This is a genomic window from Streptomyces sp. NPDC101490, from assembly GCF_044767145.1.
Classification (GTDB): Bacteria; Actinomycetota; Actinomycetes; order Streptomycetales; family Streptomycetaceae; genus Streptomyces.
Map to the genome: position 1 here is coordinate 125,570 of NZ_JBIWNI010000009.1, position 115,343 is coordinate 240,912.

At 72.6% G+C, this 115,343-nt stretch carries 94 protein-coding genes, 2 tRNA genes and 1 pseudogene (1 of these 97 cut by a window edge); 64 read left to right on the forward strand and 33 right to left on the reverse strand.

Annotation, left to right across the window (positions count from 1 at the left end):
* From ACIRQY_RS19340 to ACIRQY_RS19355, 4 genes are all read left to right on the forward strand, one after another.
* Positions 1 to 1,817, forward strand: a 1,817-nt coding sequence (locus ACIRQY_RS19340) for a D-alanyl-D-alanine carboxypeptidase family protein (RefSeq protein WP_403927141.1), incomplete at its 5' end; no start/stop codon positions are given.
* 187 nt (positions 1,818 to 2,004) lie between these two features.
* On the forward strand, positions 2,005 to 3,987 hold the full coding sequence (locus ACIRQY_RS19345; RefSeq protein ID WP_403927144.1) for an MFS transporter: 1,983 nt from the start codon (positions 2,005 to 2,007) through the stop codon (positions 3,985 to 3,987).
* A gap of 508 nt (positions 3,988 to 4,495) precedes the next feature.
* Complete coding sequence (locus ACIRQY_RS19350; protein WP_403927147.1) at positions 4,496 to 4,864, forward strand: type II toxin-antitoxin system RelE/ParE family toxin; 369 nt, start codon at positions 4,496 to 4,498, stop codon at positions 4,862 to 4,864.
* Complete coding sequence (locus ACIRQY_RS19355; RefSeq protein WP_403927150.1) at positions 4,864 to 5,187, forward strand: helix-turn-helix domain-containing protein; 324 nt, start codon at positions 4,864 to 4,866, stop codon at positions 5,185 to 5,187. Before ACIRQY_RS19350 ends, ACIRQY_RS19355 begins: the two co-directional genes overlap by 1 nt.
* A gap of 157 nt (positions 5,188 to 5,344) precedes the next feature.
* On the opposite strand, the gene ACIRQY_RS19360 is transcribed toward ACIRQY_RS19355, so the two are convergent.
* The 3 genes from ACIRQY_RS19360 to ACIRQY_RS19370 all read right to left on the reverse strand — a co-directional run bounded on the left by ACIRQY_RS19360 (position 5,345) and on the right by ACIRQY_RS19370 (position 6,476).
* Positions 5,345 to 5,417: transfer RNA gene (locus tag ACIRQY_RS19360), tRNA-Arg, on the reverse strand.
* A gap of 182 nt (positions 5,418 to 5,599) precedes the next feature.
* Positions 5,600 to 6,214, reverse strand: coding sequence for a DUF6879 family protein (locus tag ACIRQY_RS19365; RefSeq protein WP_403927152.1), 615 nt, complete (start codon positions 6,212 to 6,214; stop codon positions 5,600 to 5,602).
* Positions 6,207 to 6,476 (reverse strand): hypothetical protein, encoded by a 270-nt coding sequence (locus tag ACIRQY_RS19370; protein WP_402565010.1) that lies wholly within the window; start codon positions 6,474 to 6,476, stop codon positions 6,207 to 6,209. The genes ACIRQY_RS19365 and ACIRQY_RS19370 overlap by 8 nt, the downstream gene beginning before the upstream one ends.
* Before the next feature lie 292 nt (positions 6,477 to 6,768).
* Between ACIRQY_RS19370 and ACIRQY_RS19375 the strand changes: the two genes are divergently transcribed.
* Entirely contained in the window at positions 6,769 to 8,880 is a 2,112-nt protein-coding gene (locus ACIRQY_RS19375; protein ID WP_403927154.1) for a tetratricopeptide repeat protein, read from the forward strand.
* 395 nt (positions 8,881 to 9,275) lie between these two features.
* Positions 9,276 to 11,033, forward strand: a complete 1,758-nt coding sequence (locus tag ACIRQY_RS19380; RefSeq protein WP_403927156.1) for a class I adenylate-forming enzyme family protein — start codon at positions 9,276 to 9,278, stop codon at positions 11,031 to 11,033.
* Positions 11,034 to 11,171: 138 nt separating this feature from the next.
* Here ACIRQY_RS19380 and ACIRQY_RS19385 read toward each other — a convergent pair whose 3' ends face one another.
* Complete coding sequence (locus ACIRQY_RS19385) at positions 11,172 to 12,443, reverse strand: M6 family metalloprotease domain-containing protein (protein WP_403927159.1); 1,272 nt, start codon at positions 12,441 to 12,443, stop codon at positions 11,172 to 11,174.
* Positions 12,444 to 13,086: 643 nt separating this feature from the next.
* On the opposite strand from ACIRQY_RS19385, the gene ACIRQY_RS19390 reads away from it, so the two are divergent.
* A complete protein-coding gene (locus ACIRQY_RS19390) occupies positions 13,087 to 13,701 on the forward strand; it encodes a TetR/AcrR family transcriptional regulator (RefSeq protein WP_351786967.1) in 615 nt (204 codons plus the stop codon).
* Positions 13,702 to 13,812: 111 nt separating this feature from the next.
* Complete coding sequence (locus ACIRQY_RS19395; protein ID WP_403927162.1) at positions 13,813 to 15,432, forward strand: MFS transporter; 1,620 nt, start codon at positions 13,813 to 13,815, stop codon at positions 15,430 to 15,432.
* A gap of 121 nt (positions 15,433 to 15,553) precedes the next feature.
* Here the strand turns inward: ACIRQY_RS19395 and ACIRQY_RS19400 are convergent, their stop codons facing one another.
* On the reverse strand, positions 15,554 to 16,060 hold the full coding sequence (locus ACIRQY_RS19400; protein ID WP_351786618.1) for a MarR family transcriptional regulator: 507 nt from the start codon (positions 16,058 to 16,060) through the stop codon (positions 15,554 to 15,556).
* Between the two features lie 89 nt (positions 16,061 to 16,149).
* Here ACIRQY_RS19400 and ACIRQY_RS19405 point away from each other — a divergent pair, with 89 nt between their 5' ends.
* The gene (locus ACIRQY_RS19405) at positions 16,150 to 16,938 is read left to right on the forward strand and encodes a dioxygenase (protein WP_403927164.1); all 789 of its coding nucleotides are present in this window, start codon (positions 16,150 to 16,152) and stop codon (positions 16,936 to 16,938) included.
* Positions 16,939 to 17,049: 111 nt separating this feature from the next.
* On the opposite strand, the gene ACIRQY_RS19410 is transcribed toward ACIRQY_RS19405, so the two are convergent.
* Positions 17,050 to 18,066 carry a questin oxidase family protein gene (locus ACIRQY_RS19410; protein WP_403927167.1) on the reverse strand — a complete coding sequence of 339 codons (1,017 nt, stop codon included), beginning with the start codon at positions 18,064 to 18,066 and terminating at the stop codon, positions 17,050 to 17,052.
* Positions 18,067 to 18,510: 444 nt separating this feature from the next.
* Here ACIRQY_RS19410 and ACIRQY_RS19415 point away from each other — a divergent pair, with 444 nt between their 5' ends.
* The gene (locus tag ACIRQY_RS19415; RefSeq protein WP_351786626.1) at positions 18,511 to 19,512 is read left to right on the forward strand and encodes a sigma-70 family RNA polymerase sigma factor; all 1,002 of its coding nucleotides are present in this window, start codon (positions 18,511 to 18,513) and stop codon (positions 19,510 to 19,512) included.
* A gap of 100 nt (positions 19,513 to 19,612) precedes the next feature.
* Here the strand turns inward: ACIRQY_RS19415 and ACIRQY_RS19420 are convergent, their stop codons facing one another.
* On the reverse strand, positions 19,613 to 20,572 hold the full coding sequence (locus ACIRQY_RS19420; protein WP_351786629.1) for a YafY family protein: 960 nt from the start codon (positions 20,570 to 20,572) through the stop codon (positions 19,613 to 19,615).
* 62 nt (positions 20,573 to 20,634) lie between these two features.
* On the opposite strand from ACIRQY_RS19420, the gene ACIRQY_RS19425 reads away from it, so the two are divergent.
* A complete protein-coding gene (locus ACIRQY_RS19425) occupies positions 20,635 to 22,206 on the forward strand; it encodes an MFS transporter (RefSeq protein WP_403927170.1) in 1,572 nt (523 codons plus the stop codon).
* Between the two features lie 130 nt (positions 22,207 to 22,336).
* Here ACIRQY_RS19425 and ACIRQY_RS19430 read toward each other — a convergent pair whose 3' ends face one another.
* The 4 genes from ACIRQY_RS19430 to ACIRQY_RS19445 all read right to left on the reverse strand — a co-directional run bounded on the left by ACIRQY_RS19430 (position 22,337) and on the right by ACIRQY_RS19445 (position 26,874).
* Positions 22,337 to 23,179: a DUF6227 family protein gene (locus tag ACIRQY_RS19430; RefSeq protein WP_403927324.1), complete on the reverse strand. Its 843-nt coding sequence runs from the start codon at positions 23,177 to 23,179 to the stop codon at positions 22,337 to 22,339.
* Between the two features lie 89 nt (positions 23,180 to 23,268).
* The gene (locus tag ACIRQY_RS19435) at positions 23,269 to 24,372 is read right to left on the reverse strand and encodes a P1 family peptidase (protein ID WP_403927173.1); all 1,104 of its coding nucleotides are present in this window, start codon (positions 24,370 to 24,372) and stop codon (positions 23,269 to 23,271) included.
* Positions 24,373 to 24,412: 40 nt separating this feature from the next.
* The gene (locus ACIRQY_RS19440) at positions 24,413 to 25,624 is read right to left on the reverse strand and encodes a low temperature requirement protein A (protein ID WP_403927176.1); all 1,212 of its coding nucleotides are present in this window, start codon (positions 25,622 to 25,624) and stop codon (positions 24,413 to 24,415) included.
* Positions 25,625 to 26,121: 497 nt separating this feature from the next.
* Complete coding sequence (locus ACIRQY_RS19445) at positions 26,122 to 26,874, reverse strand: sirohydrochlorin chelatase (RefSeq protein ID WP_403927179.1); 753 nt, start codon at positions 26,872 to 26,874, stop codon at positions 26,122 to 26,124.
* A gap of 806 nt (positions 26,875 to 27,680) precedes the next feature.
* On the opposite strand from ACIRQY_RS19445, the gene nirB reads away from it, so the two are divergent.
* The 10 genes and pseudogenes from nirB to ACIRQY_RS19495 all read left to right on the forward strand — a co-directional run bounded on the left by nirB (position 27,681) and on the right by ACIRQY_RS19495 (position 41,570).
* The gene (gene nirB / locus ACIRQY_RS19450; RefSeq protein WP_403927181.1) at positions 27,681 to 30,446 is read left to right on the forward strand and encodes a nitrite reductase large subunit NirB; all 2,766 of its coding nucleotides are present in this window, start codon (positions 27,681 to 27,683) and stop codon (positions 30,444 to 30,446) included.
* A gap of 277 nt (positions 30,447 to 30,723) precedes the next feature.
* Positions 30,724 to 32,145, forward strand: a complete 1,422-nt coding sequence (locus ACIRQY_RS19455) for an MFS transporter (protein ID WP_403927183.1) — start codon at positions 30,724 to 30,726, stop codon at positions 32,143 to 32,145.
* Between the two features lie 164 nt (positions 32,146 to 32,309).
* Positions 32,310 to 34,589, forward strand: coding sequence for a formate C-acetyltransferase (pflB, locus tag ACIRQY_RS19460; RefSeq protein ID WP_403927186.1), 2,280 nt, complete (start codon positions 32,310 to 32,312; stop codon positions 34,587 to 34,589).
* Positions 34,590 to 34,720: 131 nt separating this feature from the next.
* Positions 34,721 to 35,521, forward strand: a complete 801-nt coding sequence (pflA, locus tag ACIRQY_RS19465; RefSeq protein WP_403927188.1) for a pyruvate formate-lyase-activating protein — start codon at positions 34,721 to 34,723, stop codon at positions 35,519 to 35,521.
* A 271-nt stretch (positions 35,522 to 35,792) separates the two neighbouring features.
* The gene (locus ACIRQY_RS19470) at positions 35,793 to 36,947 is read left to right on the forward strand and encodes an MFS transporter (RefSeq protein WP_403927191.1); all 1,155 of its coding nucleotides are present in this window, start codon (positions 35,793 to 35,795) and stop codon (positions 36,945 to 36,947) included.
* An 83-nt stretch (positions 36,948 to 37,030) separates the two neighbouring features.
* Positions 37,031 to 39,316, forward strand: a complete 2,286-nt coding sequence (locus ACIRQY_RS19475; RefSeq protein ID WP_403927327.1) for a molybdopterin oxidoreductase family protein — start codon at positions 37,031 to 37,033, stop codon at positions 39,314 to 39,316.
* 6 nt (positions 39,317 to 39,322) lie between these two features.
* Entirely contained in the window at positions 39,323 to 39,970 is a 648-nt protein-coding gene (locus tag ACIRQY_RS19480) for a 4Fe-4S dicluster domain-containing protein (RefSeq protein ID WP_403927193.1), read from the forward strand.
* Positions 39,967 to 40,608, forward strand: coding sequence for a ubiquinol-cytochrome c reductase iron-sulfur subunit (locus ACIRQY_RS19485; RefSeq protein ID WP_403927196.1), 642 nt, complete (start codon positions 39,967 to 39,969; stop codon positions 40,606 to 40,608). Before ACIRQY_RS19480 ends, ACIRQY_RS19485 begins: the two co-directional genes overlap by 4 nt.
* 239 nt (positions 40,609 to 40,847) lie before the next feature.
* A pseudogene (locus tag ACIRQY_RS19490) lies at positions 40,848 to 41,219 on the forward strand (hypothetical protein); the annotation flags it as partial.
* A 129-nt stretch (positions 41,220 to 41,348) separates the two neighbouring features.
* Entirely contained in the window at positions 41,349 to 41,570 is a 222-nt protein-coding gene (locus ACIRQY_RS19495; protein ID WP_403927199.1) for a hypothetical protein, read from the forward strand.
* Positions 41,571 to 41,589: 19 nt separating this feature from the next.
* Here ACIRQY_RS19495 and mscL read toward each other — a convergent pair whose 3' ends face one another.
* From mscL to ACIRQY_RS19520, 5 genes are all read right to left on the reverse strand, one after another.
* A complete protein-coding gene (gene mscL, locus ACIRQY_RS19500) occupies positions 41,590 to 42,111 on the reverse strand; it encodes a large conductance mechanosensitive channel protein MscL (RefSeq protein WP_351786658.1) in 522 nt (173 codons plus the stop codon).
* Positions 42,112 to 42,222: 111 nt separating this feature from the next.
* Entirely contained in the window at positions 42,223 to 42,957 is a 735-nt protein-coding gene (locus ACIRQY_RS19505; protein ID WP_403927202.1) for a hypothetical protein, read from the reverse strand.
* 248 nt (positions 42,958 to 43,205) lie between these two features.
* A complete protein-coding gene (locus ACIRQY_RS19510; RefSeq protein WP_351786663.1) occupies positions 43,206 to 43,562 on the reverse strand; it encodes an FmdB family zinc ribbon protein in 357 nt (118 codons plus the stop codon).
* Positions 43,563 to 43,630: 68 nt separating this feature from the next.
* Positions 43,631 to 44,902 carry an MFS transporter gene (locus tag ACIRQY_RS19515; protein ID WP_403927205.1) on the reverse strand — a complete coding sequence of 424 codons (1,272 nt, stop codon included), beginning with the start codon at positions 44,900 to 44,902 and terminating at the stop codon, positions 43,631 to 43,633.
* Between the two features lie 414 nt (positions 44,903 to 45,316).
* The gene (locus ACIRQY_RS19520) at positions 45,317 to 46,840 is read right to left on the reverse strand and encodes a potassium/proton antiporter (RefSeq protein WP_403927208.1); all 1,524 of its coding nucleotides are present in this window, start codon (positions 46,838 to 46,840) and stop codon (positions 45,317 to 45,319) included.
* 259 nt (positions 46,841 to 47,099) lie between these two features.
* Between ACIRQY_RS19520 and ACIRQY_RS19525 the strand changes: the two genes are divergently transcribed.
* A complete protein-coding gene (locus ACIRQY_RS19525) occupies positions 47,100 to 49,886 on the forward strand; it encodes a penicillin acylase family protein (protein WP_403927210.1) in 2,787 nt (928 codons plus the stop codon).
* Here ACIRQY_RS19525 and ACIRQY_RS19530 read toward each other — a convergent pair.
* Positions 49,876 to 50,499: a 5-formyltetrahydrofolate cyclo-ligase gene (locus ACIRQY_RS19530; RefSeq protein WP_403927212.1), complete on the reverse strand. Its 624-nt coding sequence runs from the start codon at positions 50,497 to 50,499 to the stop codon at positions 49,876 to 49,878. The two genes, ACIRQY_RS19525 and ACIRQY_RS19530, sit on opposite strands and share 11 nt — an antisense overlap.
* A 105-nt stretch (positions 50,500 to 50,604) precedes the next feature.
* On the opposite strand from ACIRQY_RS19530, the gene galU reads away from it, so the two are divergent.
* The 7 genes from galU (at position 50,605) to ACIRQY_RS19565 (ending at position 56,002) form a co-directional block, all read left to right on the forward strand.
* Positions 50,605 to 51,516, forward strand: coding sequence for a UTP--glucose-1-phosphate uridylyltransferase GalU (gene galU, locus ACIRQY_RS19535; RefSeq protein WP_351786677.1), 912 nt, complete (start codon positions 50,605 to 50,607; stop codon positions 51,514 to 51,516).
* Between the two features lie 160 nt (positions 51,517 to 51,676).
* Positions 51,677 to 52,945, forward strand: coding sequence for a gephyrin-like molybdotransferase Glp (glp, locus tag ACIRQY_RS19540; protein ID WP_403927330.1), 1,269 nt, complete (start codon positions 51,677 to 51,679; stop codon positions 52,943 to 52,945).
* A gap of 57 nt (positions 52,946 to 53,002) precedes the next feature.
* Positions 53,003 to 53,488, forward strand: a complete 486-nt coding sequence (moaC, locus tag ACIRQY_RS19545) for a cyclic pyranopterin monophosphate synthase MoaC (RefSeq protein WP_351786680.1) — start codon at positions 53,003 to 53,005, stop codon at positions 53,486 to 53,488.
* 74 nt (positions 53,489 to 53,562) lie between these two features.
* Complete coding sequence (locus tag ACIRQY_RS19550; RefSeq protein ID WP_403927217.1) at positions 53,563 to 54,090, forward strand: molybdenum cofactor biosynthesis protein B; 528 nt, start codon at positions 53,563 to 53,565, stop codon at positions 54,088 to 54,090.
* Positions 54,087 to 54,698 carry a GNAT family protein gene (locus ACIRQY_RS19555; RefSeq protein ID WP_351786686.1) on the forward strand — a complete coding sequence of 204 codons (612 nt, stop codon included), beginning with the start codon at positions 54,087 to 54,089 and terminating at the stop codon, positions 54,696 to 54,698. Before ACIRQY_RS19550 ends, ACIRQY_RS19555 begins: the two co-directional genes overlap by 4 nt.
* A gap of 137 nt (positions 54,699 to 54,835) precedes the next feature.
* Positions 54,836 to 55,855 (forward strand): gephyrin-like molybdotransferase receptor GlpR, encoded by a 1,020-nt coding sequence (gene glpR, locus ACIRQY_RS19560; RefSeq protein WP_403927221.1) that lies wholly within the window; start codon positions 54,836 to 54,838, stop codon positions 55,853 to 55,855.
* Positions 55,856 to 55,928: 73 nt separating this feature from the next.
* Positions 55,929 to 56,002, forward strand: a tRNA-Ala gene (locus ACIRQY_RS19565).
* Positions 56,003 to 56,174: 172 nt separating this feature from the next.
* Here the strand turns inward: ACIRQY_RS19565 and ACIRQY_RS19570 are convergent.
* Positions 56,175 to 56,654: a GNAT family N-acetyltransferase gene (locus tag ACIRQY_RS19570; protein WP_351786691.1), complete on the reverse strand. Its 480-nt coding sequence runs from the start codon at positions 56,652 to 56,654 to the stop codon at positions 56,175 to 56,177.
* Positions 56,655 to 56,705: 51 nt separating this feature from the next.
* Between ACIRQY_RS19570 and ACIRQY_RS19575 the strand changes: the two genes are divergently transcribed.
* A complete protein-coding gene (locus ACIRQY_RS19575; protein ID WP_403927224.1) occupies positions 56,706 to 57,509 on the forward strand; it encodes an exodeoxyribonuclease III in 804 nt (267 codons plus the stop codon).
* Positions 57,510 to 57,632: 123 nt separating this feature from the next.
* On the opposite strand, the gene ACIRQY_RS19580 is transcribed toward ACIRQY_RS19575, so the two are convergent.
* The gene (locus ACIRQY_RS19580) at positions 57,633 to 58,262 is read right to left on the reverse strand and encodes a MerR family transcriptional regulator (RefSeq protein WP_351786988.1); all 630 of its coding nucleotides are present in this window, start codon (positions 58,260 to 58,262) and stop codon (positions 57,633 to 57,635) included.
* Between the two features lie 254 nt (positions 58,263 to 58,516).
* On the opposite strand from ACIRQY_RS19580, the gene ACIRQY_RS19585 reads away from it, so the two are divergent.
* From ACIRQY_RS19585 to ACIRQY_RS19605, 5 genes are all read left to right on the forward strand, one after another.
* A complete protein-coding gene (locus ACIRQY_RS19585; protein ID WP_403927227.1) occupies positions 58,517 to 60,121 on the forward strand; it encodes a flavin-containing monooxygenase in 1,605 nt (534 codons plus the stop codon).
* Complete coding sequence (locus ACIRQY_RS19590; RefSeq protein WP_403927230.1) at positions 60,118 to 61,023, forward strand: alpha/beta fold hydrolase; 906 nt, start codon at positions 60,118 to 60,120, stop codon at positions 61,021 to 61,023. Before ACIRQY_RS19585 ends, ACIRQY_RS19590 begins: the two co-directional genes overlap by 4 nt.
* Complete coding sequence (locus tag ACIRQY_RS19595; RefSeq protein WP_403927233.1) at positions 61,020 to 61,919, forward strand: SDR family oxidoreductase; 900 nt, start codon at positions 61,020 to 61,022, stop codon at positions 61,917 to 61,919. The genes ACIRQY_RS19590 and ACIRQY_RS19595 overlap by 4 nt, the downstream gene beginning before the upstream one ends.
* 99 nt (positions 61,920 to 62,018) lie before the next feature.
* On the forward strand, positions 62,019 to 62,204 hold the full coding sequence (locus ACIRQY_RS19600) for a hypothetical protein (RefSeq protein ID WP_351786703.1): 186 nt from the start codon (positions 62,019 to 62,021) through the stop codon (positions 62,202 to 62,204).
* A 212-nt stretch (positions 62,205 to 62,416) separates the two neighbouring features.
* Positions 62,417 to 62,923: a GNAT family N-acetyltransferase gene (locus tag ACIRQY_RS19605; protein ID WP_403927236.1), complete on the forward strand. Its 507-nt coding sequence runs from the start codon at positions 62,417 to 62,419 to the stop codon at positions 62,921 to 62,923.
* Between the two features lie 135 nt (positions 62,924 to 63,058).
* Here the strand turns inward: ACIRQY_RS19605 and ACIRQY_RS19610 are convergent, their stop codons facing one another.
* Positions 63,059 to 66,736: a S41 family peptidase gene (locus ACIRQY_RS19610; RefSeq protein ID WP_403927238.1), complete on the reverse strand. Its 3,678-nt coding sequence runs from the start codon at positions 66,734 to 66,736 to the stop codon at positions 63,059 to 63,061.
* 411 nt (positions 66,737 to 67,147) lie between these two features.
* Between ACIRQY_RS19610 and ACIRQY_RS19615 the strand changes: the two genes are divergently transcribed.
* A complete protein-coding gene (locus ACIRQY_RS19615) occupies positions 67,148 to 67,720 on the forward strand; it encodes a TetR/AcrR family transcriptional regulator (RefSeq protein ID WP_351786712.1) in 573 nt (190 codons plus the stop codon).
* 136 nt (positions 67,721 to 67,856) lie between these two features.
* Positions 67,857 to 70,043 carry an MMPL family transporter gene (locus tag ACIRQY_RS19620; RefSeq protein WP_403927241.1) on the forward strand — a complete coding sequence of 729 codons (2,187 nt, stop codon included), beginning with the start codon at positions 67,857 to 67,859 and terminating at the stop codon, positions 70,041 to 70,043.
* A 50-nt stretch (positions 70,044 to 70,093) separates the two neighbouring features.
* On the opposite strand, the gene ACIRQY_RS19625 is transcribed toward ACIRQY_RS19620, so the two are convergent.
* Positions 70,094 to 70,726 carry an SsgA family sporulation/cell division regulator gene (locus tag ACIRQY_RS19625; protein WP_403927243.1) on the reverse strand — a complete coding sequence of 211 codons (633 nt, stop codon included), beginning with the start codon at positions 70,724 to 70,726 and terminating at the stop codon, positions 70,094 to 70,096.
* A gap of 132 nt (positions 70,727 to 70,858) precedes the next feature.
* On the opposite strand from ACIRQY_RS19625, the gene ACIRQY_RS19630 reads away from it, so the two are divergent.
* From ACIRQY_RS19630 to ACIRQY_RS19650, 5 genes are all read left to right on the forward strand, one after another.
* Positions 70,859 to 71,947, forward strand: coding sequence for an energy-coupling factor ABC transporter permease (locus tag ACIRQY_RS19630; protein ID WP_403927246.1), 1,089 nt, complete (start codon positions 70,859 to 70,861; stop codon positions 71,945 to 71,947).
* A gap of 1 nt (position 71,948) precedes the next feature.
* Entirely contained in the window at positions 71,949 to 72,710 is a 762-nt protein-coding gene (cbiQ, locus tag ACIRQY_RS19635) for a cobalt ECF transporter T component CbiQ (protein ID WP_403927249.1), read from the forward strand.
* The gene (locus tag ACIRQY_RS19640) at positions 72,707 to 73,453 is read left to right on the forward strand and encodes an ABC transporter ATP-binding protein (RefSeq protein ID WP_351786724.1); all 747 of its coding nucleotides are present in this window, start codon (positions 72,707 to 72,709) and stop codon (positions 73,451 to 73,453) included. Before cbiQ ends, ACIRQY_RS19640 begins: the two co-directional genes overlap by 4 nt.
* An 85-nt stretch (positions 73,454 to 73,538) precedes the next feature.
* Positions 73,539 to 74,786 (forward strand): serine hydrolase domain-containing protein, encoded by a 1,248-nt coding sequence (locus tag ACIRQY_RS19645; protein WP_403927252.1) that lies wholly within the window; start codon positions 73,539 to 73,541, stop codon positions 74,784 to 74,786.
* A 79-nt stretch (positions 74,787 to 74,865) separates the two neighbouring features.
* Positions 74,866 to 75,687, forward strand: coding sequence for an SDR family NAD(P)-dependent oxidoreductase (locus ACIRQY_RS19650; RefSeq protein WP_403927254.1), 822 nt, complete (start codon positions 74,866 to 74,868; stop codon positions 75,685 to 75,687).
* A 167-nt stretch (positions 75,688 to 75,854) separates the two neighbouring features.
* Here the strand turns inward: ACIRQY_RS19650 and ACIRQY_RS19655 are convergent, their stop codons facing one another.
* Both ACIRQY_RS19655 and ACIRQY_RS19660 read right to left on the reverse strand, forming a co-directional pair.
* A complete protein-coding gene (locus tag ACIRQY_RS19655) occupies positions 75,855 to 76,511 on the reverse strand; it encodes a YdcF family protein (RefSeq protein ID WP_403927256.1) in 657 nt (218 codons plus the stop codon).
* The gene (locus ACIRQY_RS19660) at positions 76,508 to 77,296 is read right to left on the reverse strand and encodes a GntR family transcriptional regulator (RefSeq protein WP_403927259.1); all 789 of its coding nucleotides are present in this window, start codon (positions 77,294 to 77,296) and stop codon (positions 76,508 to 76,510) included. The genes ACIRQY_RS19655 and ACIRQY_RS19660 overlap by 4 nt, the downstream gene beginning before the upstream one ends.
* Before the next feature lie 345 nt (positions 77,297 to 77,641).
* Between ACIRQY_RS19660 and ACIRQY_RS19665 the strand changes: the two genes are divergently transcribed.
* Positions 77,642 to 78,001: an ATP-binding protein gene (locus tag ACIRQY_RS19665; protein ID WP_403927334.1), complete on the forward strand. Its 360-nt coding sequence runs from the start codon at positions 77,642 to 77,644 to the stop codon at positions 77,999 to 78,001.
* A 202-nt stretch (positions 78,002 to 78,203) separates the two neighbouring features.
* Positions 78,204 to 78,344, forward strand: a complete 141-nt coding sequence (locus tag ACIRQY_RS19670; protein WP_403927261.1) for a hypothetical protein — start codon at positions 78,204 to 78,206, stop codon at positions 78,342 to 78,344.
* Between the two features lie 298 nt (positions 78,345 to 78,642).
* Here the strand turns inward: ACIRQY_RS19670 and ACIRQY_RS19675 are convergent, their stop codons facing one another.
* Both ACIRQY_RS19675 and ACIRQY_RS19680 read right to left on the reverse strand, forming a co-directional pair.
* A complete protein-coding gene (locus tag ACIRQY_RS19675; protein WP_403927264.1) occupies positions 78,643 to 79,494 on the reverse strand; it encodes an EamA family transporter in 852 nt (283 codons plus the stop codon).
* Positions 79,491 to 80,015 (reverse strand): YbaK/EbsC family protein, encoded by a 525-nt coding sequence (locus tag ACIRQY_RS19680; protein ID WP_403927267.1) that lies wholly within the window; start codon positions 80,013 to 80,015, stop codon positions 79,491 to 79,493. Before ACIRQY_RS19680 ends, ACIRQY_RS19675 begins: the two co-directional genes overlap by 4 nt.
* A 153-nt stretch (positions 80,016 to 80,168) precedes the next feature.
* On the opposite strand from ACIRQY_RS19680, the gene ACIRQY_RS19685 reads away from it, so the two are divergent.
* Positions 80,169 to 80,390 (forward strand): DUF6458 family protein, encoded by a 222-nt coding sequence (locus ACIRQY_RS19685; RefSeq protein ID WP_403927269.1) that lies wholly within the window; start codon positions 80,169 to 80,171, stop codon positions 80,388 to 80,390.
* Between the two features lie 71 nt (positions 80,391 to 80,461).
* On the opposite strand, the gene ACIRQY_RS19690 is transcribed toward ACIRQY_RS19685, so the two are convergent.
* Together ACIRQY_RS19690 and ACIRQY_RS19695 are read right to left on the reverse strand one after the other, a co-directional pair.
* Positions 80,462 to 82,099, reverse strand: a complete 1,638-nt coding sequence (locus tag ACIRQY_RS19690) for a penicillin-binding transpeptidase domain-containing protein (protein ID WP_403927272.1) — start codon at positions 82,097 to 82,099, stop codon at positions 80,462 to 80,464.
* A gap of 135 nt (positions 82,100 to 82,234) precedes the next feature.
* Positions 82,235 to 83,977 carry a dolichyl-phosphate-mannose--protein mannosyltransferase gene (locus tag ACIRQY_RS19695; RefSeq protein WP_403927274.1) on the reverse strand — a complete coding sequence of 581 codons (1,743 nt, stop codon included), beginning with the start codon at positions 83,975 to 83,977 and terminating at the stop codon, positions 82,235 to 82,237.
* Positions 83,978 to 84,029: 52 nt separating this feature from the next.
* Between ACIRQY_RS19695 and rsmI the strand changes: the two genes are divergently transcribed.
* From rsmI to ACIRQY_RS19770, 15 genes are all read left to right on the forward strand, one after another.
* Complete coding sequence (rsmI, locus tag ACIRQY_RS19700) at positions 84,030 to 84,917, forward strand: 16S rRNA (cytidine(1402)-2'-O)-methyltransferase (RefSeq protein ID WP_351786764.1); 888 nt, start codon at positions 84,030 to 84,032, stop codon at positions 84,915 to 84,917.
* A 138-nt stretch (positions 84,918 to 85,055) separates the two neighbouring features.
* Complete coding sequence (locus ACIRQY_RS19705; RefSeq protein ID WP_351786767.1) at positions 85,056 to 85,466, forward strand: hypothetical protein; 411 nt, start codon at positions 85,056 to 85,058, stop codon at positions 85,464 to 85,466.
* A 40-nt stretch (positions 85,467 to 85,506) separates the two neighbouring features.
* Positions 85,507 to 86,376, forward strand: coding sequence for a TatD family hydrolase (locus ACIRQY_RS19710; RefSeq protein WP_403927277.1), 870 nt, complete (start codon positions 85,507 to 85,509; stop codon positions 86,374 to 86,376).
* 237 nt (positions 86,377 to 86,613) lie between these two features.
* The gene (locus tag ACIRQY_RS19715; protein WP_403927280.1) at positions 86,614 to 87,903 is read left to right on the forward strand and encodes a ubiquitin-like domain-containing protein; all 1,290 of its coding nucleotides are present in this window, start codon (positions 86,614 to 86,616) and stop codon (positions 87,901 to 87,903) included.
* Between the two features lie 16 nt (positions 87,904 to 87,919).
* Positions 87,920 to 88,792 (forward strand): 16S rRNA (adenine(1518)-N(6)/adenine(1519)-N(6))-dimethyltransferase RsmA, encoded by an 873-nt coding sequence (gene rsmA, locus ACIRQY_RS19720; protein ID WP_351786776.1) that lies wholly within the window; start codon positions 87,920 to 87,922, stop codon positions 88,790 to 88,792.
* Positions 88,789 to 89,760, forward strand: coding sequence for a 4-(cytidine 5'-diphospho)-2-C-methyl-D-erythritol kinase (locus ACIRQY_RS19725; protein WP_403927283.1), 972 nt, complete (start codon positions 88,789 to 88,791; stop codon positions 89,758 to 89,760). The genes rsmA and ACIRQY_RS19725 overlap by 4 nt, the downstream gene beginning before the upstream one ends.
* A gap of 136 nt (positions 89,761 to 89,896) precedes the next feature.
* A complete protein-coding gene (locus ACIRQY_RS19730; protein WP_403927286.1) occupies positions 89,897 to 90,139 on the forward strand; it encodes a hypothetical protein in 243 nt (80 codons plus the stop codon).
* A gap of 150 nt (positions 90,140 to 90,289) precedes the next feature.
* Positions 90,290 to 92,095 carry an ABC-F family ATP-binding cassette domain-containing protein gene (locus ACIRQY_RS19735; RefSeq protein ID WP_403927288.1) on the forward strand — a complete coding sequence of 602 codons (1,806 nt, stop codon included), beginning with the start codon at positions 90,290 to 90,292 and terminating at the stop codon, positions 92,093 to 92,095.
* 112 nt (positions 92,096 to 92,207) lie between these two features.
* Positions 92,208 to 94,112 (forward strand): PQQ-binding-like beta-propeller repeat protein, encoded by a 1,905-nt coding sequence (locus ACIRQY_RS19740; RefSeq protein ID WP_403927290.1) that lies wholly within the window; start codon positions 92,208 to 92,210, stop codon positions 94,110 to 94,112.
* A 13-nt stretch (positions 94,113 to 94,125) separates the two neighbouring features.
* Entirely contained in the window at positions 94,126 to 96,051 is a 1,926-nt protein-coding gene (locus tag ACIRQY_RS19745) for a PQQ-binding-like beta-propeller repeat protein (protein ID WP_403927292.1), read from the forward strand.
* A 212-nt stretch (positions 96,052 to 96,263) separates the two neighbouring features.
* Positions 96,264 to 96,956, forward strand: a complete 693-nt coding sequence (locus ACIRQY_RS19750) for a LuxR C-terminal-related transcriptional regulator (RefSeq protein ID WP_351786794.1) — start codon at positions 96,264 to 96,266, stop codon at positions 96,954 to 96,956.
* A 411-nt stretch (positions 96,957 to 97,367) separates the two neighbouring features.
* The gene (gene galT, locus ACIRQY_RS19755; protein WP_351786797.1) at positions 97,368 to 98,414 is read left to right on the forward strand and encodes a galactose-1-phosphate uridylyltransferase; all 1,047 of its coding nucleotides are present in this window, start codon (positions 97,368 to 97,370) and stop codon (positions 98,412 to 98,414) included.
* Positions 98,411 to 99,391: a UDP-glucose 4-epimerase GalE gene (gene galE / locus ACIRQY_RS19760; RefSeq protein WP_403927296.1), complete on the forward strand. Its 981-nt coding sequence runs from the start codon at positions 98,411 to 98,413 to the stop codon at positions 99,389 to 99,391. Before galT ends, galE begins: the two co-directional genes overlap by 4 nt.
* On the forward strand, positions 99,388 to 100,536 hold the full coding sequence (gene galK / locus ACIRQY_RS19765) for a galactokinase (RefSeq protein ID WP_403927298.1): 1,149 nt from the start codon (positions 99,388 to 99,390) through the stop codon (positions 100,534 to 100,536). Before galE ends, galK begins: the two co-directional genes overlap by 4 nt.
* A 241-nt stretch (positions 100,537 to 100,777) precedes the next feature.
* Complete coding sequence (locus ACIRQY_RS19770; RefSeq protein WP_351786806.1) at positions 100,778 to 101,548, forward strand: response regulator transcription factor; 771 nt, start codon at positions 100,778 to 100,780, stop codon at positions 101,546 to 101,548.
* On the opposite strand, the gene ACIRQY_RS19775 is transcribed toward ACIRQY_RS19770, so the two are convergent.
* Positions 101,507 to 102,004 (reverse strand): MarR family transcriptional regulator, encoded by a 498-nt coding sequence (locus ACIRQY_RS19775; protein WP_366443269.1) that lies wholly within the window; start codon positions 102,002 to 102,004, stop codon positions 101,507 to 101,509. The two genes, ACIRQY_RS19770 and ACIRQY_RS19775, sit on opposite strands and share 42 nt — an antisense overlap.
* Before the next feature lie 163 nt (positions 102,005 to 102,167).
* Between ACIRQY_RS19775 and ACIRQY_RS19780 the strand changes: the two genes are divergently transcribed.
* Complete coding sequence (locus tag ACIRQY_RS19780) at positions 102,168 to 103,010, forward strand: trans-aconitate 2-methyltransferase (protein ID WP_351786812.1); 843 nt, start codon at positions 102,168 to 102,170, stop codon at positions 103,008 to 103,010.
* Positions 103,011 to 103,124: 114 nt separating this feature from the next.
* On the opposite strand, the gene ACIRQY_RS19785 is transcribed toward ACIRQY_RS19780, so the two are convergent.
* A complete protein-coding gene (locus ACIRQY_RS19785; protein ID WP_403927301.1) occupies positions 103,125 to 104,783 on the reverse strand; it encodes an FG-GAP repeat domain-containing protein in 1,659 nt (552 codons plus the stop codon).
* A gap of 730 nt (positions 104,784 to 105,513) precedes the next feature.
* Between ACIRQY_RS19785 and ACIRQY_RS19790 the strand changes: the two genes are divergently transcribed.
* Positions 105,514 to 107,157 carry a phospholipase A2 gene (locus ACIRQY_RS19790; protein WP_403927304.1) on the forward strand — a complete coding sequence of 548 codons (1,644 nt, stop codon included), beginning with the start codon at positions 105,514 to 105,516 and terminating at the stop codon, positions 107,155 to 107,157.
* Between the two features lie 237 nt (positions 107,158 to 107,394).
* Positions 107,395 to 109,521 carry a S8 family serine peptidase gene (locus ACIRQY_RS19795; protein ID WP_403927307.1) on the forward strand — a complete coding sequence of 709 codons (2,127 nt, stop codon included), beginning with the start codon at positions 107,395 to 107,397 and terminating at the stop codon, positions 109,519 to 109,521.
* A 135-nt stretch (positions 109,522 to 109,656) separates the two neighbouring features.
* Here the strand turns inward: ACIRQY_RS19795 and ACIRQY_RS19800 are convergent, their stop codons facing one another.
* Both ACIRQY_RS19800 and ACIRQY_RS19805 read right to left on the reverse strand, forming a co-directional pair.
* Complete coding sequence (locus ACIRQY_RS19800; RefSeq protein ID WP_351786999.1) at positions 109,657 to 110,331, reverse strand: TetR/AcrR family transcriptional regulator; 675 nt, start codon at positions 110,329 to 110,331, stop codon at positions 109,657 to 109,659.
* The gene (locus tag ACIRQY_RS19805; RefSeq protein ID WP_351786818.1) at positions 110,331 to 111,314 is read right to left on the reverse strand and encodes a fatty acid desaturase; all 984 of its coding nucleotides are present in this window, start codon (positions 111,312 to 111,314) and stop codon (positions 110,331 to 110,333) included. The genes ACIRQY_RS19800 and ACIRQY_RS19805 overlap by 1 nt, the downstream gene beginning before the upstream one ends.
* A gap of 281 nt (positions 111,315 to 111,595) precedes the next feature.
* On the opposite strand from ACIRQY_RS19805, the gene ppc reads away from it, so the two are divergent.
* Complete coding sequence (gene ppc, locus ACIRQY_RS19810; RefSeq protein ID WP_351786821.1) at positions 111,596 to 114,325, forward strand: phosphoenolpyruvate carboxylase; 2,730 nt, start codon at positions 111,596 to 111,598, stop codon at positions 114,323 to 114,325.
* Positions 114,326 to 114,491: 166 nt separating this feature from the next.
* Here the strand turns inward: ppc and ACIRQY_RS19815 are convergent, their stop codons facing one another.
* On the reverse strand, positions 114,492 to 114,935 hold the full coding sequence (locus tag ACIRQY_RS19815; RefSeq protein WP_351786824.1) for a hypothetical protein: 444 nt from the start codon (positions 114,933 to 114,935) through the stop codon (positions 114,492 to 114,494).
* Positions 114,936 to 115,102: 167 nt separating this feature from the next.
* Positions 115,103 to 115,343, reverse strand: the end of a protein-coding gene (gene pth / locus ACIRQY_RS19820; RefSeq protein WP_351786827.1) for an aminoacyl-tRNA hydrolase. It continues 356 nt past the right edge of the window; only the last 241 of its 597 coding nucleotides appear in the window; the start codon falls outside the window, past its right edge; its stop codon occupies positions 115,103 to 115,105.

A 115,343-nucleotide genomic window follows, 5' to 3' on the forward strand; every position in this document is an offset into this window, starting at 1 on the left:
AGACCTCCCGGTCCGTCGCCGAGACCTCCCGGTCCGTCGCCGAGACCTCCCGGTCCGGCGACGGGGATGCCCGGCCCGGTGCCGGGACCTCCGGGGACGACGACCCCGTCGACCAGCCCACGACCATGTTCAAGGCGATCCGCCCGCCCCTGGACCAGCCGACGACCGCGCTGAAGCTCCCGCCGTCCCTGGCGGCGGACTCCGACAGCGAGCGCACCAGCACCTTCCTGCCGCTGCGCGCCGACATCCCGGCCGAGCAGAAGGCCGAGAAGGAGGCCGCGAAGGAGCGGGAGTCCCGCGCCGCGGCCACCGCGCCCGCCCCGGCCCGGCCGCAGCCGTCCCCGGACCGGGCCACGCCGGGCCGTACGGAGAACCCGGAGCGGACCCCGGGCCGTACCCCCGGCCAGGGCACCCCTCCGCCCTCCGCCGAGACCTCGGGCCGGGCCCCGGCGACCGGCCGGACCCCGGCGGCGGGTGTCCCCGCCGCCGGGCTCACCGAGCCGGAGCGGACGCGGCAGCAGCCGCTGCCCCCGCTGCCTCCGCTCGACCTGCTCGCCGAGCTGACGAACACCCCGCCCCCGGCGCCGACCCCGATGCGGACGACGATCCGCCGACTGCGGATCTGGACCCCGCTCGTCCTGCTGCTCCTGATCGTCTTCGCGATCGCACAGATGGTCCGCCCGCTGCCCGACCCCGCTCTGAAGCTCACGGCGGATCCGGCGTTCACCTTCGCGGGCGGCGAGCTGAAGATGCCGTGGCCCGGTGAGGGACAGGGCGCCGTCGAGGTCGAGGGCGTCGGCTCCATGGGCACGTGGGGGCCGCAGAAGCCCGCCCCGATCGCCAGCGTCACCAAGACGATGACGGCGTACGTGATCCTCCGCGACCACCCGATCAAGGGGAAGCAGAAGGGCCCCGAGATCACGATCGACAAGAAGGCCGCCGACCAGGCGGACGCCGAGCACGAGTCGACGGCGGCGGTCCAGGAGGGCCAGAAGTACACGGAGCGGGAGCTCCTCGAACTCCTGATGATCCCCTCCGCGAACAACGTGGCCCGGCTGCTCGCGCGCTGGGACGCCGGTTCGGAGTCCGCGTTCGTGGCGAAGATGAACGCCGCCGCGAAGGACCTGGGGATGACCCGGTCGACGTACACGGACCCCTCGGGGCTCCTCGACAGCACGGTGTCGACGCCGGAGGACCAGCTGAAGCTGGCCAGGGCGGTCATGCAGTACGACGTGTTCCGGGAGATCGTGAACATGCCGAACGTGACGGTGGACGGCATCCCGGGCCGGATCGAGAACAACAACAACATCCTTCTGGAGCCGGGGGTGAGCGGCATCAAGACCGGCTCCTCCACCCCGGCCGGCGGCAATCTGCTGTGGTCGGCGAACACCGTCGTCGACGGCAAGAACCGGCGGATCCTCGGCATCGTGATGGGGGCGAAGGACGCCAAGGTCCTGAACGAGAAGCTCCAGCTCGCCATCGACAACAGCCTCAAGCTGATCCAGCGGGCGCAGAAGGACGTCACCTCGGCCGTCGTGATCCGTGAGGACCAGGTCCTGGGGTACGTCGACGACGGACTCGGCGGCCGGACGCCCGTGGTGGCGACCAAGGAACTGAAGGCGGTCGGCTGGCCGGGCCTGAAGGTCGAGCTGGAGCTGACCGACGGCGGTCGCGCGGTGCCCCACGCGGGCAAGGCGGGCGACATCGTCGGCCAGGTCTCGATCGGCACCGGCGCGGGCCGGGTCAGCTCCCCGGTGGCCCTCCGCACGGACCTGGTGGAGCCGGGCTTCGACAAGAAGCTCACGCGCGTGGGCTGAGGGGACACGGCCGGGGCTCGGCCCCCGGCCCGTTCCCACCCGGCCGGGGCGTGGCCCCGGCCCCACCCGCTTGGCCGGGCGCCCCGGGTCCCCGGGGCGCCCAGCTGTTAGCGTCGTGCGGGGGACGAGAGGGACGCGTGGTACTTCCCGCGCGCAGCGAGACGGGCAGCACGGGAAAGGGCCGCAGTTGACCACCGCCGAGCCGACACGCGCCGACCGCGCGGCTTCCACCGTCGATCCCGACGCCCCGGCGTCCGTCGGAGAAGGGCCCGGCGGACCCGGTGGGACGGGCAGGTCCGGGGCCGCCGGGTCCGGTGTCCCGGGGGCGTCCGAAGGAACCGACGTGTCCGATGATTCGCTCCCGCGAATAGTGCTTCCGGCGCAGCGGCCCGCACCCACGGCCGCCCCCGCACCCACCCTCACACCCGACCCCACGGCCGCCCCGGAGCGGCCGGTCCTCCGGCGCAAGCGCCGTTACACGGTCCTGGCGGCCACCGCGCTCGCGGCCGTCGCCCACCTCCTGTGGTTCTTCTTCTGCGCGAACAGCGGCGGCGACCTGGCCGCCCAGGACGCGTGGGCCGAGTTCGTCGGCCGGCACCCGGACTCGGCGTACAACCTGGCCTGGTACGGGGGGATGCACCCGGTCTCGTACAGCGTGGTGTCGCCGTATCTGATGTCGGTGCTCGGCGTGCGCAGCACGATGATGATCGCCGGGACGCTGTCGGCGGCGCTCACCGCGCTGATCCTGGTGCGGGTGAGGGCGGTCCGCAATCCGCTGGCCTGCTCGGTGGCGGCGGTGTTCGCGTTCCTCTGCAACGCGCTGTCGGGCCGGGTGACGTTCGGCCTGGGCATGATGTTCGCGCTGGGCGCGGTGGCGGCGGTCTTCTGCTGGCCGCACCGCTGGCGCCGCAGGCGCTGGGCGAAGGCGGCGGTCGCGGCGCCGCTCGCGGCCCTGGCGACGGCGTGCAGCCCGGTCGCGGGCCTGTTCCTCGGGGTGGCGGCGGCGGCGCTGTTCCTCAACGGGCGGCGCCCGGGGGCGTACGCCCTCGGTCTCGCCCCGGTCGTGGTCGTGGCCCTGTCGTCCTGGCTGTTCCCCTTCTCCGGTACGCAGCCGATGGCCTTCGGATCGACGGCTCTGCCGCTGCTCTTCGGGGTGCTGGTCTTCGTCCTGGTCCCGAAGGACTGGCGGACGGTCCGCACCGGGGCGGCCGTCTACACGATCGGCACGCTGCTGACCTGGCTGATCGACTCGCAGATCGGCTCCAACATCTCGCGGCTCCCGATGCTGTTCGCGGGCGTGCTGCTGCTCGCCGCGCTGCCGTACACGGCGCCGCGCTCCCGCCGCTGGTACGCGCTGCTCCTGGCGTTCGCGGGACTGAACTTCTGGATCGGCTTCAAAGGCGTCGACGACGTGATCCGCACCGCCCCGGACGCCTCCTGGGCGAGGGAGCTGGCGCCGCTGGTCAACCAGCTCCAGGTACGGGACGCGGGCAAGGCGCGGGTCGAGGTCGTCCCGGCGTCCAGCCACCGCGAGTCCTCGGCGCTGAGCCCGTACATCAACCTGGCGCGCGGCTGGAACCGGCAGGCGGACATGGAGCGCAACCCGCTCTTCTACGACGACACCCTGAACGCCGTGAACTACGAGGAGTGGCTCGCCCGCTGGGCCGTGCACTACGTGGTGCTGCCGACGGGCGCGCCGGACTCGGGCGCCGAGCAGGAGGCGAAACTGGTCGACGCGGGGCTGCCGTACCTGAAGCAGGTGTGGTCGGACGAGAACTGGCGCCTGTACGAGGTCGAGGACCCGACGCCCCTCGCGGACCCTCCGGCGGAGGTGGTGAGCGCGGAGGAGAACGAGGTCGTGATCCGCGTCGAGCGCCCCGGCCGCGTCCTCATCCGGGTCCCGCACTCGCCGTGGCTGGCGCTGATGGACGAGAACGGCGGCAAGATCGAGCCCCCGCAGGAGACGGAGGCGTCGAAGCTCGCCCGGGAGGAGTCCGACACGGAACTCCCCAAGACCTTCGCCAACGAGAACGGCTGCCTCTTCAAGGCGGAACCGGACGCCGAGGGCGACGAATGGACCGAACTGATCGCCCCGAAACCAGGCACGTACCGCCTGGCGGCCCCGTACAAACTCTCCAGGGGCACGGCTTGCCCGGAGGAACTGCGCTGAGCCGACGCGCTCCACCATTCCGGACTTCGAACCCGTGGGGACCACTGCCCGAGAACTTCAGAGCGCCTCACCCCCCATGGACGGGCCTCTCGCGACGTGCCGGATGGTGCTGATCGTCTGGGCGCCATTCAAGGGGCCTGCCGCTCCATCCGCTCACGCAGCGCCCACGCAAATGGCCCCGGACGAGCCGTCCGAGGCCGAGTGGGACTCCTGCCTGGGGATGAACCCCAGGCAGGAGCAGTCATGCACGGTGCCCCCGGCAGGACGAACCTGCGACACCCGCTTTAGGAGTTCTCTCCGATCAAGTTCGTGACCTGCGGAAACGACGCCATGGCTGCGTATGGAAACGCGTCTCGGAGGTTCTTGTGGGTTCCCAGGGTTTCCCGGCCTCATGTGTGCTGAATCCGGTCCGGTCCGACTGCTGGGGACCACCTCTCGTCGAAGGTCGCGGGCGCACGTAGTGGCCAAGGCTTGCTCTATGCAATTGGAGGTATATATCGTTGATTGCATGACGGGGCGATGGGAGATCGAGATCGAACCCGAGGTGCGGGATTGGCTGGAGTTACTCCCGTTCCGTCTCTACCGGCGAGTGGAGGACAAGACGGACCGTCTCTTGGATGAGCCGACCACGCTTGGCGAGCCGTACTCGCGTCACCTCGGTGGCAAGCTGCGTGAGCTGCGGTTCGAACTGGACGGCGAGGCCGTGCGCATCCCGTACTGGCTCGCCCCCGGGCAGCGGATCGTCCTGTTGACGGTGTTCCGCAAGACGAGGATGCGTGAGGCGGCGGAAGTCGAACGTGCGCATCAGGCTCAGAAGGTCTGTGAGGCCGAGCACAACCGTGCTGAGCACACCTACGATCGCCGCAAGGAGAGTTGATGGATCACAGCACATGGAGAACGCGCAGGGCCCGGCAGCTCGCGGGTGAGGCGGTGGAGTACGACCAGGAGTACATCGACGCGCGGCTGGCCGGCGATCTCGGGCAGGCGGTCTATGACCGTCGGATCGAGCTCGGGCTGTCTCAGGCCGAGCTTGCTGGCCGGGCCGGGATGACGCAGCCTCAGGTGTCCCGGATGGAAGGCGGCGACACCGTGCCCACTCTCCCGCTGCTGCGACGCCTGGCGAAGGCGCTGGACGGCACCCTGAACCTGGCCATCGACGAGGGTGACTCCCGGGTCACCTTCACTCCCCACGCTGCCTGAGACGAGCCCGCCCGGCCCGTCGAGGACATTGCGGACCCGAGTCAGCGCGCGTCGTAGATGCTTCGAGACGCGGGTCCGGCCTGCCCCGGCGCTGTGCCGCGTACGAAGGGCTCTGCCGTCACGTGGACGGCAGAGCCCTCGACCTGCTGCTTCAGTGTGCCCCCGGCAGGATTCGAACCTGCGACACCCGCTTTAGGAGAGCGGTGCTCTATCCCCTGAGCTACGAAGGCGGGACTGACCGCTGACAGCCTAGCGGATGGGGGTCGTCGAGGTCGCCTCGGTTCCGGGTCGGTGTGCTGGGGTGGCCGGTTTGGATGTTCTGACCTGGTGTTTTCGTCGACGAGTGCTTGCTGGTGCGGGGTGGGCCGCCGCCGTGGAGGGGATGATCCTCATGCCTGAGGCTGGTGCGTGCTCAGTGGGGTGTCGGCGCCGGTGGGGGCAGGGGGAGGATCTCGCGGTCGAAGAAGGTGGGGAACTCCTCCCCGCGTTCGTACAGCGTGTCGAAGTCCCGCGACGTCTCCCGGATCAGCGCGCGATCGGTGAACCGGCGGGAGCCCATCGCGTTTCCGTCGTCGTCGTACAGCACCTCGTACATGGCGAGGTCTCCGAGGATCACGACTTCGGGGACGGGACGGTCCTTCTCGACGTCGGCGATCTCGCGGGCGTCGAGGACTCTGATGGCGTCGCCCAGTTCCACGCGCAGCCGCAGGACGAAGAGCTCCCACTGCACGTACGGGGTCACCGGGAACTCCACCACACGCAGGCGGCGTTCCTGGATCCCCCGTCGTCCCGCCTCCCGGAACTGTTCCGCGTAGACGGGGCGCTTCTCCTCGACGAGGGAGAGGGCCCGGTCCCATTCCCCTGCCGCGAACGCCTCCCAGCTGGCGAATCCGCGTTCTTTGAAGTCCTGTCCGCGCTCCAGTTTGTTCAGGTGACGGATACCGTCCTGATAGTTCCGGCGGAAGTCCGCGTGGTACGTGGGGCGGTCCAGGCGATCGGACGTTCCGTGTGGGAAGGAGTCAAACATGGGGGATGTCCTGTTTCGCCGCGATCAGCATGTTCCTGGGGACGACCACGAGCCGTTCGTCCGGTCCGACGGAGACTCCCGGCGGGAGCTTCCCGGCCAGGGCCTCCGTGAGGTCACGGCCGATGACGGCGATGTCCCCGTTCTCGAGTTCCCACAGGTCGGGGCAGTCGGGGGTGTCGGTCGTGTTGCCCAGCTCCTGCGGTGACCTCCCCAGGCGCCGCTTGAACGTCGTGTCCGGATCGGCTTCCCAGGGTCTGGTCATCGTCGTCCTCCCCGTTCGGTCAGGATTCCGCCGACTGTAGTGCCGTGACCGGAGGTTCGGCCATGCCGAGGACCGGACGTGGCGCGGGGCGGCGGCTTGTTGTCCCGTTCGGACCAGGACTGCCACGATGAGTGGCCGGGAAGAGGCCGCCGTACGGGAAAACACCGGCGAGGACGCACCTGCGGCGCACGAGGCTGACGATCGGGAGGCGCCCGGTGCAACCATGGAGTCCGCTGTACGTCCACGGCGCCGAAAGGGAACGGCGCTTACGTCCCGGCCGTGAGGTCGGCCGATGACGGGCGCGACGGACGGCCACGCCGAGGACCACGGCCGGGTCTACCAGGCGGCCGGTGACCAGCACATCAGCGAGCACCACCACTACGGCGACGAGCCGACCGCGCCGAGAGGCCCCGATTCGGTGCGGCGACCGGCGGTCGGCCGACCACCGGTCGTGCTGCGGGACCGCGCGGACGTCCTGGAACGGCTCCGGGCCGGGCGCGGCGGCGAGGTGTACGTGCTGTACGGCATGGGCGGCTGTGGCAAGACCGCGGTGGCGTACACCTTCTTCCGGCTGGCCACCGAGGAGGACGGCCGGGTGGGGTTGTGGGTGAACGCCTCCGACCGGTCCGGTCTGCGGGCCGGAATGCTCGCCGTCGCCGCCGACCGGGGAGCCGGTGACGGCGAACTGCTGGCCGCCCGCAACGGGCTCCGCCCCGCCGCCGATCTCGTCTGGCGGTACCTCGACCGCTCCACCCGCCCCTGGCTCCTGGTCCTCGACAACGCCGACGACCCCGAGATCCTCCGTGACGGCAGCTGGCTGCGTTCCAGTCCGCGCGGCACGGTCGTCGTGACCACCCGCCGGTCGGCCGCCCACTGGTGGCCGGGGGCCGAACTGCAGCACATCGGCGTGCTGCCGCGTGCGGACGCGGCGCAGGTGCTGAGCGACCTCGCCCCGCACAGCGGTACGCCCGAAGAGGCGGACCAAGTGGCGGAACGACTCGGCCGGCTGCCGCTCGCCCTGACCCTGGCAGGGGGCTTCCTCTCCCAGCAGGTGCTCGATCCCTGGACGATGGGGACGTACCGGCGCCACCTGGAGGAGAGCGGAGGAGTCGAGCTCATCGACCGGGGTGCCGACGCCCTGTCGCGGGAGGACCCCCGGCATCTGGTCGGGGTGACGTGGCAGCTGACGCTCGACGCCTTCGAGAGCCGGGGCCTGCCCGAGGCGACCGCCCTGCTGAGGCTCCTGTCACGGTTCGCCCCCGAACCGCTCCCACTGGCGCTGCTCAACCGTGCCGAGATCGACGGTGTCCTTCCCCGCGCCCGCTGCGAGACCGCGCTGAGGGCACTGCTCGACCAGTCCCTGACCGAACTGGTCGACGTCGGCACGCGGTGCGTGCGGAGCCACGGCGTCCTGCTCGACAGCGTCGCGGCGGCGACCCCCGCCGAGCGGCTGCCGGTCCTCGACGCCACGGCGGTCCGCCTGCTCGACGCGGTCGTGCCCGAGGTGCCCGACGCCGGTCCCTACGACCCGCTGTACCGTCTGCTGGTGCCCCATGGGCTCGCCTTGCTGCGCCGCGCCGACGCCCCCTCGGCATCGGCCGACGCACTGGCCGTGACGATCAGGCTGTGCGTCGCCCTGCACCGTACGGGGGACTACCTGTCCGCCGGGGAGACGGCCCGGACCGCCGCCGACCTCGCCGAGCTGCGGCTCGGCACGGAGCACCGCCTCGTGCTGGCCGCCCGCTCCAGGGAGGGCCGGGCACTCTTCCGGCTGGGCCGTTACGCCGAGGCGGAAACGCTCCTCAGCCGGGTGCGCGCCGCCCAGGAGCGTCTGTTCGGCGTCGACGATCCCGACACCCTGGACAGCGGCCACGGCCTGCAGCTCGTGCTCGGCAACCTCGGGAGGCGCGACGAGGCCGTCGCGCTCCTGAGGGCGACGGCCGAGGGCAGACGGAGGACATGGGGTCCCGCCCATCCCCTGACCTTGCGGTCCCGTTCCAGCCTGCTGGTTCTCCTGGCGGTGTCCGAGGTCGTCATGGAGGAGGACGGATCGTTGTCGTCCCTGCCGTCGGAATGCGTCCGGCACCTGGGGCCCGACCACACCGTGACCCTGGGCGCGCGTCACAACCACGCCTGGGTGCTGTACGGCCTGGGCCGCTTCGACGAGGCCGATCGGGAGATCCGGCTGGTCACCGAGGCGTACCTGCGACGCTTCGGCCCCGACTACCCGATCACTCTGGCGGCCCGGCAGCTTCTCTCCCGGACCCGGGCCGCGCTGGGCCACCGGGCCGAGGCCGTCGAGATCATGACGGATGTGGTGGCCAGGCGGGAGACCGGTCTGGGTGCCGACCATCCGTTCACCGCCGCCGGACGGGTGCTGCTGGAGGAACTCGCCTCCGAGTAGCAGTAGCAGTAGCAGTAGCAGTGGCGTCCGGCCGGTGGGGGACGGGCGGGCGCTTCCGGCGGGTGCGGGCGGTCGGGTGCGGGCCGGTGGAGATCCTGGTTCGCGCCGGGCCCGTGCGCGGTCAGCGGGCCGGGCGCAGTCCCGGTCCCACCGTCGTACGTCGAGGGCCGCTCCGGAGCGGCCTCGGACGAAGGGGCTCTTCTCGTCCGGGCGTTATGCTCCGGGCCCGTGGTCGGGGCCGGTGATCGGCGGCGGCCGGGGCGGGGTGTGGGCCCTGCCCGTCGTCACTCGGACGCTCAGGAGGTTCAGCGGTGGACACGCGCGGGGCAGGGGCGGGGGCATCGGCGGCGTCGGAAGCGGGGCCGGGGGCCGGGGCTGGTTCCGGGGCGGGGGGTGTGGCCGGGGCCGGGGCCGGTGACCGGCGGGGTGGTCCCGGGGGTGATCATCCGACCGGCTCCCGGGCTGATCACGCGCCCGACCTCCAGGCTGATCGGACGCCCGCCCCCCGGTCCGGCCAGACGGCCGATCCCCGCGCCCACCCCCGGCTCGTCGCACCCGGGGCGCCCTTCGTCGTCGACGGTGGGCGGTATGTCTCCGGGCCCCGGACGCTTCGGGAGTTCGTTGAGGCCACCTGGGGGTACGGGGAGCGGGTGTTCCTCGTGTCCGAGGGCGGGGCCGTGACCTACCGGGAGTTCTTCGACGGGGCCTGCGGGCTCGCCCGGCGGCTCGTCGGGGAGTACGGGCTGCGGCCCGGCGACCGGGTCGTCGTCGCCCTGCGGAACGGCGCCGACTGGCAGACCGCCTTCTGGGCCGCGCAGCTCGCCGGGCTCGTCGCCGTACCCCTCAACACCTGGTGGACCGAGGACGAGTGCGCGTACGCCCTCGACGACTGCGCGCCCCGGCTGCTCCTTGCCGACGCGGAGTCGGCCGGGCTGCTGGGGGGCTGGGCGGGGGCGCGCGAGGTGCCGGGGATCGTGTTCGGCGGGCCGGCCGTCGGCGGCTTCAGCGCGTACGTCCCGGATCTCGACCCCTTCCTCGGGCCGCCCGCCGTCGACGTGCTGCCCGAGTGGGACGCCACCCTCGTCTACACCTCCGGCACCACCGGGCGGCCGAAGGGCGCCGTCGCCACCCATCTCGCGCAGGCGGGGGCCGCCGCCAACTCCCGGTACTTCGCCGCCGCCGCGGCCCTCGCCCGGGGGGACGTGCCGGGCACCGGGCCCGCGCCGGTGTCGCTGACCACCTTCCCCTTCTTCCACGTGGCCGCGTTCACCTCCTTCTTCGGGGTGATGGCGGCCGGGGGGACCCTCGTCACGATGCGCGGCTGGGACGCCGGACGCGCCCTGGGGCTGATCCGCGAGCACCGCGTCACCCACTACGCGGGCGTGCCGACGACCGCGCTCCAGCTGCTCGCGGCGGCCCGCGCCGCCGGGGACGACCTGGCGAGCCTCACCCTGCTCAGCACCGGTGGCGCCACCGCCCCGCCGGGGATCGTCGCCGGACTCGCCGCCGGGTGGGGGGAGCGCGTCGAGCCCCGCAACGGCTACGGGCTCACCGAGACCTGCGGTGGCGTCCTGTCGAACGTCGGCGCCGAGTACCGCGCCCACCCGGGCAGCGTCGGCCGCCCCTCGCCCGCCACCGAGGCCCGGATCGACCGGCCCGACGCGGAGGGCGTGGGGGAGTTGCTGCTGCGCGGGCAGTCGCTGGTCCGGGGGTACTGGGGCGACGAGACGGCGACCCGCGCCGCGTTCACCGGGGACGGCTGGTTCCGTACGGGGGACCTCGCCCGGGTGGATCCGGAGGGGCGGGTCCAGATCGTCGACCGGCTCACCGACATGGTGGTCCGGGGCGGCGAGAACGTGTACTGCGTCGAGGTCGAGCGGGTCCTCCAGGAGCATCCCGACGTCCTCGACGCCGCCGTCCTCGGCGTTCCGCACCCCCTCCTGGGCGAGGAGGTCGCCGCCGTCGTCCGGCTGCGGCCCGGCGCCGCCTGCGGCACCGAGGAGCTGCGCGCCCACGCGGGCGCGCGCCTGGCCTCCTTCAAGGTGCCCGCCCGGGTGGTCCTACGGGACGGCGAACTGCCCCGGAACCCGACCGGCAAGGTCTTGAAGAAGCTGCTCCGGGAGGGGCTGGCCGACCCGGGGGCCGGGGCCTGAGCCTCCGGGGGGCGGTGGCGGTCCGGTGCGCGGGTCTCCGGGGGCCGTCGCGGATCGGTCCCTGGGTCTCCGGGGGCGGTGGCTGCCCGGTGCCTTGAGGCTTCGGGGCTCGTGGCCGGCCCGGTGCGCGTCCGCCCGTCAGTCGCGGGTCACCCGGACCCGGTACGTGCCGTCCGTGTCCGTGTCGAGGACGGTGATCCGGACGCCGTTCGCGCGGTCCGTGAACGTCTCTCCCGGGTGGTAGGGGGCGTCGGAGAGTTCGGCGTGGACGTTGGCCCGGCGGGTGCAGCCGCCGCTGGCGTGCTCGCTGTCGGCGACGGACACCGGGCCGTGGCCGGTGTCGACGTCGGACTCGACCCGGTAGACGAGGACCCCGTCCTTGCAGACCGCCTCGTCGTTGCCGCCCTTGGCGCGGACCTCGACCGCGTACCCCGAGGTGCCGGAGAGGGGGACGAACACCAGCTTGGGGCCGCCGGTGACGGGCAGCGGGGTGAGGCTCCACTCGGTGGAGCCGGGGCGGGAGGCGCAGCCGACCTGGTCGTTGTCGAGCCAGCCCAGCTTCCACTTGTGCCAGCCGAGCAGGTCGTTGTTGGCCCCCCAGTCCTCGGACATGATGTCCCAGTGCCCGACGGTGCCGCCGCCGTCCGAGGTGTAGAGGTCGGGGAGTCCGAAGACGTGCCCGTTCTCGTGCGGCAGGACCCGGTAGCCGGTCTCGGCGAAGCTGCCGGAGCCGTCGTCCTGGCGGCTGTAGACGAAGGACGTGTTGGCGAGCGGTACCCCGTCCGCGTAGGGGGCGTCGTCGTTCCCGGAGAAGGTCACGGACAGGACGGTGTCGAGGGCCGAGGGCCCGGCGTTCGGGGTGACCAGGACGTTGACCAGGTCGTACGCGCTGAAGTCGACCCGGGCGTCGGCCGCCTTCACGAGGTCCTCGACGAGGCCGCGGTAGCCCGGTTCGTACGGTGAGCCGCGCTCGATCCCGTACGCGGAGAACGCCTTCGGCATCCGCAGCCAGTCGGGTATCGGCGCCTCGGCGAGGTAGTGCAGCCGCCCGTAGGAGCTGGTGCGGAACCAGTCGGCGGTCTGCGGGAAGAACTCGCGGTAGCGGCTCATCGCGGTGCCGTCGCCGGGGGCGTCGGGGAAGTCGACCATCAGGTTGAGGGCCCTGATCCGGCCGGTGGAGCGGACGTATCCGGGGGCGGTGGGCAGCCCCTCCGACATCTGCACGCCCATCGTGGTGGCGATCCGGCACGGTCCCAGCTGGGCGCCGTCCGGGGCGGCGGCCACGGGGCCCGCCGAGGCGGGGGCGGGCCCGGGGAGGGGGGTGCTCGCGGAGGCGAGCAGGGTGAGGGAGAGCGCCGTGGTCGCGGCCAGGGCGACGGGTCTGCGTATCCGTCGGCGGGGGTGCTGCATACGGACGCCTCTCCGGTCGGGGCAGGTCGGCGGCACGGTCCCGGCCGGTGCGTCCGGGGCCGCGCTGTGCGATCAGCCTGTGACGGGTGGTTCAGGAGCGCGCGCCGGAAGGGCCGATCGTGGGTATTCCGGGCGGAGGGGTGAAAGTGACCCGGATCACTTTCCGTGCGGGAAATAAGCGGGGACCTCTTCCCCGTTTAGGCTTGAGTCGAACGAAGTGGGGAGTCCTTCCCCGGATGCCTCTGAGGGGCCCGGGGTCGGAGGCCCTTTGACGTCCGGTCGCCCTCGGCGGACGGTCGTCCCCGGTGCCCGGCTCGCCTCCCGGCGGTCCGGCACTCCGGTGCCCGGCCGCCTTCCTGGTGGTCCGGCACTCCGATGTCGGGTCGCCGCCCTGGCGGCCTGACGCCCCCGGTGCCCGGCCGTCGTCTCCCGACCGACGGCCTGGCGCCCCCGTGACGGGAGGTCCGCCATGAACGGACGTCCCTCAGTGATCCCAGGAGGTCGTGGCGTGACCAGCCCCGCCGATACCGCGCCCGCCGATACCGCGCCCGCCGATACCGCGCCCGCGGGTGCCGGGCCCGAGGAGTCCGCGCCCGCCGCCGCTCCGCCCGCCCGCCGCGCGCCCCGCCCCCGTGCCGACGCGCTGCGCAACCGCGAGCGGCTCGTGACGGCGGCCCGTGAGATGTTCGTCGAGTTCGGCCCCCAGGTGCCGTACGACGAGGTCGCGCGCCGCGCCGGGGTCGGCAACGCCACGCTCTACCGGAACTTCCCCGAGCGCTCCGACCTGATCCGCGAGGTCGTCCTCTCGCTCCTCGCGCGGGTCACCGAACTCGCCGAACGGGCCGCCGAGGAGGAGGCCGACACCTTCGCCGCCCTCCGCCGCTTCACCCACGGCGCCGCCGAGGAGCGCGTCGGGGCCCTGTGCCCGATGCTCGACGGCGCCTTCGACCGCGACCACCCCGAGCTCACGGTGGAGCGCGAACGCCTTGAGGAGGCCGTCCAGGGCCTCGTCGACCGGGCGCGCGAGGCGGGCCGCCTCCGCGCCGACGTCGGTGTCGGCGACCTGATGGTGGCGGTGTCCCAGCTGACCCGCCCCCTGCCCGGAACCGCCTGCACCACCCACTTCCAGCAGTACGTCCACCGTCATCTCCAGCTGTTCCTCGACGGTCTGGAGGCGCCCGCGCGCTCCGAACTGCCCGGAACGGCCGCCACCCTGGAGGACCTGAGGCGCGACTCCTGCGCGCCGCGCACCCCGTGACCGATGTGACCGATGTGACCGCCGGGGCCTGACGCTTCGAGAGCCCCGCCCCGCACCCGAAACCCTTTACGTCCTTTTTCTGCCAGTACGCGCCAAGAGGTGGCTCCACCCATGCCGAAAATCCCCGAGAACACCGCGAAGACCACAGAGAACCCAGAGAACCCAGAGAACCCAGAGAGCGCAGGGGGCACGGCGAAGACCCCGGAGAGCGCCGCGACCCGGCCCGACCCCGGGCGCTGGAAAGCCCTCGTCTTCATCGCCCTCGCCCAGCTGATGGTCGTCCTCGACGCGACGATCGTGAACATCGCCCTGCCCTCCGCCCAGCAGGACCTGGGGATATCGGACGGCAACCGGCAGTGGGTCATCACCGCCTACGCCCTCGCCTTCGGCGGCCTCCTCCTCTTCGGCGGACGCATCGCCGACATCTGGGGCCGCAAGCGCACCTTCGTCGTCGGCCTGATCGGCTTCGCCCTCGCCTCCGCCCTCGGCGGGGCCGCGACCGGCGAGGCCGCGATGCTCGGTGCCCGCGCGCTCCAGGGCGCCTTCGGCGCGCTCCTCGCGCCCGCCGCGCTCTCACTGCTCGCCGTCACCTTCACCGACGCCAAGGAGCGCGCCAAGGCCTTCGGCATCTACGGCGCGATCGCCGGCGGCGGCGGCGCGGTGGGCCTGATCCTCGGCGGCTTCCTCACCGAGTACCTCAACTGGCGCTGGACCTTCTTCGTCAACATCCCGTTCGCGATCGTCGCCGCCGTCGGCGCGTACCTCGTCGTCCGCGAGCCCACGGGCACCCGCAACCGCGCCGCGCTGGACGTCCCCGGCGTGATCCTGTCCACCCTGGGCCTGGTCGCGCTCGTCTACGGCTTCACCCGCGCCGAGTCCGAGGGCTGGAGCGACGCGGGCACGGTCGGCCTGTTCGTCGGCTCGGCCGTACTGCTCCTCGCCTTCGTGCTCACCGAGGCGAAGGTGAAGTCCCCGCTGCTGCCGCTGCGCGTCCTCACCGACCGCAACCGGGGCGGTGTCTACCTGTCGCTGGGCCTCGCCGTCATCGGCATGTTCGGCCTGTTCCTCTTCCTGACGTACTACCTCCAGATCGTGAAGGGGTACTCGCCGGTCCGGACGGGCTTCGCGTTCCTCCCGATGATCGCGGGCATGATCGTCGGCTCCACGCAGATCGGCACGCGGCTGATGACCCGCGTCCCGCCGCGCCTGCTGATGGCCCCCGGCTTCCTGACCGCCGCCCTCGGGATGCTGCTCCTGACGCAGCTGGAGACCGGCACCTCGTACGCCGGTCTGATCCTGCCCGCGCAGCTGCTCCTCGGTCTGGGCATGGGCACGGCGTTCATGCCCGCGATGTCGCTGGCGACGCTGGGCGTGGACCCCAGGGACGCCGGGGTGGCCTCCGCGATGGTCAACACCTCGCAGCAGGTCGGTGGCGCCATCGGTACGGCCCTGCTGAACACGATCGCCGCCTCGGCGACCACCGCGTACCTCACGGACCACGCGGCGGGCGCGACCACCCCGGCGGGGCAGAAGCTGCTCCAGCTCCAGGGCATGGTCGAGGGCTACACGGCGGCCATCTGGTGGGCCGTCGGCATCCTGGTCGCGGCGGCGGCCATCGCCTTCGCCCTGATCACCACGGGGAAGCCGGGCACGGGCGCCGGAGCGGTCGCCGGCTCGGGCACGGGCGCGGACGCGGACGCCGAGGTGAGGGTCCCGGTCATCGCGCACTGAGCGTCATCACGTACTGAGCGGTCATCACGCACTGAGCGGTCATCACGTACTGATCGTCATCACGCACTGAGCGGTCATCGGGGTCCCGCCCCGTTCCTCAGTCCCTGCCCTGGTTCCGGCGTCAGCGGAGCCAGGGCAGGTCCGCGTCCGGGTCCTGGGGCTCGAGGCCCTCGGCCACCACCTTCATGATCGTGCCGAGCTGGGCCACCTGTTCGGCGGAGAGCCGGTCGAAGAGGGCCTGGCGGACGGCGGCGACATGGCCGGGCGCGGCCCCGCGCAGGACCTCCGTCCCCTCGTCCGTCAGCCGGGCGAACTGCCCGCGCCTGTCGGAGGGGCAGCTCTCCCGCCGCACCCAGCCGTTCCTCTCCAGGCGGGTGACCGCGTGGGAGAGCCGGGAGCGGGTGATCTTGGCGCTCCTGGCCAGCTCGGTCATCCGCATCCGCCGCCGGGGCGCCTGGGAGAGCTGGACGAGCAGCCCGTAGTAGACGTGCGGCATTCCGGCGTCGCGCTGCAACTGGCGGTCGAGGTGGTCCTCGAAGAGCGTGGTGGCGTGCAGATAGGCGCGCCAGACGTGCTGCTCCTCGTCGGTGAGCCAGCGTGGTTCGGTGGTGTCTCCCATGGGTCCCATCGTACGACTCATCCTTGAAAGTTGAACTATTTGGGTTTACGCTCCTCGTAACGCTTGAAGTTTCAAGAACCCTGAAGGGGGTCGTCGCCATGGACACCACGCTCGACCGGATGCCCGCGCTCTACCTGTCCCACGGTGCCCCGCCGCTCGCCGACGACCCCGTCTGGCCCGGCGAACTCGCCGCCTGGGCCGGGAACCTCCCGCGCCCCCGGGCGATCCTCATGGTCTCCGCCCACTGGGAGGAGGCCCCGCTCGCGCTCGGCGCGACCGAGACCCTGCCCCTGGTGTACGACTTCTGGGGCTTCCCCGAGCACTACTACCGCGTCCGCTACGAAGCCCCCGGCGCGCCGGAACTGGCCGAGTCCGTCCGGAGGCTGCTCCGGGCCCCCGGCACCCCCGTCCAGGACGTCCCCGACCGGGGCCTCGACCACGGGGCGTACGTACCGCTCGTCGAGATGTTCCCGGACGCCGACGTCCCCGTGCTCCAGATCTCCCTGCCCACCCTCGACCCGCGCCGCCTCCTGGAGATCGGGCGACGGCTCGCCCCGCTCCGCGACGAGGGCGTCCTGATCGTCGGCAGCGGCTTCTTCACCCACAACCTCGCCGCCCTCCGGCACACCGGCGGCGGCGTCCCCGGCTGGTCCGCCGAGTTCGACGCCTGGGGCCGGGAGGCCCTCGCCGCCCAGGACGTCGACGCGCTCCTCGACTTCGAGCACAAGGCGCCCGCCGGACGCCTCGCCCATCCGCGCACGGAGCACTTCGCCCCGCTCTTCGTCACGATGGGCGCGGCCGACGCGGCCGGTGACCTCGACGCCGGACGGTCGGTGATCGACGGCTTCTGGATGGGCCTGGCCAAGCGCTCGGTGCAGTTCGGCTGAGCCCCGGCGGTGCCGTTCCCGTACGGCTCCGGCGGCCGTCCCCGTGGGCCGGAGCCCCGCACGTCCCGGCCCGGAGCCCCGTACAGGTGAGGAGCCCCGTCCCCGTGCGGGTCAGAGGACCGGCGGGTTCAGCTCGATCGAGCGGACGGCGGCGGCGAGCGCGAGCGGACCGCCCACGTCGAGTGCCGTGTCGGTGAACTTGATCGTGTGATCGTCGCCGTGCGCCGCCGCCCGCGCGAAGACCTCCTCCGGGGCCGGCGAGACCGGCGCGCACACCACGGCCTCCGAAGGGCCGTACGCGGCGGTCACCGCCGCAGCCGCCGTCCACGCCGCCGCCAGGCTCGGCGCCCACAGCGCGCGGGGGAGCGCGGGCAGGGCGCGCAGGACCGCGTTCGGCGCGGTCGCCGCGTGCACCAGCATCACCGGCTCACCGTGTCCATGGGTCCCGTACCGGTGGGTGGCCGCCGTCACCAGCTCCACCAGCCGCTCCTTCGCCGTGTCCGGGTCCGGGGCCGTTCCCCAGACCGGGAACGCCGTCAGCTGCGCGAGCCGCGCCCTGATCCCCCCGTCCTGCTCCGGAACCAGGGGTACGGCGTCCAGCGCCGCCGCAGCCGAAGGCGCCGCCGCCAGCGGGACCAGTGCGGGCAGCGGCTGGTGGCGGGCCGCCCAATAACCGAGGGCGTGCGCCAGCTCGGCCAGGCGCGGCCCGGTCGTCCCCGCCGCGCCGGACTCCAGCAGGGTCCGTACGGCGTGCCCCGTACGGATCACCGGGTGGGTCGCCCCGGCCGCGATCCCGGGCAGCAGCCGGGGCCACCACTCGGCGAGGACCTCCCGCCAGGGGCGGGCTTCGAGCTCCCGGCCGAAGAAGAGGGTCCAGTCCGTGATCCGGGCCGGGTCGCCGAGCGCCCCGGCCGCGTCGGCGGCGGTGAGGGTACGGGTCGGCGGGGGCGCCTCCTCCAGTTTGTCGGCGTAGTGGTCCAGCCAGCGGTGCACGGTCGCCGCCTGGCCGTGGCGCACCAGCGCCTCGACGGCCATCGGGGCGTGGTTGCTGAGCCAGCCGTCCCGCTCGGGGCCGGTGGTGTGGAGGCGTTCGAGGGCTTCGTCGAGAGTTCCGGTGCGGTCGTCCATACCGAGGACGCTAGGGCGGGGGAGGGGCCGGGCGGAACGGTCGCGGGACCTAGTCCGCGAGGCCGAGAGCCGTCCCGGACCGGAGAAGACCGGAGGAAGGCCCGGAAAGGCCCGGAAAGGCCCCGGAAGGTCCGGGTCCGCCCAGGGGCAACCCGATGGGCCGTCCCCGCGTCTTGAAGGGTGGCGCCGCATGTGATCGCGGTCTCACCGACGGTGTGGTCGAGTGCCCCGCGAGCGGCGCCGGATCGCCCTCCGTGCCGGGTCTGACCTGCGCCTCAGCGGGTTCCTGCGGGGTGCCCGTGGGGTCGGCGGGCCACGCAGGATACTGCATGATCGCGAAAATCCATGTGCCGGGTGGGAATTCTGTCCTGATTCCAGTCGTTGTTTCCGTCGGATGCAGGGCACCCGAAAGGGTGTCGCGACCTACTCAGCAAGGGAGCACGCATGGCAACCCGTGCCGTCGCCCGTCGTCAGACCTCCGCCACGAGCGGAGCCGCACGGGCCAGCAGCGTTCGCGCCGTGGGCGGGGAGATCGCCGACCGCGACCTGGTCGGCATGTACCTCGACGAGATCGCGCGCACCCCCCTGCTCGACGCCGCCAAGGAGGTCGAGCTCTCCCAGACCATCGAGGCCGGGGTGTACGCCCGGCGGATACTCGAGGGCGAGGCCGAGAGCGAGGCGGGTGGCGCGAGCCGCGAGGAGCTCGAAGCCCTGGTGGCCGAGGGCGAGCGTGCCAAGGAACTCTTCATCAAGGCGAACCTGCGTCTCGTGGTCGCGGTCGCCCGGCGTTACCCGCGCAGCGGGCTGCCGCTGCTCGACCTGATCCAGGAGGGGAACGCGGGCCTGGTGCGCGCCGTCGAGAAGTTCGACTACGCGAAGGGCTTCAAGTTCTCCACGTACGCCACGTGGTGGATCCGCCAGGCCATCACCCGTTCCATCGCCGACCAGTCCCGCACGATCCGGCTCCCCGTCCACCTGGTGGAGGAGCTGGGCCGCATCCGCCGGGTGCAGCGCGAGTTCAACCGGGAGAACGGCCGGGAGCCGGAGCCCGCCGAGGTCGCCGCCGAGCTGGACTCGACGCCCGAGCGGGTCGTCGACGTGCTGGACTGGGCGCGGGACCCGGTCTCGCTGAACATGGCGGTGGACGACCAGGGCGAGACGCAGTTCGGTGACCTCCTGGAGGACACCTCGGCGGTCTCGCCGGAGCAGTCGGTGCTCACACTGCTGCGCAGCGAGGAGCTCGACGACCTCATCGCCAAGCTCGACCACCGGACGGCGTCCATCATCCGGATGCGGTACGGGATCGAGGACGGGCGCGAGCGGACGCTGACCGAGGTCGGCAAGCAGCACGGGCTGACCCGCGAGCGCATCCGCCAGATCGAGAAGCACGCCCTGCTGGAACTGAAGAAGATGGCCCACGACACCGGCTTCGACGCGGTGGCGTGACCCGCACGGCCCGTAGGGGCCCCGGCGCTCCCCCAGGGGATGGCCGGGGCCCCTACGGGTTCTCCCGGGCCGCCGCCCGGCACCGTAAGGGATCCCGCCCCTATCCCCGGGTCGCCGCCGTCAGACGCCCCGCGAGGTCCGTCATGTGGGCGTGCAGCGCGGGCGGGCCGTGGACCGTGAAGGCGGCGTCCACGAGGGCCAGCCGGAGCGCCAGCCACTCCACGGAGTCCGTCGACCGGGCGCGCAGCCGGCAGGAGGACGGGCCCGTCGGCTCCGGGGCCAGGTGCGAGGGCAGCCGGGCCGTCACGAACTCGGCCGGAGCCTCGAAATCGACGTCCAGCTCCAGCTCGGGCTGCGCCCGGGACATCGAGCGGGCCAGGAGCTGCGCCGCGTCGCCCGCCGGAAGCTCGCGCGGGCCGAACCGGGCGCCGGTGGCCAGCGGCTCGCTCACCCGGTCCACCCGGAAGGTGCGCCAGTCGTCCCGCCCCAGGTCGTAGGCGACGAGGTACCAGCGGTGCCCGGTGGACACCAGCCGGTACGGCTCGACCAGCCGTTTCGTCTCGGCGCCGTCCCCCGCCCGGTAGCCGAACCGCAGCTTCTCGCGGCCCGTGACCGCCGCCGCGAGCGTCGTGAGGGTGGCGGGCGCGACCGTCGCCCCGTCGCCCCGGGTGAGCGGGATCGTGGCGTTCTGGAGGGTGGAGACCCGGTGCCGCAGCCGTGCCGGAAGGACCTGTTCCAGCTTGGCCAGGGCCCGTACGGAAGCCTCCTCGACGCCCTCGATCGCATGTCCGGCCCCGGCGCGCAGGCCGACCGCGATGGCGACGGCCTCCTCGTCGTCGAGCAGCAGCGGCGGCATCGCCGTACCGGCGACGAGCCGGTAGCCGCCGACCGAGCCCAGCGTCGCCTCCACGGGATAGCCCAGGTCACGGAGCCGGTCGACATCACGGCGGATGGTCCGGGGGGAGACCGCGAGCCGTTCGGCGAGTTCGCTTCCGGGCCACTCGCGCGGGGTCTGGAGGAGCGAGAGCAGATTCAGGAGTCGTGCCGGAGTGTCCGTCATGCCCCTCAGGATGAGGCCGATCTAGGACACGTACTGACCTAGATGGGTCTTATCTTCTTCATATGAGTTCACACGACGCCGTCCTGGACGCGCCCCCCACGGACACCGAAGCGGTGCCCACGCACACCGATCAGGGCGACAGGCGGCGCTGGATCGCCCTGGCCATCGTCATGACGGCCGCCTTCATGGACCTGGTCGACGCCACGATCGTCAACATCGCGATCCCCAGCATCGAGCGGGACCTCGGGGCCGACTTCGGGGCCATCCAGTGGATCACCGCCGGGTACGCGCTCGCGTTCGCCGCCGGGCTGATCACCGGCGGCAGGCTCGGTGACATCTACGGCCGCAAGCGGCTCTTCCTCCTCGGCACGGCGGGCTTCACGGTCGCCTCCGCGCTCTGCGGCTTCGCCGCGAACCCGGAGATGCTGGTCGCCTCCCGTCTCCTCCAGGGCGTGGCCGCGGCGATGATGGTGCCGCAGGTCCTGTCGATCGTCCACGTCACCTTCCCCGCGCACGAGCGCGGCAAGGTCTTCGGCATGTTCGGCGCGATCGTCGGTCTGGGCGCGGTCTCCGGACCGCTGCTGGGCGCGCTGCTCACCCAGTGGAACATCGCGGGCCTGGAGTGGCGTCCGATCTTCCTCATCAACCTGCCGGTCGGCGTCGCCGGTCTGCTCCTGGGCTGGAAGTACATCACCGAGTCGAAGGCGCCGAAGGCCCTCAAGCTCGACCTGGTGGGCGTGGTCCTGGTGACCGCCGCGCTGCTGATGCTGGTCTACCCGCTGACGCGCGGCCGTGAGCTGGACTGGCCGCTGTGGGGTCATCTGATGATGGCGGGCAGCCTGGTGGTGTTCGGCGCCCTCGTCGCGTACGAGCGGTACAAGACCCGTAAGGACGGGTCGCCGCTGGTGGAGCTGTCGCTGTTCCGGGTGAAGAGCTTCGCCGCGGGCATCGCCGTGCAGCTGACCTTCGGCGTGGTCCTCGGCATCTTCTTCCTGGTGTGGACGCTCTACATGCAGATCGGCCTCGGCTGGAGCGCGCTGCGGGCGGGTCTGACGGGTGTGCCGTTCTCGATCGCCGTGTCGGTGGCGGCCGGGATCTCGGTGCAGAAGCTGGTGCCGCGCTTCGGCCGGAAGGTCCTCCAGGCGGGCGCCCTGACGATGATCGCGGGAGTCCTCTGCTACTTCTTCGTGGCCGGCCGGTACGGGACGGAGATCCACTCCTGGCAGATGGTCGTGCCGCTGATCGTCATGGGTCTCGGCATGGGCCTGATCGTGGCGCCGCTGACCGACGCGGTCCTCTCGGAGGTCCCGAAGGAGCACGCCGGTTCGGCCTCGGGCCTGATCAACACGACCGGTCAGATGGGCAACGCGCTGGGCCTCGGCCTGGTGTCCGTGGTCTTCTTCGGCACCATCGACGACGAGCGGCTCGCCCGGGTCCCCGGTGAGGTCGGCGCCGCCTTCACCGACGCCTTCCAGAACGCGCTGGGCTGGGCGGCCGGTGTCCTCGCGGTGATTTTCCTGGTGATGTTCGCCCTCCCGGCGAAGCCCAGGCAGCACCTGGAGGGCGGCGGCGACGAGGACGGCGACCTCCCCGCCCCCGCTCCGGTGGAGAAGGAACCGGCGCTCACCCACTGAGCCCGGACCCCGGACACGAGGGGCGGTGCGCACCCGGCGGAAGCCGTGGGCGCACCGCCCCTCCCGCGTCGGCCGGACCGGTGGCGCGCCGATCGGGACGCCACCGGTCGACGCTGCCCCTCGCGCTCGGTCAGACGACGCGGGAGCGGGACTCCATCGCCTCCCGGGCCGCGCGCTCGTCCTCGTACACCTCGCACATGTGGCGGCCGTCCGGTGTCGCCGTGTGCTCGACCTCCCAGAGGCTGACCTCGCTGCCGTCGAGCAGCAGGAACTGGTGCTCGTAGAGGGTGAATCCGGCGGCCCGGCCGCTCTCCGGCGGGCAGTGCCGGCCGAAGGCCTGGGTGATGTGATGGGCGAAGGCGGAGCGCAGCCGACGGGCCGTCCGCTCGCCCGGCCGGTCGGTGTTCTCCGCGCGGCGCAGGACGCGGCGGGCGTGGTCGGCGGAGTTGTCCGGCACGTACATCCTGGGCTGGGCCGGTATCGGCCGGGTGAGCAGACCGCTCAGCAGCTCCAGGTCCTCGTCCTCGTCGAGGGCGCGGCCGTCGGCGCGCTCCGCGCTCCAGCCGGGCAGCGGCCCGGTCGGCAGGCGCGAGGCCGCGAGCCGCGCCTCGGCCTCCTCCGCGTACAGCTCGTAGTGCTCGGTGCCGTCCCGCCCGGCGTTGTGCGTGAGCTCCCAGAGGGTGAGGGCGCTGCCGTCGCCGAGCAGATAGGTGTGACGGTAGGTGGAACGGTGCAGCGACGCGCTGTGGTGCGAGGAGTGCAGCGCGCTGGAGTGGGCGAGCGCCGTGCCGAGGCGCTCGACGGTCGAGTCGGGCAGATCGAAGGAGTTGAGCGCCCGGCCGAGAAGTCGCTCAAGGTGCGTCTCGGTCGTCTCGTACGGATCGTGAGGATCCTGCGGATCGTTCAAGAGGGTCTCCAGGCCGTCGCCGCATGTCACTCGGTGCTTGCTAAACGTAGTCCCTGGTTCTGACATCATGTCCGGGGTTCCGGAAAACGAAGGGCGTGCGGCAGAAGTTCCCGCCCTGTCCCGTCCGTTCCTTTTCTTCTTCCTTTCCCTTTCTTTCAACTTCCTTTGTTTTCAGGCGAATCGACCGTCACTTCCGACATCACTTCCGACCCGTACAGCTCACTGTACGAGGGGAAGTCGCCACCCGGTCCGCGCCTGCCGCCGGGGGCCGCGAGCACCGCCCGGACGATCGCCCGGGTCACCAGATCGGCGCCCGCCGCCAGGATCTCGTTCAGCGCGAGCGGCCCCGGCTCCGCCGGGAGGTTCCGCACTCCGGTGGCGAGCGTGAAGACGGTGTCCCCGTCGTTCATCAGGTGCACCGGCCGCAGGGCGCGCGCGATGCCGTCGTGCGCCGTCCCCGCGAGCTTCTGCGCCTGCGCGCGGGTGAGGACCGCGTCCGTCGCGACGACCGCGAGCGTGGTGTTCAGCGGCGGCGGCACGGACGCCGCCCGTGCCTCGGCGAGCCGCCGCACGGCCGCCCCGTGCACCCGCGCGTCCGGGAAGACCGGCCGCCCGCCCGTGTGGTGACTCCCGTACAGGACACCGGTGGCCGGGTCCACGGCGGAACCCACCGCGTTCACCACGACCAGCGCGCCGACCGTGATCCCCGACTCCAGGACGGCGCTCGCGGAGCCCACCCCGCCGCGCAGCCCGCCCACCACCGCGCCGGTGCCCGCGCCCACCGCGCCCGTCTCCACGCGCGCGTGGTCACCGCTCGCGTCGGCCGCCGCCACCGCCGCCCGGCCGGTGGCGGCGTCCGGACGGGCCCGGAAGTCGCCGCCCCGGCCCAGGTCGAAGACACAGGCGGCGGGCACCACCGGCACCACATGGGCCGGATCGGGCCCCACCCGGACGCCCCGGTGCCGCTCCTCCAGCCAGGCCATCACCCCGGCCGCGGCCTCCAGGCCGTACGCGCTGCCGCCGGTCAGGACGACCGCGTCGATCCGCTGGACGACGTTCCTCGGGTCGAGCGCGTCCGTCTCCCGCGTCCCCGGACCGCCGCCCCGCACGTCCACGGCGGCCACCGCCCCGCCCACCGGGGCCAGCACCACCGTGGTCCCGCTGAGCGCGCCCGGCCCGGCCACGCGCGCGTGCCCCACGCGCACCCCGGCCACATCGGTGATCCCGTCCCGCTCCCGCGCCCGCTCGGGTGATGTCATGTCCCCTGCCTACCACGCCCGCCCGCCCCCCGCCGGGGCGTCAGCCGCTCCCCGCGGCCCCGCTCTCCGCCGGTCCGGTCCCTGCCGGTCCTGTCCCCGCCGGGCCGCGCGCCGCCAGGGTCGTGCCGACCGCGACCGTGGCCGCCGCGACGAGCCCGGCCGCGAGCACCGCCCAGCGGCCCGCGAAGGAGCACAGCAGCACCGCGAGCGCGGCCACCGGCAGCACGAGCTGCTGGGCGGTCCCCACCTTGAAGTAGCGCGCGTGGAGCAGCCACACCGACAGCAGGTAGAGGGCCGCGGGGACCGTCACCGAGGCCGCTGCGGCCGTCGGGGACAGGTGTGCCTTGCCCACGGCGTGCTCCACGGCGATCTCCAGGCCCGCGCCCACGGCGGCGGCCGACGCGAAGATCACGTAATGGCCGTAGCCCCACAGGAAGCCCTGGCGGCTGGAGGTCAGCCGGGTGTGCGCGGGCACCACGAAGTAGATCCACCAGGCCGCGAAGACGAGCAGCAGACCGCCCAGGGCGATCGGCAGGACCTCACCGAGGGCGTCGTGCTCGACGACACCGGTCTGCACCGCGACCGTCGCCGCGGCGACCGTCTCGCCGAGCACGATGATGGTGAACAGGCCGTACCGCTCGGCGATGTGGTGCGGATGCCAGGTGCTCGGCGCGGCCTTCTCCGCGAACAGCGGCACCGACATCTCGGCCAGCGCCATGACGAGGAAGACCCACCCCCGGGCCTGCTCCGGCGCCAGGAGCAGGCCGATCCAGCCCACCTGGACGAGGGCGACCCCGCCCGCGTACCGCAGGCACATCGCCCGCTCGGCCGGGTCCACCGCGTGGTGGGCGGCCCGCAGCCACTGCGAGGCGAGCGCGAGCCGCATCACGACGTAGCCGAGGTAGACGACGAGGAAGTCGTGCTCCTCGAAGGCGCGGGGCACCCCGGCGGCGAGGACGAGCACACCGGCGATCTGGAGCAGGGTGACGACCCGGTACAGCACGTCGTCGTTGTCGTACGCCGAGGCGAACCAGGTGAAGTTCATCCAGGCCCACCACACCGCGAAGAAGATCATCGCGTAGTTGAGGACGCCCTGTCCGGCGTGCCCCCCGGCGACCGCGTGCACGAGTTCGGAGCCCGCCTGGGCGACGGCGACCACGAAACACAGGTCGAAGAAGAGTTCGAGCGGGGTGGAGGCCCGGTGCGACTCCGCGCGGGAACGCGCGGTCAGCGGCAGGAACGGTTGTGTCATCGCCCCAGCACAGCAGAGCCACCCCCGCCCCCTCCTCGTGCCACGCGCCCGCCCGCCGGTCGCTTCCGGACGAGCGGGGAGGGGCGGCGCCGGGGCAGGGGATGAGGGGGCGGGGTCCGGAGATCCCGTAGGGGCCTGGGGGCCGGGTGAACCCGTAGGGGCTGGGGGAGGGGCGGGCCGGTCCGGTCCGGTCCGGTCCGGTACGGCCTCCGGACGCTTGCCGATCCCGTACGGGCTTCCGCTCCTCGGACGATTCCGCGGGGGTCCCGGGGGCGGGTCGATCTTGTGCGGTCGGTCGATCTTGTACGAGCTTCCGCGTGCCTGGCGATCCCGTAGGGGCCGGTGGGGGTCCCTACTCGTGGGGCTTCGTGCCCGCCCGTTCCTGTGGGGCCTCCGCGTGCCCCCCGCCCGCCGCCCGCCCGCCGGTCCGGTTCGTGGCTCCGCGGTCCCCGCCCGCCGGGTGGCGCTTCCGCCGCCTGCCCGTCATCCGGGCGGTCTCAGGCCGCCCGCGCTCCCGGGCGTCCGCCCATCGTCGGTCTCGTCGCTCCCGGGCCGGGAGGGCCGGCCGTCTCCGCGCGTCCGTCCGCCGTCGCGTACCTCGCCGCCACCAGACCCGCCACGCGCGCGTGGTCCGCGAGGGGTTCCGACACCGCCCAGGTGCCCGGGACCTCGGCCAGCGCGCGGGTGAAGCGGCCCGGGGCGAGCAGATGGGCCGCGACCGCGACCCGCCGGAAACCGGCCGCGTGCAGCCGGGCCACCTCCTCCGCGGGGGCCGGTGCGCTCGCCGAGCAGTACGCGACGGTCACCGGCACCGGCAGCAGCCGCCGCAACTGCCGTACCGCCGTCAGGGTCCCGTCGTCGCCGCCCGGCCGGGACGAGCCCGCCCCGGCGACCACGACCGCGTCCGCGGGTCCGCCCGCCGCCCGCTCGGCGGCCCGCAGCCGGTCGTACAGCGCGAGGGCCACCCCGTGCTCCCCGGCCAGCCCCCGGGTCACCGCGCAGTCGAAGTGCCGGGCCACGGACGGGATGTCGACCGTCCGGTGATAGCCGTCGCCGAGGAGCAGCGGGACGACGACCGCGCCGGGCCGGTCCGCGAGGACGTACGGCAGCGACGGCTTCCGGTGGTCGAGGTACCCGACGGTGACCGGCGCGCCGGTCAGCGGGCGGACCGCGTCGGCGAGCCGCCCGACGGCCGTGGCCGCCTCGGGGACCGTGCTGCCGTGCACGGCCAGGACCAGGTTCCGCTTCATTCCGACCTCCAGTCCGCCCCTGCCGATTGCCCGGGGCCTGTGCGGCCCCCGTCGATCCGTCCCTCACGGGTCCTGTCCGGAACCCGCAGGTCCCTTACGGGCTCCGCCCCTTACGGGCTCTGTCCCGTATCCCGCCGGTCCCCCGGATCCCCTACGGGGTCCGGTCCCGTGTCCCGCCGGGCCCCGGGATGGCCCTGGCCGAGGCCGGGCGGTTCCCCGTGGGGCCCGGCCGGGCCTCGTCGGGGGAGACCGGTCGAGGGCGACCCTTCAGCGGTGGGGCCCGTTCCCGTACGACCCCGGAAGGGGCCCCTACGGGCCCGTGCGGGCCGCACAGCCGCACGGACCACGGGGGGCCGCCCCGCGCCGGGGATCCTGTACGGGAACGGGTCCCGTACGGGCGATCCCCTCGGGGGGAACCCGTACGGGCGGTTCTTCGAAGGCCCCGTCCGGGGACGTCCGCGTCCGGGGACGTTCGAGGGCGATCCGGGGACGGCCGGGGGACTCCGGGGGGACCCGTACGGTCGTCCGTCGCCGCCGTACGGGCTGTCCAGGACCGTACGACGGCGTACGACACCACCGTCCGGGGGCCGCGCGGCGGTGTCGTACGCCGCCACGGCCTCCCACCCGTTCACGCTAGACCCGGCCGTCCGCCCCGCACCCGCGCCGTTCGGCCCCGCCCCCAGGGCCACAAGTCCCGGATCCTCGGGCCCTTCACGCCCCCGACCCGGCCACCCCGCGCCCCTACGGTCGGAAGGGAAGTGCCGGAAGCACCCCGGTGCTCGTACGCGACCCCCACGGAGACCGCCATGGCCGCGCAGCGGACCCAGAACCTCGTCCTCATCGGCCACGGCATGGTCGGCCACCGGCTCCTGGAAGCGCTCGCCGAACGCGGGGCGCTCGCCGACCCGGCCGACCCCGAGGGCCCCGGCTGGCGGGTCACGGTGCTCGCCGAGGAAGACGTCCCCGCCTACGACCGGGTCCACCTCTCCTCCGTCTTCACCGGCACCGACCCCAACCAACTCGGCCTCTCCACACCCGAGTTCCTCGCCGGACACGGCATCGACCTCCGGCTCGGCGACCCCGCCGAACACATCGACCCCGCCGCCCGCACGGTCACCGCCACCTCCGGCGCGGTCGTCCCGTACGACGCCCTGGTCCTGGCCACCGGCTCGTACCCCTTCGTCCCGCCCATCCCCGGCGCCGACGCCCCCGGCTGCTTCACCTACCGCACCCTCTACGACGTCGACGCCCTCACCTCCTACGCCGAACAGGCCCGCACCGGAGTCGTCATCGGCGGCGGACTCCTCGGCCTCGAAGCCGCCGGAGCGCTCCGCACCCTCGGGCTTGCCACCCACGTCGTCGAGTTCGCGCCCCGGCTGATGCCGCTCCAGGTCGACGACGGCGGCGCGGCCGCCCTGCGCGCCACCATCGAGTCGATGGGCGTCGCCGTGCACACCGGCGTCGGCGCCGCCGAGGTCGAGCTGGACGCCGACGGCACCGCCCGCAGACTGAAGCTGTCGAACGGCGAACGGCTCCCCGCCGACGTCGTCGTCTTCTCCGCCGGGGTCCGGCCCCGCGACCGGCTCGCCCGCGAGGCCGGACTCGCGGTCGGCGACCGCGGCGGAGTCGCCGTCGACGAGCACTGCCGCACCACCGACCCCTGCGTGTACGCGATCGGCGAGTGCGCCCAGACCTCCGACGGACGCGTCTACGGCCTCGTCGCCCCCGGCTACCAGATGGCCGAGACAGTCGCCGACCAGCTCGCGGGCCCCGGCACCACCGTCTTCACCGGCGCCGACACCTCCACCAAGCTGAAGCTGCTCGGCGCGGACGTCGCCTCGTTCGGAGACCCGTTCGCGGACGGCCCGCAGGCCACCGAGATCGTCTTCTCCGACGGCCGCGAGGGCGTCTACAAGAAGCTGCTCCTCGGCCCCGAGGGACAGCTCCTCGGCGGCATCCTGGTCGGCGACGCCGACGCGTACGGCTCCCTCAAGCCGCACGCCGGACGGCCGCTGCCCGGCCCGCCCGAAGCCTTCCTGCTGCCCGCCTCCGCCGCCGGGGCCCGCCCGCCCGGCGCGGACGCCCTCCCCGACGACGCCGTCGTCTGCTCCTGCCACAACGTGACCAAGGGCGCGGTGGCCGGGGCGGTCGCCGCACACGGCCTGACCGACATCGGCGGCGTCAAGCGCTCCACCAAGGCGGGCACGGGCTGCGGCGGCTGTGTGAACACCCTCCAGGCCGTCCTCGACGCCGCCGGAGTCGCCCGCCGCAAGGGCCTGTGCGAGCACTTCCCCGAACTGTCCCGCCCCGAGCTCTACGAGAAGGTCCGCACCGGACACATCCGGTCCTTCACCGAACTCATGGAACGGTACGGCTCCGGCGGCGCGGGCTGCGTCGTCTGCAAGCCGGTCGTCGCCAACGTCCTCGGCACCCTCGCCCCCGAACTCGGCCTCCGCCACGTCCTCGACGGCGAACAGGCCGCCCTCCAGGACTCCAACGACCTCTACCTCGCCAACCTCCAGAAGGACGGCACCTACTCGGTCGTCCCCCGCGTCCCCGGCGGCGAGATCACCGCCGACCAGCTCATCGCCATCGGCGAGGTCGCCCGCGACCACGGCCTCTACACCAAGATCACCGGCGGTCAGCGGATCGACCTGTTCGGCGCCCGCAAGGAGGAACTCCCCACGATCTGGCGCAGGCTCATCGCCGCCGGACTCGAATCGGGCCAGGCGTACGGGAAGTCGCTGCGCACGGTCAAGTCCTGCGTCGGCTCCCGCTTCTGCCGCTTCGGCCAGGGCGACTCGGTGCGGCTGGCGATCGACCTGGAGCTGCGCTACCGGGGCCTGCGCGCCCCGCACAAGTTCAAGGGCGGGGTCTCAGGCTGTCTGCGCGAGTGCGCCGAGGCCCGGGGCAAGGACATCGGCGTCATCGCCACCGCGGGCGGCTGGAACCTGTACGTCGGCGGCAACGGCGGCGCCGAGCCCCGCCACGCCGACCTGCTCGCCTCCGACCTGACCGCCGCCGGGCTCTTCGCCCTGATCGACCGCTTCCTCATGTACTACATCCGGACCGGGGAGCGCCTGGAGCGGACCTCGGTCTGGCTGGAGCGGATGGGCGGCACCGCGCACCTCAAGGAGGTGCTGATCGAGGACTCGCTGGGGATCCGCGCCGAGCTGGAGGCGCAGATGGAGCGGCACGTCGCCGCCTACCGCGACGAGTGGCAGGCCGTCCTCGACGACCCGGCGGCGCTGGCCCGCTTCGAGCCGCACGCGGACGGGGTGGAGTTCCTGGAGCCGGGCCGGGGCCGGACCGCGGTCCTCGCGGACGGCACGGAGGCGGCGCTGTTCCGGGACGGCGACGGCACGGTGTACGCGGTGGGCAACCGGGACCCGTTCTCGGGCGCCGACGTCATCGCGGACGGGATCATGGGCAGCCGGGACGGCGTGCCGGTGGTGGCGTCCCCCCTGCACAAGCAGGAGTTCGACCTGCGGACCGGCGTCTGCCTCGACGACCCGGAGGTGTCGCTCCCGGTGCTGCCGCTGGACCCGCCGGGAGCGGTCCGGACGGGGTGAGCGGGAGGGCCGGGGCCTGAACGGGTGGGGCCGGTCCGCCGGTCCCACTGACCTCGCCGGCCTCCTCAGCCCCCTGGCCTGCCGGCCTCCTCGGCCCCCCCTGGCCCCATCGGGCCTGCCGCTCCCACCAGTTCTCCCCGGTGCGGACGGCCCGTCCCCGGCGGGACCTAGGCCCGCCCGGACCGAGACCATCGGCACTCACGGAGCTCCCGTCGGGCGGCGCAGCCTGGAAGGGCAAGCCAGCTCTCGAAACGTCAGGGAAGTCAGGGGAAGCGCCATGGGTTCCGTAGTCCAGGACACCAGAACGACGGGCGGGCCGCCCGCCTCGTACGACACGGAGCAGTACCGGCCCGGCCGGACGATCACCGAATGGGAGCCCGAGAACGAGCTCTTCTGGAAGTCGATCGGCCGCAAGGTCGCCACCCGCAACCTGTGGATCGCCGTCCCGGCTCTCCTGGTGGCCTTCGTCGTCTGGCAGGTGTGGTCGGTCACGGCGACCAACCTGAAGGACGTCGGCTTCGGCTTCTCGACCTCCCAGCTGTTCTGGCTGACGGCCATCCCGGGTCTGACCGGTGGCACGGCCCGGATCTTCTACACGTTCCTCGGCCCGATGGTCGGCCAGCGCCGGTTCACGGCCCTGTCGACGGTCGTCCTGATCGTGCCGCTGATCTGGCTCGGCATCGCCATCCAGGACCCGACGACCCCGTACGGCGTGATGGTCGCCATCGCCGCCCTCTGCGGCATCGGCGGCGCCAACTTCGCCTCCTCCCTCGCCAACATCGGCTTCTTCTTCCCCAAGGAGAAGAAGGGCAGTGCGACCGGCGTCAACGGCGGACTCGGAAACCTCGGCGTCTCCGTCGTCCAGCTCCTCACCCCGATCGTCATCACCTGGTCGACCATCGCGATCGGCTCCGCCCAGCACAAGGCCGACGGCACCCCCGTCTACCTGCAGAACGCCGCCTTCCTCTGGGTTCCGGTCCTGATCGTCCTCGCCGCCGTCGCCTGGTTCGGGCAGAACGACCTCAAGGTCGCCTCCACCCCGTTCAGCCGCCAGAAGATCATCTTCAAGCGCAAGCACAACTGGGTGATGACCTGGCTGTACGTCGGCACCTTCGGCTCCTTCATCGGCTTCGCCGCCGCCCTGCCGATGCTGATCAAGACCACGTTCCCCGACTACTCCGTCGCCACCTACGCCTGGATGGGCCCCGCCGTGGGCGCGCTGGCCCGCTGGGGCGGCGGCTGGGTCGCCGACCGTCTGGGCGGCGCCCGCGTCACCGTCCTGTCCTTCGTGGGCATGGCCCTCTCGATCATCGGCGTGATCAACTTCCTGCCCTCCGGCGGCGACGGCGGCTCCTTCTACGGCTTCTTCCTCTGCTTCCTCGCCGCGTTCTTCTTCTCCGGCATCGGCAACGGCTCCACGTTCCGGCAGATCCCCGTCATCTTCCGGGGCACCCACCTCAAGGGCCTCACCGAAGGCACCCCGGAACACACCGCGGCGCTGAAGCAGGCCGAGATGGAGTCCGGCGCCGTCACCGGATTCACCTCCGCCATCGCCGCCTACGGCTTCTTCTTCATCCCCGCCCTGTTCGGCTCGGTGGCCGTGACCAGCGCGATGTGGGGCTTCGTCGCCTTCTACCTCAGCTGCATGGGCGTGACCTGGTGGTTCTACGCCCGCAAGAACGCCGAGGCGCCGAGCTGACCCCTGCCCCAGGCCGCGAAGGACCCCGCTCCGGCGGGGTCTTTCCGCATCCCCGGAAAGGGACCTAAGGCCACCGGGAGATGACCATTGCCGACCGAGATGATCGATCAAAAGGAGTGCAATGGAAGCAAGCAACGACGCGATCGAATGAATCGAAGAAGGCGGTGCGGGCAGTGACTGCGACTCCTGCTGAGGCAACGGTGAACGAGCGGGCCTGGAAGGGCTTCAAGGGCGGACTGTGGCGCGACGCCGTCGACGTCCGGGACTTCATCCAGCAGAACTACACGCCGTACGAGGGCGACGACTCCTTCCTCGCCGGACCCACCGAGCGGACCACCGCCGTGTGGAAGGCCATCACCGACAAGTTCCCCGAGGAACGCGCCAAGGGCGTCTACGACGTCTCGTACGACGTCCCCGCCACCATCACCGCCCACGCCCCCGGCTGGATCGACCGCGACAAGGACCTCATCGTCGGCCTCCAGACCGACGCCCCGCTCAAGCGCGCGATCATGCCCTACGGCGGCTGGCGCATGGTCGCCGGTGCCCTGGAGACCTACGGCTACCCGGTCTCCGAAGACCTGGAGAAGGTCTTCACCGAGTACCGCAAGACCCACAACGCCGGAGTCTTCGACGCGTACACCCCCGAGATCCGCGCCGCCCGCAAGGCCGGCATCGTCACCGGACTCCCCGACGCCTACGGCCGCGGCCGCATCATCGGCGACTACCGCCGTGTCGCCCTCTACGGCGTCGACCACCTCATCGCGGTGAAGAAGGAGGAGAAGGAGGAGCTCAACGCCCTCCCCGCCGGAAACCGCACCCTCGAGGAGACCATCCGGCTCCGCGAGGAACTCTCCGAGCAGATCCGCGCCCTCGGCGAACTCAAGGCCATGGCCGCCTCCTACGGTCACGACATCTCCGGCCCCGCCACCACCGGCCGCGAAGCCGTCCAGTGGCTCTACTTCGCCTACCTCGCCGCCGTGAAGGAGCAGAACGGCGCCGCGATGTCCCTCGGCCGCACCTCCACCTTCATCGACGTCTACCTCCAGCGCGACCTCGAAGCCGGTCTCCTCACCGAGGAGCAGGCCCAGGAACTCGTCGACGACTTCATCATCAAGCTCCGCATCGTCCGCTTCCTGCGCACCCCCGAGTACGACGAACTGTTCTCCGGCGACCCCACCTGGGTCACCGAGTCCATCGCGGGCATGGGCGAGGACGGCCGCCCCCTGGTCACCAAGACCTCCTTCCGCTACCTCCAGACCCTCTACAACCTCGGCCCGGCCCCCGAGCCGAACATGACCGTCTTCTGGTCGCCGAAGCTCCCCCAGGGCTTCAAGGAGTACTGCGCCAGGGTCTCCATCGACACCTCCTCCGTCCAGTACGAGTCGGACGAGCTGATGCGCCCCCGCTTCGGCGACGACACCGCCATCGCCTGCTGCGTCTCCGCGATGCCCGTCGGCAAGCAGATGCAGTTCTTCGGCGCCCGCGTCAACCTCGCCAAGACCCTCCTCTACGCGATCAACGGCGGTCGCGACGAGAAGTCCGGCGACCAGGTCGGCCCCGCCACCGGAGCCCTGACCTCCGAAGTCCTCGACTACGACGAGGTCATGGCGAAGTTCGACGAGCAGATGGAATGGCTCGCGAACGTCTACGTCCACGCCCTGAACGTCATCCACTACATGCACGACAAGTACGCGTACGAGCGCATCGAGATGGCGCTCCACGACCGCGACGTGCGCCGCACCATGGCCTGCGGCATCGCCGGCCTCTCGGTCGCCGCCGACTCCCTCGCCGCCGTCAAGTACGCCAAGGTCGTCCCGGTCCGCGACGAGACCGGACTCGCCACCGACTACGTCATCGAGGGCGACTACCCCGCCTACGGCAACAACGACGAGCGCGTCGACGAGATCGCGGTCTCGCTCGTCGAGGAGTTCATGCGGAAGATCCGCAAGCACCCCACCTACCGCGATGCCGAGCACACCCAGTCCGTCCTGACCATCACCTCCAACGTCGTCTACGGCAAGAAGACCGGCAACACCCCCGACGGGCGCCGCGCCGGAGAACCCTTCTCGCCGGGCGCCAACCCGATGAACGGCCGCGACACCCACGGCTACGTGGCCTCGGCCCTCTCCGTCGCCAAGCTCCCCTACGAGGACGCCGAGGACGGCATCTCACTGACCAACACCGTCACCCCCGACGGTCTCGGCCGCACCCCCGAGGAGCGGATCAAGAACCTCGCGGGCGTCCTCGACGGCTACATGGCCAGCGACGGCTTCCACATGAACGTCAACGTCCTGAACCGCGACGTCCTCATGGACGCCATGGAGCACCCCGAGAACTACCCGCAGCTGACCATCCGGGTCTCCGGATACGCGGTCAACTTCGTCCGGCTCACCCGCGAGCAGCAGCTCGACGTACTGAACCGCACCTTCCACGGCTCGCTCTGAGCCACTGACCCGCGCGGCCCCGGGGCCCGGTCCCTCCACCCTCACCCGGGCCCCGGAGCCGCGCGCATCCCCACCACCCCCACGATCTCCGCGTCCCGCACCCCCCTTCCCTTCCTTCCGGAGGCCCTGCCATGGCCGTACTCCTCGGACCCGACGTCCCGGTCCTGCCCGCCACCCCGGCCGCCGCGGCCACCCAGCGGCCCTCCGAAGGCTCCATCCACTCCTGGGACCTCTCCACCGGCGTCGACGGCCCCGGCACCCGCTTCGTCACCTTCCTCTCCGGCTGCCCCCTCACCTGCCTCTACTGCCACAACCCCGACACCTGGAAGATGCGCAACGGCAAGCGCACCTCCGCCGACGCCGTGATCGCCGAAGCGAGCAAGTACGTCCGCTTCATCGCCGCCTCCGGCGGCGGCGCCACCGTCTCCGGAGGAGAACCCCTCCTCCAGCCCGTCTTCACCGGGGAACTCCTCCACCGCCTCAAGCACGAGCTCGGTCTGCACACCGCGCTCGACACCTCGGGCTTCCTGGGAGTCCGCGCCACCGACGCCCTGCTGCGCGACACCGACCTTGTCCTGCTCGACATCAAGTCCTGGGACCCGGACACGTACAAGAAGGTCACCGGCCGGCCGCTGCGCCCCACCCTGGACTTCGCGAGGCGGCTCGCCGACCTCGGCCAGGAGGTCCACGTCCGCTTCGTACTGGTCCCCGGACTCACCGACGACCCCGCCAACGTCGAGGGGGTCGCCGCCTTCGCCGGGGGGCTCGGCAACGTCTCCCGCGTGGACATCCTGCCCTTCCACAAGCTCGGGGAAGCGAAGTGGCAAGCACTCGCCAAGCCGTTCACCCTGCACGACACCCCGTCCCCGACACCGGAGCGCATCGCCGAGGTCCGCGAGGTCTTCCTCGCCCACGGCCTGAACGCGATCTGACCCCCGGGGCCGGAGGCCGCCGGAGCGACCCGCCGGGGAGCACCTGCCGCCGCCCCGCCGCCCCGCCGCCCGGCGTGACGGGCCCCGGCGTGTGCCGCCCGCGCCCGGCCTCCCCGCCACCCGGCGCCGCGCCCACCCCGCTGTCCCGCGCCCGCCCCGGCGCCCGCCCCCACCCCGTCCGAAAGCGGCTCGAACGCCGTCCGGGCGAAGCTCTCACCCCTCCACCCCGCAAAACAGGGCAAAGCGCCACGCTCGGTCTTACCGTGGCCGCGTGACCGAGCCCCCGCAGACCGCCGAGCCGACACCCCCACCGGGCGACCCCGGACCCGGAGCCCCCACCCACCAGGGACACCCCGGGCAGCCCGGACACCCGGACCCCGCCGGACCCCCGCCACGGAGCCCGGCCGCCGTACGCCGCCGCGCCACCCTCGCCGGAACCGTCGTCTCCGTCCTGCTGATCATCGCGATCGTCCTCGGCAGCCGTCTGCTCCGCGACTTCGACTCGGCCCTCCTGCCCTACGCCGTCGCCACCGTCTTCCTCGCCTTCGGCATCGCCTACCGCTACACCGTCTGGATCTCCGCCCCCGGCGCCCGACGCCTCTTCCGGCAGGGCTGGCGCTCCTTCTTCTCCACCGCGAACTTCCGCAAGGCACCCACCGCCCTGCCCCGGATGATCGCCACCTACCTCGGCTTCCAGAAGTTCCTCGGCGCCCGCTCACACGCCCGCTGGGCCGCCCACCAGCTCATCTTCTGGGGCTGCCTGCTCGCCGCCGCCATCACCTTCCCGCTCACCTGGGGCTGGTTCACCTTCACCTCCGCCACCGGCTCGGGCCCCGGCTACGAGATGCGGATCTGGGGCTTCAAGATCCTCGGCTTCGACGCCCTCAGCCCCGTCGGCTGGCTCATGTTCCACGGCCTCGACATCGCCGCCGTCCTCGTCATCGCGGGCACCGCCTACTTCCTCCGGCGCCGCATGAAGGACCGCGGAGCCATCACCGGCCAGCGCTTCGCCTACGACCTCGTCCCGCTCATCGCCCTGATCGTCGTCTCCGTCACCGGGCTCCTGCTGACCTTCTCGTCGATCTTCCTGCACGGCGGCGGCTACGAGTTCCTCGCCGTCCTCCACATGGTCTCGGTCGTCTTCACCCTCATCTACATCCCCTTCGGGAAGTTCTTCCACATCGTCCAGCGGCCCGCCGCCGTCGGCATGCAGCTCTTCAAATACACCTCCCGCCAGGACGAGGACGTCCTCACCTGCCGCCGCTGCCACGAGCCCATCGACACCGCCCCCTACGTCGAGAACCTCCGGGGCACCATGCGCGACCTCGACCTCGGCTTCGACCAGTGGGCCGAGTACTGCCCCCGCTGCAAGCGGGTCCTGCGCGGCCACGCCTACCTCGACCACGTGAAGAAGGGCTTCCAGTGACCGCGACCGGCCCGGCGTCCCCCGCGCCCACCGACCCGGCGTCCCCGCCCCCCGGGAGCCCGGCGGCCCGCCCCACCCCGCAGATCCCCCTCGACCCCTCCCTCGCCCCGCCCGGCACCCGTAACTTCCGTGACGCCGGAGGCATCCCCGCCGACCGCTGGCACGCCGACCAGAACGGCGAGACCCTCGTCCCCACCCACTGCTGCTTCTGCGGCGTCCAGTGCGGCATGTACCTCCGCGTCGACCGCCACGGCAAGGTCTTCGGCGTCGAACCCCGCAACCACGACATCAACCGGATGCGCCTCTGCCCCAAAGGCATCAACGCCTACCAGCAGGTCAACCACCCCGACCGGCTCACCGCCCCCCTCATGCGCCGCAACCGCGACGAGGAATTCCGCGAAGTCAGCTGGGACGAGGCACTCGACCACACCGTCGCCGAGATCCGCCGCATCCAGTCCGACCACGGAAACGACGCCTTCGGCCTCCTCGGCGGCGCCAGCCTCTTCTCCGAGAAGACCTACCTGGTCGGCAAGTTCGCCCGCGTCGCCCTGAAATCCCGGCACGTCGACTACAACGGACGCCTCTGCATGGTCTCCGCCGCGGGCGCCAACAAACTCGCCTTCGGTATCGACCGCGCGGGCAACCCCTTCTCCGACATCCTCCTCACCGACTGCCTCCTCATCGCGGGCTCCAACGTCGGCGAATGCTTCCCCGTCATGACCCAGTACCTCTGGGGAGCCCGCGACCGGGGCGCCACCCTCATCGTCATCGACCCCCGCGAAACCGCCGTCGCCCGCACCGCCGACGTCCACGTCGCCCTCAAACCCGGCACCGACTCCGCCTTCTTCAACGCCGTCCTCCACGTCGTCGTCGCCGAAGGACTCACCGACGAGACCTACCTCGCCGCCCACACCACCGGCTGGGACGACGTGAAGAGCACCGTCGCCGACTACCCGCCCGCCCGCGCCGCCCAGATCTGCGGCGTCCCCGAAGCCCAGATCATCCAGGTCGCCCGCATGTTCGCGGGCGCCGACAACGCCATGGCCTGGCACGCCCGGGGCGTCGAACACCACTCACAGGGCGTCGAGAACTGCCTCAGCATCATCAACCTGTGCGTCGCCACCGGAAACATCGGCAAACCCGGCGCCGGATACGGCACCATCACCGGCCAGGGAAACGGCCAGGGAGGCCGCGAACACGGCCAGAAATCCGACCTCCTCCCCGGCGGCCGCTCCATCACCAACCCCGAACACCGCCGTCAGATCTGCGAGATCTGGGGCATCGAGGAATCCGAACTCCCCCCCGCCGGAACCTCCATGATGGAAATGGTCTGGCAGATGCAGCGCAAGGAGATCCGAGGCCTCATCGGCATCTGCAACAACCCCTTCGTCTCCCTCCCCAACTACGCCACCGTCAAGAACGGCTACGACACCCTCGAATTCCACGCCCAGTTCGACTTCTTCCTCTCCGAGACCGCCGCCAACGCCCACGTCGTGTTCCCCGTCACCGTCTGGGCCGAGGACGAAGGCGTCATGGCCAACGCCGAAGCCCGCGTCGTCAAACACAACAAGGCCCAGGAACCCCCCGCCGGAGTCCGCACCGACACCTGGGTCATGGTCGAACTCGCCCGACGCCTCGGCGCGGGCGACAAATTCCGGTTCCCCGACTCCCGCTCCGTCTTCGAGGAACTCCGCATCGCCTCCGCCGGAACCGTCAACGACTACTACGGCATCACCTACGAACGCCTCGACGAGACCGGCGGCATCGCCTGGCCCTGCCCCACCACCGAACACCCCGGCACCCCCCGCCTCTTCGAGGACGGCCGCAGCTACCACCCCGACGGCAGGATCCACCTCCAGGTCGTCGAATGGCACCCGCCGATGGACCCGTACAGCGAGGAATTCCCCCTCTCCCTCACCACCGGCCGCACCGTCGCCCACTTCCTCTCCGGCAACCAGACCCGCCGCCTCGGCGCCCTCGTCGAACAGACCCCCCGCCCCTGGGTCGAGGTCCACCCCTCCCACGGCTTCCGCAACGGCGACCCCGTCCGCGTCGTCACCCGCCGCGGCAGCGAGGTCTTTCCCGCCCTCGTCACCGAGGCCATCCGCCCCGACACCGTCTTCATCCCCTACCACTGGCCCGTCCCCACCTCGGCCAACGCCCTCACCATCGACGCCCTCGACCCCCGCTCCAAGATCCCCGAGTACAAGGTCTGCGCCGCCCGCATCGAAGCCGCCCCGGCGATCGACGAAGTCCCCGCCCCACCCACCGCACCCGGCCACCACGCCTACCCCGAGACCCAGGTCTCCCGCACCGACCCGCTGCCCCCCACCGCACCCCAGGGCCGCGGCACCGCGGAGAGGAGCTGACCGCCCATGATGGGCCGCACGATCTTCATCGACCCCGGCCGCTGCATCGGCTGCCAGGCATGCGTCTCCGCCTGCCGCGAATGCGACTCACACCGCGGCAAATCCATGATCCACCTCGACTACACCGACGAAGGCCACTCCGTCGCCTCCCTCCCCACCGTCTGCATGCACTGCGAGGACCCCGTCGCCCCCTGCGCCGAGGTCTGCCCCGCCGACGCCATCCTCGTCACCGCGGACGGCGTCGTGCAGCAGGCCGACACCACCCGCTGCATCGGCTGCGCCAACTGCGTCAACGCCTGCCCCTTCGGCGTACCCAAGATCGACCTCCAGGCCAAGCTCCAGATGAAGTGCAACCTCTGCTACGACCGCACCGCCTACGGACTCGCCCCCATGTGCGCCACCGTCTGCCCCACCGGCGCCCTCTTCTACGGCACCCTCGACGAACTCCGCAACGAACGCCCCGGCGTCCAGGTCGTCGACTCCTTCACCTTCGGCACCACCATCGTCACCACCGGCGTGGCCATGGTCGTCCCCGCCGACAAGGTCCAGTGGCCCGTACCCGGAGGCCTGCCCGTCGTCGAGATCAACGGAGTGGACGTGAGCGGCGCCAACCCGCGCCAGGGCGGCACCGCACGACCGGAGGGCCCCCGATGAGCGTCACCGACCCCCAGCCACCCGCCCCCGACCCCCACGCCGGTTCCCACTCCGACGCCGCCCAGGAAGCACTCCGCGACCGGATCGCCGCCGACTCCCTCACCACCCGCCGCGACTACCTGCGGATCGTCGCCACCGTCTCCGGCGGCCTCGCCGTCGGTGGTGTCGCCGTCGCCTCCGGCATCCTCCACCGGCACGGCGACAGCGAAGGCGCCCCCGAACCCCAGCGGATCGCCGACCGCATCCTCCCCGGCGAATCCCTCGCCTTCCGCTACCCCGGAGCCGAGGACCGCGCCGTCGCCGTCCGCCTGGACGACGGCACCCTCGCCGGCTACTCCGCCGTCTGCACCCACCTCGCCTGCGCCGTCCTGTGGCGCAAGGAACGCGGCAGCGAGGGCGAGTTGTACTGCCCCTGCCACGAAGGGATCTTCGACGCCCGTACGGGAGCGGTCACCGCGGGCCCACCACCCCGCGCCCTCCCCAAGGTGCTCCTCGTGGAACAGGCCGACGGCAGCGTCTGGGCGATCGGCACCGCCCGCTCCGGCGAGACCGCCCGAGAGGGCCTCTGCCGAGAACAGGGCGACGCCCTCCGTATCTGCCGCACCGCCCCGGACCCCGAGAGGAACGAGCGCACATGACCGACAGCCCGTTCCCCCGAGACCCGGAAGCCCCACAACCACCATCCACCGGAGCCGGAGCCGGAGCCGGAGCCGGAGCCGGAGCCGGGGCAGGAGCCGGAGCCGGAGCCGGATCAGGATCAGGAACCGGAAGGGCGGGAGGAGCCCCGTCGAGGGCCGGAGCCGCGGACGGCGACGGGGGAGGGCGGCCGGGCGGGAGCGGGGCGGCCGGGCTTGCTGGAGCCGGTGCCGGGGGGGCTTCCCCCTCCCCCTCCCCCCTCCCTCCCCTCCCCGCCTACACCCCCGGCAGCGCTCAGCCGCGGTTGAACCGGCCCGTGCGCGAGCGGTATCCGCAGATCCGGCCCACCAGTGGGTACGGCGATCCCCGGATCACCAGCACCGGACCGGGGCCGGGGGCCGGTACGGAGCAGGAGCCGGAGCGGTCGTCGAAGCTGTCGGCCCGGCTGGCGCTGGCTCTGACGGTGGTCGTCGGCCAGCTCTGGGGCCTGACGATCGTGGTGGACGAGTGGATGACCGGTGACACCGGCACCGCGTGGTGGGGCGCGGGTTTCCTCGTCCTGTCGTTCCTGGTGGTGCTGGGCCTCTGGCTCCTCGACCCCGAGGACCGCTGAGCGGCGCTCCACGACAGGGCACGGGTGCGGCTGCCGAAGACGGCGAGAGCCGGGGAGCGGGCCGGGACGGGGGACAGCCGCGACAGCCGGGGCGGCCGGGGTGCGGGCCCTCGGGCGTACCCTGAAGGCATGAGCACCGCCCCCGCCCACGGACCGCGAGACCCGAAGCCGTCCGGCGAGGCCTCCCGTCCCGGGACCGGCCCGAAGTCGGCGTTCGTCTTCGACGATCCGCTGGACCAGCAGTCCGCGGACGACACGGACCGTGGCTGGGGCGAGCGGCCTCCGGCCGGCGGCGACAGCGCCGCCGACCTCGCGCGTTTCCTCGACGAGAAGCCGCCGCACCACCTCTGATCCCGGCGGGTGCCGCCGGTCAGGACGCGGGTTGCGCCCCCGAGCCGCCGCCGGAGCCCGTACCGGTGCCGGTACCGCCGCCCGTGACGGGTCCGCGCTGGGCGACCAGGTGGTCGCGGATCTCCTTGAGCACCTCCAGCTCGCTGATCTCCATGGTCTCCGCGACGCCCTCCTTCGCCCTGTCGGCCGCCGCGCGCTTCGCGAGGACCTTCGCCATCGGCAGGACCATCAGGAAGTAGACGACGGCCGCGGTGATCAGGAAGCTGAGGAGGGCGCTGAGCACCAGGCCCCACTGGAGCTGGATGCCCTGCATCTCGCCGTTGGCCCCCACGGTGCAGGGGTCCTTGATGCAGCTCGCGTAGCTTTCCAGGTCCTTGGTGCCGAAGGCGCCGACGACCGGGTTGATGAGGCCCTTGACCACCGAGTTCACGACGTTGGTGAACGCGGCACCGATGACGACGGCCACGGCCAGGTCGATCACGTTGCCACGCATCAGGAACGCCTTGAAGCCTCCCATGAGACTTTCCTTCTTCTGGGCCACCGAGGTGCCTTTCGTCGCGTGTGCTGTGTGCGGAGCCATTAGGCCGCGAAGGGCGTAGAGGCGTCCAATCCGTACACACGGAAGGGTGACTTGACGGCGGATCGGTGTGAATCACCACAGGATCACCGCCAGTTGGGAGGCGGCGCCGGCGCCCGCGAGTTCCGCCGCCGTCGGCCGGGGTACGGACAGGACGACGAGGGCTCCCGCGTCCGGGCCGGTTCCGTCCGGGGGCGGCACCTCGGCCACGCGGACGCCCCGGGCGACGACCCGTGTCCGGGTCCCGTCGCCGAGCGTCGGGTGGGGCGCGGCGATGACGTCGATCCGGTCGCCGCGGCGCAGCAGCCTTACGGTCGCGGCGTCGGCGATCCGTACGGGGACGGACACGGGGGGTGCGGCGGCGGGTGGCCGGGCGCGGGCGGCCACGGTGGCCGTCGGGGTCTCGCGGGGCGGGGGCGCGGTGGGGTGGTCGGTGGCGAGGAGGGTGACGGCGGTCAGGGCGAGGAGGGCGGCGGGGGCGTGGCGGGCCCGTCGCAGGGCCCTGCGCAGCCGGTGCCGTGCGCCGCGTACGTGGACGGGTTCGAAGGCGGGGACCGTACACGGCTCGGGGACGGGCGAGGGGCCGGGCGTCTCGTCCCGGGGGTGCCGGGCCACGCTGTCCGTAGGGCACGGGCCGCTCCGAGCGGGCAGGGTCCCGCCGTCGTGTGTCCGGTGCCCGCGGTCCCGGGTCCCGTCCTCGTAGGTCTGTCGCTCGGGCCGCCGGGTCCCGTCCTCGTACGGCCGGTGCTCGGGTCGCCGGGTCCCGTCCTCGTACGGCCGGTGTCCGGGGGTGTGGTGCGGGTTCGTCATCGGGGGTCGCCGTCCTGGTCGGGGGTGGGTCGGTTCCCACTGTCCCGGTCGGGGCGGCGTCCTGCAGGGGCCTGTGGATCACCCGGTGCCTGTGGACAACCCGGTCACTCTTCCGGTGGGTTCGGCGCCCTCCGGGTCTCGGCGCGGGGCCCGTCCACCCCCTTTCCCGGACATGCCGGAGGCCCGTTCCCGCACATGCCGAAGGCCCCGTCGGTGACGACGGGGCCTTCGGGTGATGCGTACGGGCGTCAGGCGGCCGAGGTGGAGCTTCCGGTGCTCGACGAGGACGCGGACGACGACGCCGAGGACGACGAAGACGCCGAGGCGGCGGGCTTCGCGTCCGAGCCGGAACCGGTGGACCCGGAGGATCCGGTGGACGTCGACGAGGCCGAGGACTTCGACGCGCCGGGGGAGCTGCTGGACGACGAGCCGCGGCTGTCGTTCCGGTAGAAGCCGGATCCCTTGAAGACGATGCCGACGGCCGAGAACACCTTCTTCAGGCGTCCCTTGCACTGGGGGCACTCGGTCAGCGCGTCATCGGTGAACTTCTGCACCGCCTCGAGGCCCTCGCCGCACTCGGTGCACTGGTACTGGTAGGTCGGCACTTGTCTTCCTCCTGGCACTCACACTCATCGAGTGCTAACGACGTTCCATAGTGACGTATTCCGAGGGATCAGTCCACCGCCACCGGCACGCGGTGACCGACACCACGTGCCGTGACCCGGCTCGTCTCGCGCGGCTTGAGCCGGGACCGCAGGGCGAGCAGGGTGATCAGGGCCAGCGCGGTGCCCACCAGCGGGACCAGGAATCCGGTGCTGGCGCCCTGGGTGTCGGCGAGGCGTCCGGCGACGGTGACGGCGGCGGCCTGGCCGAGCGCGACGGCGCCGGTGAGCCAGGTGAAGGCCTCGGTGCGGGCGGACGCGGGGATGAGGGTCTCGACGATGGTGTAGCCGGTGATCAGGGCGGGGGCGATGAAGAGGCCCACGACCAGGCCCAGGGCGCCGAGGAGCAGCACCGAGTGGGCGGTCCACAGCAGGGAGGCGGCGACGGTGAGGCCCGTGTAGCCGACGAGGAGGCGGCGGAGGGGGCCGGACTTCCAGGCGACGGCGCCCATGGCGATGCCCGCGAGCATGTTGCCGGCGGCGAAGACCCCGTAGAGGAGGCCGTTGGCGCCGGGGTTGCCGATCTCCTCGGTGAAGGCGGTGAGGGAGACCTGCATGCCGCCGAAGACGGCGCCGATGCCGAGGAAGGCGACGATCAGGACGCGGACGCCGGGGACGGAGAGCGCCGAGCGGTGGGGTTCGGTGCTGGCGGCGGCCGCGGCGCCGAAGGGGGGCTGGGTGGCGCGCTGGGCGGCGAAGAAGAGTCCGCCGACGAGGGTGAGGCCCGCTTCGGCGATCAGTCCGGCGGCGGGGTGGATCCCGGTGCACAGGGCGGTGGCGAGGACGGGCCCGACGACGAAGGTGAACTCGTCGGTGACGGACTCGAAGGCGGCGGCCGTCGGCATCAGCGGGGTGCCGTCGAGCTTGGCTGCCCAGCGGGCCCGGACCATGGGGCCGACCTGGGGCACGGAGGCACCGGCGGGGACGGCGGCGAGGAACAGGGCCCACAGGGGGGCGTCGCCGAGGGCGAGGACCACCAGGAGGGAGACCGACGCGGTGTGGACGAGGACGCCGGGGAGCAGGACGGCGCGCTGGCCGAAGCGGTCGGCGAGCTTGCCGCTCTGCGGGGCGAAGAGGGCCATCGAGACACCGGTGGCGGCGGCGACGGCGCCCGCGCTGCCGAAGGATCCGGTGGTGTGCTGGACGAGCAGGACGATGCCGATGGTCAGCATCGCGAAGGGCTGCCGGGCGGCGAAGCCGGGCAGGAGGAAGGAGAGCGCTCCGGGGGTGCGCAGCAGCTGCCCGTAACCGGGCCGCTTCTCCGTGTCGACCGTGGACGCCACGGTCCTTGCCTTTCTGCCGCCTGGTAGCGCGTCCCGTGCACGGTGGTGCGGGTGTCGCCGAGAGCTGTCCTCATGCGCGGAACTGCGGTAGATACCGGGCCGGCCTCCGGTGGGGAGGGGCGCCGCGGCCGCCATACGGTCGCGCCAGCTCTGCGTCAGGCAGAGTTGGTTCGATCAAGTGTGCCTTCATGGTACAGGGAGGGAGCGTCCCCTGCCTGGGAAACGCTCCCTGCCCCGAATCCATGCCTGTGATTGGGCCGTCTCTTCCGGGTCCTGCCTGGCCTGCCCCGCCCGGCCGCCCCCGGGCCGCCCCGCCCAGCCGTGACGCCCGGCCACCCCGCCCGGCCGTGACGCCCGGCGGGATCCGAGCGGGACGGCCCGGGCCAGGGCCGGCCCGGATCCGGGAGGGGCGCCCTAATCGGATGATCCTCCGCGATGCTGGCCGGAGCGCTGGAAGCGGAGGGCGGTGCCGGTGGGGGTGGAGGCGGCGGTGGCGCCGCCGGTGCCGAGCCATCCGGCGAGCTTGCCGCCCTGGCCGACCGCGCGGAGCCGCCGTTCGGTGGCGTCCCGTACGGGGTCGGTCGCGACGACGAGGAGTTCGTCGCCGTGCCGCAGGACGGTGTCGGGTCCGGGGACGAAGCTGGCGTCCTCGCGTACGACGAGGGTGACGGCGGCTCCGGCCGGGAGGCGGAGTTCGGCGACCTCGACGCCGTGCATCCGGGAGTGCTCGGGGACGGCGACGGACAGCAGGTGGCCGCGGAGCCGTTCCAGGGGCGCGGATTCGACGCCGAGGTCGGCCGCCTCGCCGGAGTCGCCGAGCTTGAGGGCCTTGGCGAGCCACGGCAGGGTCGGGCCCTGGACGAGGGTGTAGACGACGACGAGGACGAAGACGATGTTGAAGATGCGTTCGCTGCCCTCGATGCCGGAGACCATCGGGATGGTGGCCAGGATGATGGGCACGGCTCCGCGCAGACCGGCCCAGGACATGAGGGCCTGTTCCTGCCAGGGGATGCGGAAGGGCAGCAGGCTGACCAGCACTTCCATGGGCCGGGCGACGACGGTCAGGACCAGGCCGATGACGACGGCGGGCCAGAAGTCGTGGACCAGCTCGTGCGGGGTGACCAGCAGGCCGAGCAGGACGAACATGCCGATCTGGGCGATCCAGCCGAGTCCCTCGGCGAAGCCGCGGTTGGCGGGCGCGTGGGGCAGCTTGGCGTTGCCGAGGACCATCGAGGCGAGGTACACGGCGAGGAAGCCGGAGCCGTGGGCCATGGCACCGGCGGCGTACGCGACGACGGCGATGGCCATGACGGCGATCGGGTAGAGGCCGGAGGCGGGCAGGGCGACGTGGCGGAGCCCGTAGGCGCCGAGGAAGCCGACGGCGAGGCCGACGGCGACACCGATCGCGAGCTCCAGGGCTATCGTCCCGACCAGGACGTACCAGTGGTCGACCGGTCCCGCGGTGCAGAAGGCGACGACGAGGATGACGACGGGGGCGTCGTTGAAGCCGGATTCGGCCTCCAGGACGCCGGTGACCCGGGACGGCAGGGGCACCCTGCGGAGTACGGAGAAGACGGCGGCGGCGTCGGTGGAGGAGACGACGGCGCCGATGATGAGGGCCTGCCGCCAGTCGAGACCGACGAGGTAGTGGGCGGCCGCGGCCGTGATGCCCACGCTCACGGCGACGCCGACGGTGGAGAGGACGACCGCGGCGGGCAGCGCCGGCCGGATCTCCTTCCACTTCGTGCCGAGGCCGCCCTCGGCGAGGATCACGACGAGGGCCGCGTAACCGATGACCTGCGTGAGCTCGGCGTTGTCGAAGGCGACGTTGCCGATGCCGTCCTGGCCCATGGCGATGCCGATGCCGAGGTAGAGCAGCAGGCTGGGGAGCCCGCTCCGGGACGAGATCCGTACGGCCGCGACCGCGATCAGCAGCACGAGGGAGCTGATGAGCAGGAGTTCGTTGAGCTGGTGGACAGTCAGTGGCCGTTCCTTCCCCTCACACGCAGCTGGATCGTTCCTCCAGCGGCAGGTACTTCGTTACCTTACCTAATCTTTAACGTTTTCTTGACGCCTTCTTCGCGGCTCCTCGCTCATCAGTGCGGTCTTCTTGTCGACTCCGCGTCCGGGCGGCCCGGACGCTGCGCCTAAGGTGGCTCCCGTACTCCAGGACCACCCTGCCCCTCGAAGGACAGCGATGCCCTCCAACACGACCGCGCGCCCCGCCAAGAAGAAAGGGCGGCGCGCCCGCCTGATCCTCCTCGTCCTGGTCCTCGCCCTGGTCGCGGGCGTCGGATGGGGCGGGTACTGGGGGGTGAGCACCGTCCGGGCCTCGTTCCCGCAGACCACGGGCGAGATCCGGCTCGACGGGCTCGCGGGCGAGGTCGAGGTCAAGAGGGACGCGAACGGCGTTCCGCAGATCTACGCGGACACCGAGACGGACCTGTTCCGCGCCCAGGGCTACGTCCAGGCGCAGGACCGTTTCTACGAGATGGACGTCCGGCGGCACGTGACCGCGGGCCGCCTCTCGGAGATGTTCGGCGAGAGCCAGGTCGAGACGGACTCCTTCCTGCGCACGCTCGGCTGGCGCCGGGTCGCGCAGCAGGAGTACGACACGGTCCTGTCGCAGGAGACGAAGAAGTACCTCCAGGCGTACGCGGAGGGCGTCAACGCCTATCTGAAGGACCGGGACCCGGCCGCGATCTCGGTGGAGTACGCGGCTCTGGCCCTCACCAACGACTACGCGATCGAGCCGTGGACGCCGGTGGACTCGGTGGCCTGGCTCAAGGCGATGGCCTGGGACCTGCGCGGCAACATGCAGGACGAGATCGACCGCTCGCTGATGACGAGCAGGCTGAGCGCGAGCCAGATCAAGCAGCTGTACCCGGAGTACCCGTACGCGCTCCACCAGCCGATCGTCGGCGGGGGAGCGGTCGACGGGGAGACCGGGAAGTTCGACCCGAAGGCCAAGGCGGACGAGGGCGACGGGACGACCACCGGCGACACCCCGAGCACCGCCCCCGGCGGCTCGAACAGCGCGAACGGCACGAACGGCTCCGACGGCACCAACAGCTCCGACGGCTCCGGTGCGCAGGCGCAGCTCGGCGCGCTCTCCGAGGTCCTCGACGGGGTCCCGGCCCTGCTCGGCCCGAACGGCAACGGCATCGGCTCGAACTCCTGGGTCGTCGGCGGTAAGTACACGACCTCCGGCAAGCCGCTGCTCGCCAACGACCCGCACCTCGCGCCGCAGCTCCCGTCCCTCTGGTACCAGATGGGCCTGCACTGCCGCTCGGTCTCGGCCACCTGCCGCTACGACGTCGCCGGATACACCTTCTCCGGCATGCCCGGTGTGATCATCGGACACAACGACAAGATCGCCTGGGGTCTCACCAACCTCGGCGCCGACGTCACCGACCTCTACCTGGAGCGGATCGGCCCCGACGGCTACCTCGTCGACGGCAAGGTCAAGCCCTTCACCACCCGCGAAGAGGTCATCAAGGTCGCGGGCGGCAGCGACCGCAGGATCACCGTCCGCTCCACCGGCCACGGCCCGCTCGTCTCCGACCGCTCCGCCGAACTGGAGAAGGTCGGCCAGAAGGCCCCCGTCGGCAACTCCGCCCCCGACCGCGGCACCGGCTACGGCGTCTCCCTCCAGTGGACCGCGCTCCAGCCCGGCAAGTCGATGGACGCGATCTTCGCCCTCGACCGCGCGAAGGACTTCGACGAGTTCCGGGCCGCCGCCAAGAACTTCGAGGTCCCGTCCCAGAACCTGATCTACGCCGACACCGAGGGCAACATCGGCTACCAGTCGCCCGGCAAGATCCCGCAGCGCGGCAAGGGCGACGGCACCCTCCCGGCGCCCGGCTGGGACTCCTCGTACCGCTGGAAGGGCTACATCCCCTTCGACCGGCTGCCCTACGAGTACAACCCCGAGCGCGGCTACATCGTCACCGCCAACCAGGCCGTGATCGACCACAAGACCTACCCCGACCTGCTCACCAAGGACTGGGGCTACGGCTCGCGCAGCCAGCGGATCAACGACCTCATCGAGTCGAAGACCAAGGACGGCGGGAAGATCTCGCCGGACGACATGCGGACCATGCAGACCGACAACCGCAGCGAGATCGCGACCCTGCTGAACCCGCTCCTGCTGAAGGTCGACATCTCCGACCCGTACGTCCGCGAGGCGCAGAAGCTCCTGGAGGGCTGGGACTACACCCAGGAACCCGACTCGGCCGCCGCCGCCTACTTCAACGCGGTCTGGCGCAACGTCCTCAAGCTGGCCTTCGGCGAGAAGCTGCCCAAGGAACTGCGCCCCGAGGGCGAGTGCGTCAACGTCCGCCCCGCCGACTCCACCGGCCCGGTCGACGAGCAGAACAAGCTCGTGCGGGAATGCGGCCAGCGCGACCCCGACTCGGCCCAGCCGGACGGCGGCGACCGCTGGTACGAGGTGGTCCGCCCGCTCCTCAAGCAGGAGAAGAGCGAGTGGTGGACCACCCCCGGCAACCGCCTCGACGCCGCCACCGAGACCCGTGACCAGCTGCTGGCCCGCGCCATGAAGGACGCGCGCTGGGAGCTGACCGCCAAGCTCGGCAAGGACGTCTCCAGCTGGAGCTGGGGCCGGCTGCACCAGCTGACCCTGCGCAACCAGACCCTCGGCACCGCGGGACCCGACGTCGTGCAGCGGCTCCTCAACCGGGGCCCGTGGAACCTGGGCGGCGGCGAGGCGGCCGTCGACGCCACCGGCTGGAACGCGGCCGGCGGCTACGAGGTCATCTGGGTGCCGTCGATGCGGATGGTCGTCAACGTCGGCGACTGGGACAAGTCCCGGTGGATCAACCTGACCGGCGCCTCGGGCCACGCCTTCAGCTCCCACTACACCGACCAGACGGACGCCTGGGCGCGGGGCGAGCTGTACGACTGGGCGTTCGGGAAGGCGGCGGTCGAGGCGACGACCAAGGACACGCTGCTGCTCAAGCCGTAGCGGGGCCGCGGAAACGGGTGACCCCCGCCGGGGTCACCACCGCGTGCACGGGGTGGTCGTGCGGTTCCTCCGGGACCCGGGCGACCACCTCGTCCGCGTACAGGAGCACCACCAGGGCCGGGTCCACGCCCGCGCGTGCGAGGCGGGCGAGCACCCGGTCGTACGAGCCGCCGCCCCGGCCGAGCCGCATCCCCCGCCCGTCGACCGCGAGGCCCGGCAGCAGGACCGCGTCGGCCGCGCACACCGCGTCGGGGCCGAGCCGGGGACCGGCCGGTTCGAGCAGTCCCCGGCCCGCCCTCACCAGCCCGCCGGGACCCTCGTACGCGGCCCAGTCCAGGTCGTTGTCGGGGAGCAGGACGGGAAGCAGGACCCGCACCCCGCGCGCGTGGAGCGCGTCGAGCAGGGCGCGCGTGCCCGGTTCGCGGCCCACCGACACATAGGCGGCGACCGTGGACGCCCCGGAGAGTTCGGCCAGTTCGATTCCCCGGCGGGCGAGGGATTCGGCCGTGTGCGCCAGGGACCCGGAGTCCCGCTCGGCGCGTGCGGCCAGAAGTCGACGGCGCAGCACGGCCTTTTCGGACATCTCGGTTGCCCGGGGTGTCTCGGATGTCATGGAAGGTCTCCCGTGAAGGTGCGAAGTTCTCGTAACTCTCTTTATGCGGAGGAAGTTAACCGGACCCACATCTTCTTCTCATTACGAACGACTAAGCTTCTCCGCATGAATCAGTCGCTCCCCAGGCTCGGCCGGATCAGCAAGGCTGTCATCCCGGCCGCCGGTCTCGGCACCCGCTTCCTTCCGGCGACCAAGGCGACGCCGAAGGAGATGCTGCCGGTCGTCGACAAGCCGGCCATCCAGTACGTCGTCGAGGAGGCGGTCGCCGCCGGGCTCTCCGACGTACTGATGATCACCGGCCGGAACAAGCGTCCCCTGGAGGACCACTTCGACCGGAACTACGAGCTGGAGGAGGCCCTGAGCCGGAAGGGCGACGGCGAACGCCTCTCCAAGGTCCAGGAGTCCAGCGACCTCGCCACCATGCACTACGTGCGCCAGGGCGCCCCGCGCGGCCTCGGGCACGCCGTGCTGTGCGCCGCGCCGCACGTCGGCGACCAGCCGTTCGCGGTCCTCCTCGGCGACGACCTGATCGACCCGCGCGATCCGCTGCTCGCGCGGATGGTCGAGGTGCAGGAGCGGGAGGGCGGCAGTGTGATCGCCCTCATGGAGGTCGATCCCTCGCAGATCCACCTGTACGGCTGCGCGGCGGTCGAGGGGACCGTCGACGGGGACGTGGTGAAGGTGACCGACCTGGTCGAGAAGCCGGACGCGGGCGAGGCGCCCAGCAACTACGCGATCATCGGCCGTTATGTGCTCGATCCGGCGGTCTTCCGGACGCTGCGGGAGACCGAGCCGGGGCGCGGCGGGGAGATCCAGCTGACCGACGCCCTGCAGAAGCTGGCCTCCGACGAGAAGATCGGCGGGCCGGTGCACGGGGTGGTGTTCAAGGGGCGCCGCTACGACACCGGCGACCGCGGGGACTATCTGCGTGCCATTGTCAGACTCGCGTGTGAACGTGAAGATCTGGGACCGGACTTCCGGAGCTGGCTCCGGAGATACGTCAACGAGGAGATGTAGCGCCTTGAGCAGCAGCACGGCACCGGCGGAGTCCCACGGCGAGCACGGGGAGCGGCCCGGCCACGACGGGCCCGGCGGGACCGGGGACGGTGGCCGGGACGGGCACGACCTCGGGCACGAGACGGGCCCCGCGGACGCCTGCGCGGGCCCGGAGCACGGTCTGTGGACGGTGGACGAGCACCTGGCGGACATCCTCGCGGCCGTCGGCCCGCTCGAACCCATCGAGCTCCAGCTCCTCGACGCCCAGGGCTGTGTCCTCGTCGAGGACGTGACGGTGCCGATCGCGCTGCCGCCCTTCGACAACAGCTCCATGGACGGGTACGCGGTCCGGGTCGCCGATGTCGCGGGGGCCACCGAGGAGTTCCCCGCCGTCCTCACGGTCGTCGGGGACGTCGCCGCGGGCGCCGGGGGTCTGCCGGAGGTCGGCCCGGGGCAGGCCGCCCGGATCATGACCGGTGCCCCGCTGCCGCCCGGCGCCGGGGCCGTCGTCCCCGTCGAGTGGACCGACGGCGGTACGGGCGGGGGCGCCGCCACCGGTATGAGCGCCGCCAGCACCTCGCCCGGGGGCGCGGCGGGCGAGGTCCGGGTGCACCGCCCGGTCGAGGACCGGGCCCATGTCCGGGCGCGCGGCAGCGATGTCCGGGCCGGGGAGCTGGCGCTGGCGGCGGGCACGGTCCTGGGGCCGCCGCAGATCGGGCTGCTGGCCGCGATCGGGCGCGGCACCGTCCGGGTGCGGCCCCGCCCCCGGGTGGTCGTCATGTCCACCGGCAGCGAACTGGTCCAGCCGGGGGAGGCGCTGGGCGAGGGCCAGATCCACGACTCCAACAGCTTCGCGCTGGCCGCCGCCGCGCGGGACGCGGGCGCCCTCGCCTACCGGGTGGGGGCCGTCGCCGACGACGCCGAGTCGCTGCGGGCGACCGTCGAGGACCAGCTGATCCGGGCCGATCTGATCGTGACCACGGGCGGGGTGAGCGTCGGCGCGTACGACGTGGTGAAGGAGGCGCTGAGCGCCGACGGGCAGGTCGACTTCCGTCGGCTGGCGATGCAGCCGGGCAAACCGCAGGGCTTCGGCGCGATCGGTGCCGAGCAGATCCCGCTGCTGGCGCTGCCGGGCAACCCGGTCTCCTCGTACGTGTCCTTCGAGCTGTTCGTCCGTCCGGCGATCCGGGCCATGATGGGTCTGGCGGAGCTGCACCGGCCCCGGGAGCGGGCGAGGCTCGCCGCCGACGGTCCGCTGTCGTCACCGGCCGGGCGCCGCCAGTTCCTCCGGGGGACGTACGACCCGGAGGCGGGCACCGTCACTCCGGTGGGCGGTGCGGGTTCCCATCTGATCGCGGCCCTCGCGCACGCGGACTGCCTGCTGGTGGTCCCGGAGGAGACGCGGAGCGTGGAACCGGGCACCGAGCTGGAGGTGGTCCTCCTCGGCTGACGGGGCGAGGGTGGGGGTACGGTGTCGTCCCACACAGCGACCGGGAGTGTCACGGGCATGAGCACGCAGCAAGGTCTCACCCACATCGACGAGGCGGGCGCGGCCCGCATGGTCGACGTATCGGCGAAGGACGTCACGTCCCGCACCGCGCGTGCCAGCGGGCGGGTCCTCGTCTCGCCGCGCGTGGTCGGGCTGCTGCGCGGCGAGGGCGTCCCGAAGGGCGACGCGCTGGCCACGGCCCGGATCGCCGGGATCATGGGCGCCAAGAAGACCCCGGAGCTGATCCCGCTCTGCCATCCGCTGGCCCTGTCGGGCGTGACGCTGGACCTGGCGGTCACCGACGAGGCCGTGGAGATCCTGGCGACGGTGCGGACCACGGACCGCACCGGGGTCGAGATGGAGGCCCTGACGGCGGTGTCGGTGGCGGCGCTCACGGTCGTCGACATGGTGAAGGCGGTCGACAAGGGCGCGGTCATCTCCGACGTACGGGTGGAGGAGAAGACCGGCGGGAAGTCGGGCCACTGGACCCGGGGCGAGTCGTGACCCGGGCGGGCCGGGTGTCGGGCACGCACGACCACGCACACGAACGGGGCGCGGGCACGGAAGAGGCGGAGCCCGTGCCCGCGGCTCTCAGCGCCGGGGTCGGCGGGGCCCTGACCGCCCCGTACTCCGCGCTGGTCGTCACCGCCTCCAACCGGGCGGCGGCCGGGGTCTACGAGGACCGGGGCGGCCCGCTGGTCGCCGAGGGCCTGACCCGGGCCGGTTTCGCCGTGGACGGCCCCGAGGTCGTCCCGGACGGGGCGCCGGTCGAGGCGGCGCTGCGGGCGGGTGTCGCCGCCGGGTACGACGTGATCGTCACCACCGGAGGTACGGGCATCTCGCCCACCGACCGGACGCCCGAGGCGACCCGCCGGGTCCTGGACCGGGAGATCCCGGGCATCCCCGAGGCGATCCGCGCGTACGGCCGGGAGAAGGTGCCCACGGCGGCGCTCTCCCGGGGTCTGGCGGGGGTCGCGGGCGGCACCCTGGTCGTGAACCTGCCGGGTTCGCCCGGCGGGGTCAGGGACGGGCTCGCCGTCCTGGAGCCGCTGCTGCGGCACGCCGTCGACCAGATCCGCGGCGGCGACCACCCGGGCCCGTCGTGATCCCGTCCTGGCCGGTCGTCCTCGTCGACGGGGAGGTACTGCTCCGCCCGATCAGACTGCGTGACCACGCGGCCTGGCGCGAGGTGAACCGGCGCAACCGCGACTGGCTGCGGCCCTGGGAGGCGACGGTCCCGCCGCCCCCGCCGGACGGACCGGCCGCCGAGCGGCCCACGTACCGGCAGATGGTGCGCCATCTGCGGTCGGAGGCGAACGCGGGCCGGATGCTGCCGTTCGTCATCGAGTACCGGGGACGGCTCGTCGGCCAGCTGACGGTCGCCGGGATCACCTGGGGCTCGATGTGTTCGGGGCACGTGGGCTACTGGGTGGACGGTGAGGTCGCCGGGCGCGGGGTGATGCCGACGGCGGTCGCCCTCGCGGTCGACCACTGCTTCCGCACGGTCGGTCTGCACCGCATGGAGGTGTGCATCCGCCCGGAGAACGGGCCCTCGCTCCGGGTCGTGCAGAAACTGGGCTTCCGCGAGGAGGGGCTGCGGCCCCGCTATCTGCACATCGACGGGGCCTGGCGGGATCATCTGGTCTTCGCGCTCACGGCGGAAGAGGTGCCGGACGGACTGCTCAGACGCTGGCACCGCGCCAGAATAAAATAAGTGTTCGAATTCAATCGGTAGTTGAGGGACAACCGATCTGAACAATCACAAAAAACTTCAGTGATATCAGCGAGATCGTGCGACACACCGGCCCAATTGGCCGATGCCCCCCCGTGAACCCCTCTACCGTGTGAGGCGTGAGCAGCAGCGGCCTCATCTACGCAGTCATCGTCGGGGCCTGGGCCGCCTACTTGGTGCCGATGTGGCTCCGCAGGCAGGACGAGCTGAACGAAGCCCGTCCCACCGAACGCTTCAGCACCGCCATCCGGCTGCTTTCCGGACGGGCGGGCATGGAGCGCCGTTACGCCAAGGAGCTCAAGCAGCGGGACCGTACGGTGGAAGGTCCGACGCCCGACGTCGACCCGGACGCGGCGACCGAGCCCCTCGGCTCGGCCGACGTCCGGGCCTTCTCCGCGCCCGCGGCCAGAACGGAAGCGCGCCTGGAACTCCCGGAGCCCGAACCCGTACCGGCACCGCAGCCCGCCCCCGGCCGCCCCGCCCCGGGCGCCGCCGAGCGCGCTCGCCGGGGCGAGGTCCTCGCCCGGCGGCGGCGCACCACCACGCTCCTCTTCGCGGGCTTCACCCTCGGCGCGGTCGTCGCCGCCGTCGGCGGCGTCGCCTTCCTGTGGGCGCCGGCCGTGCCCGCGCTGCTCCTCAGCGCGTACATCGTGCATCTGCGCGTCCAGGAACGCCGCCGCTTCGTGTACGTCATGGACCGGCGGCGCGCCGAGGCCGCCGCGGCGCGGCTGCGGGAGAGCAGGCGCCCTGCGCCCACCCCCGAACCGACCCCCGAACCCTCCGCCGGGCCCTCCCCGCAGGAGGCGGACCGGCGGGCCCTCGTCGAGCAGACCGACCACGCGGAGTGGGTCGACCAGCAGCGCGAACGCCGCCCGGCCCGCGGCGACAGCTGGGACCCCGTCCCCGTCCCGCTGCCCACCTACGTCACCGCCCCGGTCGCGCCCCGCGCCTCCGGCGGCATCGACATCACGGACCCGGAGACCTGGAGCGCCGCCCGCTCCTCCACGGCGGCCGACCCGGCCCCCGCCGCGCCCCCGGCCCCCCGTCGCCGTGCCCCCCGGGGCCACGACCACGGCCGCACCCCGCTCTTCGACCAGTACGCGGACGACGACGAGAGGCCCCGCGCGGCCAACGAGTGAGCCCCGCGCTGACCTGCGAAGGCACTGATTTCTGTCTGGGCCGGTCGGGGTGCTAATGTTTCACACGTCGCAAGGGCCTGTGGCGCAGTCTGGTAGCGCACCTCGTTCGCATCGAGGGGGTCTGGGGTTCAAATCCCCACAGGTCCACAGACAAACGGGAATCCCGTCCGATCGAAAGATCGGGCGGGATTTTCGTCGTTCCGGGGGCGGAAGCCCTCGTGCTTGACCTGAACCTGAACCTGGACCTGGACCTGAACCGCCGTCACCCGGGCTGCTGCCCGGCGTCCGGCGGGGGTCCTGGGTCGAGGGCCGAGTCGGGTCAGACCAGCGGCTTCGCGTAGCAGCGGCTGCTGGGGTGGTCGCGGTAGAGGCCGAACTTGGCGCAGGGCTCGTAGCCGCTGGAGACGTAGAGGGCTATCGCCTCCGGCTGGGCGATGCCCGTCTCCAGGACCATGCGGGTGCGGCCCGTCGCGCGGGCGTCGGACTCCAGGGCGGCGAGGACGCGGCGGGCCAGGCCGAGGCCCCGGGCGCCGGGGACGACGTACATGCGCTTCAGCTCGGCGTCGCCGTTCTCGTAGCCCGCGTCGTTCTTGTCCTGGGTGCGCCAGCCGCCGGTGGCGACCGGACGGCCCTCGGGGTCGTAGGCGAGCAGGTAGAGACCGCGGGGCGGGGCGAACATCCCGGCGTCCAGCGGTGTGACGTCGCCCTCGTCGTCGTAGCGGGCGGCGTACTCCGCCTGGACCTCGGCGTCGAGTGCGACGGCGTCGGGGTGGTCGTAGGGCACGGGCTGGATGTTCATGCGATGCATCGTACATCTATGCGGACCGGGGGGAATCGGTATCCTCCCGGGATGGTCACTGTCACCTCAGCGAATGTCAACGGGCTCCGCGCCGCCGCCAAGAAGGGTTTCGTCGAGTGGCTGGGCGGGACCACCGCCGATGCCGTCTGTCTCCAGGAAGTGCGTGCCGAGGAGGCGCAGCTGCCGCCGGAGCTGCGGGCCCCCGAGGGCTGGTTCACCGTCCACGCGCCCGCCGCCGCCAAGGGCCGCGCGGGCGTCTCCCTCTACACCCGCCGCGAGCCGGACCGGGTGCGCGTCGGCTTCGGGTCGACGGAGTTCGACGACAGCGGCCGGTACGTCGAGGCCGATCTGCCCGGTGTGACCGTCGCCAGCCTCTATCTGCCCTCCGGCGAGGTCGGCACCGAGCGCCAGGACGAGAAGTACCGGTTCATGGAGGAGTTCCTGCCCTACCTCAAGGGGCTGCGGGAGCGGGCCGCCGCCGACGGCCGCGAGGTCGTCGTCTGCGGCGACTGGAACATCGCCCACCGCGAGGCCGACCTCAAGAACTGGAAGTCCAACAAGAAGAACGCGGGCTTCCTGCCCGAGGAGCGCGCCTGGCTCGACCGGCTCCTCGACGCGGAGGACGGCGGCTACGTCGACGTCGTGCGGGCCCTCCACCCCGACCAGGAGGGCCCCTACTCCTGGTGGTCCTACCGGGGCCGGGCCTTCGACAACGACACCGGCTGGCGGATCGACTACCAGATGACCACCCCCGGCCTCGCGGCCAAGGCGGTCAAGGCGTACGTGGAGCGGGCCGAGACCCATGCCGAGCGGTGGAGCGACCACGCCCCCGTGACCGTCGTCTACGAGCTCTGAGGCCGGGGAGGGGGGCAGGGGGCGGCGGGGGCCTCGTGCCCTCGGCGCCTCGCCCGTCCTCGCCGTCCGCTGTTCTGTGACGCCTCGGCCGCCGTCCCGTCCCGTCCCGCCTCGGCTCCCCTCTCAGGCGGGGGGCTTTCCCGGGCCCAGGCGGCGGTCGAGGGCCATCGACAGTTCCGCCTCCACCACGCTCTTCGCCAGGGGCCGCAGGCGCCACGGGTCGTCCCCGGCGGCGTGGGTGCGCAGCAGGTCGGCGAAGAGGTCCGCGAGCGCGTCGGCGTGCTCGCGGACCCGGGAGCCCGCCTTGAGGACCTCGGCGAGCGGGACGCCCTCGCGGACGAGGGCGGCGGAGACGTCGAGCAGCCTGCGGCTGATGTGGACCAGTTCCTCGCCGTCGGTCACGAGGTAGCCCAGGTCCAGGGCGGCGGCGAGGTTGTCCGGGGTGACCTCGCCCGCGAAGTGGTCCGCCAGCTCCTCGGGGGTGAGGCGGACCGGCTCCTCCTCGCTGGGGGCGCCCAGGGCGAGGACCTCGCGGACGTTGCGGCCGCTCTCGAAGGCGGTGGTGAGGTCGGCGATGCCGTTGAGGGTGTGACCGCGCTCCAGGAGGGCGGCGATGGTGCGGAGCCGGGCCAGGTGCTGCTCGTCGTACCAGGCGATCCTGCCCTCCCGGCGGGGCGGCGGGATCAGGCCGCGCTCCCGGTAGAAGCGCAGGGTGCGCACGGTGATCCCGGCGGCGGCGGCGAGCTCCTCCATGCGGTACTCGCGTACGCCCCCGCCGGTCGCCGTGGCGCTTCCCGCCGTCCCGCCGGGGTCTCCGCCCGTCGCCGCGCGGGCGCCCGGCGTCCTGCCCGGTCCTTCGTCCCATCCGTCCGTCACGCCCGCCAGCCTATGTTGTACCGCCGGTAACTTTCCCTCGTCGTACCCCTACCGCTCGGTATGTCACTGCTCTACAGTCCCGACTGTGCCAGTGATTGCTGGCGCGATCGGCCGGGCGCGCGGGAGGCGGCATGGCGAAGCACGAGCACGTACGGGTGGCGGTGATCGGATCGGGATTCGGTGGCCTCGGCGCCGCCGTCCGGCTGCGCCGCGAGGGCATCACCGACTTCGTGGTCCTGGAACGGGCCGACTCCGTGGGCGGCACCTGGCGGGACAACAGCTACCCCGGCTGTGCCTGCGACGTCCCCTCCCACCTCTACTCCTTCTCCTTCGCGCCCAACCCCGACTGGCCCCGCACCTTCTCCGGCCAGCGCCACATCCGCGCCTACCTCGAACACGTCACCGACACCTTCGGCATCCGCCCCCATCTGCGCCTCGGCCACGAGGTCCTGCGGATGGCCTGGGACGCCGAGGCGCTCCGCTGGGAGATCGAGACCAGCCGCGGCGGCTTCAGCGCCGATGTCGTCGTCTCCGCCACCGGACCGCTCTCCGACCCCAGGATCCCCGACATCCCGGGGCTCGCGGGCTTCCCCGGCAAGGTCTTCCACTCGGCCCGCTGGGACCACGACCACGACCTCGCCGGCAAGCGCGTCGCCATGATCGGCACCGGCGCCTCCGCCATCCAGATCGTGCCCGCGATCCAGCCGGAGGTCGGACGGCTCACCCTCTTCCAGCGCACGCCCCCCTGGGTGATGCGCCGTATGGACCGGGCCATCAGCCGCCCCGAGCGCTGGCTGCACCGTGCCGTGCCCGCCACCGGCACCGCGCGCCGGGGCCTCCTCTGGGGCATCAGGGAACTCCAGGTCGGCGCCTTCACCAAGCACCCCGACGTGCTGGGACTCGTCGAGAAGCTCGCCAGGGCCAATCTCGCCAAGGCGGTCGAGGACCCCGTCCTGCGGGCCAAGCTGACCCCCTCGTACCGCATCGGCTGCAAGCGCATCCTGCTCTCCAGCACCTACTACCCGGCCGTCACACAGCCCAATGTGGAGGTCGTCGCCGCCGGGCTCCGCGAAGTCCGCGGCTCGACCCTCGTCGGCGCCGACGGCACCGAGACCGAGGCCGACGTGATCGTCTTCGGTACGGGTTTCCACGTCACCGACCTGCCGATCGCCGAGCGGGTCATCGGCGCGGACGGGCGGAGCCTCGCCGAGTCCTGGAAGAACGGCATGGCGGCGCTGCGCGGCGCCACCGCCGCCGGATTCCCCAACTTCCTGACCGTCATCGGCCCCAACACGGGCCTCGGGAACTCCTCGATGATCCTCATGATCGAGTCCCAGCTGAACTACCTGGCGGACTACCTCCGTCAGCTGGACGTCCTCGGCGGACGCGCCGCCCTCGCCGCCCGGCCCTCCGCCGTCGGCGCCTGGAACCGCAAGGTCCAGAAGCGGATGGAACGCACCGTCTGGGCCGGTGGCTGCGAGAGCTGGTACCTCGACGCCAACGGACGCAACACCACCCTGTGGCCCGGCACGACCGGCGAGTTCCGGCGCGAGACCCGGCAGGTCGACCTCTCCGAGTACGAGGTGATCCGCGCCCCCCGGCCGACCGCCCCCGCCGCCGCCGTCTCAGCCGCCCCGGCCGCCCCGGCCACCCCCGCCGTCTCGGCCGCCCCGGCCGCCGAGGGTGGCGCCCCGAAGGACGGCGATGCCCCCCGTACGAAGGAGAACGCACGGTGAGCAGGCACCTGACCCCACTGCCCCCGTCCCGCGAGCTCACCGCCGTCTCCGCCGACGGCTCCCCCGTCCACGTCGAGACCTACGGCCCCGAGAACGCGCCCGCCGTCGTCCTCGCCCACGGCTGGACCTGCTCGATCGCCTTCTGGGCCGCGCAGATCAGGTCCCTCGCCGCCGACCACCGCGTCATCGCCTACGACCAGCGCGGCCACGGCCGCTCCCCGGCCCCCGCCGGGCCTTCCGGCTACGCCGTCCGGGCGCTCGCCGACGACCTCGAAGCGGTCCTCGCGGCCACCCTCGCCCCCGGCGAGAAGGCCGTCGTCGCCGGACACTCCATGGGCGGCATGACCCTCATGGCGGCGGCCGACCGGCCCGGCCTCAGGGCCCACGCGGCGGCCCTGCTGCTCTGCTCCACCGGCCCGTCCCGGCTGACCGCCGAGGCCACCGTGGTCCCCGGCCGCCCCAGCGCCCGGCGCACCCGGCTCACCAAGGGCGTCCTCGGTGCCAGGGCGCCCTTCGGCCCGGTGAACGCGGTCTCGAAGAAGATCCTCAAGTACGCGACGATGGGACCGGGTTCCGCCCCCGACCGGGTCGACGCCTGCGCCCGGATCGTGCACGCCTGCCCGCGCGGGGCCCGCGTCGGCTGGTCCCGGGTCCTCGCCGGGATCGACCTGGAGGCGGGCCTGCGGGCCCTGGACCTGCCGGTCGCGGTCCTCGTCGGCACCGCCGACCGGCTCACCCCGCCCCCGCACTCCCGGGCCATGGCCGCGATGCTGCCGCAGTGCGTGGGACTGCTCGAACTTCCGGGCATGGGTCATATGACACCGGTGGAGGCCCCCGAGGCCGTCACCGCCCGCATCCGTGAACTGACCAGCACGTACCTGGAGACGGAGGAGAAGGCATGAGCCGGGTGAGCCTGGAAGGACAGGTCGCGGTCGTCACCGGAGGCGCCCGCGGGGTCGGGGAGCTCCTGGCCCGCAAGCTGTCCGCGCGCGGCGCGCGGATCGCGCTCGTCGGCCTGGAGCCGGAGCAGCTGAAGGAGGTCGCCGGGCGGCTGCACACCGAGGCCGACTGGTGGCACGCCGACGTCACCGACCACGAGGCGATGGCCCGGGTCGCGGCCGAGGTGAAGGAACGGTTCGGGAAGGTGGACATCGTCGTCGCCAACGCCGGGGTCGCGGCGGGCGGCCCGTTCGTCGACTCCGACCCGGCGGCCTGGCGGCGGGTCATCGAGGTCAACCTGATCGGCGGCGCCGTGACCGGCCGGGCGTTCCTGCCCGTCCTCATGGAGTCCCGGGGGTACTTCCTCCAGATCGCCTCGCTCGCCGCGCTCACCCCGGCGCCGATGATGACGGCGTACTGCGCCTCCAAGTCGGGCGTCGAGGCGTTCGCGCACAGCCTGCGCGCCGAGGTCGCGTACCAGGGGGTGCGGGTCGGCGTCGGCTATCTCTCCTGGACCGACACGGACATGGTCCGGGGCGCCGACGAGGACGACGTGATGCGGGAGCTGCGGCAGCGGCTGCCGTGGCCGGCGAACCGCACGTACCCCCTCGGCCCGGCCGTCGACCGGATCGTGGCGGGCATCGAGCGGCGCTCCGCCCATGTGTACGCGCAGGGGTGGCTGCGCGGGATGCAGGCGCTCCGGGGGTACCTGCCGGGGATGATCGCGACCGTCGGACAGCGCGAGATGAAGCGCTTCGCGCCCCGGCTCGGCTCCGTGCCCAAGGGGCTCGTGGGGGCGGGCGGCGCGGCCGACGAGAAGGCCAGGACCGGGGCCCCTTCCAGCGGTAGCCGTCCGTAACTGATCGAAATGCGTGGAATGTTCGCCCGTGCGAGGCTGGTCGAGGCCCACGGGGCACACCGCCCCGTCCCCCTCACACCCTTCTAGGAGTGACCTTTCATGGGCATCCAGGACCAGTTCAAGGACAAGGCGGAACAGCTCAAGGAGCAGGCCAGGCAGGCGAAGGGCAAGGCGAAGGACGAGGCGTCCGAGCGTGCCTCCCAGGCGGGCGACCGGGGCAAGAGCGAGACGCAACGGGCCCAGCAGGAGGCCCAGGACCGTTTCGACCAGGACTACGACGCCTGACGGCGGCCCCGCGGGCCCCGTCCGCGCGAGGCGCACCCGGTGAGGCACCGGGTGCGCCTTCGCGAGCGGGTGTCCGGGGTACGGTCGGGGCCGTCCGGGGCCGGTCCCGCGCGCCCGGACCGGGGCGCGGGCGGTGCGCGCCGCGCTGGACCGGACGCCTCCGGCCGAAAAGTCGTACGCACCGGGCGGCGGATCTTCGTACCGTGACGGCCATGGCCGTACTTGAGCGACTGCGCTCCGATCACGCACCCGCCCTGCTCGCCTTCGAGCGCGAGAACCGGGCCTACTTCGCCGCGTCCGTGCCCGACCGGGGCGACGCGTACTTCACCGCCTTCGAGGAACGGCACCGGGCGCTGCTCGACGAGCAGGAGACCGGGACGATCCACTTCCATGTGCTCGTGGGGGAGGGCGGGGAGGTCCTCGGGCGGTTCAACCTCCTCGACGTCGCCGACGGGGGCGCCGAACTGGGCTACCGGGTGGCCCGGCGGGCGACCGGGCGGGGCGTGGCGACGGCCGGGGTGCGGGAGGTGTGCAGGCTGGCCCGGGAGGCGTACGGGCTGAGCAGGCTGACCGCCGTCACGACCCTCGACAACGACGGGTCGAGGGCCGTGCTCGGCCGGGCCGGGTTCGGCGCGGTCGGCAGCGTGACGCTGGACGGGCGCGCGGGGACCTCGTACGAGCTGGACCTGGGTCTGTCGTACGGGGCCGCCGCCTCCTGAGGACCGGAACTTCGCCGGAGCCGGGGCTGGGAACGGAGCCGGAGCCGGAGCCGGGGCTGGGGCTGGGGACGGGAACGGGACCGGAGGAGGGCCGGGACCGGGGCCGGAGTTGAGGGCTCCGGTCCCGGTGGGGCGTCACGGTCTCGGCGGCAGGGGCGGGCGGGAGCGGTCCGGGAGGTCCTCGTAGCCCGGGGGGCCGGCCGCCGGGGTCTTCGCGAGGAGCGAGAGCGCCACGTGGACGGCGTCGTCGAGCTGCGCGTAGCGGCCCTCGGCCCAGTCGAGCGGGGTGCGCAGGGCCGCGAGGTCCGGTTCCACGCCGTGGTTCTCCAGGGACCAGCCGTACTCGGGGAACCAGGCCGCGTTCATCGGCACCGTGATCTGGGTGCCGTCGCCGAGCCGGTGGCGGCCGGTCATGCCGACGACCCCGCCCCAGGTGCGCTGGCCGACGACCGGACCGAGGCCCAGCAGCTTGAACGCGGCGGTGATCATGTCGCCGTCCGACGAGGTGGCCTCGTCGGCGAGGGCGACGACGGGGCCGCGCGGGGCGTTGGAGGCGTAACTGACGGGCTGGGCGTTGCGGGTGAGGTCCCAGCCGAGGATCTTCCGGGTGAGCTTCTCGATGACGAGTTCGCTGATGTTGCCGCCCGCGTTGCCCCGGACGTCGACGATGAGCGCGGGCCGGGAGACCTCCATCCGCAGGTCGCGGTTGAACTGGGCCCAGCCCGAGCCGCCCATGTCGGGGATGTGGAGGTAGCCGCATCGGCCGCCGCTCAGCTGTCTGACCACCGCCCGGCGTTTGGCCACCCAGTCCTGGTAGCGCAGCGGCCGTTCGTCGACCAGCGGGACGACGGCGACACGGCGGGTCCCGCCCTCGCCCCCCGCGGGTGTGAAGGTCAGCTCGACGGTGGTGCCGCCGGTGCCGGAGAGCAGCGGGTACGGCCCGGTGACCGGGTTCACGGGCCGCCCGTCGACATGGGTGAGGACCGCGCCCGTGCGGATGCCCGTACCGGCGAGCGGGGAGCGGGCCTTGGAGTCGGACGACTCGCCCGGCAGGATGCGCTTCACCGTCCAGCCGGCCTCGCGGGGAACGAGGTTGGCGCCGAGCAGGCCCATGGGCCGCTGGTAGTGCGGGGGTCCCTCGTTGCGGCGGGCGGGGGTGACGTACGCGTGGGAGGTGCCGAGTTCGCCGAGGACCTCGCGGAGCAGGTCGGCGAACTCGTCGGGGGAGGCGACCCGTTCGACGAGGGGCCGGTACTGGTCGAGGACGGCCGTCCAGTCGACCCCGCCCATGCCGGGCTCCCAGAAGTAGGCGCGGACGATCCGGCCCGCCTCGTCGAAGGCCTGCCGCCACTCGGCCCCCGGGTCGATCTCGTGGAGGATGCGCCGCAGGTCCAGATAGACGGTCGAGTCGCCGTCGGCGGGCTCGGTCGCGGGCACCGCCCGCAGCTCGCCCTCCTCGGCGACCACCAGCCTGCTGCCGTCGCCGCTGACCGCGAACCAGTCGATCTCCTTGGTGAGTTCGCTCCTGCGGGCCTTGGTGATGGAGAAGTGCTCCAGGGTGGGGCGGCCCGAGGTGTCGGCCGGATTGGCGAAGGTCTCGCCGAGCGCGCCGGAGATCGGCCAGCGCAGCCAGACGAGCCCGCCGCCGCTGACCGGGTGCAGCGCGGAGTACTTGGAGGCGGCGACGGGGAACGGGGTGACCCGCTCGGCCAGTCCCTCGGTCTCCACGGTGACCGTCCCGTCGGCGGACTCCGTGTCGTCGTCGGCCGGATCGAGGCCCCCGGCCGCCGGGCGCCCGTCGGGGAGCACCGCGAACGGCGAGGGGGTCGCCGAGGAGAGCGGTACGAGGTAGGGGCGGCAGCCGAGCGGGAACGACAGGTCGCCGGTGTGCACGTCGTACACCGGGTCGAAGCCCCGCCAGGAGAGGAAGGCGAGGTAGCGGCCGTCCCGGGTGAAGACGGGGTTCTCGTCCTCGAAGCGCCCGTTGGTGACGTCCAGGACGGTCCGGGGGCCGGGGCCCGCGATCCGGGCCATCTTGATGGAGCGCAGGGAGCGGCCGATGCCGGGGTGCGACCAGGTGAGCCAGGTCCCGTCGGGCGAGAAGGCGAGGTCGCGGACGGGTCCGTTGACGGAACGGATGAGTTCGGTGACGCGTCCGGCGGGGGCCGGGTCGGGGGTGGTCTGTGGGGTGGCGGCCTGTGTGGTGGAGGCCTGTGCGGGGGCGACCCGTCCGGGGGAAGCCGTTTCCGGGCCGGGCTGGGTGGGGGTGGCCGCCACCGGGCCGGGCTGTGCGGGGGGTGTCCGTGTGGGGGTTGCCTCGCCGGAGGGGGTGCCGGAGGCTCCGGCGTCGCCGGAGGCGTCGGCGGCTTCGGTGGCCCTGGTGCTGCCGGTGCCGCTGGTGCTGCCCGTGCCTTCGGTGGGCCCGGTGTCGGGGGCGCCACCGGCGCCCGTACCGCCATCGCCCCTGTCGCTCCCGCCGCCCGTCGCGTCCTCACCGCCTTCACCGCCTTCACCGTGTGCACCGGCCTCACCGCCCTCGGCGTCCTCCGTGCCGTCCTCGTCGTCCTCCGTCGCGTCGACGAGGAGCAGGCGGCCGTCGTGGGTGGCGAGGGCCAGCCGCTCGCCTTCGGGGTCGGAGACCAGTTCCTCGATCCGGCCGAGTCCGCCGGAGGCGAGGCGGCGCGGGGGCCGGTCGCCGCTGGCGCGCGGCAGATGGCCAACCTCGACCGCGTCCTCTCCCTCGGCGTCGGTGACGTACGCGACCTGGCCGCCGCTGCCGAGCATCTCGGGGAGCCTGACCCGGACGCCCGGGGTGTCGCCGATGGTGCGGGCGGGGCCGTCGCGGTGGGTGAGCCAGTAGAGGCTGCCACGGACGGAGACGGCGCTGGCGCGGCCGGTCTCGTCCACGGAGACCGCGTCGACGTGCTGGGCGGCGGGCGCCTGGTAGCGGCGGCGGCCGACGCGCTGCCCGCCGAGCCGGACCTCCAGCTTCCGGGGCCGGGAGTCGGGGCTGAGTGCGTCGACGATCCACAGGTCGCCCGCGCACTGGTAGACGACCCGGCGGCCGTCGCTGGAGGCGTGCCGGGCGTAGAAGGAGTCGTGGTCGGTGTGGCGGCGCAGCCCGGTGCCGTCGGGCAGACAGGAGTAGAGGTTGCCGACGCCCTCGTGGTCGGAGAGGAAGGCGACGCGGCCGTCGACGGCCATCGGGGAGTCGAGATGGCCGCCGATGTCGGGCAGCAGCCGTCGGCCGTGCAGCCAGAGGCGGCCGGTGGCGCCGCCGAGGTACCGCTTCCAGGCGGCCGGTTCGTGCGGCGGCTTCCCGGTGAGGAGCAGGGTGCGGCGCTCGCCCTCGTGCTCGGTGACGGCGATGTCGGAGACCGGGCCCCAGGGCATCCGGCCGCCGGGGGAGCCGTCGGTGGGGACGGTGTAGGCCCAGGAGTAGTAGGAGAAGGGCTGGCCCTGCGAGGAGACGGCGAGGATGTCGGAGCGGCCGTCGTCGCCGGGGGGCGTCCAGCCGCAGACCCGGGTGTCGGTGGAGCCCCAGTGGCTGAGCTGCCGGGCGGACCCGCCGTCGACCGGGACGAGGTGGATCTCGGGGTCGAGGCTGCGCCAGCTCGTGTACGCGAGGTGGCGCCCGTCCGGTGAGAAGCGGGGGTGTCCGACCCGGGTCCGGTCGACGGTGAGCCGCCATGCCCGGCCGGGCCGGTGGCCCTCGGGGACGAGCGGGGCGATCCACAGGTCGTCCTCGGCGGCGAAGCAGAGCAGGTCCTCGTGGAGGTGCGGGAATCGGAGATACGCGGCGTCGTCACTCACCTCCTCATGCTTTCTGCGGGGAGGGGGCGCGGCAACTCGTACGTGTTTGCGGGTGTTCACGGGGGAGGGGAGGTCCCGGCTCCGTGGGCGTACGCGGGGAGGGGGGGTCCCGGCTCCGGAGGCGTACGCGGGGGCGCGGGCGGCCCGGCTCCGCGGGCGCTCGCGGAAGGGGGCGGGCCCGGCCCCTTCCCCGGTGGCGCGGCCCCGGTCCGGCCCCCCGTGGCGCGCCCCGCCCCGTCGACTGCCATGGACGGCGCCGGGCGCCCCCGGTGCCGAGGCCGCCCGAGTTCCCGTCGGCGGTGTGGTTCAGGACACGTACGAAACGGTTTCGTTTCGTTGGGGGCCCGGGTAATCTCGTACCGTACGAAAGTCCTTTCGACGGACACCCCTCCCCGGACAGGAGCCCCGGCCATGGCCCGCAGCAGACTCACTCCCGAGCGGGAGACCGAGCTGTACGGAGCCGTGCTCGACCTCCTGCGCGAAGTCGGCTACGACGCCCTCACCATGGACGCCGTCGCCGCCCGCACCCACTCCAGCAAGGCCACCCTCTACCGCCAGTGGGGGAGCAAGCCCGAGCTGGTCGCCAGGGCCCTGCGTCACAACAAGCCGGCCGACCTCTCGCAGATCGACACCGGCACCCTGCGCGGCGACTTCCGGGTGCTCCTCGAACGGACCGACGACTGCCAGATGGAGAAGGACTCCGCGCTGATGCGGGGCCTTGCCCATGCCGTCCACACCAACCCCGAACTGCACCGGGCCCTTCGCGAACTGCTCATCGAACCCGAGATGAACTGCCTCGACGAAGTCCTGGCCCGCGCGGTCCGCAGGGGCGAGGTGGCCGCCGACAACCCGGCGCTCAAGCTCATCCCCCACATGCTGATCGGCGCTTTCGTCGCTCGGCCGCTCATCGAGGACCAGCCGGTCGACGCCGCCTTCCTCAGAGCGTACGTCGACGCCGTCGTGCTCCCCTCACTCGGCGTCTGATCCCCCCACTAGCCCCGGCCGCGCGCCGGAGCACCCGTACAAGCGCAAGCACCAGCACATCCTGACGCGTACCGCTCACGCCGTCGGGCCGGCTCCCCATGCCCTGTCTGTCACCCCACACCGGGAGTACGCCCCCGTGGCCACGTTCCTCTACAAGCTCGGCCGTTCCGCCTTCCGGCGCCGACGGCTCGTCGCCCTGCTCTGGGTGGCGCTGCTGGCCGTCGCCGGCATCGGCGCCGCCACCGCCCCCACCGCGACCTCCAGCTCCTTCTCCATCCCCGGCACCGAGGCCCAGCGCGCCTTCGACCTGCTGGAAGAGCGCTTCCCCGGCGCCGGAGCCGACGGGGCCACCGCCCGTGTCGTCTTCCAGGCGCCCGAGGGCCAGAAGATGACCGACGCGGCGCACAAGGCCGTCGTCGAGGACACCGTCGCCCAGCTGAAGTCGGGCTCGGACCAGATCGTCTCGGTCACCGACCCCTACACCGCGCAGGCCGTCTCCCAGGACGGTTCCACCGCCTACGTCTCCGTCTCCTACAAGGTCAACGGGATGGAGCTGACCGACGCGACCCGCGAGGCCCTGACCGAGGCCGGACAGGACGCCCAGGGCAAGGGCCTGACCGTCGAGGTCGGCGGTGACGCCCTCCAGACCATGCCCGCCACCGGCGCGGGCGAGATAGTCGGCGTGGTCGTCGCGGGCATCGTCCTCGTCATGACCTTCGGCTCCCTCGTCGCCGCCGGACTGCCGCTGCTCACCGCGATCATCGGCGTCGGCATCGGCGTCGCGACGATCACCGCGCTCGCCAGCGTCCTCGACCTGGGCTCCACCACCTCCACCCTCGCCATGATGATCGGCCTCGCGGTCGGCATCGACTACGCCCTCTTCATCGTCTCCCGCTACCGCGCGGAGCTGGCCGAGGGCCGCGAGAAGGAAGAGGCGGCGGGCCGCGCGGTCGGCACGGCGGGCTCCGCCGTCGTCTTCGCCGGACTCACCGTCGTCATCGCCCTCGTCGGCCTGGCCGTCGTCAACATCCCGATGCTGACGAAGATGGGCTTCGCCGCCGCCGGGACCGTCGTCATCGCCGTCCTCATCGCGCTGACCCTGATCCCCGCGCTGCTCGGCTTCGCCGGGGACAAGGTCATCGGCCGCAAGGAACGCAAGGGGCTCAAGCTCCACCAGGAGGGCGAGGGCGCCGCGAAGCCCGCGGACAAGCCCAACGGCGGCACCCGCTGGGCCCGCTTCGTCCTCCGCCGCCCGATCCTGGTGCTGCTCGTCGGCGTCCTCGGCCTCGGCGCGATCGCACTGCCCGCCGCCTCCCTGGAGATGGGCCTCCCGGACGACGGCGTCAAGCCGGTCTCCGCCACCGAGCGCCGCGCCTACGACGCCCTGTCCGACGGCTTCGGCCCCGGCTTCAACGGCCCGCTGCTCGTCGTCGTGGACGGCGACAAGGCGACCGCCGACCGGACCGTCGCCACCATCAAGGGCCTCGACGGCTGGGCCGCGGTCACCCCCGCCACGCCCAACAAGGCGGGCGACGCCGCCATGATCACCGTGGTGCCGAAGGACCGGCCGTCCTCCGCCGCCACCGAGAGCCTCGTCCACGACATCCGGGACGCCACCGGCGACGACGTCCTCGTCACCGGCGCCACTGCCATGAACATCGACTTCTCGGAGAAGATGAACGACGCCCTGGTGCCGTACCTGGCCCTCGTCGTCGGTCTGGCCTTCGTCCTGCTGACCCTGGTCTTCCGCTCGGTCCTCGTCCCCCTGAAGGCGGCCCTCGGCTTCCTGCTCTCGGTGGTCGCGGCCCTCGGCGCGGTCGTCGCGGTCTTCCAGTGGGGCTGGCTCGGCGGTCTCTTCGGGGTCGAGCAGACCGGCCCGATCATGTCGATGATGCCGATCTTCATGGTCGGTGTGGTCTTCGGCCTCGCGATGGACTACGAGGTCTTCCTCGTCACCCGGATGCGGGAGGCGTACGTCCACGGGGAGCGGCCCGGCGAGGCGATCGTGACCGGATTCCGGCACAGCGCCCGGGTGGTCACCGCCGCCGCGGTGATCATGATCGCGGTCTTCGCGGGCTTCATCGGCATGACCGACCAGATGATCAAGATGATCGGCTTCGGCCTGGCCGTCGCGGTCCTCTTCGACGCCTTCGTGGTCCGGATGGCGATCGTCCCCGCCGTGCTGGCGCTCCTGGGCCACAAGGCCTGGTGGCTGCCGAAGTGGCTGGACCGCCTCCTGCCCAACGTCGACGTGGAGGGCGAGTCCCTCACGAAGCCGGACCCGGCGGGCGAGCCCAGGGAACGGGACCTGGTGAAGGTCTGACCGGGGGCCCTCGCGGGCCCGTACCGGCTCCGTACGCCGTCAGTGCCCCGTCATCGGGGTGTCGGCGGCGTACGCGTACCGGAGGCGTACGTGTGCCGGAGGAAGCGCCGCAGGGCCTGGCTGTCGAACTGGACGACCGTGACCCCGTCCTCCGTGTGCAGCTCCACCACCGTCTGGACCCGCCCGCACGGCCAGACCCCGATGTCGCCGCGCCGGGTCGGGGCCCGCAGCCCCGTCTCCAGGAGGGCGCGCGGGAACGACCACTCGACGGAGCCCGGGAAGCCGAGCCGGACGGTCGCGGGGGAGAACCCGGGGTCGTACCGGAGGGAGACGGGCACGGGGCGGGACAGCGGGGCGTCGGTGATGATCCGGCCCTTGGTCCGGTCGTCCACCGAACCGTCCCGGACGGCCGCCGCCGCCGTCTCACCGACGGGGTGGCCCCCGGCCTCACCGAGGGGGTGGCCCCCGGCCTCACCGGTGGCGCGGCCCCCGGCCCGGAGTCCCTCCGCCCGGTGGTCCCCGGGCCGGAGCTCCTCCACCGGGTGTTCCCCCGCCCCGAACCCCTCGGGCACGGCGCGCGCGGTCCATGGATCATCGGCCCGGTGGTGCTCGGCCCGGAGGCCCTCGGTCAGGGGGTGCTCGACCGGACGGTCATCGACCGGGCGGTCGTCTGCGGCGGCCATCGAAGGCTCCTCGGGTTTGTCCTCTTGTCGACCAATGTCCCACTCCTTCCCCGGTCCCGCGCGGCCATGCGCCACCGTTCTGTGACCCGTGCGCTCTTGCAAGCCCTTCGCAGCAGGCTCATCATGCGGACTGTGCATGTACCTGACGGATTCATCAACGCCCCCGTGTCGGCCGCCGCCGGTGTCGTCGCCGCGACCGCCGTCGCCGTGAGCCTGCGCGGGGCCCGGCGCGAGCTGGACCAGCGGACCGCCCCGCTCGCCGGACTCGTCGCGGCCTTCGTCTTCGCCGTCCAGATGCTGAACTTCCCGGTCGCCGCCGGGACCAGCGGACATCTGCTCGGCGGCGCGCTCGCCGCGATCCTCGTCGGCCCCTGGACCGGCGTCCTGTGCATCGCCGTCGTCCTGCTCATGCAGGGCGTCCTCTTCGCCGACGGCGGCCTCACCGCCCTCGGCGTGAACATCACCGTCATGGGCGTCGTCACCGTCGTCGTCGCCTACGCGCTCTTCCGGGGCCTCGTCCTCCTGCTGCCCCGCACCCGCGCCTCCGTGACCGTGGCCTCCTTCGTCGCCGCCCTGGTCTCCGTACCGGCCGCGGCCGCCGCCTTCACCGCGATCTACGCGATCGGCGGCACCACCGACGTCCCCGTCCCCAAGGTCCTCACGGCCATGGTCGGCGTGCACGTCCTCATCGGCATCGGCGAGGCCGTCATCACCACCCTCACCGTCGGCGCCGTCATCGCCGTCCGCCCCGACCTCGTCCACGGCGCCCGGGGCCTCACCGCCCCGCTCCGGCTCCGCGTCGGCGGCGAACTGATCGACGCGCCCGCGCCCGCGCCGGACCCGGCCCCCGCCGCCCCCGCCCGCTCCCCGAAGAAGCTGTGGGCCGCCGGGGTCGTCACCGCCCTCGTCCTCGCGGGCTTCGTCTCCTTCTACGCCTCCGCCAGCCCCGACGGCCTGGAGAAGGTCGCCGCCGACAAGGGCATCGACGCCAAGGCCGAGGAGCACGCCACCGCGGACTCCCCGCTCGCCGACTACGGCGTCAAGGGCATCGAGGCCCCCCGGCTCTCCGGCGGCCTCGCCGGGGTGATCGGCGTCGGCGCCACCCTCGCCGTCGGCACCGGCGCCTTCTGGACCGTGCGCCGCCGCCGGGCGCACGCCGAGACCGGTACGCACGCGGAATCCCGTACGCCCGCCGACGAGACCCGTACGGAAGCCGTCTGACATGGGGGCGGGGCACGCGCACAAGCTCTACCGGCACGCCGTCTCGCCGGTCCACGAGCTGCCCCCGCACACCAAACTCGTCGCCGTCCTCGGCTTCGTCCTGGTCGTCGTCTCGACGCCCCGCGAAGCCGTCTGGGCCTTCGCCCTCTACGCCCTGCTCCTCGCCGTCGTCGCCGCCAAGGCCCGCGTCCCGGCCGGGTTCCTGCTGCGGCGGCTGGTCATCGAGGTGCCGTTCGTCGCGTTCGCGCTGCTCATGCCGTTCGTGGTGCCCGGCGAACAGACCCAGGTCCTCGGGGTGTCCCTGAGCGTCCCCGGCCTCTGGGGCGCCTGGAACGTCCTCGCCAAGGGCACTCTCGGCGTCGCCGCCTCCGTCCTCCTGGCCTCCACCACCGAACTGCGCGCCCTGCTCCTCGGCCTCCAGCGGCTGAGGCTGCCGCCGCTCCTCGTCCAGATCGCCTCGTTCATGATCCGCTACGGCGACGTCATCAGCGACGAGATGCGCCGGATGTCCGTGGCCCGCCGCTCGCGCGGCTTCGAGGCGCGGGGCGTCCGCCACTGGGGCGTCCTCGCCAAGTCGGCGGGCGCGCTCTTCATCCGCTCCTACGAGCGCGGCGAGCGGGTCCACCTCGCCATGGTCAGCCGGGGCTACACCGGCACGATGCCCGTCCTCGACGAGGTCACCGCGACCCGCGCCCAATGGGCGTACGCCGCCGCGCTCCCCGTCACCGCCCTTCTCGTCCGCCTCCTGGGAGGCATCACATGACCGACGCCCCCTCGCTGGACGTGCGCGGCCTCGCGTACGCCTACCCCGACGGCCACCAGGCCCTGTTCGGCGTCGACCTGACCGTGGGGCGCGGCGAACGCGTCGCCCTCCTCGGCCCCAACGGCGCGGGCAAGACCACCCTGGTCCTGCACCTCAACGGCATCCTCACCGGCGGCGCCGGATCGGTCACCGTCGCCGGACTGCCCGTCGGCAGGGCGCACATGGCCGAGATCCGGCGCAAGGTCGGCATCGTCTTCCAGGACCCCGACGACCAGCTGTTCATGCCGACCGTCCGCGAGGACGTGGCCTTCGGACCGGCCGCCGCCGGACTGCGGGGCGCCGCCCTCGACGAGGTCGTACGGAAGGCCCTCGACCGGGTCGGGATGACCGCGTACGCCGACCGGCCCCCGCACCACCTCTCCTTCGGGCAGCGCCGCCGGGTCGCCGTCGCGACCGTCCTCGCCACCGAACCGGAGATCCTCGTCCTCGACGAGCCGTCCTCCAACCTGGACCCGGCCTCGCGCCGCGAGCTCGCCGACATCCTCCGCGCCCTCGACGTCACCGTCCTCATGGTCACCCACGACCTGCCGTACGCCCTGGAGCTCTGCCCGCGCGCGGTCGTCCTCAGCGAGGGCGTCATCGCCGCCGACGGGCCGACCGGCGCCCTCCTCGCCGACGGGGAGCTGATGGCCCGCCACCGCCTCGAACTTCCGTTCGGCTTCGTTCCACAGTCCGTCGCCTGACGCTCCCCCCGGAATCCGCCCCCGGCCCGCCGCGTTGCACCATGGAGGGTCGGTATCCGGTGAGCGGTCGGTGAGGAGCGGGGACGTGGACGTCCAGGGCACGGTGGCAGCGGGCTGGGAGCCCGTCAGGGACGCGTTCCTGCGCAACTTCGAGCAGCGCGGCGAGCGGGGCGCGGCCGTCGCCGTCCACCACGACGGGCGCGCGGTCGTCGACCTGTGGGCGGGCACCAGGGACGTCGGCGAGGCCCCGGGCGCCGGGGAGACCGGTGACGGCCGGGGCGGGGAGGGCCCGGGACCCGCCCCGTGGACCCCCGGACCCGCGCCCTGGACCGAGGGCACCGCCCAGGTCGTCCGCTCGGCCGCCAAGGGCATCGCCGTCGTCGTGCCCCTGCTGCTGCACCAGCGCGGACTCCTCGACCTGGACGCCCCCGTCGCCGCGTACTGGCCGGAGTTCAAGGCCGCGGGCAAGGACCGGGTGACCGTACGGCAGCTCCTGGCGCACCGGGCGGGCGTCCCCGTCCTCGACCGGCCGCTGACCCTCGCCGAGGCCACCGACCTCGCCACCGCGACCGCCGCCGTCGCCGCCCAGGCGCCGGTCTGGGAACCGGGCACCGCCCACGGCTACCACGCCCACACCCTCGGCTGGCTGCTCTCCGGGCTCGTCCACCGGGTCACCGGACGCACCATCGGCCGCTGGACCGCCGAGGAGATCGCCGGACCCCTCGGCCTCGACCTGTGGATCGGTCTCCCCGCCGCCGAGGCGCACCGGGTCGGCCGGATCGGGCCCGTAGCGGAGGTCGAGCCGCCCGGCGGCGGCGCCCTGCGGCTGCGCGCCAAGCGCTCCGTCACGGCGGCGTACCAGGACCCGGGCTCCCTCACCCGGCGCGCCTTCGGCGCCATCGACCCCCGGCCCGACGAGAACGACCCGGCGTACCTCGCCGCCGAACTGCCCGGTTCGGCCGGGGTGGCGACGGCCCGCGCCCTGTCCGGTTTCTACGCGGCCCTCCTCGGGCCCGTGGGCGGCGCCCCGCGCCTCCTCACCCCGGAGAGCCTCGCGCTGGCGGGCGCGGAGGAGTCGGCGGGCCAGGACCGGGTCCTGCTGGTCGGCACCCGCTTCGGGCTCGGCCACATGCTGCACGGCCCGGCGTCGCCGCTCCTCGGCCCGTCGTCCTTCGGCCACCCGGGCCGGGGCGGCTCGCTCGGCTTCGCCGACCCGGACACCGGGGTGGCCTTCGGGTACGTCACCAACGGCATGCGCAAGACGGTCACGGCGGACCCGCGCGCCCAGGCGCTGGTCCGGGCGGTCCGGGCGGCGGTGGACGCCACCGTCTGAGCGGACGGCCGCCGGACCGGGGCGAGTTCAGGGCTTCGGGGGGTGGCGCGGGGCGGCACCGGCTGCTGTGATCGTCCGTATGGATCACACGGACGGGAAGGGCGGGGCGGGAGTCCCGGACCCGAGGGAACGTTTCGGCGGATATGCGGTCATGGTCACGGGCGCGGCCCGGGGCATCGGCGCGGCCACGGCCCGGCGGCTCGCGGCGGAGGGCGCGCGGGTCCTCGTCACGGACGTCGACGAGGAGGAGGCGGAACGGACGGCGGCGGGCATCGAGGGCGCGGAGGCGCTGCGCTGCGACGTCGCGGACCAGGCGTCGGTGGACGCGGCGGTGGCGCACGCGGTCCGCGCGTTCGGCCGCCTGGACGTCCTCGTCAACAACGCGCTGGGCGCGGTGACTCCGGACCGGGACCTCTTCGAGGAGGAGCCGGACGCGGTGTGGAGCGCGCAGCAGGACATCACGTTCATGGGGGCGGTGCGCTGCTCGCGGGCGGCGCTGCCGCATCTGGCGGCGGCGGACGGGCGGGGCGCGATCGTGACGATCGGCTCGGTCAACGCGGAGGCGGACTTCGGCGGGCACGCCTACAGCGCGGCGAAGGCGGGCCTGACGTCGCTGACCCGCACGCTCGCGGGAGACACGGCGCGGCGCGGGGTCCGGGTGAACCAGATCAACCCGGGGACGATCGCGACGGCGGGCTGGGCGGGCCGGGAGGAGATCCTGGCCACGCTGGCGTCCCGCGTCTACCCGCTGGGCCGGGTGGGCACCCCCGAGGACATCGCGGCGGCGGTCGCGTTCCTCGCCTCCCGGGACGCGTCCTGGATCACGGGCACGGTCCTGCGCGTCGACGGCGGCCTGCTGGCGGTGAACACGCACTTCGGGGAGGTGGTGGGGGAGGGCTGAGGGCCCTGGGGGTCCTGCGGGTCCTGTACCGGCGCCTCCGGCGCTCCGGCGCCCAGGATCCGGCCGGGACCTGGGTCCCGGAGCCGACCGGGGAACGCCCGCACCCGACTGCCGGGGGCGGGGGGTGTCCTCCCGGCCCCGCCCTCCCCGCTCCCACCCCGTGGCCCTCACACGGATTCGGGCACGAGCCGCCCGGTGAACCCCCGGTCGCGCAGCCGCCGATAGGCGTCGGCGACGGCCGGGGGGACGTCCTGCTCGGCCATGAACCCCCGGGCGGGGTAGACGATCAGCCGTTGCACGGCCCCGACGAGCATGTCGAGCACGAGCCGTACGTCCCCGATCTCCTCGGCGTACGCGTCGAGCGCCAGCGGTGAGGAGGTGCAGACGACGTCGACCCCGGGCCAGGCGCACAGGGCGGTCGCGTACGCCCGCCGCTCCTCGTAGGGCTTGCTGACGAGGAGGACGGAGGTCACGTCCACCCCGCGCGCGGTGAGGAGTTCGCGGGAGAAGCGGAGGTTCTCCCCGGTGTTCCGGGCCCGGGTCTCGACGAGCACGACGTCCCCGGGCACACCGAGCGCGAGGGCCCGCTCCCGGTAGTGCACGGCCTCGCCCCGGGGCATCCGCTCCCGGGTGGTGGCACTGGTGGCCCCGGTGAAGACGAGCAGCGGCGCGAACCCGCCCCGGTACAACGACACGGCGACATCGGCGACCCCGAGATCATGACTCCCGAGCCCGACCACCACGGAACACGCCCGGGGCGCGTGCCCCATCCGCTGAAAGTCCCAGAGCAGTTGGGCGTCGGCCCGGAGGTCGCCGGGGATCATGGGGTCTCTTTCCGTGCGCTGTCGGGAACCTGGAACTCGTAGGTCCACGCGAAGCGCGTGGCCGCGTGGACGCCGATGGCGAACTCCACGACGGTGCCGTCCGCCATGTACGTGGTCCGGTGCAGCTCCACCACCCATTCCCCTGGCGCGAGCCGCAGCTGTGCGGTCTCCTCAGGGGAGGCCGTCCGGGCCTTCAACTCCTCGCGCATATGGTCGATCTCGTACCCCGCGTCGTAGAGCACCCGGAAACCGCCGCCCCGTCCGGCAGGCCCGGGGGTCGGGTCGACAAGCCGGGTTCCTTCAACGTGTTCGGGGCGGTAATAGCTGGTCAGGCTGTGCGTCGGTTGCCCGCCTTCCTTGACCAGTCGGGCCCTTTCGTAGACCTCGGAACCTTCGGGTACGCCGAGCCCGGCAGCCACGACCTCGGACGCTATCGTGCGGGCAACCGTCTGGGTCTGTTCCCCACGCTTGTAAGTCTGTCCCGACGCGACGCGGTCGGCGATGAACGCGACTTCGTCGCCATCGCGCCATTTGGCTTTGTCGTACCGGGTGATGCCGAGCCTCTTCAGGGGCTGTTGCGGTCGTACGACAGTGCCGTGCCCACGCGACGAGGTCACCAGACCCTTCGCTTCCAGGGCCTTGTAGGCGGCGTGGACGGTGGACTTCGAGCCCTCACCCGCTTCCACGAGCTCCCTGATGTGCGGAAGCCGCTGACCGGCGGCGTACTCACCGCTTCTGATGCGCTCGGCCAGTTTGTCTGCCAGTTCCCGCCACTTGGGCGCCACATCCGCTCCTTTCGTCGCTCCAGTCAAACACAGTCCCAGGACTGTTGACAGTCTTGGGACTGTGGGCCACTGTTGCCTTTATCTCTCACAGTCCTAGGACAGTGAGGGATCTTGTTGGGTGACGATCATGCCTTCGTGACTGGATGCGGGGGTACTGCCAACGCTTCGAGGAGCGTCAACGTGAACGATCCTTCCCTCAGTCTGTCGCGACCCTGCCGTGAGGCCGCTGCCATTCCTGTCGAAGTTGCGGCTGACCCACAGGGGGAAGGCGGCCGGGATGCCGCTCTGCCGAGGGCGTCGGAAGGGCGTGAAGTCGTACTGCGCTGGCCGCAGATCACCAAGAGTGTGCCATTGGCCCGACGGGAATTACGGCAAGTGCTGGAGCGGTGGGGGTGGACCCCGGTTGAGGACGCGGCCTGCCTGGTCTTGTCGGAGCTGCTGACGAACGGGTTGCGTCATGGCCGAGTACGAGGCCGGGAGATCGAAACGCGGTTCATTCGGACGAAGGGCACCCTTCGCATCGAAGTCCACGACGCCTCGGAGAAACGGCCTCTCGCATCTCTTCCGGTCGACGGAGCGGAGGGAGGGCGGGGGCTGCCCTTGGTTGAGGCGCTCGCCGTGAAGTGGGGTGTCGGCGAACGGAACGGCCCCGGCAAATCAGTGTGGGCCGAGCTGTCCGTCAACGATGGACGAGACGAAGTGTGACCGGGGCGTGGGTGCTCATGGGTCACCTCGCTGATACGTGGTGTCGAGGACTGGCGCAGGCGATGCGGCGCCACGGCAGCACGCAGTTTCCCGAAGAATCGCAGGTCAAGAGCTACTTGCGTGGCTAACCCCTCGGCGCTGCATTGTTCGGCTCGTACCCGGCTGAACGCCGGTACGAGTCGCGAACGAGGGAGTAACCGTTATGCCTGTCGAGCACGTCATCATTGCCACGCTCGGAGCTGCCATCGTGGCATTGGTCGCGGTGTCGTATCCCGAGCTGGTCCCCGCGCTGACTCTCTCCGTCGCTGTCTGGGTGGCGCTCACTATGTATCTCAAGCGATGAGCCAGCGTCGAAGTCACCCTCATTCGTCCATCTTTGGGGAGGAATAGCATATGGATCACGCAGACAGGTCTGCCGATTCACCAGTCGAGTCCTGGGTAGGTGACGCACCGTCCGCTTTCGCCGATCCACAGATGGCTTACGGCTGGGGCGCGTATGACGACATCCCGAGCGCTTTGGCGGGCTTGGATCTCACAGGAGAGCCGGTGAGGCCGTCTGAGGAGTCGCCTCCGGCCGGCGCGTAAGCGTCAGGAGTCGACCGTTGGTGCCGGGTTCCGAGGGCCCGGCACCACACCCCCACTCACCCCGCCGTCAGCATCAGCCCTATCCCCACCGCCATCACCGTCGCCGCCGCCAGGCGCGCCGCGCCGAAGCGTTCCTTGAAGAGGAGGGTGCCCAGGGCCGCGCCGACGATGATCGAGGACTCGCGGAGGGCCGCCACCGGGGCCAGGGGGGCCTTCGTCTGGGCCCACAGGGCCAGGCCGTAGGCGGCGACCGAGAGGACCGCGCCCAGGAGGCCCCGGGCCGCGTACGGGCGGAGCTGGGGGAGCAGGGCCGTCCGGCGGGTCCACAGGGCGTACGCCGGGATCGCCAGGCCCTCCAGGATCATCAGCCACGCGATGTAGCCGAGCGGGGTGCCCGAGGCGCGGACGCCGACGCCGTCCACGACCGTGTACAGCGCGATCGACAGGCCCGTCGCGCCCGCCGCGAGCAGCGCCGGCCACCGCGGGCCGCCGTCCCCGCCCCGGACGCCCCACAGCGCCAGGCCCGTCAGACCCGCGCACGCCACCGCCACGCCCAGCAACTGCCGTCCGTCCGGGACCTCGTGGAGGAAGAGCGCCGCGAGCGCGGTCACCACCAGCGGCGCCGTCCCCCGCGCGATCGGGTACATCTGCCCGAAGTCGCCCAGCGTGAACGAGCGCATCAGCAGCGCCATGTAGCCGATGTGCAGCGCCGCCGACACCAGCAGGTACGGCCACGCCTCCGCCGCCGGGAGCGGGACGAACGGGAGCAGGGCCAGGCCGATCAGCGTGCCGCCGCCGGATATCAGGGTGAACGAGAGCAGTTGGTCCTTGATGTGGTGCGCGATCGCGTTCCAGCTCGCGTGGGTGACCGCGGCGGCGAGGACCGCGAGGGTGACGAGCGGTGTCACGCCGTCGTCTCGCGCACGTCCACCAGTGTGGCGCCCGCGTGGGCGACCAGGGACTTCGGGTCCAGCGCGAAGACCGTGTGCGGGGTGCCCGCCGCCGCCCACACCAGGGCGTGGTCGAGCAGCCCCCGGTCGGCGAGCACCCGGGTCCGCACGAGGTGCCCGAACGGCGGGACGCCCCCGATCGCGTACCCCGTGGTCTCCCGGACCGCCTTCGCGTCGGCGCGGGTCACCTCCCGCGCGCCCAGCTCCTGACGCACCCGCTCCACGTCCACCCGTGAGGCGCCGTCCATCAGGACGAGGACGGGCACCCCGTCGGCCGAGAAGATCAGGGACTTGGCGATCTCGGAGACCCGGCAGCCGATCGCGTCGGCCGCCTGCTGGGCGGTCCTCGTCGCGTCCGGGAAGCGGCGGACCTCGACGTCGAGGCCCAACTCCCGCAAGGCGGCGGCGAACCGGGGGTGGGCGGCGGACTCGGGGGTGTGCTCGGGGCTCTCGGGGCCCCCGGTGCTCTCAGCGCTCATGGCCCGCACCGTAGCGGTCGGTGTACGGGACACGCGACCGACTTCCGGCCCTCGGTACCGGGACCCCGGCGGGGGTCCGCGCCGCGCCGGGGGTGAAAGCCCGGGACCGGGGTACCCGGGTGGGGTCCGAACCGACACCAGGGAGGGAACACCATGGGCCTCGGAGCCTGCATCATCCTGATCGCCGTCGGAGCCATCCTCACCTTCGCCACCGACTGGGAGCTCGACGGGGTGAACCTCGATCTGGTGGGGCTGATCCTGATGGTCGTCGGCTTCATCGGAACCGTCGTTTACGCCAGCGTCCTGCGCCGCCGCCGCCTGATCGTGCCCGCCGCCCCGGTGGTGACCGACGACGACCGGCGGGACCTCCGCTGAGGCGGGGCGGCGGGCGGCGGGACCGCCCCCGTCGCCCGCTCCCCACGCGCGGGGTCATCGCGTCCGGCGGCTCACCCCGCCTTCAGTACGCCCGCGACCACCTTGCCCGCCGAGTCGCCGCCGTGGCCGCCCGACTGGACGACCGCCGCCGCCGCGAGGTCCCCCGAGTAGCCGGTGAACCAGCTGTTGGAGGTGGCCTGGTCGCCGACCTCCGCCGAACCGGTCTTCGCGCCCTTGGGGGAGGAGACCCCGGTCATCGCCTCCGCCGCCGTGCCGTTCGTCGCCGCCGCGTTCATCATCCGGCGGAGCCCCGAGGCGACCCCGGAGGAGAGCGGGTCGGCGGTGGCGAACGGCCGGTCGTCGACCTCCCGCGCCACCAGGTACGGCTGGCGGAAGCCACCGTTCTTCACGGTCGCGGAGAGCGAGGCCACGTTCAGGGCACTCATCGTGATCTTGCCCTGGCCGATGTACGAGGCGGCCGTCTCGGTCGACTCCGACGCGGGGACGCTGCCGTCCGAAGCCCGCACGCCGACCTGCCAGTCGAGCCCTATGCCGAAGGAATCGCGGGCGGTGTCGCCGAGCGCGGTCCCCTCGATCCCCTTCTTGTTGAGGGGGACGATCGCCTTGATGAAAGTGGTGTTGCAGGAGCGGCGGAAGGCGTCGGTGAGGGTCCCGCCGTCGATCTTGAAGCGGTCGAGGTTCTGGAAGGTGTAGCCGTCCCACGCCACGGTCGCCGGACACTCCACCGTGCCGCCGGGCGTCGCCAGACCGTGCTGCAGCATCATCGCCGCCGTGACGATCTTCATCGTGGAGCCGGGGGCCTGCGCCCCCTCGAAGGCCGTGTTGAAGCCACCGGACGGGTTGTTGGCGACCGCCCGTATCGCACCGGTCGACGGTTCGACCGCGGCCACCGCCGCCTGCCCGTACCCCTTGACCGCCTTCTCCGCCGCCGCCTGCACGCCCGCGTCGATGGTGGTCCTCAGGACGCCCGGCTTCCCCTTCTTCAGGACGAGGAGGGTGGTGTCGGGGACGGTCTCGCTGCCCGAGTCGATCCAGGTTTCGATCCCGGTGGTGCCGTCCACCTTCGAGCCGTACCGCTGGCGCAGCGCGTCCAGGACCGGCCCCAGCGAGGGGTACTTGGCGGCGGTCAGCTCGACGCCCGCACGGTCGACGGCCTTCACGGAGGCGGTCTTCGCGGTGCCGGTGCGCAGACTGGCACCGGCGGTGAACCGGGGGTGGAGCACGGCCGGCGCCCACTTCACCAGCGGCCGTCCGGTGGACTTCCCCCGCACCACGGTCAGCTGGGAGGCGTACGACAGGTCCTTGCTGACACCGTCGTACGTGACCGTGGCCCGTACGGTGAACGGCACCTTCGTCCCCGTCGGACTCCCCGGGGTGATCACCGACCGGGCGACCTTGGCGCCCTCCTCGTACGACAGGAGCGCGGGGCCCGCCGTGACCGGGTCGTCGGTCAGCTGCGCGGCCCGGTCGGACTCGCCCGCCGCCCACGCGGCCAGGAACTCCCGGGCGGTGGCGGTGGTCTCCTCGGCGGTGACCGGCCCCGTCTTCGGCGTATCACCGGCCCGGACACCGACCGTCCTGTCCCCGCCGGTGACCCCGTTCCAGAGGTTCCAGCCCCCGTATCCGACCCCGCCCGCGACGACGACGAACACGCCCCCGACGACCGCCACCTTCACTCCGCTGCGCATGGCTGCGCCTCCCCTCCCCGTTCGGCCCATGAGTCAATCAGTCAAGGGGAGGAAAAGTCGAGCAGGACCGGGCGGCCTACGTCACGTCCGCCGGGGCTTTCGTCACGACGTCCGGCGCGTTCACCGGGACATCCGTCACACCCACGTGTCGAGCCACATCCGATGACGCCATTGGTCCAGTGGAATCGGGGTTCCGGTGTAGATCGGCCAGAAATAAATGAAATTCCAGATGATGAGGAGCACAAGGCATCCCGCGGCCACCGCACCGAATGTGCGGCGTCTTTCCGATGAACCCGCGGGGCCGATGATCGCGCCCAGCATCATCGCCACCGCCAGACACAGGAAAGGCACGAACACCACCGCGTAGAAAAGGAAGATGGTGCGTTCCTGGTAGAGGAACCACGGGACCCAGCCCGCCGCGACACCACAGGCGATGGCCCCCGCGCGCCAGTCGCGGCGGAAGGCCCAGCGCCACAGCACGTACAGGATCGCGAAGCAGGCGGCCCACCACAGGATCGGGGTGCCGAGGGCCAGGACCTCCTGCGCGCACTTCTCCCGGGCGTCGGCGGGACAGCCGTTGGTGCCGGGCGCGGGGGACTCGTAGAAGTAGGAGACGGGACGGCCCAGGACGATCCAGGACCAGGGGTTCGACTGGTACGTGTGGGGCGAGGTGAGCCCCACGTGGAAGGTGTACACCTCGGACTCGTAGTGCCACAGGCTGCGCAGCCACTCCGGCAGCCAGCCCCAGGTGCCGCCGCCGTACAGCTTGTCCTGGTCGGCCGCCCAGTGCCGGAAGTAGCCCTTGTCGCTGACCAGCCAGCCGGTCCAGGTCACCAGATAGGTGACCAGCGCCACCGGCACCACGGACACGAACGCCGGGACGACGTCCTTCCTGAGCACCGCGAGGTACGGGCGGACCGCCCCGGCCGTCCGGCGCCCGCCGACGTCCCACAACACCGTCATCAGGCCGAAGGCCACCATGACGTACAGCCCGTTCCACTTGGTGGCGGCGGCCAGGCCCAGCATCACCCCGGCGGCGATCCGCCACGGCCGCCACCCCAGGCGCAGGGTCTCCGCGATCTCCGCGTCGGGCCGCAGCACCCCCTCCTCGTCCTCGGGCAGCGCGCCCGCCAGCCGTCGCCTGGCCCAGTCCCGGTCCAGGACCAGACAGCCGAAGGAGGCGAGCACGAAGAACATCAGCACCTGGTCGAGGAGCGCGGTGCGGCTCATCACGAAGTGCAGCCCGTCGACGGCGAGCAGCAGCCCCGCCAGACAGCCCAGGAACGTCGAGCGGAACATCCGGCGGCCGATCCGGCAGAGCAGCAGCACCGACAGGGTGCCGAGCAGCGCCACCATGAAGCGCCAGCCGAACGGTTCGAAGCCGAACATCTTCTCGCCGAGGCCGATCATCCACTTGCCCATCGGCGGGTGGACGACATAGCCCGGGTCGGTGGGGATCAGCACCGCGCCCGGATCACTGAGGATCGTCTTGTCGATGTCCTTCGGCCACGCCCCCTCGTACCCCTGGTTGATCAGGGCCCAGGAGTCCTTGGCGTAGTACGTCTCGTCGAATATCACCGCGTGCGGCTTGCCGAGGTTCCAGAACCTCAGCAGCCCCGCGACGGCCGTGACCAGGAGCGGACCGCCCCAGGCGGCCCACCGCCAGAGACGCTCGGCCCGCTCGGGGGAGAGCCCGAGCAGCGCCGTGAGGCCCGGCGAGGGACGGGTGTACGGGGGGACGAGCCGCTCCCGCAGCCCGATGGGTGCGGCGCGTCCGGCGGGCGGCTCGTAGCCGAAACGCCGCAGCCGCCGCTGCCATGAAGAGGGCTCTGCCACGGAGTGCCGGCCCTCCAGGGCCTCGGGTGCGGTACTGGTCACCGCGCCATCGTAGGGAACGCGCCTGTGCGCGTCGCCCGTCCGGGCTGGGAGGATGGTCCGTGTGACAGGAACGCTGGTACTCGCAGGGACCCCCATCGGTGACATCGCGGACGCTCCGCCCCGACTCGCCACCGAACTGGAGAACGCGGACATCGTGGCCGCCGAGGACACCCGGAGGCTGCGCGGACTGACGCGCGCCCTGGGCATCCACACCTCGGGCCGGGTCGTCTCCTACTTCGAGGGGAACGAGTCCGCCCGGACGCCGGAGCTGGTCGAAGCGCTGGTCGGGGGCGCCCGGGTGCTGCTCGTGACCGACGCGGGGATGCCGTCCGTGTCCGACCCCGGCTATCGCCTGGTGGCCGCCGCCGTCGAGCAGGACATCAAGGTGACGGCCGTCCCCGGGCCGTCCGCGGTGCTCACCGCGCTGGCCCTCTCCGGCCTGCCCGTGGACCGCTTCTGCTTCGAGGGCTTCCTGCCGAGGAAGGCGGGCGAGCGGCTCGGACGGCTGAGGGAGGTCGCGGACGAGCGGCGGACCCTCGTCTACTTCGAGGCCCCGCACCGGCTCGACGACACGCTCGCCGCGATGGCCGAGGTCTTCGGCGCCGACCGGCGGGCCGCCGTCTGCCGCGAGCTGACCAAGACCTACGAGGAGGTCAGGCGGGGCCCGCTGGCCGAGCTCGCCGCCTGGGCCGCGGAAGGCGTACGGGGAGAGATCACCGTCGTCGTGGAGGGCGCCCCGGAGACCGGCCCCGCCGAGCTCGACGCGGAGGAACTGGTGCGCAGGGTCCAGGTGCGCGAGGACGCGGGCGAGCGCCGCAAGGAGGCCATCGCGGCCGTCGCGGCCGAGGCGGGACTGCCCAAGCGGGAAGTCTTCGACGCCGTCGTGGCGGCAAAGAACGCGGCTGCCCCGGCCCCCGGAAAAGGTAAAGGACTAACCTGAAAAGCAAAGGGAAAAGCCGCACCGGCTCACTCCGCGGGGCACTTGGCAAGGGAAGGGCCAAAAGCCTTCCATGGTTCGCCTCACCCTGATGCGCTCCGGCCGGAAAAGGCGTCCACTGATCAGTGGAGAGGAGCTGGCATGAGTGAGGTCACCGGTACCGGCATATCCGTCGCCCACGAGGCGTACGCCTTCGCCTGCATGCGCTGCGGGTACGGCTGGGAGCAGGCGTACGACATAGAGCACCACGTGGACGCGTCCGGCCACGCGTTCGTCGTCTACAAGGCAGAGGGGGAGCGGGTCCCGTCCCCGCTGTCCAGTCCCACCTGCATGAACTGCGGGGGCCACGTCGTCCGCATCATGCGCGCGGGGCAGGTGTCGTCCGTGCTCGACCTGATCGCCGCGACGGAGAAGCACCGGCGGGGGTCCAAGGAGACCCGGCCGGTCGGTCCCGCCGGGCCCATCGGACAGGAACTGACCGAGGGCGACCCCCCGGTGCCGCACCACTGGCACCTCTCGGACCTCCTGCACCCGTTCCGGCGCCACCAGTAACCCCGCGCGGGGCCGCGCCCGAGCCTCGTACGATCGGGGCATGAGTGCCAAGGACGCCCCGCCGCCGCTTCCCGAACCCCTCCTGGTGGAGGTCGCGGACTCGCACACCCATCTGGACCTGCAGTCCGGCACCGTCGAGGAGGCCCTCGTCAAGGCCGCCGCCGTCGGCGTGACCACGGTGGTGCAGGTGGGGTGCGACGTGAAGGGCTCCCGGTGGGCGGCGGAGACCGCCGCCGCCCACGAGCGGGTGCACGCGGCGGTCGCCCTGCACCCGAACGAGGCGCCGAGGATCGTCCTGGGGGACCCCGAGGGCCTGGCGAGGCAGGGCGTCAGGGAGGGCGGCGGCGAAGCGGCCCTCGACGACGCGCTCGGCGAGATCGACCGGCTCGCCGCCCTCCCGTACGTACGGGGGGTCGGCGAGACCGGCCTCGACTTCTTCCGTACGGGTCCCGAGGGCATCGCCGCGCAGGAGCGTTCCTTCCGGGCCCACATCGAGATCGCCAAGCGGCACGGGAAGGCGCTCGTCATCCACGACCGGGATGCCCACGCCGATGTGCTGCGGGTCCTGGACGAGGAGGGCGCGCCCGAGCGGACCGTCTTCCACTGCTACTCCGGTGACGCGGCCATGGCCGAGATCTGCGCCGCCAAGGGCTACTACATGTCCTTCGCGGGCAACGTCACCTTCAAGAACGCCCAGCACCTGCGGGACGCGCTCGCGGTTGCCCCGCTGGAGCTCGTCCTCGTCGAGACCGACGCGCCCTTCCTCACCCCGGCGCCCTACCGGGGCCGCCCGAACGCCCCGTACCTGATCCCCGTGACGCTCCGGGCGATGGCGGAGGTGCGCGGCATCGGCGAGGAGGAGATGGCCGGGGCCGTCGCCGCGAACACGGCCCGCGCCTTCGACTACTGACCACGACCGGTCCACGGCCGTGGATCACCGTTGATCCGGGTCCGGGATCACCGCTGACCCACGGCCCCGGCCCCGGACCACCGCTGATCTACGCCCACGGCCCCGGGTCGCGACCGGTCCACGGCCGCTGACCGCCACCGGTCCACGGCCCCGGATCACTACCGATCCATAACGATTACGGGAAGTGTCCGCGTCGTGACGGAAGGTGTCGGTCCGGGGCTCTAGGGTCCCGGCCTCGTGAGCACTTCCCAGGGCAGTCACCGCGCCGGACGGCGGGGTGCCGCGCCCCCGCCGGTCCACGTACCGCCGACCTCCACGGCACCGCTCCCCGCCCCTGCCCCCGCCGTCCCCGCTGTCCCCGCTGTCCCAGGGCCCCGTACCGGCGCACGGCGGGCCGCTCGCCGCCGGAAGGCCACCGGGTCCGCCGGGTCCGCCGGGGGGAGCCTGCGCAGACTCGTCCCGCAGGTCCTCGTCGTCGCCTTCCTCGCTGGCGGCACCAGCGCCTTCGTCGCCGACGACAAGCCCGTCCTGCTCTCCGTGGACGGCGTCCCGCGCGCCTTCCACACCTTCGCCGACGACGTCGGGGAACTCCTCGCCGAGGAGGGCCTCACCGTCGGCGACCACGACATCGTCGCGCCCGCCCCCGGCCAGACCCTGGCGGGCGGCGACGAGATCGTCGTCCGCTACGGCAGACCGGTCTCCCTCACCCTCGACGGCCAGCGCCGCCAGGTGTGGACCACCGCCCGTACCGTCGAGGGCGCGCTGCGCCAGCTCGGGGTCCGCGCGGAGGGCGCCCACCTGTCGGTCTCCCGGGGCGCCACGATCTCCCGGCAGGGCCTCGCGCTCGACGTGCGGACCGAGCGGAGCGTCACCTTCCTCGCCGACGGACGCGAGCGGACCGTCCGGACGAACGCCGCCACCGTCGGCGAGGCGCTCGCCGAGGCGGGGATCACCCTCTCCGGGCAGGACGCCACCTCCGTCGCCCCCGGCTCCTTCCCGCGCGACGGCCAGACCGTGAACGTGCTGCGGATCACCGGCTCCCAGCAGGTCCGCGAGGAGACCGTGCCGTACGCCGTCGAGCGGATCCGCGACCCGGAGCTGTTCGCCGGGACCGAGGTCGTCGAACGGCGGGGCGTCACCGGGGTCCGCCGGGTCACGTACAGCCTGCGGACCGTCGACGGCGTCCGGCAGAAGCCCCGCAGGACCGGCGAGGAGATCGTCCGCGAACCGGTCGGCAGCCTGGTCAGGGTCGGCACCCGGCCGCTGCCCACCTCCGTCGCGGGAGCCGACGGACTCGACTGGGCGGCCCTCGCGGCCTGCGAGTCCGGTGGCCGTCCGGACGCGGTCGACCCCTCGGGGACGTACGGCGGGCTCTACCAGTTCGACCCCGGCACCTGGCGCTCGCTCGGCGGCACCGGCACCGCGCAGGACGCGCCCGCCGCCGAGCAGACGTACCGGGCGAAGAAGCTGTACGTGCGGCGCGGGGCGGGTCCCTGGCCCCATTGCGGCCGGAGGCTGTACCGGTGAGCCGTAGGCTGTACCGGTGAGCACCACCACCGGCCCCGAAAGCCCCGACGCCCTCCTCGGCCCCGCCGACATCCGTGAGCTGGCCGCCGTCCTCGGCGTGCGCCCCACGAAGCAGAAGGGCCAGAACTTCGTCATCGACGCCAACACCGTCCGGCGGATCGTCCGCACGGCCGGGGTACGGCCCGACGACGTGGTCGTGGAGGTGGGGCCGGGCCTCGGCTCCCTCACCCTGGCCCTCCTGGAGGCCGCGGACCGGGTGACGGCCGTCGAGATCGACGACGTCCTCGCCGCCGCGCTGCCCGCCACGATCGCCGCCCGGATGCCCGCGCGCGCCGACCGCTTCGCGCTCGTCCACTCCGACGCGATGCAGGTCCAGGAGCTGCCGGGCCCCGCGCCCACCGCGCTCGTCGCGAACCTGCCGTACAACGTGGCCGTGCCGGTCCTGCTGCACATGCTGGAGCGGTTCCCGACCATCGAGCGGACCCTCGTCATGGTGCAGGCGGAGGTCGCCGACCGGCTCGCCGCGGGCCCCGGCAACAAGGTGTACGGCGTGCCCTCGGTCAAGGCCAACTGGTACGCGCAGGTCAAGCGCGCCGGCTCCATCGGCCGCAACGTCTTCTGGCCCGCGCCGAACGTCGACTCCGGCCTGGTCTCCCTGGTGCGCCGCACCGAGCCGGTGGCCACCACCGCCACCCGGCAGGAGGTCTTCGCGGTCGTCGACGCGGCCTTCGCCCAGCGCCGCAAGACCCTCCGCGCCGCCCTCTCCGGCTGGGCGGGCTCGCCCGCCGCCGCCGAGGACGCCCTGGTGAAGGCCGGTATCTCGCCGCAGGCCCGCGGCGAGGCGCTCACCGTGGAGGAGTTCGCCCGGATCGCGGAGGCCAAGGCGTGAGCGGCGGTACGGAGCCGGTCACGGCCCGGGACGACGCCGGGCGGGCGACCGGCCCGGACGGCTCCCCGGCGGCCGTCACCGTCCGCGTCCCCGCCAAGGTCAACGTGCGGCTCGCGGTCGGCGCGGCCCGCCCCGACGGCTTCCACGACCTGGCCAACGTCTTCCTCGCGGTCTCCCTCCACGACGAGGTCACCGCCACCCCCGCCGCGGAACTCACGGTCACCTGCTCGGGCCCGGACGCCGACAAGGTGCCGCTGGACCGCAGCAACCTCGCCGCCCGCGCCGCCGAACTCCTCGCGGCCCGGCACGGCATCTCCCCCGACGTGCACCTGCACATCGCCAAGGACATCCCGGTCGCGGGCGGCATGGCGGGCGGCAGCGCGGACGGCGCGGGCGCCCTGCTCGCCTGTGACGCGCTGTGGGGCCTGGACACCCCGCGCGAGACGCTCCTGGAGATCTGCGCCGAACTCGGCAGCGACGTCCCCTTCAGCCTGGTCGGCGGGGCCGCGCTCGGCACCGGCCGCGGCGAGCGGCTGGGGGAGCTGCCGGTCGGCGGCACCTTCCACTGGGTGTTCGCCCTCGCCGACGGCGGTCTGTCGACCCCGGCGGTGTACGGCGAGTTCGACCGGCTCACCGAGGGCGTCGAGGTGCCCGTCCCGGCCGCTCCGGCGGTGCTCCTGGACGCCCTGGTCGCCGGTGACACCACGGCCCTCGCCGACCACCTCGCCAACGACCTCCAGGCGGCGGCGCTCTCGCTGCGTCCGTCCCTCGCGGAGACCCTGGCGGCGGGCACGGCGGCGGGCGCCCTCGCGGCCCTGGTCTCCGGCTCGGGCCCGACGACGGCGTTCCTGGTGAAGGACGCGGAGGCCGCCGACGCGGTCGCCGCCGCCCTGATCGCCTCGGGCACCTGCCGCACGGCCCGGACGGCGACGTCCCCGGCGCCGGGCGCGACCGTCCTCACGGACTGACCCGCCGGGCCCGGTCCGCCCGGGCCCGAACCGGCCGGTGGGGCGCCCCCCCGGCCGGTTCTTCCCCGTCGGCCCCGTGTCACCATGGGACCGTGCGTCCGCGAGGGGCGCACGGGAGGTGTGTGAGGGTACGGAGATGACGAAGAGGAACCGTCCGCTGCCGAGGGCCGTCGCCGAGACGGTGCTGGTGCTGTGCGGCCTCGTCATCGGCATCGCCTTCGTCACGGAACCCCACGCCGACGGTGTCCGGTACGTCGTGTTCCTCGCCGTCCTCGCCCTGGCCTGCGTCCACTACGCCGTGCAGGCCCGGCGCAGCTGGCGGGAGTGGCGCGCCCAGCGCGGGGCACCCGGCCCCGCCGCTCAGAGCCCGGCCGAGTAGCCGCGCCCTGCCGGACGGCCGGGCCGCCCGGCACCGTACCGGCGGGGAAACAGCGGACCGCTCGCCGGGGGCCTGACGACGGGCGCCCGGCGGGGGCCGCGCGGGGACGTACCCTGGGATGTCGATCGATCATCCCGTACAGGAGTCAACGTGGCCGTCAACCTGGTCAATGTCGAGGCCGTCAGCAAGGTCTACGGCACCCGTGCCCTCCTCGACGGGGTCTCGCTCGGCGTCTCCGAAGGGGAACGGATCGGGGTCGTCGGCCGCAACGGCGACGGCAAGACCACCCTCATCCGGATGCTCGCCAAGCTGGAGGAGGCCGACACCGGCCGGGTCACCCACAGCGGCGGACTGCGCCTGGGAGTCCTCACCCAGCACGACTCGCTCGACCCCGGGGCCACCATCCGGCACGAGGTCATCGGGGTCATGGCCGACCACGAGTGGGCGGGCAGCGCCAAGATCCGCGACGTGCTCACCGGTCTGTTCGGCGGGCTCGACCTGCCCGGCTTCGAGAACGGCCTGGACACCGTCATCGGCCCGCTGTCCGGCGGTGAGCGCCGCCGCATCGCCCTCGCCAAGCTCCTCATCGACGACCAGGACCTCCTCGTCCTGGACGAGCCCACCAACCACCTCGACGTCGAGGGCATCGCCTGGCTGGCCAAGCACCTCCAGGAGCGCCGGTCCGCGCTCGTCTGCGTCACCCACGACCGCTGGTTCCTCGACCAGGTCTGCACCCGTATGTGGGACGTGCAGCGCGGCGCGGTGCACGAGTACGAGGGCGGCTACAGCGACTACGTCTTCGCGCGGGCCGAGCGGGAGCGGATCGCCGCCACGGAGGAGTCCAAGCGGCAGAACCTGATGCGCAAGGAGCTGGCCTGGCTGCGGCGCGGCGCCCCCGCCCGCACCTCCAAGCCGCGCTACCGCATCGAGGCGGCCAACGAACTGATCGCCGACGTGCCGCCGCCGCGCGACACCTCCGAGCTGATGAAGTTCGCCAACGCCCGGCTCGGCAAGACCGTCTTCGACCTGGAGGACGTGACCGTCACCGCCGGTCCCAAGACCCTCCTCCAGCACCTCACCTGGCAGCTCGGCCCCGGTGACCGCGTCGGACTCGTCGGCGTCAACGGCGCGGGCAAGACCTCCCTCCTGCGGGTGCTCGCCGACGCCGCCGCCAGCCGGGGCGAGATCCAGCCCTCGGCGGGCACCGTCACGGTCGGCAAGACCGTCCGGCTCGCGTACCTCTCCCAGGACGTCACCGAACTCCCCGGCAGCCTGCGCGTCCTGGAGGCCGTCCAGCAGATCCGCGACCGGGTGGACCTCGGCAAGGGCCGTGAGATGACGGCCGGGCAGCTGTGCGAGCAGTTCGGCTTCGGCAAGGAGAAGCAGTGGACGCCGGTCGGCGACCTGTCCGGCGGTGAGCGCCGCCGCCTCCAGGTGCTGCGGCTCCTCATGGACGAGCCGAACGTCCTCTTCCTCGACGAGCCCACCAACGACCTCGACATCGAGACCCTGACCCAGCTGGAGGACCTCCTCGACGGCTGGCCGGGCTCCATGGTCGTCATCTCCCACGACCGGTTCTTCCTGGAGCGCACCACCGACCGGACGTTCGCGCTGCTCGGCGACCGGGCCCTGCGGATGCTGCCGCGCGGCATCGACGAGTACCTGGAGCGGCGCCGGACGATGACGGAGAACGCCGTCCCGGCGTCGGCCGCCGCGCCCGCGCAGCAGAAGCCGGGGGTCTCCGCCGCCGACGCCCGCGCCGCGAAGAAGGAGCTGCAGAAGGTCGAGCGGCAGCTCGGCAAGGTCTCCGACAAGGAGACGAAGCTGCACGCCCGGATCGCGGAGAACGCCACCGACTTCGAGCTGGTGGCGAAGCTCGACGCGGAGCTCCGCGAACTCGTGGGCGAGCGCGACGAGCTGGAGATGCGCTGGCTCGAACTGGCCGAGGACGCATAACGAGGGCATCACAGGCCGGTCCTCCCTTGGGTACAAGGGGCGGACCGGTCGCTTTTGCGCCATCGCGTGAGTGGTAGAAAGACACGTCGCTCACGCCTAGGGGGAACCGTAGATGACCCAGCCGCCCAGCAATCAGCCGCCGGGCTTCGGCGCCCCCCAGGACCCGGACCAGGGCCAGGGACAGGCCCCGGGCTACGGGCAGGCTCCGGGTTACGGGCAGACCCCGGGTTACGGGCAGGCTCCGCCGCCGGGTGTGCCGCCCGTTCCGCCGCAGGCGCCGGGGACCCCGCCGCCGCCCGCCGGTCCGCCCGGGACCCCGCCGCCCGCCGCGCCCGGCCCCTACGGGCAGCAGCCGGGGTACGGCTACCCGCAGCAGGGCCAGCCGGGTCCCTACGGCCAGCAGCCCCCGTACGGCTACCCGCAGCAGGGGCAGCCCGGCGCCTACGGGCAGCAGCCGGGCCCCTACGGGCAGCCCCAGAACCCCTACGGGCAGCAGCAGAACCCCTACGGGGGGCAGCCCACCCAGCCGATGTACCCGGGCGCTCCGACCCCACCGCCGCCCACCGGTGGCGGCGGGGCCCTGAAGGGCCGGACCGGTGTCGTCGCCGCCGTGGCCGCCGGGGCCGTCCTGGTGGCCGCCGTCGCCATCTGGGCCGTCGTCGGCGGCGGGGACGAGAAGGCACCGGTCGCCGCACCGCCCGCCTCCGCCTCGTCCCCCGTCACGCCGAAGCCGTCGGAGTCCGTGGACAAGGGCGACGGTTCGGGCGACGGGTCCAACGGCGAGGAGGACCTCAACGCGGGCCGCAAGGACGGCGAGTCCAAGGTCTCCTGGCTGCTCAAGAACGACGTGGACCTGCCCCGCAACGGCTCCGACGTGTTCGGCCCGTGGATCGTCGGCGACACCGTCGTCAAGGCCATGTACAAGGGCGTCGACGGCTACAGCCTGGCCGACGGCTCCGTGAAGTGGCACGTCGACCTCCCGTTCAAGCTGTGCGCCGCCCCCTCGAAGCCCTCGGCCGACGGCCTGATGGTCTTCGCCCACGCGGAGAGCGCCAAGGACGGCGCCAAGTGCACCGCGCTCCAGCAGATCGACCTGAAGACCGGCAAGGCGGGCTGGAAGAAGGACGTGCCGAAGCCCAAGGGCCTCTTCGCGTTCTCCGACAACACCCTGGCCATCAGCGGCGGCACGCTGACCGTCGCGGGCACCAGCAGCGCCTACGGCTTCTCGCTCGCCGACGGACGGCAGCTGTTCACCGCCCCCACCACCGGCTGCAAGCCCTTCGCCTACGCGGGCGGCAGCAGGCTGATCTCCGCCATGGACTGCTCCTCCGGCAGCGGCGGCAAGAAGATCCAGGCGGTCGGCCCGGTCGACCCGGCCACCGGCAAGCCGAAGTTCACCTTCAAGCTCCAGCCCGACTGGGAGGTCGACAAGATCTACTCGGTCGACCCGCTGGTGGTCTCCGCCACCCAGCGCGAGCAGAAGAAGTGGACGGTCTTCGCCCTCGCCCCCAACGGCTCGCTGCGCTCGCAGATCCAGGGCGGCAAGGACAAGTTCGCCCCCTCGTGCGGCGGCGGCTTCGTCGTCTTCGGCCGCAACCTGGACGGCTGCACCGGAGTCGCGGCCGACGCGAACACCCTCTACATGGCCACCGAGAGCGGCTACCGCACCGGGAACGAGGTCGTCGCCTTCGACCTGAGCACCGGCAAGCCCAAGTGGCGCGCCAAGTCCCCCAGCGAGCAGGCCGTCATCCCGCTGGGCATGGAGGGCTCCGAGGTCCTGCTGTACGTGAAGGCCGGGTTCCAGCGGGGCGGCGGGGTCGCCACCCTCGCCCCGACCGGCGGCGCGCCGAAGATGCTGCTCAAGCACCCGGAGTCGGCCTCCGAGATCGAGACCACCTTCTACAGTCCGGGATACGCGTACGGCGACGGCACCTTCGTCGTGGCCAGCGGCCGGGTCTCCGCCTCGAACGACACGGAAGAGAAGCTGGTCAAGACGATGATGGCGTTCAGCAAGTGAGGTACGAGGACCGATGACGCAGCCACCCCCGCCGCCGAACCAGCCCCCGGACCCGCAAGGCGGCTTCGGCGCCCCGACGCCCCCGCCGCAGGAGCCCGGCTACGGCTATCCGCAGCACGCGCCGGGCCCGGAGCAGCCGTACGGCTACCCGCCCCAGCAGCCCCCGCAGCCCGGCCCCGGCTACGGATACCCGCGACAGCCGGACACCGGTCACGGCTACCCGGCGCAGCCGCCGCAGGGCCACGACCCGTCCTCGTACGGCCAGCCTCCCTACGGTCAGCCGCCCCAGGCCCCGTACGGGCAGCAGCCTCCCCCGTACGGGCAGCCGGCCCAGTCCCCGTACGGGCAGCCGACTCAGCCCCCCTACGGGCAGCCGCCCCAGCCGCAGCCGTCGTACGGCTATCCGACCCAGCCCCAGCAGGCGTACGGCCAGCCCCAAGCCCAGGCCCAGCCCCCGGCGCCGGGTGGCGGTCGCCGGAAGCTCTCGGCGCAGCTCCAGATCGTCATCGCGGCGGCCGTCGCCGTCGTCCTCATCGTCGGCGGCGGCATCTGGTACGCCAACTCCGACGGTGGCGGCGGCAAGGACGAGCGGGCCAAGGACGCGGGTGGCACCTCGCAGGGCACCGACGGCGGGAAGGGCGGCGGCAACGGCCCCGGTGGCGACGGCAAGGAGAAGCCGTCCGCGGACACCCGCTCGAAGCTGGCCTTCTCGGTCGAGGTCCCCAGGGTCCCGGACGTCACCGACATGTCCGGTTCCTGGCTCACCGACAAGACCTATGTGAAGACCGGGTTCAACTCGCTCGTCGGCTACGACCCGGCCAAGGGCTCGGTCCGGTGGACGCTCCCGCTGACCGGTCACGTCTGCGGCGCGTCCCGGCACCAGACCGCGCAGAACACGACGGCGATCCTCTTCGAGGCGAAGAAGCGGACCGCGCCGCGCTACTACGAGGCGTGCACCGAGGTCGGTGTGGTCGACCTGGACACCGGCAAACTGCTCTGGTCGACCTCGGTCACCGGCGGCACCGCCGGGGACGCCAAGCTCCGCTTCGGCGAGGTCACGCTCAGCGGCCGGACGGTCGCCGCCGGGGGCATCGACGGCGGAGCCGCCTTCGACATCGCCAACGGCAACCCGCGCTGGAAGCCGCAGCCCAGCGACTGCAGCGACCTGGGGTACGGGGGCGGCGAAGGCCTGGTCGCGGTCCGCCGGTGCGGCGCGTACGACAGCCAGTACGTGACGATCCAGAACCTCGACCCGATGACGGGCGCCCCCCTCTCCCAGTACAAGATGCCGACCGGCGTGAAGTACTCCTCGGTGGTCTCCACCAAGCCGCTGGTGGTTGCGGCGGACGTCGGCGACACCGCCGGTGACGGCAGCGGCATCTCGGACTTCTTCTCGATCGACGAGAAGACCGGCAAGCTGAAGACGAAGATCAGCGCCCCGGCCGATCAGTACGCGGGCCGCTGCCGCTCGACCAAGGTCGAGTCCTGCCAGGGCGTCCTGGTGGGCGGCGGGCGGCTGTACGTGCCGACCGAGGAGCACGAGGGCTCCAGCGGCGAGTACGGCGACGAGACCAACGAGATCATCGCCTTCGACCTGACCACCGGCAGGACCCTGCCGGAGAAGGCGGACGCGGGCGACACGTACACGTACGTCCCGCTGCGCATGGACGGCGGCGACCTCATCGCGTACAAGGAGCCGCCCTACGACAAGGGCGGCCGGATCGTGTCGATCGACGCGGGCACGATGAAGGAGACCCTGCTCCTGGAGAACCCGGGCGAGCGGCCGGTCCGGGAGATGGAGAACAGCGTCAGCCTCAGCGGCTCGGAGATGCTGTACGCGAACGGGCGCCTGTTCCTCGCGGACGACCTGGTGAGCAAGCCCAGGGAGGGCGCCACCGAGAAGAAGTACCTGGTGGTCTCCTTCGCCGTCACGCCCTGACGCCGGGAACCGCCGACACGGGCCCCTCCGGACCACCGGAGGGGCCCGCGCGCGTCCCCGGGACGCCCGGTACGTCACCGGGACGGGGGAATTCGGCGCCTGGAGGGGGCCTGTGCCCGGGGTTGGGGCGAGGGGCGGCGGGGGAGCGTGTACCTTGCCGGGTCAGGCGTTGCCGGGGGACGGCTGGCGCGGAGGGACTGGGGGAAGACCGGATGGGCGTACGCCTCGTGGTGGTGGACGACCACCGCCTGCTCGCGGAGGCGCTGGCCTCGGCGCTGAAGCTGCGCGGGCACCGGGTGCTCGCGGCGGCGGCGCCGGTGGCGGGCGCGGCGGAGCTGGTGGTGAGCCGTGCGCCGGAGGTCTGTCTCCTGGGCACGGCCGAACCGGCCGCGCCGGGGGTCTTCGACCCGGTCGTCCGGATCAAGCGGGAGCGCCCGCAGGTGGCGGTGGTGGTGCTCGGTCCCGTGCCGTCGCCGCGCGGGATCGCGGCGGCGTTCGCGGCCGGGGCGTCGGGGTACGTACGGCACGACGAGCGCATCGAGGGCGTCGAGCGGGCCCTGGTGAAGGCGCGGGCGGGGGAGACGGCGGTGGCGCCGCAGCTGCTCAGGTCCGCCTTCGTGGAGCTGCTGCACCCCTCGGTGCAGCCGGACGACGAGGGACAGCGGCTGCTGCGGCTGCTGACGCGGCGGGAGGTGGAGGTCCTGGTCCGGGTCGCGGAGGGGGAGGACACCCGGGTGATCGCGGCGGGCATGGGGATCGCGCCGAGCACGGCGCGGACGCACGTGCAGCGGGTCCTGATGAAACTGGGGGTGGGCTCGCGCCTCGAGGCGGCGGCCCTCGCGGCCCGCACGGGCCTCCTCGACCGGGCGCTGCCGGGACCGCGCGGATCGTCTTCCGGGCGCTGATCGGTCCGGCGGCCCGGGGCCCGGCCGTTTTCGGGGGCGGGCGGCGCCGGGGCGGCCGGGCCGGGGCGGCCGGGCTGGGTGGTGGCGTTCCCGGTCGTTCCGGGGTGGGCGGCGCCGGGGCGTTCGGCGGGTCCGGCGAGTCCGGCGAGTCCGCACCATTCGGCTCATCCATCCCCTCCGCTTCCCTCCGCCACCTCCGCCCCCTCCACGGCATCCACCACATCCATCACATCCATCACATCCATCACATCCAACCCCCTCCCTCCACCCCATCCGCCCGGTCCGACAGGCTCCGGCCGTCGTTGTCCACGGTGTTCCGCCGCCCGCCGGGAAGTCGTTCCGTCGTTGACGGCGATGTTCGGATGTGGTTCCTTGTGTGTGGTTCTGTTTGATCTGCCCGGGAGGGCACCCGTGAAGAAGACCGTCACCACGCTCGCCGACGGGCGCGAACTCATCTACTACGACGCGGGCGACGACACCGTCCGCACCGCCGTCGACCCGCGCCCCCTCAGCCCCGTCGTCTCCCGCTCCGAGATCCGGATCGACGTCCTCACCGGTGACCCGGTCGCCGTCGCCTCGCACCGGCAGTCCCGCACCCACCACCCCCCGGCCGACGCCTGCCCGCTCTGCCCCGCCCGCGCGGGGCACGAGAGCGAGATCCCGGACGAGGACTACGAGGTGGTGGTCTTCGAGAACCGCTTCCCCTCGCTCTCCGGCGGCGCCGGGCGCTGCGAGGTCGTCTGCTTCACCGACGACCACACGGTCTCCTTCGCCGACCTCACCGAGGAACGGGCCGCCCTCGTCCTCGACGCCTGGACCGACCGCACCGCCGCGCTCGCCGCCCTGCCCGGCGTCGAGCAGGTCTACTGCTTCGAGAACCGGGGCCGGGAGATCGGCGTCACCCTGCCCCACGCGCACGGCCAGATCTACGGCTTCCCCTACGTGACCCCCCGCACGGCCGCGATCCGCCGCCGGACCGACGAGCACCGGGCGGAGACCGGCCGGAACCTCTTCGACGACGTCCTCGCCCGCGAACGCGCCGACGGCGAGCGGATCGTCCTGGAGACCGAGCACTGGACCGCCTTCGTGCCGTTCGCCGCCCACTGGCCGTACGAGGTGCACCTGTACCCCCGCCGCCGGGTCCCCGACCTCCTCGCGCTCGACGGGCCCGCCCGCACAGAGTGCGCACAGGTCTACCTGGAACTCTTGAGGCGCTTCGACCGGATCTTCGGGCCGGGGGAGCCGCCGACGCCCTACATCGCCGCCTGGCACCAGGCGCCGTTCACGGACGCCCGGCGGGAGGACTTCGGGCTGCACCTGGAGCTGTTCACCGTCCGGCGGGCCCCCGGGAAGCTCAAGTTCCTCGCGGGCACCGAATCCGGCATGGGCGCGTTCATGAACGACGTACGGCCGGAGGAAGCGGCCCGACGACTCAGGGAAGTGGCGACCGACAGATGAGCGACGAGACGAAGAAGTACCTGGTGACGGGCGGGGCCGGCTACGTGGGCGGGGTCGTCGCCGCCCACCTCCTGGAGCGGGGCCACCGGGTCACCGTCCTCGACGACCTCTCCACCGGCTTCCGCGAGGGCGTCCCGGCGGGCGCCGAGTTCGTCGAGGGCCGCGTCCAGGACGCGGCACGCTGGCTCGACGGCTCCTACGACGCCGTCCTGCACTTCGCCGCCTCCTCCCAGGTCGGCGAGTCCGTGGCGAGGCCCGAGAAGTACTGGGAGAACAACGTCGGCGGCAGTACGGCCCTGCTGGCCGCGATGCGGACCGCGGGGGTGCGGCGGCTCGTGTTCTCCTCGACCGCCGCCACCTACGGCGAACCGGCCGTGGTGCCGATCCCCGAGACCGCGCCGACCGCCCCCACCAACCCCTACGGGGCGACCAAACTGGCCGTGGACCACATGATCGGCGGCGAGTGCGCCGCCCACGGTCTGGCCGCCGTCTCGCTGCGCTACTTCAACGTGGCGGGGGCGTACGGCGGACTCGGCGAGCGCCACGACCCCGAGTCGCACCTGATCCCGCTGGTCCTCCAGGTCGCCCTCGGCCACCGCGAGGCGATCTCCGTGTACGGCGACGACTACCCCACCCCGGACGGCACCTGCGTCCGCGACTACATCCACGTCGCCGACCTCGCGGAGGCCCACCTCCGCGCGCTCGACGCCATGACGCCGGGCGAGCACCTGGTCTGCAACCTCGGCAACGGCAACGGCTTCTCCGTCCGCGAGGTCGTCGAGACCGTCCGGAAGGTCACCGGCCACCCCGTCCCCGAGATCACCGCCCCGCGCCGCCCCGGCGACCCGGCGGTCCTCGTCGCCGCCGCCGACACGGCCCGCGAGCGGCTCGGCTGGACGCCGTCGCGCCCCGATCTGGCCGGGGTCGTCGCCGACGCCTGGGCCTTCGCCCGCGCCCGGGAAGAGGAGCGGGCGTGACCATCACCACCACGGCCGCCGCGTTCGAGGCGCTCTACGGGGCCCCGCCCGACGGTGTCTGGGCGGCCCCCGGGCGGGTCAACCTGATCGGTGAGTACACCGACTTCAACGACGGCTTCGTGCTGCCGCTGGCCCTGCCGCACACCACCGTCGCCGCCGTCTCCCGCCGGGACGACGGGGTGCTGCGGCTGCACTCCGCCGACGCCGGCGGCGGGATCGTCCAGCTGTCCGTCGACTCCCCCGCACCGCTGTCCGGCGGCGGCTGGGCCGCCTACCCGGCGGGGGTCGTCCGGGCGCTGAGGGAGGCCGGGCACCCGGTGACGGGCGCCGACGTGCACCTCACGTCGACCGTGCCGACCGGGGCGGGCCTGTCGTCCTCGGCGGCCCTGGAGGTCGCCGTCGCGCTCGCCCTGGACGAGCTGTTCGGGCTGGGGCTCTCCCGGCCCGAGCTGGCCCGGCTGGCCCAGCGCGCCGAGAACGCCTTCGTCGGCGTGCCCTGCGGGGTGATGGACCAGATGGCCGCCGCCTGCGCGGTGGCGGGCCACGCGCTCCATCTGGACACCCGGGACCTGTCGTACCGTCAGGTCCCCTTCGACCCGGCCCGCGAGGGGCTGCGGCTGCTGGTCGTGGACACCCGGGTGAAGCACGCGCTCGGGGACGGCGCGTACGCGGAGCGGCGCGCCGGTTGCGAAGCCGGTGCGCGGGCGCTCGGCGCACGTGCCCTGCGTGACGTGAGCGCCGTGCGTCTGCCCGAAGCCCTCGCACGGCTGACCGACGCCACGGTCCGGCGGTACGTACGGCACGTCGTCACCGACAACGCGCGGGTGGAGCGGACGATCGCGCTCCTCGACGCCGGGGACGTCCGGGCGGTCGGCCCGGTCCTCACCGAGGGCCACGCCTCCCTCCGGGACGATCTGCGGGTCTCCTGCCCCGAGCTCGACCTCGTCGTCGGCACGGCGGTCGCCGCCGGGGCGCTCGGCGCCCGGATGACCGGCGGCGGCTTCGGCGGCTCGGCCGTCGTCCTGGTGGACGCCGACCGGGCGGACGCGGTCGCCACCGCCGTCACCGGGGCTTTCGCCGGGGCCGGGTACGCGGCCCCCGGGATCTTCCCGGCCGTGCCCTCGGCGGGGGCGCGCCGGCTCTGAGATCCGCACGGGTCCGCACGAGTTCGGACAGTTCCGCGAATCGGCCCCCGCCGTGACGCACCGCCCCTAACCTGAGGGTCGGCGCCGGTGGGGGCCGGTGCCGCCCAGGGGTCGAGACCCGGTCGGGTACGGCGCCGGAAGCGGGGGTAACAGTCAACGCACGGCGGCGGCCGCGCATCGGCGGGCCCGCCTCCGGCGCCGTGCCCGCGTCGGTCCCGTTCCTCGACACTTGGGGGTGTCCGTGGCACGCATCCGTGTCCTGGTGGTGGACGACCACCGCGTCTTCGCCGAGTCGCTCGCCGCCGCGCTGGCGGCGGAGCCCGATGTGGACGTCGCCGCCGCGGGAAGCGGTCCGGCCGCCCTGCGCTGTCTGGAGCGCGGCGCGGCGGAGGGGCGCAGGTTCGACGTGATGCTGGTGGACGCCGAGCTGGGCGCGGGCCCGCCGGGCTCGGTGGCCCGTGCGGTGCCGGACGACGCGGAGGGCGCCGTCGACGGGATCTCGCTGGTGGCGGGGGTGCGCGGGGTGCAGCCCGCGGTCCGTACGGTCGTCCTCGCGGAGAAGGACGACCCGCACCGGGCGGCGCTCGCGCTCCAGGCGGGGGCCTCCGGCTGGGTGGCGAAGGACTGCTCGCTCCAGCGGCTCCTGGCGGTGGTGCGGGGGGTGCTGCGGGACGAGACGCATCTGCCGCCCGCGCTGCTCACCGGGGTCCTGCGGGAGCTGACGGAGGTCCGCAAGCACCGGACGGACGGCGAGCGGCTGGTGGAGGCGCTGACCCCGCGCGAGCGGGAGGTGCTGTGCTGCATGGTCGCGGGGCTCGGCCGCAAGGCGGTCGCCGAGCGGCTCTTCCTGTCGCCGCACACGGTCCGTACCCATATGCAGAACGTGCTGGGGAAGCTGGGTGTGCACTCGACGCTGGCGGCGGTGGCGCTGGCCCGCCGGGCCGGGGTGGGTCCCGCGCCGCTGCCGGAGCTAGCCGGGGAGGTTGTCGAACGGGGCGGTCAGCCGGCGTAGCAGCGCGGCCAGTTCGCCGCGCTGGGCGCGGGAGAGCTGGGCGAGGATGGCGCGCTCCTGGGCGAGGAGTCCGGCGAGGGCCTCGTCGGCCCGGTCGCGTCCCTCGGGGGTGAGCCGGACGAGGACGCCGCGCCGGTCGCTGGGGTCGGGCAGCCGCTCGACGAGGCCCTTCTTGGTGAGCCGGTCGATGCGGTTGGTCATGGTGCCGGAGGTGACCAGGGTCTGGGTGAGGAGCTGCCCGGGGGAGAGCTGGTACGGCGCTCCGGCCCGGCGCAGGGAGGTGAGGACGTCGAACTCCCAGGGCTCCAGCTGGTGCTCGGAGAAGGCGAGCCGACGGGCGCGGTCGAGGTGCCGGGCGAGCCGCGAGACGCGGCTGAGCACCTCGAGCGGTTCCACGTCGAGGTCGGGGCGCTCGCGGCGCCATGCAGCGACCAGTCGGTCGACCTCGTCCTCCATGACGATCAGTGTAGAGGGTCTGTTGACATAAAGTCTCTTGGGTTCAAGTATCTCCACATCGAGTATCTTGGTTTCAAGATATATTTCCCCGGACGGCGGGGAAGGGACCCGCCCGGAACTCCGTTCCGCTTCGGCAACGCGTGCCAGCAAGGGGGCTTCGAACATGTATTCCGCAGAATCCGTCGTACCGACCACACCCACCTGGGACCCGCAGCAGTACCTCCGACACTCCGGCCACCGCACCCGGCCCTTCCTCGACCTGCTCGCCCGAATACCCCGTCTGCCGGCCCAGGACCGGTCGGCCCGCATCGCCGACCTCGGCTGCGGCCCCGGCAATGTGACGGTCCTCCTCGCCGACCGGTGGCCCGACGCCCACATCACCGGATACGACCTCTCGCCCGAGATGCTGGAACGGGCCGACAAGGACTGGTCGGGCAGTACCGGGGGCGGCGGCTGGATCGACTTCCGGCCCGCCGACGCGGCCCACTGGACCCCCGACGAGCCCCATGACCTGATCGTCTCCAACGCCGCCCTCCAGTGGGTCCCCGGCCACCCCGAGTCCTTCGCGGGCTGGATCGACGGGCTCCGCCCCGGCGGCGTCCTCGCCTTCCAGGTCCCCGGCAACTTCACCTCGCCCAGCCACGCCCTGCTCGGCGAGCTGTGCGAGACCCCCGAGTGGCGCGCCCGCCTCGGCGACCAGGGCCGCCGCTACGTCCATGTCCTCGACACCGCCGACTACCTCACCCGGCTCACCGGCCTCGGCTGCGAGACGGACGTCTGGGAGACCACGTACTGCCAGCTGCTCCAGGGCGAGGACCCCGTCCTCGACTGGGTCAAGGGCACCGCCCTGCGGCCCGTGCTCACCACGCTCGCCGACGACCCGGAGGCCGCCGACGCCTTCCTCGGGCAGTACCGCGAGCTGCTCCGCGAGGCCTACCCGCCGGGCCCGCACGGCACGGTCTTCCCGTTCCGCCGGATCTTCGCCATCGCCCGCAGACCCCACTGACCCCACCGGCCCCACCGTCCCGGCGGGCCCGTCCCGCCGCCGTACACGCGGATGCCCCGCACCGGACCTCCGGTGCGGGGCATCCGCGTGTCATGACCCGTGGGTCCGGGGCCGCTAGTACAGGTTCGGGTAGATCTGGTAGCCGGTACCGATCCTCACGCGCGGGGAGAACGTGTGGGTGCCGTTGTCCTTGCCCGTGGACACGTACCGGAACAGTTCACCGTTGGAGGCCACCCCCAGCAGGTCACCCTTGCTGTCGCCGTCGATGTCGCCCGGTGCCACGAGCTGCTTGTAGGCACCCCAGCCCGCGCCGATCTTCAGCCGGGCGCCGAACGGAGTCGTGGCCGAGCCGGTGCCCTTGTACAGCCAGAGGACACCCGCGCCGTCCCGGGCCACCAGGTCCGTACGGCCGTCGCCCGAGTAGTCACCGGCGCCGACGATCCGGTTGAACCCGCCCCAGCCCGCGCCGACCCGGACCCGGCCCGCGAAGCTCGTTCCCTCGCCGTTGCCCCGGTACAGCCACAGCACGCCGGAGCCGTCCCGGGCCAGCAGGTCGCCCTTGCCGTCGCCGCTCAGGTCACCCGGGCCGATCAGCAGGTTGTAGATCTGCCAGCCGCCACCGAGGTCGATGTCACCCCTGTACAGGCGTCCCCGGTAGGTCTCCAGAAGGTCCCCGTAGGTGTTGGAGTCGAGGGACGAGACGAACGAGATGTTCGCCCCGTTCCAGTCGCCGACCTCGTTCCATTGCTCTACGGGGGTCAGCAGGCCGTTGTTCTCCCCGCCGTACCAGAACAGCGTGCCGCGGGCGTTCCGGGCGAGGAAGGCGGTCTTGCCGGAGGACGGGACCCCGCCGCCCGTGCCGAACTGGTCCACGCTCAGGAACTTGCCGTTCTCCGCGATCAGTTGGCGCGTGGACAATCGCCCGTCGCCGAGGCCCTTGTAACCCCACAGGGCGCCCTTGCGGTCCCGCGCCATCAGGTCGGCCCGGCCGTCGCCGTTGGCGTCGTCGGCGGCGACGATCTGGTTGTAGACGTTCCAGCCGGTGCCGATCGACTTGCGGGCCTTGAGCGGCTCGGCCGTGTTGCCGGTGCTGCCGTAGAAGAACAGCCCCCCGTTCGTGTCCCGGGCCACGACGTCGCCCTTGCCGTCGCCGTCGTTGTCGCCGACGCCGACGATCTGGTCGTAGAGACCCCAGCTGTAGCCGATCTTGGTCGGCGCGCCGAACGGAGCGGTGGCCGAACCGGTCGCCAGGTAGAGATAGAGGTCGCCGTTGTGGCGGCGGGCCATGAGGTCGGCGCGGCCATCGCCGTTCACGTCGCCGGGCGAGAACACCTTGTTGTAGATGTTCCAGCCCGAGCCGCCCCAGCGGAAGGTGCCGGAAGTCGCGCTCGCGTTCGAGAACAGCTCAAGGCGCCCGTACTTGGTCAGCGTCAGCACCTCGGGGCCGCCGCTGCCGTCCTGGTCGCCGATCGGGACGATGTCGTGGGTGAGGACGGTCGAACCGCCCACGCCCTTCCAGGCGCCGCCCGTGCCGGAGGTCAGTACCGTGTAGACGGCGCCGTCCCATTCACGGTTGATCAGGTCGGACTTGCCGTCGCCGTCCACGTCGAAGCGGGGCTTGACGGCGGCGGACGCCTGGGCGGTACGGGCCCGGTCCGAGGGCCCGGCCAGCGGCGACAGGTCCAGCCGCGACGGAGTCGTACGGTCCTGGGTCGGGGCCTTGGGCACCGGCCGGGGCGCGGAGTCGGCCACGGCGGGCGTCGAGAACAGCATTCCCGCCGAGAGCACCAGCGCGGTGCACGTCGTGACGCGGCGCGTGCGCCGGGCGGCGCGGGAGGAGGGAGAGGAACCGGAAGAGCCGGAAGAACCTGAGAAGGCGGAACGCAAGAGATCCCCCCCTGGGGATGTCGAGAACGAAGGACCGGGGAGCGGGTCCGCGACGTCCGCGCACGCCGGTCGGCGTACCCACGGGGCGGACACCCCCCGATGTGCTGCGGAGTGTACCCGGGCCCTCTGACAGGGCCGTCACTCGTTTCCACGTTCCGTCAGATCGAGTCCGGTCCGAGGCTCGTACGGTCCCGGTCCTTCGGGCCCCGGCCGCCTCAGTCCTTGCGGTGCCCCCATCTGCCGGGGCTTCGTTTCCAGGTCGTGCTCGGGCCCTGCCCGTCCTGCTGTCCACCGCCGGCAAGGGTCAGGGAGGCGAGGACGGCGACTGCGGGGGCACGTCCGGGCCGGGCGAACGGGCCGCCGAGTGTGCGGGCGTGTGGCATGCGGTCAGCTTCCCCGAGGGCCGTGCCCGTCCATGGGTACTCGTACTCATGTGGCAGAAGTCCGAGCTCACAGGGGTGCAAGGTGCGATCGGGCGCTCAAACTCAGGCTGCTTAAAAGGCTTGCAAAGCGGGTCCGTCTCGACCTAATGTCCACCCCGATCCGTTTGGATCTTCATATTTTCTTCACGAGGGGGGAACTCGTGCGTAGAAAGAATGCGCTTCCTGTGTTGGCCGTGGCATCCCTGTCGCTGCTGCTTCCGCAGGAGGTGGCGTGGTCGGCTCCCGGGGCGGCCCAGCCTGCCGCAGGGGCCGTGGCCGTCGATCCGCCGCTGGCGGAGGGCACGCTCCAGCAGGTCGGTCCCGGTGTCTACTCCACCGCGGAACGATCGTTCGAGATCTACGAGACCGATGTGCCCGTCGGTCTGATGAGCCGCAGCCACACCGTATCCGTCCAGCTGGACGGAGTCTCGAAGCCGGAGTCCGCGCCCGCGGCCCGCCCGGACATGGGGGTCTTCGGGCCGGGCTGGGAAGCCGAGTTCGTGGGGGGACAGCTCAACCGCAAGCTGGAGCTGAAGGGGAGCAGCGCCGTCATCACCGACCTCACCACGAGGTCTGCGGCGACATACGCCCTGAAGAGCAGCATCGACTACCCGGACGGCGGCGGACTCCGGAAGTACGCGACGCCCGAGGGCGACACCTTCACCGAGACCACCAGGTTCAACGCGGCGACGGGCACGATGGTGTCCACCGGTGTCGAGGCGAGCACCATGACCGGGTCGGTGCCGGACGAGGACCTGGCCGCCGACAGTGACGCCGGCGCCCCGGTCAACTACAACGAGCTGACGCCTTCCTACACCTGGAAGCCGGTCGGCTCCGGGGCCGACAACTGGCGCGTCACCGCTCTGGGCAGCGTCTCCGACAACGCCCTCACCACCATCACCTACGACGCCTCGGGCCGGATCTCCACCGTCAAGGACATTGAGGCCGGGCAGACCGCGTCCAGCCTCCTGACGGTCAAGTACTCCACCGCCACGACGGCCACCAGCGCGAAGGCCGGTGAGTTCGCGGGCCGGGCCAGGGAGATCACCCTGACCGACGGCGCCACGGTGCAGACGCTCGCCCGGTACTCGTACGATGCCTCCGGCCGGCTCCGCTCGGTCGCCAACCCGGTCGAAGGCATCGACACGGTCTCCGGGTACGAATACGACACCACCGGGCGGGTCTCCGCCGTCACCTCGCCGTCCAACGGAGAGTGGGACCTGACGTTCCCGGCCGGATCGGCCTCCCCGAACGTCCTCCCGGTCGGTCCCGAGCGTCCGGCCTCGAACGCACCGATCGAAGGCGCCTCCGGAATCGGCACCCCCGGCTCCAGCGGTCCGCCGGCGACCGACTTCGTAGGCGGTGAGATCACCGACCCGCAGGCGTACCCGCGTGCTTGCTCCGCGGCGACGGACTGGTTGTGGTACCTCAAGAAGGGCTGCGCCGCCTGGGCAGCGCACTATGGCTGGAAGCAGCCGAACTGGAAGCAGACGCCCACGGGCCACTGGGTTGTGGGCATCAACTACGACGGCTGCAGCACCCCGGGCCCCAACATCAGCCGACCGGGCGGGTTCAACTTCCGGTCCGCGTGTGACATGCACGACTACGGCTACGGCCTCATCGGCAACACGTACAAGGGCTATGCGTACTACCTCGACCGCAGCAAGAAGTCGAACGTCGACAACGCCTTCTACACGACGATGAAGACCTACAGCTGCAAGGCCTACTCCCTCCTCAGGCGGGGGTCGTGCAACAGCTACGCGTGGTCGTACTACAAGGCCGTGAGCAACAAGCGGTGGGGTGGCGACCCGAAGAACGGCGCCGACGCGACGAGGTAAGGACATCGGTCCTGCGCGACAGCGCATCGTGCACCGGCCGGACCGGGTGCGTCCAGGGCTGACGGGGCCGGGTGCGGAACCTCTCCGCACCCGGCCCTCTCCGTTCCAGCGCCACCTCTCCGGCCGGCCCATACGTCATATGGGCTCCCTCTACGGCGGCCCGAACCCATCGCCGCCGACCACATTCTTTCGTCCTGGTGCACGCCCGCACCTGGCACATGTTCCTGGAGCAGCAAGTTGAAGAGACCCATAGGCGGCGTGGTCGTCGCCGTCGCCGCAGCAGCGGCCATGGTGGTCACCGTGACCCCGGTGGGCGCCGACCCGTTGACCGGAACCGCTTCCGCCGCCGAGGGCGGCGGCCCGGTCGCCCCCCTGCTGTTCGACGAGACGCAGAGCGGTGGCACAGTCCGCGTCAACGTCGTCACCGCCCAGCGGACCGACCTGGCCTCCGTCGCCGACGTGGGCCAGACCCTCGTCTCGTACAGCACACTGCCGATGACCACCCTCCGGGTGGACATGGCGGGTCTGGAGAGGCTGAACGCCCAGCCGGGAGTTGTCAGCGTCACCGAGGACATCGCGGTCAAGCCCATGCTGGACGAGTCCACCGTCAAGATCGGCGGAGACAGGGCCTTCGCCGCCGGGAAGACGGGCGTCGGCGCCACGGTCGCCGTCCTGGACACCGGAGTCGCCGTCAAGCACCCGTTCCTCTCGGGGCGCGTCAAGGCCGAAGCGTGCTTCTCCGACAACGACCCGGTCGCCGGTTCCACCAGCCTGTGCCCCGACGGTTCCGTCGCGCAGGAGGGCCCCGGCAGCGCCGACACGGACACCGGCCCGTGCGCCGCCGCCAACCTCGACTGCTCCCACGGCACTCATGTCACGGGCATTGCCGCGGGCGACGGAGCGGGCCTCAGCGGGGCGCCCAGGCGCGGCGTCGCACCTGGTGCGGGCGTCATCGCCATCCAGGTGTTCTCCAGGTTCGACTCCGAAGACGTGTGCGGGGCCGGCCTGAGCCCGTGCGTGGCCAGCTTCACCAGCTCCCAGGTCAAGGGCCTGGAGAAGGTCCTCACCCTGAAGAGGGCCGGGACCGACATCGTCGCGGCCAACATGAGCCTGGGCAACGGACGCTGGACCACGGCCTGCGACCAGGACATCCGCAAGCCGGCCGTGGACGCCCTGCGTGCCGCGGGCGTCGCCACGGTCGTCGCCGCGGGCAACAGCGGTTTCACCGACGCCGTCAGCGCTCCCGGCTGCATCCCCTCCGCGATCACGGTCGGTTCGACCACCGACGACGACCAGCTCTCCTCCTTCACCAACCGGGGACCGCTGCTCGACCTCCTCGCGCCCGGTACGAGCATCGTCTCCTCGGTCCCCGGCGGCTACGGCACGAAGAACGGCACCTCCATGGCCGCCCCCCACGTCACCGGGGCCCTGGCCGTGCTCAGGCAGGCGTACCCCGGCCTGGGCGTCGACCAGCTCGAGGCGTTGCTCAAGAGCAACGGCAAAACCATCACCTACACCGGTGCCACCACTCCGCGGATCCAGCTCGACAGGAGCGCGCTTCCCACCGTTCCCGGCGACATGACCGGAGACGGGAAGCCCGACCTCGTCGCGATCGACGACGCGGGCATGCTGTGGCTGTACCCCGGCACGGGCACCGGTGGACTCGGTACACGCATCCAGATCGGCACCGGCGGCTGGGGTGGCGCCTCGGTGGCGCACCGTGGCGACTGGACCGGTGACCAGAAGGAGGACATCGTCGCCGTCGTCGCGGGCGAGCTCTGGGTCTACCCCAACCGTGGTGGCGGCACCCTCGGCGCTCGGATCAAGATCGCCACCCTGAGCTCCAGTACGCGCATCCTCGCTCCCGGCGACGTCAACCGCGACGGACACCCCGACCTCCTCGTCAACACCTACGAGGGGCTCTCGTTCTACACCGGCACCAGCGCCGCCAAACCGACTGTCTCCCTGGCCGCCTCCCTCGGCTACGGATGGCCCTTCGACTGGACCCTCGTCGCCCCCGGCGACGTCAACAACGACGGCGTCCCGGACCTGCTTAACCGTAACGCCGAGAACGGTGACCTGAGCGTTCACTTCGGGCGGTCCACGGGGCAGTACTTCTTCCACCGGGGGGACGAGTACGGACGCGGCTACACCCTGTCCCACCGGCCCCTGATCGCGGGTGCCGCCGACGCCGACCTCAACGGGGTCGGCGACATGTGGGCCACCGCCGGTGACGGCACCCTGAAGTTCTACCAGGGGGGCCTGGGCCCCGACGGCGACCCGTTCCGCAACCCCCGTCCGATCGACGGCCCGTTCATCCAGGTCGGCAGCGGTGGCTGGAACACCATCCGGTCCATCAGCTGACCCGGCCCCTCACGGGAGCGAAGCGTTCCCGGCCCCGCGCCCGTGAGGAAAGGCAAATGGTTCCGCCCGCCCGCCGACACCACCGGCGGGCGGGCGGAACCATTTGCCCGTCCCCGGAGGGAACCCGCCCCGCTCTCAGCTCTTGCGGTGTCCTATCAGCCGGGGCTTCGCCTCCAGGCCGTTCAGGCCGTGCCACGCCAGGTTCACCAGATGCGCCGCGACCTCCGCCTTCTTCGGCTTGCGGACGTCCAGCCACCACTGGCCCGTCAGCGCCACACTGCCCACCAGGGCCTGCGCGTACAGCGGCGCCAGCTTCGGGTCGAAGCCCCGGGCCTTGAACTCGAGGCCCAGGATGTCCTCCACCTGCGTGGCGATGTCACTGATCAGCGACGCGAACGTGCCCGTCGACTGCGCCACCGGCGAGTCCCGCACCAGGATGCGGAAGCCGTCCGTGTAGTTCTCGATGTAGTCGAGCAGCGCGAACGCCGCCTGTTCGAGCAGCTCCCGGGGGTGCCCCGCCGTCAGCGCGCCCGTCACCCCGTCCAGGAGCTGGCGCATCTCCCGGTCGACCACGACCGCGTACAGCCCCTCCTTGCCGCCGAAGTGCTCGTACACCACCGGCTTGGAGACCCCGGCCTTCGCCGCGATCTCCTCGACCGAGGTGCCCTCGAAGCCCTTCTCCGCGAACAGCGCCCGGCCGATGTCCAGCAGCTGCTCCCGGCGCTCCGCGCCCGTCATCCGGACCCGGCGTCCCCGCCGGGGCTTCTGCTCGCTGCCGCTGTTCCTGCCGTCGATCGCCACGTCTTCCATCATGCCGCGTCTGCGGACGGGGCCTGGCGCCGGGCTTCGATGCGCGACTTCGCGGGCCACCGTACGTCGGACGCCCAGCCCGCCAGCTCGAACCAGCGGATCAGCCGGGCGCTGGAGTCGAGCTGCCCGCGCAGCACCCCGTGCCGCGCCGACGTCGGCTCCGCGTGGTGCAGGTTGTGCCAGGACTCGCCGCAGGACAGCACCGCCAGCCACCACACGTTGCCCGAACGGTCCCGCGACTTGAACGGACGCTTGCCGACCGCGTGACAGATCGAGTTGATCGACCACGTCACGTGGTGCAGCAGCGCCACCCGCACCAGCGAGCCCCAGAAGAACGCCGTGAAGGCGCCCCACCACGACATCGTGACCAGCCCGCCCACCAGCGGCGGGATCGCCAGCGACACCACCGTCCACAGCACGAACTGCCGCGAGATCGCCCGGATCGCCGGGTCCTTGATCAGATCGGGCGCGTACTTGTGCTGAGGCGTCTGCTCCTCGTCGAACATCCAGCCGATGTGCGCCCACCACAGGCCCTTCATCAGTGCCGGAACCGTCTCCCCGAACCGCCACGGCGAGTGCGGGTCGCCCTCCGCGTCCGAGAACTTGTGGTGCTTGCGGTGGTCCGCCACCCAGCGCACCAGCGGCCCCTCCACCGCCAGTGACCCCATGACCGCCAGCGCGATCCGCAGCGGGCGCTTCGCCTTGAAGGACCCGTGCGTGAAGTACCGGTGGAAACCGATCGTGATCCCGTGACAGCCGATGTAGTACATGACCACCATCAGCCCCAGGTCCAGCCAGCTCACCCCCCAGCCCCAGGCCAGCGGCACCGCCGCGAGCACCGCCAGGAACGGCACCGTGATGAAGAGGAGCAGCGAGATCTGCTCGATCGAACGCTTGCTGTCCCCGCCGAGCGTCGCGGAGGGCTGGACCGGGGCGTCGTCCGGCGCCTCGGGCACCGAGGTCACCTCGGGGCTGATGGTCATGGATGTCCCTTGGGGGTGGGAGTGAGAGCGGGTGACTGCCGAAGGGCAGGAGGAAACACGCGGAAACACGAAGAAAATCCGACAGAACACGGCCGTGGCTACGCCTCCGTAACCTACGGCGTCGTAAGTATGGCAGTGCCGTGGCGCGCGGCAAGGGGGCGCAACAGGGGCAGCGCCCCCGCCGCTGGGACGGGCACCTATCCTGGGTGCGTCGGACAGCGCGGTCCGCAAGCCTCCAGAACCCCTCCAGACGTGCTCAAACACTGCAAGGAGCCGCACCTGTGAGCAGTGCCGACCAGACCCCCACCGCCAGCACCGAGCTGCGCGCCGACATCCGCCGACTGGGCGACCTGCTGGGCGAGACCCTCGTCCGCCAGGAGGGCCACGACCTCCTCGACCTCGTCGAGCGGGTCCGTGGTCTCACCCGGGAGGACGGTGAGGCCGCCGCCGAGCTGCTGCGCGGTGTCGAGCTGGAGACAGCCGCCAAGCTCGTACGGGCCTTCTCCACCTACTTCCACCTCGCGAATGTCACCGAGCAGGTTCACCGGGGCCGCGAGATGCGCGAGCGGCGGGCCGTCGAGGGCAGTCTCCTCGCGCGCACCGCCGACATGCTCAAGGACGGCGACCCCGAGCACGTCCGCGAGACGGTCAAGAACCTCAATGTGCGTCCCGTCTTCACCGCGCACCCCACCGAGGCCGCCCGCCGCTCGGTCCTCAACAAGCTGCGCCGGGTCGCCGCCCTCCTGGAGACCCCGGTCATCGAGGCCGACCGGCGCCGGATCGACCTGCGGCTCGCGGAGAACATCGACCTCATCTGGCAGACCGACGAGCTCCGGGTGGTCCGCCCCGAGCCCGCCGACGAGGCCCGCAACGCCATCTACTACCTCGACGAACTGCACGCGGGGGCCGTCGGCGACGTCCTGGAGGACCTCGCCGCCGAGCTCGACCGCGTCGGCTTCGAGCTGCCCGCGGGCACCCGCCCGCTCACCTTCGGCACCTGGATCGGCGGCGACCGCGACGGCAACCCCAACGTCACCCCCCAGGTGACCTGGGACGTCCTGATCCTCCAGCACGAGCACGGCATCACCGACGCCCTGGAACTCGTCGACTTCCTGCGCGGTCTGCTCTCCAACTCCATCCGCTACACCGGAGCCACCCAGGAACTCCTGGACTCCCTCCAGCGCGACCTGGAACTCCTCCCGGAGATCAGCCCCCGCTACAAGCGGCTCAACGCGGAGGAGCCCTACCGGCTCAAGGCGACCTGCGTCCGGCAGAAGCTCGTCAACACCCGCGAGCGCCTCGCCGGCGGTACCCCGCACCAGCCCGGCCGTGACTACCTCGGCACCACCGAGCTGCTCCGCGACCTGACCCTGATCCAGACCTCGCTGCGCGAGCACCGGGGCGCGCTCTTCGCCGACGGGCGGATGGACCGCACCATCCGCACCCTCTCCGCCTTCGGCCTCCAGCTCGCCACCATGGACGTCCGCGAGCACGCCGACGCCCACCACCACGCCCTCGGGCAGCTCTTCGACCGCCTCGGCGAGGAGTCCTGGCGGTACGCCGACATGCCCCGCGACTACCGGCGGAAGCTGCTCGCCAAGGAGCTGCGCTCGCGCCGCCCGCTGGCGCCCACGCCCGCCCCGCTGGACGCGGCCGGCGCGAAGACCCTCGGCGTCTTCCACACCGTCAAGGAGGCCTTCGGGCGCTTCGGCCCCGAGGTCATCGAGTCGTACATCATCTCGATGTGCCAGGGCGCCGACGACGTCTTCGCCGCCACCGTCCTCGCCCGTGAGGCCGGTCTGGTCGATCTGCACGCGGGCTGGGCCGAGATCGGCATCGTGCCGCTCCTGGAGACCACCGACGAGCTGAAGGCCGCCGACGTCATCCTCGACGAGATGCTCGCCGACCCCTCCTACCGGCGCCTCGTCTCGCTGCGCGGCGACGTCCAGGAGGTCATGCTCGGCTACTCGGACTCCTCCAAGTTCGGCGGCATCACCACCTCTCAGTGGGAGATCCACCGCGCCCAGCGGCGGCTGCGCGACGTCGCCCACCGCTACGGCGTGCGGCTCCGCCTCTTCCACGGCCGGGGCGGCACCGTCGGCCGCGGCGGCGGCCCCTCGCACGACGCGATCCTCGCCCAGCCCTGGGGCACCCTGGAGGGCGAGATCAAGGTGACCGAGCAGGGCGAGGTCATCTCCGACAAGTACCTCATCCCGTCGCTCGCCCGCGAGAACCTCGAACTGACCGTCGCCGCGACCCTCCAGGCGTCCGCCCTGCACACCGCGCCGCGCCAGTCCGACGAGGCCCTCGCCCGCTGGGACGCGGCCATGGACACCGTCTCGGACGCGGCCCACTCGGCGTACCGGCGCCTGGTCGAGGACCCGGACCTGCCCGCGTACTTCTTCGCGGCCACCCCGGTCGACCAGCTCGCCGACCTGCACCTCGGCTCGCGTCCCTCGCGCCGCCCCGACTCGGGCGCTGGGCTCGACGGGCTCCGCGCCATCCCGTGGGTGTTCGGCTGGACCCAGTCCCGCCAGATCGTCCCCGGCTGGTTCGGTGTCGGATCCGGTCTGAAGGCGCTGCGGGAGGCCGGTCTCGACCCGGTCCTCGGCGAGATGTACGAGCACTGGCACTTCTTCCGCAACTTCGTCTCCAACGTCGAGATGACGCTGGCCAAGACGGATCTGCGGATCGCCCGGCACTACGTCGACACCCTGGTGCCGGACGAGCTGAAGCACGTCTTCGACGGCATCGAGGCGGAGCACGCGCTGACCGTCGCCGAGGTCCTCAAGGTCACCGGCGGCGAGACGCTCCTCGACTCCAACCCGGTGCTCCAGCAGACCTTCGCCATCCGGGACGCCTACCTGGACCCGATCTCCTACCTCCAGGTCGCCCTGCTCGCCCGCCAGCGCGCCGCCGCCGAGCGCGGCGAGGACCCGGACCCGCTGCTCGCGCGGGCCCTGCTCCTTACCGTCAACGGCGTGGCCGCGGGCCTGCGCAACACCGGCTGACACCGGGCCGGTTCCGTACCGGCGGCACACACGGCCGTGCCCCCGTGGAGTCCTTCCACGGGGGCACGGTCGTGTCAGGGCGGGCCGGGCGGCCCGGCCGCGACGGATTCGGCGGATTTCGGCAGGCCCGGCGGGACCGGCTCCAGGGTCCGGCGGGCCCGGCGTCTCAGAGCGCGAAGAACGCGGCCACAAGCAGCGCCCCGCCGGTGCCCGCCATCGTCCACGCCGTCCTGGACAGCCGCAGTCCGCCCCCGACCAGCGGCGCCCCGAGCAGCAGCGCCCCGCCGAGCGGCAGCCACGCGTGCAGCCCGCCGCCCCAGCCGCTCCGTACGCCCTCGTCGGTGCCCGGCTTCACCACCACCGGGAGGGTCTGTCCGGGCTCCGCCGCGACCGAGCGCGCGATCGTCAGCGTCCTGCGGGCCGAGCCGGGGTCCTCCGGGGCGAAACGGCCGTCGCACCTCTTCTCCGTGCAGCCGGTCACCGTCAGGGTGCCGTGTTCGCGGCCCTTGGGGAGCAGGACGTGCTGGGCCGAGTTCCAGGAGGTCCAAGCGCCCGCGACGAGCAGCAGAAGGGCGACGAGGACCATGGCGGCGTTGCGGACGTGCGTCATGACCCGCGATCGTACAGTCGTACGGGCAGGGGTCCAGGGCCCGGAACGGGGACGGCCCGGACCTCTCCGGCGCACCGGCCGGGCCTCGCCCCGTACGTCCCGTTCCGCCCCGTACGCCCTGGTTGACGCACCCAGGTCCGTCCACCCCGCTCCGTATGGCGCCGGTCCTAGGAGTTGTACGCGGACTGGGCCCGCTCCAGGCCCTCCGCGATCAGGCACTCCACCGCGTCCGCCGCCCGGTCCACGAACCAGTCCAGGTCCTTGCGCTCCGTCGAGGAGAAGTCCTTCAGGACGAAGTCGGCCACCTGCATCCGGCCCGGCGGGCGGCCGATGCCGCAGCGCACCCGGTGGTAGTCGGGGCCCATCGCCTTGGTCATCGACTTCAGGCCGTTGTGCCCGTTGTCGCCG

Bases quoted from the DNA above. Each gene is read 5' to 3' on its own strand.
- ACIRQY_RS19350 (WP_403927147.1), top strand. From the start codon at position 4,496: ATGACGGGGCGATGGGAGATCGAGATCGAACCCGAGGTGCGGGATTGG.
- ACIRQY_RS19355 (WP_403927150.1), top strand. From the start codon at position 4,864: ATGGATCACAGCACATGGAGAACGCGCAGGGCCCGGCAGCTCGCGGGT.
- ACIRQY_RS19365 (WP_403927152.1), bottom strand. From the start codon at position 6,214: ATGTTTGACTCCTTCCCACACGGAACGTCCGATCGCCTGGACCGCCCC.
- ACIRQY_RS19370 (WP_402565010.1), bottom strand. From the start codon at position 6,476: ATGACCAGACCCTGGGAAGCCGATCCGGACACGACGTTCAAGCGGCGC.
- ACIRQY_RS19375 (WP_403927154.1), top strand. From the start codon at position 6,769: ATGACGGGCGCGACGGACGGCCACGCCGAGGACCACGGCCGGGTCTAC.
- ACIRQY_RS19385 (WP_403927159.1), bottom strand. From the start codon at position 12,443: ATGCAGCACCCCCGCCGACGGATACGCAGACCCGTCGCCCTGGCCGCG.
- ACIRQY_RS19395 (WP_403927162.1), top strand. From the start codon at position 13,813: ATGCCGAAAATCCCCGAGAACACCGCGAAGACCACAGAGAACCCAGAG.
- ACIRQY_RS19400 (WP_351786618.1), bottom strand. From the start codon at position 16,060: ATGGGACCCATGGGAGACACCACCGAACCACGCTGGCTCACCGACGAG.
- ACIRQY_RS19405 (WP_403927164.1), top strand. From the start codon at position 16,150: ATGGACACCACGCTCGACCGGATGCCCGCGCTCTACCTGTCCCACGGT.
- ACIRQY_RS19410 (WP_403927167.1), bottom strand. From the start codon at position 18,066: ATGGACGACCGCACCGGAACTCTCGACGAAGCCCTCGAACGCCTCCAC.
- ACIRQY_RS19415 (WP_351786626.1), top strand. From the start codon at position 18,511: ATGGCAACCCGTGCCGTCGCCCGTCGTCAGACCTCCGCCACGAGCGGA.
- ACIRQY_RS19420 (WP_351786629.1), bottom strand. From the start codon at position 20,572: ATGACGGACACTCCGGCACGACTCCTGAATCTGCTCTCGCTCCTCCAG.
- ACIRQY_RS19425 (WP_403927170.1), top strand. From the start codon at position 20,635: ATGAGTTCACACGACGCCGTCCTGGACGCGCCCCCCACGGACACCGAA.
- ACIRQY_RS19430 (WP_403927324.1), bottom strand. From the start codon at position 23,179: ATGTCAGAACCAGGGACTACGTTTAGCAAGCACCGAGTGACATGCGGC.
- ACIRQY_RS19435 (WP_403927173.1), bottom strand. From the start codon at position 24,372: ATGACATCACCCGAGCGGGCGCGGGAGCGGGACGGGATCACCGATGTG.
- ACIRQY_RS19440 (WP_403927176.1), bottom strand. From the start codon at position 25,624: ATGACACAACCGTTCCTGCCGCTGACCGCGCGTTCCCGCGCGGAGTCG.
- ACIRQY_RS19445 (WP_403927179.1), bottom strand. From the start codon at position 26,874: ATGAAGCGGAACCTGGTCCTGGCCGTGCACGGCAGCACGGTCCCCGAG.
- nirB (WP_403927181.1), top strand. From the start codon at position 27,681: ATGGCCGCGCAGCGGACCCAGAACCTCGTCCTCATCGGCCACGGCATG.
- ACIRQY_RS19455 (WP_403927183.1), top strand. From the start codon at position 30,724: ATGGGTTCCGTAGTCCAGGACACCAGAACGACGGGCGGGCCGCCCGCC.
- pflA (WP_403927188.1), top strand. From the start codon at position 34,721: ATGGCCGTACTCCTCGGACCCGACGTCCCGGTCCTGCCCGCCACCCCG.
- ACIRQY_RS19480 (WP_403927193.1), top strand. From the start codon at position 39,323: ATGATGGGCCGCACGATCTTCATCGACCCCGGCCGCTGCATCGGCTGC.
- ACIRQY_RS19485 (WP_403927196.1), top strand. From the start codon at position 39,967: ATGAGCGTCACCGACCCCCAGCCACCCGCCCCCGACCCCCACGCCGGT.
- ACIRQY_RS19495 (WP_403927199.1), top strand. From the start codon at position 41,349: ATGAGCACCGCCCCCGCCCACGGACCGCGAGACCCGAAGCCGTCCGGC.
- ACIRQY_RS19505 (WP_403927202.1), bottom strand. From the start codon at position 42,957: ATGACGAACCCGCACCACACCCCCGGACACCGGCCGTACGAGGACGGG.
- ACIRQY_RS19525 (WP_403927210.1), top strand. From the start codon at position 47,100: ATGCCCTCCAACACGACCGCGCGCCCCGCCAAGAAGAAAGGGCGGCGC.
- ACIRQY_RS19530 (WP_403927212.1), bottom strand. From the start codon at position 50,499: ATGACATCCGAGACACCCCGGGCAACCGAGATGTCCGAAAAGGCCGTG.
- galU (WP_351786677.1), top strand. From the start codon at position 50,605: ATGAATCAGTCGCTCCCCAGGCTCGGCCGGATCAGCAAGGCTGTCATC.
- moaC (WP_351786680.1), top strand. From the start codon at position 53,003: ATGAGCACGCAGCAAGGTCTCACCCACATCGACGAGGCGGGCGCGGCC.
- ACIRQY_RS19570 (WP_351786691.1), bottom strand. From the start codon at position 56,654: ATGAACATCCAGCCCGTGCCCTACGACCACCCCGACGCCGTCGCACTC.
- ACIRQY_RS19575 (WP_403927224.1), top strand. From the start codon at position 56,706: ATGGTCACTGTCACCTCAGCGAATGTCAACGGGCTCCGCGCCGCCGCC.
- ACIRQY_RS19580 (WP_351786988.1), bottom strand. From the start codon at position 58,262: ATGGAGGAGCTCGCCGCCGCCGCCGGGATCACCGTGCGCACCCTGCGC.
- ACIRQY_RS19585 (WP_403927227.1), top strand. From the start codon at position 58,517: ATGGCGAAGCACGAGCACGTACGGGTGGCGGTGATCGGATCGGGATTC.
- ACIRQY_RS19595 (WP_403927233.1), top strand. From the start codon at position 61,020: ATGAGCCGGGTGAGCCTGGAAGGACAGGTCGCGGTCGTCACCGGAGGC.
- ACIRQY_RS19600 (WP_351786703.1), top strand. From the start codon at position 62,019: ATGGGCATCCAGGACCAGTTCAAGGACAAGGCGGAACAGCTCAAGGAG.
- ACIRQY_RS19605 (WP_403927236.1), top strand. From the start codon at position 62,417: ATGGCCGTACTTGAGCGACTGCGCTCCGATCACGCACCCGCCCTGCTC.
- ACIRQY_RS19615 (WP_351786712.1), top strand. From the start codon at position 67,148: ATGGCCCGCAGCAGACTCACTCCCGAGCGGGAGACCGAGCTGTACGGA.
- ACIRQY_RS19625 (WP_403927243.1), bottom strand. From the start codon at position 70,726: ATGGCCGCCGCAGACGACCGCCCGGTCGATGACCGTCCGGTCGAGCAC.
- cbiQ (WP_403927249.1), top strand. From the start codon at position 71,949: ATGGGGGCGGGGCACGCGCACAAGCTCTACCGGCACGCCGTCTCGCCG.
- ACIRQY_RS19640 (WP_351786724.1), top strand. From the start codon at position 72,707: ATGACCGACGCCCCCTCGCTGGACGTGCGCGGCCTCGCGTACGCCTAC.
- ACIRQY_RS19650 (WP_403927254.1), top strand. From the start codon at position 74,866: ATGGATCACACGGACGGGAAGGGCGGGGCGGGAGTCCCGGACCCGAGG.
- ACIRQY_RS19655 (WP_403927256.1), bottom strand. From the start codon at position 76,511: ATGATCCCCGGCGACCTCCGGGCCGACGCCCAACTGCTCTGGGACTTT.
- ACIRQY_RS19670 (WP_403927261.1), top strand. From the start codon at position 78,204: ATGCCTGTCGAGCACGTCATCATTGCCACGCTCGGAGCTGCCATCGTG.
- ACIRQY_RS19680 (WP_403927267.1), bottom strand. From the start codon at position 80,015: ATGAGCGCTGAGAGCACCGGGGGCCCCGAGAGCCCCGAGCACACCCCC.
- ACIRQY_RS19685 (WP_403927269.1), top strand. From the start codon at position 80,169: ATGGGCCTCGGAGCCTGCATCATCCTGATCGCCGTCGGAGCCATCCTC.
- ACIRQY_RS19690 (WP_403927272.1), bottom strand. From the start codon at position 82,099: ATGCGCAGCGGAGTGAAGGTGGCGGTCGTCGGGGGCGTGTTCGTCGTC.
- rsmI (WP_351786764.1), top strand. From the start codon at position 84,030: ATGGTCCGTGTGACAGGAACGCTGGTACTCGCAGGGACCCCCATCGGT.
- ACIRQY_RS19705 (WP_351786767.1), top strand. From the start codon at position 85,056: ATGAGTGAGGTCACCGGTACCGGCATATCCGTCGCCCACGAGGCGTAC.
- ACIRQY_RS19710 (WP_403927277.1), top strand. From the start codon at position 85,507: ATGAGTGCCAAGGACGCCCCGCCGCCGCTTCCCGAACCCCTCCTGGTG.
- ACIRQY_RS19730 (WP_403927286.1), top strand. From the start codon at position 89,897: ATGACGAAGAGGAACCGTCCGCTGCCGAGGGCCGTCGCCGAGACGGTG.
- ACIRQY_RS19740 (WP_403927290.1), top strand. From the start codon at position 92,208: ATGACCCAGCCGCCCAGCAATCAGCCGCCGGGCTTCGGCGCCCCCCAG.
- ACIRQY_RS19745 (WP_403927292.1), top strand. From the start codon at position 94,126: ATGACGCAGCCACCCCCGCCGCCGAACCAGCCCCCGGACCCGCAAGGC.
- ACIRQY_RS19750 (WP_351786794.1), top strand. From the start codon at position 96,264: ATGGGCGTACGCCTCGTGGTGGTGGACGACCACCGCCTGCTCGCGGAG.
- galE (WP_403927296.1), top strand. From the start codon at position 98,411: ATGAGCGACGAGACGAAGAAGTACCTGGTGACGGGCGGGGCCGGCTAC.
- ACIRQY_RS19775 (WP_366443269.1), bottom strand. From the start codon at position 102,004: ATGGAGGACGAGGTCGACCGACTGGTCGCTGCATGGCGCCGCGAGCGC.
- ACIRQY_RS19780 (WP_351786812.1), top strand. From the start codon at position 102,168: ATGTATTCCGCAGAATCCGTCGTACCGACCACACCCACCTGGGACCCG.
- ACIRQY_RS19785 (WP_403927301.1), bottom strand. From the start codon at position 104,783: ATGCTGTTCTCGACGCCCGCCGTGGCCGACTCCGCGCCCCGGCCGGTG.
- ACIRQY_RS19800 (WP_351786999.1), bottom strand. From the start codon at position 110,331: ATGGAAGACGTGGCGATCGACGGCAGGAACAGCGGCAGCGAGCAGAAG.
- ACIRQY_RS19805 (WP_351786818.1), bottom strand. From the start codon at position 111,314: ATGACCATCAGCCCCGAGGTGACCTCGGTGCCCGAGGCGCCGGACGAC.
- ACIRQY_RS19815 (WP_351786824.1), bottom strand. From the start codon at position 114,935: ATGACGCACGTCCGCAACGCCGCCATGGTCCTCGTCGCCCTTCTGCTG.